This is a genomic window from Lentzea sp. NPDC092896 (genome assembly GCF_044754905.1).
Classification (GTDB): domain Bacteria; phylum Actinomycetota; class Actinomycetes; order Mycobacteriales; family Pseudonocardiaceae; genus Lentzea.
The window spans coordinates 1-115,343 of sequence record NZ_JBIVPX010000011.1; the positions used below are offsets into that span (position 1 = coordinate 1).

The 115,343-nt window shown below is 68.2% G+C and carries 112 protein-coding genes (1 of these 112 running past the window's edge); 93 read left to right on the top strand and 19 right to left on the bottom strand.

The features are described from left to right. The first annotated feature begins 352 nt into the window (after nt 1–352). The 13 genes from ACIQF0_RS39025 to ACIQF0_RS39085 all read left to right on the top strand — a co-directional run bounded on the left by ACIQF0_RS39025 (nt 353) and on the right by ACIQF0_RS39085 (nt 19,282). Nucleotides 353–1,420 (top strand): ATP-binding cassette domain-containing protein, encoded by a 1,068-nt coding sequence (locus tag ACIQF0_RS39025; RefSeq protein WP_360049215.1) that lies wholly within the window; start codon nt 353–355, stop codon nt 1,418–1,420. Next, nucleotides 1,417–2,202 carry an ABC transporter permease gene (locus tag ACIQF0_RS39030; RefSeq protein WP_360049213.1) on the top strand — a complete coding sequence of 262 codons (786 nt, stop codon included), beginning with the start codon at nt 1,417–1,419 and terminating at the stop codon, nt 2,200–2,202. Before ACIQF0_RS39025 ends, ACIQF0_RS39030 begins: the two co-directional genes overlap by 4 nt. After that, complete coding sequence (locus tag ACIQF0_RS39035; protein WP_093606336.1) at nt 2,202–3,011, top strand: ABC transporter permease; 810 nt, start codon at nt 2,202–2,204, stop codon at nt 3,009–3,011. Before ACIQF0_RS39030 ends, ACIQF0_RS39035 begins: the two co-directional genes overlap by 1 nt. Beyond that, nucleotides 3,008–4,324, top strand: a complete 1,317-nt coding sequence (locus ACIQF0_RS39040) for an MCE family protein (RefSeq protein WP_401038596.1) — start codon at nt 3,008–3,010, stop codon at nt 4,322–4,324. The genes ACIQF0_RS39035 and ACIQF0_RS39040 overlap by 4 nt, the downstream gene beginning before the upstream one ends. Further along, nucleotides 4,321–5,352: an MCE family protein gene (locus ACIQF0_RS39045; RefSeq protein WP_401038599.1), complete on the top strand. Its 1,032-nt coding sequence runs from the start codon at nt 4,321–4,323 to the stop codon at nt 5,350–5,352. Before ACIQF0_RS39040 ends, ACIQF0_RS39045 begins: the two co-directional genes overlap by 4 nt. Continuing rightward, nucleotides 5,349–6,350 carry an MCE family protein gene (locus ACIQF0_RS39050; RefSeq protein ID WP_401038601.1) on the top strand — a complete coding sequence of 334 codons (1,002 nt, stop codon included), beginning with the start codon at nt 5,349–5,351 and terminating at the stop codon, nt 6,348–6,350. The genes ACIQF0_RS39045 and ACIQF0_RS39050 overlap by 4 nt, the downstream gene beginning before the upstream one ends. Further along, nucleotides 6,347–7,513 (top strand): MCE family protein, encoded by a 1,167-nt coding sequence (locus ACIQF0_RS39055; protein ID WP_360049207.1) that lies wholly within the window; start codon nt 6,347–6,349, stop codon nt 7,511–7,513. The genes ACIQF0_RS39050 and ACIQF0_RS39055 overlap by 4 nt, the downstream gene beginning before the upstream one ends. Next, nucleotides 7,510–8,649: an MCE family protein gene (locus tag ACIQF0_RS39060; RefSeq protein WP_401038603.1), complete on the top strand. Its 1,140-nt coding sequence runs from the start codon at nt 7,510–7,512 to the stop codon at nt 8,647–8,649. Before ACIQF0_RS39055 ends, ACIQF0_RS39060 begins: the two co-directional genes overlap by 4 nt. Further along, nucleotides 8,646–9,875, top strand: coding sequence for an MCE family protein (locus tag ACIQF0_RS39065; protein ID WP_401038606.1), 1,230 nt, complete (start codon nt 8,646–8,648; stop codon nt 9,873–9,875). The genes ACIQF0_RS39060 and ACIQF0_RS39065 overlap by 4 nt, the downstream gene beginning before the upstream one ends. Further along, nucleotides 9,875–10,375: a hypothetical protein gene (locus ACIQF0_RS39070; protein ID WP_360049204.1), complete on the top strand. Its 501-nt coding sequence runs from the start codon at nt 9,875–9,877 to the stop codon at nt 10,373–10,375. Before ACIQF0_RS39065 ends, ACIQF0_RS39070 begins: the two co-directional genes overlap by 1 nt. A 30-nt stretch (nt 10,376–10,405) precedes the next feature. Then, nucleotides 10,406–11,296 (top strand): hypothetical protein, encoded by an 891-nt coding sequence (locus ACIQF0_RS39075; RefSeq protein ID WP_401038609.1) that lies wholly within the window; start codon nt 10,406–10,408, stop codon nt 11,294–11,296. Between the two features lie 503 nt (nt 11,297–11,799). After that, a complete protein-coding gene (locus tag ACIQF0_RS39080) occupies nt 11,800–15,285 on the top strand; it encodes a DNA-directed RNA polymerase subunit beta (protein WP_401038611.1) in 3,486 nt (1,161 codons plus the stop codon). A 100-nt stretch (nt 15,286–15,385) separates the two neighbouring features. Next, nucleotides 15,386–19,282: a DNA-directed RNA polymerase subunit beta' gene (locus ACIQF0_RS39085; protein ID WP_360049199.1), complete on the top strand. Its 3,897-nt coding sequence runs from the start codon at nt 15,386–15,388 to the stop codon at nt 19,280–19,282. Between the two features lie 668 nt (nt 19,283–19,950). Here the strand turns inward: ACIQF0_RS39085 and ACIQF0_RS39090 are convergent. The 7 genes from ACIQF0_RS39090 to ACIQF0_RS39120 all read right to left on the bottom strand — a co-directional run bounded on the left by ACIQF0_RS39090 (nt 19,951) and on the right by ACIQF0_RS39120 (nt 23,472). Further along, entirely contained in the window at nt 19,951–20,232 is a 282-nt protein-coding gene (locus ACIQF0_RS39090) for a DUF4287 domain-containing protein (RefSeq protein ID WP_401038615.1), read from the bottom strand. A 104-nt stretch (nt 20,233–20,336) separates the two neighbouring features. Further along, nucleotides 20,337–20,774, bottom strand: coding sequence for a hypothetical protein (locus ACIQF0_RS39095; RefSeq protein WP_401038618.1), 438 nt, complete (start codon nt 20,772–20,774; stop codon nt 20,337–20,339). Continuing rightward, nucleotides 20,771–21,217 (bottom strand): hypothetical protein, encoded by a 447-nt coding sequence (locus tag ACIQF0_RS39100; protein WP_360049040.1) that lies wholly within the window; start codon nt 21,215–21,217, stop codon nt 20,771–20,773. The genes ACIQF0_RS39095 and ACIQF0_RS39100 overlap by 4 nt, the downstream gene beginning before the upstream one ends. An 89-nt stretch (nt 21,218–21,306) precedes the next feature. After that, nucleotides 21,307–21,591 (bottom strand): zf-TFIIB domain-containing protein, encoded by a 285-nt coding sequence (locus ACIQF0_RS39105; RefSeq protein WP_396425382.1) that lies wholly within the window; start codon nt 21,589–21,591, stop codon nt 21,307–21,309. A 67-nt stretch (nt 21,592–21,658) separates the two neighbouring features. Further along, nucleotides 21,659–22,483, bottom strand: coding sequence for a phosphotransferase (locus tag ACIQF0_RS39110; protein WP_360049043.1), 825 nt, complete (start codon nt 22,481–22,483; stop codon nt 21,659–21,661). A gap of 69 nt (nt 22,484–22,552) precedes the next feature. Next, nucleotides 22,553–23,002 carry a hypothetical protein gene (locus ACIQF0_RS39115; protein WP_401038621.1) on the bottom strand — a complete coding sequence of 150 codons (450 nt, stop codon included), beginning with the start codon at nt 23,000–23,002 and terminating at the stop codon, nt 22,553–22,555. Next, complete coding sequence (locus ACIQF0_RS39120) at nt 22,999–23,472, bottom strand: hypothetical protein (protein ID WP_401038623.1); 474 nt, start codon at nt 23,470–23,472, stop codon at nt 22,999–23,001. Before ACIQF0_RS39120 ends, ACIQF0_RS39115 begins: the two co-directional genes overlap by 4 nt. Before the next feature lie 308 nt (nt 23,473–23,780). Between ACIQF0_RS39120 and rpsL the strand changes: the two genes are divergently transcribed. From rpsL to truA, 37 genes are all read left to right on the top strand, one after another. Then, nucleotides 23,781–24,155 (top strand): 30S ribosomal protein S12, encoded by a 375-nt coding sequence (gene rpsL / locus ACIQF0_RS39125; protein ID WP_030473471.1) that lies wholly within the window; start codon nt 23,781–23,783, stop codon nt 24,153–24,155. After that, nucleotides 24,155–24,625 carry a 30S ribosomal protein S7 gene (gene rpsG / locus ACIQF0_RS39130; RefSeq protein ID WP_030478293.1) on the top strand — a complete coding sequence of 157 codons (471 nt, stop codon included), beginning with the start codon at nt 24,155–24,157 and terminating at the stop codon, nt 24,623–24,625. The genes rpsL and rpsG overlap by 1 nt, the downstream gene beginning before the upstream one ends. Before the next feature lie 77 nt (nt 24,626–24,702). Continuing rightward, nucleotides 24,703–26,805, top strand: coding sequence for an elongation factor G (fusA, locus tag ACIQF0_RS39135; protein WP_360049047.1), 2,103 nt, complete (start codon nt 24,703–24,705; stop codon nt 26,803–26,805). 147 nt (nt 26,806–26,952) lie between these two features. Beyond that, nucleotides 26,953–28,146, top strand: a complete 1,194-nt coding sequence (gene tuf, locus ACIQF0_RS39140; protein WP_319976916.1) for an elongation factor Tu — start codon at nt 26,953–26,955, stop codon at nt 28,144–28,146. Between the two features lie 583 nt (nt 28,147–28,729). Further along, nucleotides 28,730–29,035, top strand: coding sequence for a 30S ribosomal protein S10 (gene rpsJ / locus ACIQF0_RS39145; RefSeq protein ID WP_003938093.1), 306 nt, complete (start codon nt 28,730–28,732; stop codon nt 29,033–29,035). A 27-nt stretch (nt 29,036–29,062) separates the two neighbouring features. After that, complete coding sequence (rplC, locus tag ACIQF0_RS39150) at nt 29,063–29,713, top strand: 50S ribosomal protein L3 (RefSeq protein WP_093591178.1); 651 nt, start codon at nt 29,063–29,065, stop codon at nt 29,711–29,713. Continuing rightward, the gene (gene rplD / locus ACIQF0_RS39155) at nt 29,713–30,399 is read left to right on the top strand and encodes a 50S ribosomal protein L4 (protein WP_360049049.1); all 687 of its coding nucleotides are present in this window, start codon (nt 29,713–29,715) and stop codon (nt 30,397–30,399) included. The genes rplC and rplD overlap by 1 nt, the downstream gene beginning before the upstream one ends. Then, on the top strand, nt 30,396–30,695 hold the full coding sequence (gene rplW, locus ACIQF0_RS39160) for a 50S ribosomal protein L23 (protein WP_045309807.1): 300 nt from the start codon (nt 30,396–30,398) through the stop codon (nt 30,693–30,695). Before rplD ends, rplW begins: the two co-directional genes overlap by 4 nt. A 19-nt stretch (nt 30,696–30,714) precedes the next feature. Next, complete coding sequence (rplB, locus tag ACIQF0_RS39165) at nt 30,715–31,548, top strand: 50S ribosomal protein L2 (RefSeq protein ID WP_089949047.1); 834 nt, start codon at nt 30,715–30,717, stop codon at nt 31,546–31,548. An 18-nt stretch (nt 31,549–31,566) separates the two neighbouring features. Then, the gene (rpsS, locus tag ACIQF0_RS39170) at nt 31,567–31,848 is read left to right on the top strand and encodes a 30S ribosomal protein S19 (protein WP_030478300.1); all 282 of its coding nucleotides are present in this window, start codon (nt 31,567–31,569) and stop codon (nt 31,846–31,848) included. Between the two features lie 34 nt (nt 31,849–31,882). Continuing rightward, on the top strand, nt 31,883–32,281 hold the full coding sequence (gene rplV, locus ACIQF0_RS39175) for a 50S ribosomal protein L22 (protein ID WP_360049052.1): 399 nt from the start codon (nt 31,883–31,885) through the stop codon (nt 32,279–32,281). Further along, nucleotides 32,281–33,111, top strand: a complete 831-nt coding sequence (gene rpsC / locus ACIQF0_RS39180) for a 30S ribosomal protein S3 (RefSeq protein WP_319976918.1) — start codon at nt 32,281–32,283, stop codon at nt 33,109–33,111. Before rplV ends, rpsC begins: the two co-directional genes overlap by 1 nt. Before the next feature lie 3 nt (nt 33,112–33,114). Next, nucleotides 33,115–33,534 carry a 50S ribosomal protein L16 gene (gene rplP / locus ACIQF0_RS39185; RefSeq protein ID WP_030473461.1) on the top strand — a complete coding sequence of 140 codons (420 nt, stop codon included), beginning with the start codon at nt 33,115–33,117 and terminating at the stop codon, nt 33,532–33,534. Next, nucleotides 33,534–33,776, top strand: coding sequence for a 50S ribosomal protein L29 (gene rpmC, locus ACIQF0_RS39190; RefSeq protein ID WP_089915286.1), 243 nt, complete (start codon nt 33,534–33,536; stop codon nt 33,774–33,776). The genes rplP and rpmC overlap by 1 nt, the downstream gene beginning before the upstream one ends. Further along, nucleotides 33,773–34,054, top strand: coding sequence for a 30S ribosomal protein S17 (rpsQ, locus tag ACIQF0_RS39195; RefSeq protein WP_065915974.1), 282 nt, complete (start codon nt 33,773–33,775; stop codon nt 34,052–34,054). The genes rpmC and rpsQ overlap by 4 nt, the downstream gene beginning before the upstream one ends. A gap of 71 nt (nt 34,055–34,125) precedes the next feature. Further along, nucleotides 34,126–34,494, top strand: a complete 369-nt coding sequence (rplN, locus tag ACIQF0_RS39200; protein WP_030478306.1) for a 50S ribosomal protein L14 — start codon at nt 34,126–34,128, stop codon at nt 34,492–34,494. A gap of 2 nt (nt 34,495–34,496) precedes the next feature. Next, the gene (rplX, locus tag ACIQF0_RS39205; protein WP_360049054.1) at nt 34,497–34,811 is read left to right on the top strand and encodes a 50S ribosomal protein L24; all 315 of its coding nucleotides are present in this window, start codon (nt 34,497–34,499) and stop codon (nt 34,809–34,811) included. A gap of 2 nt (nt 34,812–34,813) precedes the next feature. After that, nucleotides 34,814–35,377: a 50S ribosomal protein L5 gene (gene rplE, locus ACIQF0_RS39210; RefSeq protein ID WP_360049056.1), complete on the top strand. Its 564-nt coding sequence runs from the start codon at nt 34,814–34,816 to the stop codon at nt 35,375–35,377. Between the two features lie 4 nt (nt 35,378–35,381). Further along, nucleotides 35,382–35,567 (top strand): type Z 30S ribosomal protein S14, encoded by a 186-nt coding sequence (locus ACIQF0_RS39215; protein WP_030473455.1) that lies wholly within the window; start codon nt 35,382–35,384, stop codon nt 35,565–35,567. 121 nt (nt 35,568–35,688) lie between these two features. After that, nucleotides 35,689–36,087 carry a 30S ribosomal protein S8 gene (rpsH, locus tag ACIQF0_RS39220; RefSeq protein ID WP_030478309.1) on the top strand — a complete coding sequence of 133 codons (399 nt, stop codon included), beginning with the start codon at nt 35,689–35,691 and terminating at the stop codon, nt 36,085–36,087. Nucleotides 36,088–36,099: 12 nt separating this feature from the next. Then, nucleotides 36,100–36,639 carry a 50S ribosomal protein L6 gene (rplF, locus tag ACIQF0_RS39225; protein WP_045309814.1) on the top strand — a complete coding sequence of 180 codons (540 nt, stop codon included), beginning with the start codon at nt 36,100–36,102 and terminating at the stop codon, nt 36,637–36,639. A gap of 1 nt (nt 36,640) precedes the next feature. After that, a complete protein-coding gene (gene rplR, locus ACIQF0_RS39230; protein WP_090015388.1) occupies nt 36,641–37,042 on the top strand; it encodes a 50S ribosomal protein L18 in 402 nt (133 codons plus the stop codon). 34 nt (nt 37,043–37,076) lie between these two features. Next, nucleotides 37,077–37,685, top strand: a complete 609-nt coding sequence (rpsE, locus tag ACIQF0_RS39235) for a 30S ribosomal protein S5 (RefSeq protein ID WP_053733140.1) — start codon at nt 37,077–37,079, stop codon at nt 37,683–37,685. Between the two features lie 2 nt (nt 37,686–37,687). After that, entirely contained in the window at nt 37,688–37,873 is a 186-nt protein-coding gene (gene rpmD, locus ACIQF0_RS39240) for a 50S ribosomal protein L30 (protein WP_030478313.1), read from the top strand. Further along, nucleotides 37,870–38,313 (top strand): 50S ribosomal protein L15, encoded by a 444-nt coding sequence (rplO, locus tag ACIQF0_RS39245; RefSeq protein WP_030478314.1) that lies wholly within the window; start codon nt 37,870–37,872, stop codon nt 38,311–38,313. The genes rpmD and rplO overlap by 4 nt, the downstream gene beginning before the upstream one ends. Nucleotides 38,314–39,192: 879 nt before the next feature. Next, nucleotides 39,193–40,503 carry a preprotein translocase subunit SecY gene (secY, locus tag ACIQF0_RS39250; protein WP_360049060.1) on the top strand — a complete coding sequence of 437 codons (1,311 nt, stop codon included), beginning with the start codon at nt 39,193–39,195 and terminating at the stop codon, nt 40,501–40,503. Then, the gene (locus ACIQF0_RS39255; RefSeq protein WP_330272342.1) at nt 40,504–41,064 is read left to right on the top strand and encodes an adenylate kinase; all 561 of its coding nucleotides are present in this window, start codon (nt 40,504–40,506) and stop codon (nt 41,062–41,064) included. Nucleotides 41,065–41,123: 59 nt separating this feature from the next. Continuing rightward, on the top strand, nt 41,124–41,906 hold the full coding sequence (gene map / locus ACIQF0_RS39260) for a type I methionyl aminopeptidase (protein ID WP_360049064.1): 783 nt from the start codon (nt 41,124–41,126) through the stop codon (nt 41,904–41,906). A gap of 207 nt (nt 41,907–42,113) precedes the next feature. Beyond that, entirely contained in the window at nt 42,114–42,695 is a 582-nt protein-coding gene (locus tag ACIQF0_RS39265; RefSeq protein WP_401038642.1) for a hypothetical protein, read from the top strand. A gap of 122 nt (nt 42,696–42,817) precedes the next feature. Further along, nucleotides 42,818–43,039, top strand: a complete 222-nt coding sequence (infA, locus tag ACIQF0_RS39270; protein WP_005166804.1) for a translation initiation factor IF-1 — start codon at nt 42,818–42,820, stop codon at nt 43,037–43,039. Nucleotides 43,040–43,064: 25 nt separating this feature from the next. Further along, entirely contained in the window at nt 43,065–43,178 is a 114-nt protein-coding gene (rpmJ, locus tag ACIQF0_RS39275) for a 50S ribosomal protein L36 (RefSeq protein ID WP_010148647.1), read from the top strand. Nucleotides 43,179–43,395: 217 nt separating this feature from the next. Continuing rightward, nucleotides 43,396–43,776 (top strand): 30S ribosomal protein S13, encoded by a 381-nt coding sequence (gene rpsM / locus ACIQF0_RS39280; protein WP_089915254.1) that lies wholly within the window; start codon nt 43,396–43,398, stop codon nt 43,774–43,776. A 37-nt stretch (nt 43,777–43,813) separates the two neighbouring features. Next, nucleotides 43,814–44,221, top strand: a complete 408-nt coding sequence (gene rpsK, locus ACIQF0_RS39285; protein WP_030478320.1) for a 30S ribosomal protein S11 — start codon at nt 43,814–43,816, stop codon at nt 44,219–44,221. Between the two features lie 23 nt (nt 44,222–44,244). Next, nucleotides 44,245–44,850, top strand: a complete 606-nt coding sequence (rpsD, locus tag ACIQF0_RS39290) for a 30S ribosomal protein S4 (RefSeq protein ID WP_045309822.1) — start codon at nt 44,245–44,247, stop codon at nt 44,848–44,850. Between the two features lie 151 nt (nt 44,851–45,001). After that, nucleotides 45,002–46,060, top strand: coding sequence for a DNA-directed RNA polymerase subunit alpha (locus ACIQF0_RS39295; protein WP_030478322.1), 1,059 nt, complete (start codon nt 45,002–45,004; stop codon nt 46,058–46,060). Nucleotides 46,061–46,111: 51 nt separating this feature from the next. Beyond that, nucleotides 46,112–46,675 carry a 50S ribosomal protein L17 gene (gene rplQ / locus ACIQF0_RS39300; RefSeq protein ID WP_319976926.1) on the top strand — a complete coding sequence of 188 codons (564 nt, stop codon included), beginning with the start codon at nt 46,112–46,114 and terminating at the stop codon, nt 46,673–46,675. Nucleotides 46,676–46,734: 59 nt separating this feature from the next. Continuing rightward, nucleotides 46,735–47,541, top strand: coding sequence for a tRNA pseudouridine(38-40) synthase TruA (truA, locus tag ACIQF0_RS39305; RefSeq protein ID WP_401038647.1), 807 nt, complete (start codon nt 46,735–46,737; stop codon nt 47,539–47,541). Between the two features lie 599 nt (nt 47,542–48,140). On the opposite strand, the gene ACIQF0_RS39310 is transcribed toward truA, so the two are convergent. From ACIQF0_RS39310 to eccE, 3 genes are all read right to left on the bottom strand, one after another. Beyond that, nucleotides 48,141–49,703, bottom strand: a complete 1,563-nt coding sequence (locus ACIQF0_RS39310; RefSeq protein WP_401038649.1) for a S8 family peptidase — start codon at nt 49,701–49,703, stop codon at nt 48,141–48,143. A 221-nt stretch (nt 49,704–49,924) separates the two neighbouring features. Continuing rightward, nucleotides 49,925–50,653, bottom strand: a complete 729-nt coding sequence (locus tag ACIQF0_RS39315) for a hypothetical protein (protein WP_360048345.1) — start codon at nt 50,651–50,653, stop codon at nt 49,925–49,927. Next, nucleotides 50,650–51,858, bottom strand: coding sequence for a type VII secretion protein EccE (gene eccE, locus ACIQF0_RS39320; protein ID WP_401038650.1), 1,209 nt, complete (start codon nt 51,856–51,858; stop codon nt 50,650–50,652). The genes ACIQF0_RS39315 and eccE overlap by 4 nt, the downstream gene beginning before the upstream one ends. A 270-nt stretch (nt 51,859–52,128) precedes the next feature. Here eccE and eccB point away from each other — a divergent pair, with 270 nt between their 5' ends. The 3 genes from eccB to ACIQF0_RS39335 all read left to right on the top strand — a co-directional run bounded on the left by eccB (nt 52,129) and on the right by ACIQF0_RS39335 (nt 55,242). Beyond that, entirely contained in the window at nt 52,129–53,745 is a 1,617-nt protein-coding gene (gene eccB / locus ACIQF0_RS39325) for a type VII secretion protein EccB (RefSeq protein WP_401038651.1), read from the top strand. An 85-nt stretch (nt 53,746–53,830) separates the two neighbouring features. Then, on the top strand, nt 53,831–54,148 hold the full coding sequence (locus ACIQF0_RS39330; RefSeq protein ID WP_401038653.1) for a hypothetical protein: 318 nt from the start codon (nt 53,831–53,833) through the stop codon (nt 54,146–54,148). 8 nt (nt 54,149–54,156) lie between these two features. Further along, on the top strand, nt 54,157–55,242 hold the full coding sequence (locus ACIQF0_RS39335; RefSeq protein ID WP_401038655.1) for a WXG100 family type VII secretion target: 1,086 nt from the start codon (nt 54,157–54,159) through the stop codon (nt 55,240–55,242). Between the two features lie 72 nt (nt 55,243–55,314). On the opposite strand, the gene mycP is transcribed toward ACIQF0_RS39335, so the two are convergent. Further along, a complete protein-coding gene (gene mycP / locus ACIQF0_RS39340; RefSeq protein ID WP_401038657.1) occupies nt 55,315–56,727 on the bottom strand; it encodes a type VII secretion-associated serine protease mycosin in 1,413 nt (470 codons plus the stop codon). Next, entirely contained in the window at nt 56,724–58,127 is a 1,404-nt protein-coding gene (gene eccD, locus ACIQF0_RS39345) for a type VII secretion integral membrane protein EccD (protein WP_401038660.1), read from the bottom strand. Before eccD ends, mycP begins: the two co-directional genes overlap by 4 nt. A 229-nt stretch (nt 58,128–58,356) precedes the next feature. Here eccD and eccCa point away from each other — a divergent pair, with 229 nt between their 5' ends. From eccCa to ACIQF0_RS39425, 16 genes are all read left to right on the top strand, one after another. Further along, entirely contained in the window at nt 58,357–62,385 is a 4,029-nt protein-coding gene (gene eccCa, locus ACIQF0_RS39350; protein ID WP_401038662.1) for a type VII secretion protein EccCa, read from the top strand. A gap of 478 nt (nt 62,386–62,863) precedes the next feature. Next, nucleotides 62,864–65,569, top strand: a complete 2,706-nt coding sequence (locus ACIQF0_RS39355) for a BTAD domain-containing putative transcriptional regulator (protein WP_401038665.1) — start codon at nt 62,864–62,866, stop codon at nt 65,567–65,569. A 246-nt stretch (nt 65,570–65,815) separates the two neighbouring features. Then, nucleotides 65,816–68,470: a BTAD domain-containing putative transcriptional regulator gene (locus ACIQF0_RS39360; RefSeq protein WP_401038667.1), complete on the top strand. Its 2,655-nt coding sequence runs from the start codon at nt 65,816–65,818 to the stop codon at nt 68,468–68,470. Nucleotides 68,471–68,582: 112 nt separating this feature from the next. Further along, nucleotides 68,583–71,288 (top strand): BTAD domain-containing putative transcriptional regulator, encoded by a 2,706-nt coding sequence (locus tag ACIQF0_RS39365; RefSeq protein WP_401038670.1) that lies wholly within the window; start codon nt 68,583–68,585, stop codon nt 71,286–71,288. A gap of 41 nt (nt 71,289–71,329) precedes the next feature. Next, nucleotides 71,330–73,993 carry a BTAD domain-containing putative transcriptional regulator gene (locus ACIQF0_RS39370; protein ID WP_401038673.1) on the top strand — a complete coding sequence of 888 codons (2,664 nt, stop codon included), beginning with the start codon at nt 71,330–71,332 and terminating at the stop codon, nt 73,991–73,993. A 126-nt stretch (nt 73,994–74,119) separates the two neighbouring features. Further along, nucleotides 74,120–75,922, top strand: coding sequence for a type VII secretion-associated protein (locus tag ACIQF0_RS39375; protein ID WP_401038675.1), 1,803 nt, complete (start codon nt 74,120–74,122; stop codon nt 75,920–75,922). Between the two features lie 25 nt (nt 75,923–75,947). Next, complete coding sequence (locus ACIQF0_RS39380; RefSeq protein WP_401038677.1) at nt 75,948–76,349, top strand: hypothetical protein; 402 nt, start codon at nt 75,948–75,950, stop codon at nt 76,347–76,349. Between the two features lie 147 nt (nt 76,350–76,496). Beyond that, nucleotides 76,497–76,802: a WXG100 family type VII secretion target gene (locus tag ACIQF0_RS39385; RefSeq protein WP_401038679.1), complete on the top strand. Its 306-nt coding sequence runs from the start codon at nt 76,497–76,499 to the stop codon at nt 76,800–76,802. Between the two features lie 67 nt (nt 76,803–76,869). Further along, a complete protein-coding gene (locus ACIQF0_RS39390; RefSeq protein ID WP_401038681.1) occupies nt 76,870–77,157 on the top strand; it encodes a WXG100 family type VII secretion target in 288 nt (95 codons plus the stop codon). A 257-nt stretch (nt 77,158–77,414) separates the two neighbouring features. After that, nucleotides 77,415–77,858 (top strand): 50S ribosomal protein L13, encoded by a 444-nt coding sequence (rplM, locus tag ACIQF0_RS39395; RefSeq protein WP_030478339.1) that lies wholly within the window; start codon nt 77,415–77,417, stop codon nt 77,856–77,858. Nucleotides 77,859–77,884: 26 nt separating this feature from the next. Beyond that, the gene (rpsI, locus tag ACIQF0_RS39400; RefSeq protein WP_360048320.1) at nt 77,885–78,472 is read left to right on the top strand and encodes a 30S ribosomal protein S9; all 588 of its coding nucleotides are present in this window, start codon (nt 77,885–77,887) and stop codon (nt 78,470–78,472) included. Between the two features lie 211 nt (nt 78,473–78,683). After that, nucleotides 78,684–80,018 (top strand): phosphoglucosamine mutase, encoded by a 1,335-nt coding sequence (gene glmM, locus ACIQF0_RS39405; RefSeq protein WP_360048318.1) that lies wholly within the window; start codon nt 78,684–78,686, stop codon nt 80,016–80,018. A 26-nt stretch (nt 80,019–80,044) separates the two neighbouring features. After that, nucleotides 80,045–80,380, top strand: coding sequence for a hypothetical protein (locus ACIQF0_RS39410; protein ID WP_401038685.1), 336 nt, complete (start codon nt 80,045–80,047; stop codon nt 80,378–80,380). A 139-nt stretch (nt 80,381–80,519) separates the two neighbouring features. Continuing rightward, on the top strand, nt 80,520–80,783 hold the full coding sequence (locus tag ACIQF0_RS39415; protein WP_401038688.1) for a hypothetical protein: 264 nt from the start codon (nt 80,520–80,522) through the stop codon (nt 80,781–80,783). Nucleotides 80,784–80,789: 6 nt separating this feature from the next. Beyond that, a complete protein-coding gene (locus ACIQF0_RS39420; RefSeq protein ID WP_401038690.1) occupies nt 80,790–83,492 on the top strand; it encodes a hypothetical protein in 2,703 nt (900 codons plus the stop codon). Then, nucleotides 83,483–83,926 carry a hypothetical protein gene (locus tag ACIQF0_RS39425; RefSeq protein WP_401038692.1) on the top strand — a complete coding sequence of 148 codons (444 nt, stop codon included), beginning with the start codon at nt 83,483–83,485 and terminating at the stop codon, nt 83,924–83,926. The genes ACIQF0_RS39420 and ACIQF0_RS39425 overlap by 10 nt, the downstream gene beginning before the upstream one ends. 55 nt (nt 83,927–83,981) lie before the next feature. Here the strand turns inward: ACIQF0_RS39425 and ACIQF0_RS39430 are convergent, their stop codons facing one another. Continuing rightward, a complete protein-coding gene (locus tag ACIQF0_RS39430) occupies nt 83,982–84,809 on the bottom strand; it encodes a chlorophyllase/cutinase-like alpha/beta fold protein (RefSeq protein WP_360048310.1) in 828 nt (275 codons plus the stop codon). 134 nt (nt 84,810–84,943) lie between these two features. Here ACIQF0_RS39430 and glmS point away from each other — a divergent pair, with 134 nt between their 5' ends. From glmS to ACIQF0_RS39460, 6 genes are all read left to right on the top strand, one after another. Next, on the top strand, nt 84,944–86,803 hold the full coding sequence (glmS, locus tag ACIQF0_RS39435) for a glutamine--fructose-6-phosphate transaminase (isomerizing) (RefSeq protein WP_360048308.1): 1,860 nt from the start codon (nt 84,944–84,946) through the stop codon (nt 86,801–86,803). Continuing rightward, complete coding sequence (locus tag ACIQF0_RS39440) at nt 86,804–88,186, top strand: NAD(P)H-hydrate dehydratase (RefSeq protein ID WP_401038695.1); 1,383 nt, start codon at nt 86,804–86,806, stop codon at nt 88,184–88,186. It abuts the gene before it with no gap. A gap of 50 nt (nt 88,187–88,236) precedes the next feature. Further along, on the top strand, nt 88,237–89,322 hold the full coding sequence (gene alr, locus ACIQF0_RS39445; RefSeq protein ID WP_401038698.1) for an alanine racemase: 1,086 nt from the start codon (nt 88,237–88,239) through the stop codon (nt 89,320–89,322). Continuing rightward, entirely contained in the window at nt 89,319–90,416 is a 1,098-nt protein-coding gene (locus ACIQF0_RS39450) for an alpha/beta fold hydrolase (protein ID WP_401038700.1), read from the top strand. The genes alr and ACIQF0_RS39450 overlap by 4 nt, the downstream gene beginning before the upstream one ends. After that, nucleotides 90,413–90,874 (top strand): tRNA (adenosine(37)-N6)-threonylcarbamoyltransferase complex ATPase subunit type 1 TsaE, encoded by a 462-nt coding sequence (gene tsaE, locus ACIQF0_RS39455; RefSeq protein WP_245821844.1) that lies wholly within the window; start codon nt 90,413–90,415, stop codon nt 90,872–90,874. The genes ACIQF0_RS39450 and tsaE overlap by 4 nt, the downstream gene beginning before the upstream one ends. 63 nt (nt 90,875–90,937) lie before the next feature. Then, nucleotides 90,938–91,282, top strand: coding sequence for a hypothetical protein (locus ACIQF0_RS39460; RefSeq protein WP_360048301.1), 345 nt, complete (start codon nt 90,938–90,940; stop codon nt 91,280–91,282). A gap of 60 nt (nt 91,283–91,342) precedes the next feature. Here the strand turns inward: ACIQF0_RS39460 and ACIQF0_RS39465 are convergent, their stop codons facing one another. Further along, entirely contained in the window at nt 91,343–92,692 is a 1,350-nt protein-coding gene (locus ACIQF0_RS39465) for an acyl-CoA synthetase (protein WP_401038702.1), read from the bottom strand. Nucleotides 92,693–92,895: 203 nt separating this feature from the next. On the opposite strand from ACIQF0_RS39465, the gene tsaB reads away from it, so the two are divergent. From tsaB to tsaD, 3 genes are read left to right on the top strand one after another with little or no spacing between them, the layout of a single operon-like run. Next, entirely contained in the window at nt 92,896–93,576 is a 681-nt protein-coding gene (tsaB, locus tag ACIQF0_RS39470) for a tRNA (adenosine(37)-N6)-threonylcarbamoyltransferase complex dimerization subunit type 1 TsaB (protein ID WP_360048298.1), read from the top strand. After that, nucleotides 93,573–94,031 (top strand): ribosomal protein S18-alanine N-acetyltransferase, encoded by a 459-nt coding sequence (gene rimI / locus ACIQF0_RS39475; protein WP_360048296.1) that lies wholly within the window; start codon nt 93,573–93,575, stop codon nt 94,029–94,031. Before tsaB ends, rimI begins: the two co-directional genes overlap by 4 nt. After that, on the top strand, nt 94,024–95,079 hold the full coding sequence (tsaD, locus tag ACIQF0_RS39480) for a tRNA (adenosine(37)-N6)-threonylcarbamoyltransferase complex transferase subunit TsaD (protein WP_401038705.1): 1,056 nt from the start codon (nt 94,024–94,026) through the stop codon (nt 95,077–95,079). The genes rimI and tsaD overlap by 8 nt, the downstream gene beginning before the upstream one ends. On the opposite strand, the gene ACIQF0_RS39485 is transcribed toward tsaD, so the two are convergent. Beyond that, a complete protein-coding gene (locus tag ACIQF0_RS39485) occupies nt 95,076–96,599 on the bottom strand; it encodes an alkaline phosphatase D family protein (protein WP_401038708.1) in 1,524 nt (507 codons plus the stop codon). The genes tsaD and ACIQF0_RS39485 overlap by 4 nt on opposite strands. Nucleotides 96,600–96,645: 46 nt before the next feature. Further along, on the bottom strand, nt 96,646–98,151 hold the full coding sequence (locus tag ACIQF0_RS39490; RefSeq protein ID WP_401038710.1) for an alkaline phosphatase D family protein: 1,506 nt from the start codon (nt 98,149–98,151) through the stop codon (nt 96,646–96,648). Nucleotides 98,152–98,326: 175 nt separating this feature from the next. Between ACIQF0_RS39490 and groES the strand changes: the two genes are divergently transcribed. Continuing rightward, the gene (gene groES / locus ACIQF0_RS39495; RefSeq protein WP_030478362.1) at nt 98,327–98,620 is read left to right on the top strand and encodes a co-chaperone GroES; all 294 of its coding nucleotides are present in this window, start codon (nt 98,327–98,329) and stop codon (nt 98,618–98,620) included. An 86-nt stretch (nt 98,621–98,706) separates the two neighbouring features. After that, nucleotides 98,707–100,335 carry a chaperonin GroEL gene (gene groL / locus ACIQF0_RS39500; protein ID WP_401038714.1) on the top strand — a complete coding sequence of 543 codons (1,629 nt, stop codon included), beginning with the start codon at nt 98,707–98,709 and terminating at the stop codon, nt 100,333–100,335. A 215-nt stretch (nt 100,336–100,550) separates the two neighbouring features. Here the strand turns inward: groL and ACIQF0_RS39505 are convergent, their stop codons facing one another. After that, a complete protein-coding gene (locus tag ACIQF0_RS39505) occupies nt 100,551–100,847 on the bottom strand; it encodes a WhiB family transcriptional regulator (protein WP_086663892.1) in 297 nt (98 codons plus the stop codon). Between the two features lie 180 nt (nt 100,848–101,027). On the opposite strand from ACIQF0_RS39505, the gene ACIQF0_RS39510 reads away from it, so the two are divergent. The 5 genes from ACIQF0_RS39510 to ACIQF0_RS39530 all read left to right on the top strand — a co-directional run bounded on the left by ACIQF0_RS39510 (nt 101,028) and on the right by ACIQF0_RS39530 (nt 105,330). Next, nucleotides 101,028–101,966 (top strand): MerR family transcriptional regulator, encoded by a 939-nt coding sequence (locus tag ACIQF0_RS39510; RefSeq protein ID WP_401039139.1) that lies wholly within the window; start codon nt 101,028–101,030, stop codon nt 101,964–101,966. 14 nt (nt 101,967–101,980) lie between these two features. Continuing rightward, nucleotides 101,981–102,877: a hypothetical protein gene (locus ACIQF0_RS39515; protein ID WP_401038717.1), complete on the top strand. Its 897-nt coding sequence runs from the start codon at nt 101,981–101,983 to the stop codon at nt 102,875–102,877. Between the two features lie 81 nt (nt 102,878–102,958). Then, nucleotides 102,959–103,555, top strand: coding sequence for a response regulator transcription factor (locus ACIQF0_RS39520; RefSeq protein ID WP_030471988.1), 597 nt, complete (start codon nt 102,959–102,961; stop codon nt 103,553–103,555). 308 nt (nt 103,556–103,863) lie between these two features. Then, nucleotides 103,864–104,436 carry a sigma-70 family RNA polymerase sigma factor gene (locus tag ACIQF0_RS39525; RefSeq protein WP_030471987.1) on the top strand — a complete coding sequence of 191 codons (573 nt, stop codon included), beginning with the start codon at nt 103,864–103,866 and terminating at the stop codon, nt 104,434–104,436. Next, a complete protein-coding gene (locus ACIQF0_RS39530) occupies nt 104,437–105,330 on the top strand; it encodes an anti-sigma-D factor RsdA (RefSeq protein WP_360048286.1) in 894 nt (297 codons plus the stop codon). 94 nt (nt 105,331–105,424) lie between these two features. On the opposite strand, the gene ACIQF0_RS39535 is transcribed toward ACIQF0_RS39530, so the two are convergent. Further along, on the bottom strand, nt 105,425–105,808 hold the full coding sequence (locus tag ACIQF0_RS39535) for a DUF5319 domain-containing protein (RefSeq protein ID WP_245821845.1): 384 nt from the start codon (nt 105,806–105,808) through the stop codon (nt 105,425–105,427). Between the two features lie 142 nt (nt 105,809–105,950). Between ACIQF0_RS39535 and guaB the strand changes: the two genes are divergently transcribed. From guaB to ACIQF0_RS39575, 8 genes are all read left to right on the top strand, one after another. Then, on the top strand, nt 105,951–107,462 hold the full coding sequence (gene guaB, locus ACIQF0_RS39540) for an IMP dehydrogenase (RefSeq protein WP_360048283.1): 1,512 nt from the start codon (nt 105,951–105,953) through the stop codon (nt 107,460–107,462). A gap of 43 nt (nt 107,463–107,505) precedes the next feature. After that, on the top strand, nt 107,506–108,639 hold the full coding sequence (locus tag ACIQF0_RS39545; RefSeq protein WP_360048281.1) for a GuaB3 family IMP dehydrogenase-related protein: 1,134 nt from the start codon (nt 107,506–107,508) through the stop codon (nt 108,637–108,639). Nucleotides 108,640–108,700: 61 nt separating this feature from the next. Continuing rightward, on the top strand, nt 108,701–109,048 hold the full coding sequence (locus ACIQF0_RS39550; RefSeq protein WP_401038721.1) for a hypothetical protein: 348 nt from the start codon (nt 108,701–108,703) through the stop codon (nt 109,046–109,048). A gap of 39 nt (nt 109,049–109,087) precedes the next feature. Further along, on the top strand, nt 109,088–109,312 hold the full coding sequence (locus ACIQF0_RS39555; RefSeq protein ID WP_360048278.1) for a hypothetical protein: 225 nt from the start codon (nt 109,088–109,090) through the stop codon (nt 109,310–109,312). A 116-nt stretch (nt 109,313–109,428) separates the two neighbouring features. Next, entirely contained in the window at nt 109,429–111,105 is a 1,677-nt protein-coding gene (locus ACIQF0_RS39560) for a GMC family oxidoreductase (RefSeq protein WP_360048275.1), read from the top strand. A 12-nt stretch (nt 111,106–111,117) separates the two neighbouring features. Next, nucleotides 111,118–112,077 (top strand): MBL fold metallo-hydrolase, encoded by a 960-nt coding sequence (locus tag ACIQF0_RS39565; protein ID WP_360048273.1) that lies wholly within the window; start codon nt 111,118–111,120, stop codon nt 112,075–112,077. Beyond that, nucleotides 112,074–113,306 carry an FAD-dependent monooxygenase gene (locus ACIQF0_RS39570; protein WP_401038725.1) on the top strand — a complete coding sequence of 411 codons (1,233 nt, stop codon included), beginning with the start codon at nt 112,074–112,076 and terminating at the stop codon, nt 113,304–113,306. Before ACIQF0_RS39565 ends, ACIQF0_RS39570 begins: the two co-directional genes overlap by 4 nt. 43 nt (nt 113,307–113,349) lie before the next feature. After that, entirely contained in the window at nt 113,350–114,507 is a 1,158-nt protein-coding gene (locus ACIQF0_RS39575; protein WP_401038728.1) for an FAD-binding oxidoreductase, read from the top strand. Here ACIQF0_RS39575 and ACIQF0_RS39580 read toward each other — a convergent pair. Next, nucleotides 114,502–115,343, bottom strand: partial view of an aldehyde dehydrogenase family protein gene (locus tag ACIQF0_RS39580; RefSeq protein WP_401038731.1) — the 3' portion only. The gene runs 604 nt beyond the window's last position; 842 of the gene's 1,446 nt are visible here — the last part of the coding sequence; the start codon falls outside the window, past its right edge — the gene reads right to left on this strand; the stop codon is at nt 114,502–114,504. The genes ACIQF0_RS39575 and ACIQF0_RS39580 overlap by 6 nt on opposite strands.

The following is a 115,343-nucleotide window of genomic DNA, read 5'->3' on the forward strand; positions in this document are numbered from 1 at the left end:
AAGGGGTGTCAACTCGACGAAAAGCGTGTCGAGTTGACACCCCTTCAGGCATGCAGCAAGAGCTGTGGTGCGACTCGTGACGGGACCCCACCGCCGGGCCCGTTCGGTAGGACGGCTCGCCTTCGGCTTCGCGGGTGGTCTGTGGTGTGTTTGGGGTCACATCGGTCTCGTAATTCCCGGTTGTCGGGTGGTGGTCTACGGTCTCGTGCCCGTTTTGCGAGGTCACCCTGTGTGGTGTTATCTGAACGCAACCGCCATTAGGCCAACTGGTGAGTAACCTGCCGCGAACGAACTCGTTGCCCAGGTGTGACGCCGATCGCTGCGGCGTCCTCGGGCGTGTGCGGAGGTGCGGATGGGCGTCGAGGTGGTCGTCGAGGGTCTGACCAAGTCCTTCGGCAAGCAGACCATCTGGCAGGACGTCACGCTCACGTTGCCGCCGGGTGAGGTCAGCGTGATGCTCGGGCCTTCCGGTACCGGCAAGAGCGTGTTCCTGAAGTCGCTGGTGGGGCTGCTCAAGCCGGAGCAAGGCAAGATCATTATCAACGGGACGGATCTCGTGCGGTGCTCTGAGCATCGGTTGTACGAGATTCGGAAGATGTTCGGCGTGCTGTTCCAGGACGGCGCGTTGTTCGGGTCGATGAACCTGTACGACAACATCGCGTTTCCGCTGCGGGAGCACACTCGCAAGACGGAGGCCGAGGTTCGGCGGATCGTCCTCGAGAAGATGGAGATGGTCGGTCTCGTCGGGGCGGAGAAGAAGCTGCCCGGTGAGATCTCCGGCGGTATGCGCAAGCGGGCTGGTCTTGCCCGTGCGCTGGTGCTCGACCCCGAGATCATTTTGTGCGACGAACCCGACTCCGGGTTGGACCCGGTGCGCACCGCGTACCTGAGTCAGTTGCTGATCGATTTGAACGCCCAGATCGACGCGACCATTCTGATCGTCACGCACAACATCAACATTGCTCGTACCGTGCCGGACAACCTGGGGATGTTGTTCCGGCGCGAGCTTGTCATGTTCGGGCCGCGCGAGGTGTTGCTGACCAGCGATGAGCCTGTTGTTGAGCAGTTTTTGAACGGGCGGCGGCTCGGGCCCATCGGCATGTCCGAGGAGAAGGACACGGCCACGATGGCGGCTGAGCAGGCGCACGCGGACGCTGGGCACTCCGACGGGTCCACGTCTGAGGACGTTCGGGGGATCATCCCGCAGATCGAGCCGACGCCAGGGCTGCCGTTCCGGGACGCTGTGCGGCGGCGCAAGGACCGGGTCATGTCGATCATCCATCAGCTGCCCTACCAGGCTCAGCAGGGGATCATCGAGAGTCTCACCACTGAGGAGCAGGTGCGGTACGGCGTGCATGTTGGTGCGCCGGCTGCCGCGCCCTCGCCCAGCCCGTGGCCTCGGCAGGGTGGTGTTCTGTGACCACTCAGACCTCGTTCCCCGGTGCTGGTGCGCTGCGGGAGACCGGGAAGTTGTGTCAGCTCGGGATCGACGTCGTGCGGACCACGTTCCGGCGGCCGTTCCAGCTTCGCGAGTTCATTCAGCAGAGTTGGTTCATCGTCAGCGTGACGGTGTTGCCCACGGCGCTGGTGTCCATTCCGTTCGGTGCGGTTATCGCACTTCAGCTCGGGTCGCTGACTCGGCAGATCGGCGCGCAGTCGTTCACGGGTGCGGCCAGCGTGCTCGCGATCATTCAGCAGGCCAGTCCGATCGTGACGGCTTTGCTGATCGCGGGGGCCGGTGGCTCGGCCATCTGTGCGGACCTCGGGTCTCGGACGATTCGCGAAGAGATCGACGCGATGGAAGTGCTCGGTGTCTCGCCGATCCATCGGCTCGTCGTGCCTCGGGTTCTTGCCGCGATGTTGGTGTCCGTGCTGCTCAACGGCATGGTCAGCGTCGTCGGTGTGATGGGTGGCTACTTCTTCAACGTGGTCATGCAGGACGGCACGCCTGGTGCGTACCTCGCGAGCTTCTCCGCGTTGGCTCAGCTGCCGGACCTGTGGATCAGTGAGCTGAAGGCGCTGATCTTCGGGTTCATCGCCGGGATCGTGGCCGCGTACCGGGGGCTCAACCCCGCCGGCGGGCCCAAGGGCGTGGGGGACGCGGTGAACCAGGCCGTGGTCATCACGTTCCTGCTGCTGTTCTTCGTCAACTTCGTCCTCACCACGATCTACCTGCAGGTCGTGCCCGCGAAGGGGAGCTGATGGCGAACAAGGTGCTCTCCACCCTCGACGGGTTCGGCGACCAGCTGTCGTTCTACATCAAGGCGCTGGCCTGGACGCCCCGCGCGTTGAAGCGGTACTCCAAGGAGACGATGCGGCTGCTGGCCGAGGTCAGCTTCGGGTCGGGTGCGCTCGCGGTCATCGGCGGCACGATCGGCGTGATGGTCGGGCTGTCCGTGTTCACGGGCACCGTGGTCGGTTTGCAGGGCTTCACCGCGCTCAACCAGATCGGCACGTCTGCCTTCGCCGGGTTCGTGTCCGCCTACTTCAACACCCGTGAGATCGCGCCGTTGGTCGCTGGGCTGGCGCTTAGCGCGACCGTGGGGTCCGGCTTCACGGCTCAGCTCGGCGCCATGCGAATCTCCGAGGAGATCGACGCGCTGGAGGTCATGGGGATTCCCAGCCTGCCGTTCCTCGTGACGACGCGGATCATCGCCGGGTTCGTCGCGATCATCCCGCTGTACGTGATCGGGCTGCTGACCAGTTACCTGGCGGCCAGAACGATCACCGTGGAGTTCTACGGGCAGTCCGCGGGTACCTATGACCACTACTTCAACCTGTTCCTACCGCCGATCGACGTGCTCTGGTCGTTCGGCAAGGTGCTGGTCTTCGCGGTCGTGATCATCATGACCCACTGCTACTACGGCTACCGCGCGTCCGGCGGTCCGGCCGGTGTCGGCGTGGCGGTCGGGCGCGCGGTGCGGACCGCGATCGTCACGACGGCGCTGCTCGACTTCTTCCTGAGCCTCGCGATCTGGGGCGCGACGACGACGGTGAGGATCGCCGGATGAGGAAACGCGTGCTGGGCATCGCCTTCCTTCTCGCGATCGCCATGTTCCTGTCGCTCACGGTGGCGCTCTACAAGGACGCCTTCAGCGACTACGTGAAGGTCACGCTCAAGACCGACCACATCGGCAACCAGCTGCAGACCGCGAGCGACGTCAAGGTGCGCGGGCTGATCGTCGGTTCGGTGAAGGCCGTCCGGACCAGCGGCGACGGCGCCGAGCTGGAGCTGGCGCTGCTGCCGGACAAGGTCGAGCAGATCCCGTCCAACGTCAGCGCGCGGCTGCTGCCCAAGACGTTGTTCGGTGAGCGGTACGTGAACCTCGTGCTGCCTCAGCAGAAGAGCGCGGCCATCACGCAGGGCGCCGTCATCGAGCAGGACCGGACGAGCAGCGCGATCGAGCTCGAACGCGTGCTGGACAACCTGATGCCGGTGCTCCAGGCGATCCAGCCGGAGAAGCTCGCCACCACGCTGACCGCGTTGTCGCAGGCACTCGACGGACGCGGCAAGCCGCTCGGCGAGACGCTGGTGTCGCTCGACTCCTACCTCGGCGAGCTCAACCCGCAGCTGCCGGCGCTGAAGGAGAACATCTCCAGGCTCGCGGACGTCTCGAACGTTTACGCGGACGCCGCGCCGGACCTGTTGCAGGCGCTCAACGACATGACCACGACGACCAAGACCGTCGTCGACCAGCGGGAGAACCTGCTGGCGCTCTACGGGTCGCTGACCACGACGTCGCAGGACGTCACCAGCTTCGTCACGGTCAACAAGAACAACATCATCGCGCTCGCCGACACCGGCCGCCCGACGCTGGAGCTGCTCGCGAAGTACGCGCCCGAGTACCCGTGCCTGCTCAAGGGGCTCGCGGAGTTCGAGCCGGTGATCAGCAAGGCGTTCGGCGAGGGCACCAACGAGCCCGGTCTGCACATCACGCTGGAGATCACGCAGAACCGCGGCAAGTACAAGCCGAACCTCGACGAGCCCGAGTACAAGGACAAGCGCGGACCCCGTTGCTACGACCTGATCCCGCGCCCGAACCCGTTTCCGCAGTACCCGCCGGAGGGTCCGGTGCAGGACGGGTCGAGCTCGCCGCCGCCCGCCCGTGTCGCGAACGACGGGATCCTGCCGCCGGCCACCGCGGGCAACGTGACGGTGCCGCAGTCCGCTGACGTGCTGCGGCTCGCCAACTCGCCGGAGGAGGCCAGGTTGATCGCGGCGCTCTTCGGCCCGCGCATCGGCGTCGACCCGCAGGACATGCCCGGCTGGTCGAGCCTGCTGCTCGGGCCACTGGTTCGCGGAACGGAGGTGACCGTCAAGTGAAGGGCGTCCTCGCTCCACTCCTCAAGCTGATCGCCTTCGCCGTGGTCACGATCCTCGCCACGTCACTGCTCGCCGTCACCATCGCCAACGTGAACCTGGCCAGCGCCACCGAGTACAAGGCCCAGTTCACCGACGTCACCGCGCTCAACGAGGGCGACGACATCCGCATCGCCGGCGTCCGCGTCGGGCAGGTCGACGGGATCAAGGTCGTCGACCGCAAGACCGCCGAGGTCGAGTTCTCGATCGACGGCGACCGCAAACTCCCCGAGGCGGTGACGGCGACGATCAAGTACCGCAACCTGGTGGGGCAGCGGTACATCGCGCTGGAGTCCGGAACCGGTGACACCAAGGCGGTGCTGGCCGAGGGCGGCACGATCCCGTTGGAGCGGACGAAAGCCGCGTTGGACCTCACCGTGCTGTTCAACGGCTTCAAGCCGCTCTTCCAGGCGCTGTCGCCCGACGACGTGAACAAGCTGTCGTTCGAGATCATCCAGGTGCTGCAGGGAGAAGGCAGCACGATCGACAGCCTGCTCCAGCACACGGCCTCGCTGACCAGCACCTTGGCCGGCAAGGACAAGGTGATCGGCGATGTCGTCGACAACCTCAACACCGCGCTGGAGACCGTGAACTCGCGCGACGAGGACTTCAACAACCTCGTGATCACGTTGCAGACGCTGGTGTCCGGGCTCGCGCAGGACCGCCAGCCGATCGGGGACGCGATCACCGCGCTCGGTGACCTGACGCAGGCCACCTCCGGGCTGCTGGAGCAGGGCCGCGAGCCGCTGAAGAACGACATCGCGCAGCTCGGCATCGTCTCGAAGACGCTGGGAGACAACGAGGTGCTCGTCGACCGCATGTTGCAGCGCCTGCCCAACAAGCTGGAGACGATCACGCGGACCGCGACCTACGGCTCGTGGTTCAACTTCTACCTGTGCGAGGCCAGCGGCCAGGTCGCCGTGCCGCCGATCATCAACAACCCGATCCCGATCACGGCGTTGCCGGTGACACAGCAGAGGTGCCGCCGATGAAGACCTCCAACCCGATCCGGACCGGCGCGATCAGCCTGACCCTGATCGCCCTGCTGCTGCTGGCCGCGTTCTACTCCGACGACCTGCCGATCGTCGGCGGTGGCACGAGCTACGCCGCCGACTTCAGCGAGGCCGCGGGACTGGTGCCGGGCAACGAGGTCCGCGTCGCCGGCGTGAAGGTCGGCAAGGTCACCAAGGTCAAGCTCAACGGCGACAAGGTGCGGGTGACGTTCAAGGTCAAGGACGCCTGGGTGGGCGACCGGACGACCGCGATGATCCGCATCAAGACGCTGCTGGGCCAGAAGTTCGTGGCACTGGACCCGCAGGGCACCCAGCCGCTCTCGCCCGGCAGCCCGATCCCGAAGGAACGCACGCTCGCGCCGTACGACGTGAACGAGGCGTTCAACGGGCTCGCGACGACGGTCGGGCAGATCGACACCAAGCAGCTCGCGGACAGCTTCACGGTCCTGTCCGACACGTTCAAGAACTCGCCGGAGCACGTCAGGGGCGCGCTGGACGGTCTGTCCGCGTTGTCGAAGACGATCTCCTCGCGCGACGAGCAGCTGGCGAAGCTCCTGGACAACACCAGGCAGCTGACCAAGACGCTGGCCGACCGCAACGCGGAGTTCGAGAAGCTGCTGTCGGACGGCAACCTGCTGCTCGGCGAGCTGCGCAAGCGCCGTGAGTCGATCAGCGCGCTGCTGACCGGCACGCGCGACCTGGCCCGTGAGCTCAGCGGCCTGGTGAACGACAACCAGAACCAGCTCAAGCCGGCGCTGGAGCAGCTCGGCCGCGTCACCACGATCCTGGAGCGCAACCAGGAGAACCTCGACCGCAGCCTCGCGCTGATGGCGCCGTTCTACCGGGTGTTCGCGAACACCCTGGGCAACGGCCGTTGGTTCGACACCTACATCTGCGGTCTGCTGCCGCCCTCGGTGAACCTCGGCGTCGTCGGGTTCAACGAGGAAGGCTGCCTGCCTCCGGGGGTGCAGCGATGACGGAAGTCGCGAACAGCAAGGTCGGCCGGTTCATCGCGATCGCGTGCGTTCTCGCGCTGGTCGTGACGGCCGGGCTCTGGTGGGTCTTCAACGGGATGAACGGCCGCAAGGTCACCGCGCACTTCGCGGCGGCCGTCGGCGTCTATCCCGGTGGTGACGTGCGGGTCCTGGGCGTGAAGGTCGGCACCATCGACGAGGTCACGCCGGAGGGCAAGACCGTGAAGGTCGTGTTCACCGTCGACCGCGACGTGCGGGTGCCGGAGAACGCGCAGGCCGTCGTGGTCTCGCCGAGCGTGGTCAGCGACCGGTACGTGCAGCTCGCGCCCGCCTACACCGGTGGGCCGACGCTGGCCGACAACGCCGTGATCCCGCGCGAGCGCACCGCGACGCCGGTCGAGCTGGACGAGCTGTACTCGTCGCTCGACAAGCTCACGACCGCGCTGGGTCCCAACGGCGCGAACGCCGACGGGGCGTTGGCGGACCTGCTGAACTCGGCGGCCGCGAACCTCGAGGGCAACGGCCAGGCGCTCAACGACACGTTGAAGAACCTCGGCCAGGCCACCCGCACGCTGTCGGGGTCCAAAGAGGACCTGTTCGCGACCGTCGACAACCTGCAGAAGTTCACCGCGATGCTGGCGGCCAACGACAGCCAGGTGCGCGACTTCAACAAGCAGCTCGCGGACGTGTCGAAGATGCTCGCGGACGAACGCGGGGACCTCGGTGCGGCTTTGAGCGAGCTGGCGACCGCGCTGGGACTCGTGCAGGGCTTCATCAAGGACAACCGCGAGGCGCTCAAGTCCAATGTGGACAAACTCGCCTCGATCACGCAGGTGCTGGTGAACCAGCGGGGGGCCTTGGCCGAGACGCTCGACGTCGCCCCGCTGGCGCTGGGCAACCTGCAGAACTCCTACAACGCGGCGTCGGGCACGCTCGACACCCGCGCGAACATCAACGAGCTGAACCAGCCGCCGATCGTGCTGATCTGCAAGCTGATCCAGCAGGCGACGCCGAACAACGTGCCGCCGGTGCTGACGAACACCTGCAAGCAGCTGGAGCCTCTGCTGACCGGCGCGATTCCGTTGAAGTCGCCGGCCGAGGTCATCAGCGACCTGAACGTGGGCAAGCTGCCGTTGCCCCTGCCGCTCGCGGGGGTGCCCCAGTGAGGAAGCTGGTCGTAGGGCTGACGGCGTTGTTGCTCGTGTCGGGCTGTGGTTCCGGCGGGTTCGACGGCGTCTACAACATGCCGCTGCCCGGTGGCGCCGACGTCGGAGATCACCCGTACCGGGTCAAGGCGCAGTTCAAGGACGTGCTGGACCTGGTGCCGCAGGCGGGCGTGAAGGTCAACGACGTGCCGGTCGGGCGGGTCGAGCAGATCGACCTGGGTGCCGACGGCTGGACCGCCGAGGTGACCATGCTGGTCAACGGCGACGTGCAGCTTCCGGCGAACGCGTTCGCGAAGCTGCGCCAGTCCGCGTTGCTCGGCGAGAAGTTCGTGGAGCTCGGCAAGCCGAAGGACGCCAGCGGGAAGCTCGCCGACAACGCCACGATCCCGTTGGACAGGACCAACAGGAACCCCGAGGTCGAAGAGGTCTTCGGGGCGTTGTCGATGCTGCTCAACGGCGGTGGTGTCGCGCAGCTGCAGAACATCACCAAGGAGCTCAACGCGGCGATGCAGGGCAACGAGAAGGAGATCCGCTCGTTGCTCGGCAACCTCAACACGTTCGTCGGGGAGCTCGACAAGCACAAGGCGGAGATCGTCCGCGCGCTCGACTCGATGAACCGGCTGGCCGGGACGTTGGCGCAGCAGCGCGAGAAGATCGCGGTGGCGTTGACGGACCTGGAGCCCGGTCTGAAGGTGCTGGCCGAACAGCGCACGCAGCTCGTGACGCTGCTGCAGTCGTTGGACAAGCTCTCCGACGTCGCGACGGACACGGTGAACAGGAGCCGCGACGACGTCGTGGCGGACCTGAAGGCGTTGCAGCCGACGCTGACCAAGCTCGCCGAGTCGGGGCAGAACCTGCCGAAGTCGCTGGAGCTGCTGCTGACCTACCCGTTCCCGGACGAGGCGGTCGACGGCATCAAGGGCGACTACACCAACGCGTTCATCGACCTCGACCTGAACCTCGGCACCGTGCTCGACAACCTCAGCCGGTCGCGGCAGTCGCCGATCGACTCGCTGATCCCGTCGCAGGGCACGCCGTTGCCGATGCCGAACATCCCGCTGCCGAACCTCGGGCAGGGCACCGGGTCCGGGCTGGGCGACCTGCTCGGCGGTCTGCTGGGAGGTGGTCGCAAGTGATCACGCGGGGGACCAGGCTCAAGATCGGCGCGTTCGTGCTGGTCGCTTTGCTGGGCATCTCTTACGTCAGCGCGACCTACGTCGGCTTGTTCAAGTCGGCGTCCACGGTCGTGACGATGCAGCTCGCGGACTCGGGCGGCATCTTCACCAACGCCGAGGTGACCTATCGCGGCGTCACGATCGGCCGGGTCGGGCAGCTGCGGCTGACCTCGGACGGCATCGAGGTCGACCTGGAACTGGACGCGGACGCGCCGCGCGTGCCCGCCGAGACCGAGGCCGTCGTCGCGAACCGGTCGGCCGTCGGTGAGCAGTACGTGGACCTGCGGCCGAAGAGCGACGGCGCGCCGTACCTGGAGGCGGGGTCGGTCATTCCGCGCTCGGCCACCAAGACGCCGCCGCCGGTCGACGGACTTCTGTCCAATTTGGACGCTTTCGCGTCGTCGGTGCCGACGGACTCCCTCCGGACGGTCGTCGACGAGCTGCACACGGCGTTCAGCGGGACCGGTGGCGACCTGCAGGTGCTGATCGACAACACCGCGGCGTTCACGGCGGCGGCGAAGGAGCACCTGCCGCAGACGACGCAGCTGTTGCAGGACGGGCGGATCGTGCTGGCCACGCAGGCCGCGTCCGGTGGCGCCATCCGGTCGTTCAGCGGTGACCTGCGGTTGCTCGCCGAGCAGCTGAAGGCCTCCGACGGCGACCTGCGGCGGTTGATCGTGGCCGTGCCGCCGGCGTCCGAGCAGGTGTCGGCGTTGCTCAAGGAGAGCGGGCCGAACCTCGGGGTGGTCTTCGCGAACCTGCTGACCACGTCGAACATCCTCGTGACCAGGCGTGATGGTTTGGAACAGATCGCGGTGACGTACCCCATCGCCGTCGGCGGTGGCTTCTCCGTTGCTCCTGGCGACGGGTCGGCGCACTTCGGGCTCGCGTTGAACGTGTTCGACCCGATGCCGTGCACGGTCGGATACGAGGGCACGACCATCCGTCCCGGTGGTGACACCTCGGCCGCGCCGCTGAACACGCAGGCGTACTGCGCTCTCGCGCGCGGGTCGGCGACGTCGGTGCGAGGCTCGCAGAATGCGCCGTACGGTGGAACGCCGACCACGCCGGTCGGCAACGCGACGACGCAGCCGGGCCAGGAACCGACAACGGGCCAGGCCGCGCCGGAGCTGCCGTTGCTGACGTCGCTCGGCCAGCTGCTCGGTCTGCCAGAGGGGAAGAAGTAGTGCGGGTCTTCACGGTGGCCGCCGCGGTCTTCGCGGTGGTGGCGTTCGTGTTCGCGGTGTTCAGCGGCTTCGTCTGGTACTCGTCGGCCAGTTCGTCGGAGTCGTCGTACGCCGCCACGCGCGACGACGCCCTGCGGTCCGGCCAGGTCGGCATCACGAACTTCCTGACCCTCGACTACAAGAAGGTCGACGAGGACCTCCAGCGCTGGCTCAACTCGTCCACCGGCGACCTGCGCGCGGAGATCGACAAGGACAAGGACTCGCGCAAGAAGCAGTTGGTCGACGCCAAGTCGGTGACGACGTCGAAGGTCCTGGACGCCGCGATCACCGAGCTGGACGACCGCGCAGGCAGCGCGTCGATGATCGCCGTCGTGGAGAGCACTGTGACCCCCGACAACGGCCAGAAGGTCACCAAGATCAACCGGTACCTGACCAAGCTCACCCGCACCGACGACGGCTGGAAGCTCAGCCAGCTGGGTCCGCTGCGGGCAGGCGTCTGATTCCGCCAGAGCTGATTGGAACGAGTGCACGTGCCTCCATCCCGCCGCCGCCCGATCCCCACCCCGCCCGCAGGAGGCCGCCCGAAGGTGGCCGGCCTGAGCCGGCGCGCTGCCGCCGACCCCGTGGTCGAGCCGGCCGCGGAGCCGGTGGTCGAGGACGCGCCGCAGGAGGTCGTGCCCGCTGAGGTCGTGCCCGCTGAGGTCGTGCCCGCTGAGGTCGTGCCGGCGCCGGTGGCCGAAGAGGCAGAGCTCAAAGCCCCGGAAGCCCTCGACTGGACGCCGCCGGCCGCGCCGAAGAAGAAGGCCGCCGCCAAGAAGTCCGACGTGGTGGAGAAACCCGCCGCCGAGGAGACCGAACCGGCCGCTGAGCAGGCCGCCCAGAAGACCGGTGCGCCCGGCTGGGTGCTGCCGGTGGCGCTGGTGCTCGTGGGGCTCCTGATGGCGGGCCTGGGCACGTTCTTCCTGGTGAAGTCGCGGTCGGTGTCCTACGACGCCGCCCTGGTCGACTCGGCCGGCACCTCGGCGGTCAACGGCCAGGTCCGCGAGGCCGTGGAGAAGTCGTTCTCGTACAACTTCGCCGACGTGGAGTCCACCGAGAAGGCGGCCAAGGAACTGCTCACCGGCAAGGCCCTGTGCCAGTACAACGCCGTGTTCGGCCCGGTGAAGGAAGTGGCGCCGCAGCAGAAGCTCGTCGTCACGGTCCGTGTGGTGTCCTCGGCCGTGTCGTCTCTCAAGGACGGCCACGCCACCGTCCTGGTCTTCGCCGACCAGGTCACCACCCGCACCACCGACAACCAGTCGGGCGGCGGCACCGCCATGCTCCGCGTGAGCGCGATCGACGACGGCGGCCGCTGGAAGATCGACAACATGGAGATGTTCGGGGCGACGGCGGAGCAGAACCGCCAGATGCAGGGCTGCTGACGCCCAGTCGTTTGGGGCGGGCCGGTGGCGGGTACCTGATCTTCGTCCCCTAAGATCAACACTGCCGTGAGGTCGTCAGATCAGCCCCAGAAGCACCGCTGAGACCCCCTCCGCCAGCCCCGACACGCGTGATCTCGGTCACACCAAATCCTGTGGCGCTCTGTAAGTTCACTTGAAGCCGCCAACTTCCCACCAAATCGGCCGTACACGTGTTTGTGCAGGTCAAATGGGTGACTTCAAGTAAACAGCGCTCCATCCAGAGGGTGGATCGGCCCGCAACATCTTGACTGCGCGCTCATGCAGGGTCACTCTGTCGGTGAGCAAGAGGAGGGTCCTTCCAGGTGCCTCTCGACAGTCGCCGTGCGCGTGGCTAGACTGCCCCTTTGCGCTGCCCATTTTCCGCTTGCCCTTCGCCGAGAGCGTGGATTATGCGGGCATCGCCGCACCCTTGACAGCCGTGCTAGTTCGCTCTAGCCAGCTACCTGTCCCTGGAAGGACGCATCTTGGCGATCTCTCGCGCGACCAAGGCCACTGCTGCGACCAACTCCACGTCGGGGATCCCTGGAGCGCCGAAGCGGGTCTCGTTCGCGAAGATTCACGAGCCGCTTTCGACGCCCAACCTGCTTGACCTGCAGATCCAGTCCTTTGAATGGCTCACCGGCGATGAGGCGTGGTTCCAGCGCCGCGTCGACGCCGGCGACGAGACTCCGACGGGCGGCCTCGAAGAGGTCCTCAACGAGATCTCGCCGATCGAGGACTTCTCCGGCTCCATGTCACTGTCCTTCTCCGACCCGCGCTTCGACGAGGTCAAGGCCTCGACCGAAGAGTGCAAGGACAAGGACATGACGTACGCGGCACCGTTGTTCGTCACGGCGGAGTTCACCAACCACACCACTGGCGAGATCAAGAGCCAGACGGTGTTCATGGGTGACTTCCCGATGATGACGAACAAGGGCACGTTCATCATCAACGGCACTGAGCGCGTGGTGGTCTCTCAGCTCGTGCGTTCGCCCGGTGTGTACTACGACACCGCGGTCGACAAGACGACCGACAAGGACGTCTTCAGCGTCAAGATCATCCCGTCCCGGGGTGCTTGGCTGGAGTTCGACGTCGACAAGCGCGACACCGTCGGTGTCCGCATCGACCGGAAGCGTCGCCAGCCGGTGACGGTGCTGTTGAAGGCTCTGGGCTGGAGCACGGAGCAGATTCGCGAGCGGTTCGCGTTCAGCGAGACGTTGCTGACCACGCTCGAGAAGGACCACACCGCAGGCACCGACGAGGCGTTGCTCGACATCTACCGCAAGCTGCGCCCCGGCGAGCCCCCGACGAAGGAGTCGGCGCAGGCCCTGCTGGAGAACCTGTTCTTCAAGGACAAGCGCTACGACCTGGCGAAGGTTGGCCGGTACAAGGTCAACAAGAAGCTGGGCCTGGACACCGAGATCAACACCGGTGTCCTGACCGAGGACGACATCGTCACGACGATCGAGTACCTCGTTCGCCTGCACGCCGGCGAGACGATGATGGACGCCGCCGCCGGCGGTGACGTGCCCGTCGAGGTCGACGACATCGACCACTTCGGCAACCGTCGCCTCCGCACGGTCGGCGAGCTGATCCAGAACCAGATCCGCGTCGGTCTGTCCCGCATGGAGCGCGTCGTCCGCGAGCGCATGACCACGCAGGACGTCGAGGCCATCACGCCGCAGACCCTGATCAACATCCGTCCCGTCGTGGCGGCGATCAAGGAGTTCTTCGGCACCTCGCAGCTGTCGCAGTTCATGGACCAGACCAACCCGCTCGCGGGTCTGACCCACAAGCGCCGCCTGTCGGCGCTGGGTCCCGGTGGTCTGTCCCGTGAGCGCGCCGGCATGGAGGTCCGCGACGTCCACCCGTCGCACTACGGCCGCATGTGCCCGATCGAGACGCCGGAAGGCCCGAACATCGGCCTGATCGGTTCGCTCTCGAGCTACGCGCGGGTCAACCCGTTCGGCTTCATCGAGACGCCGTACCGCAAGGTCACCGACGGTCGCGTCACGGCGCAGATCGACTACCTGACCGCGGACGAGGAAGACCGCTTCGTCAAGGCGCAGGCGAACTCGCCGACCGACGAGGACGGCAACTTCACCGACGACCGCGTCCTGGTCCGCAAGAAGGGCGGCGAGGTCGAGTTCATCGACCCGACCGACGTCGACTACATGGACGTCTCGCCGCGCCAGATGGTGTCGGCCGCGACCGCCATGATCCCGTTCCTCGAGCACGACGACGCGAACCGCGCCCTGATGGGTGCGAACATGCAGCGTCAGGCAGTGCCGCTGCTCCGCTCCGAGTCGCCGCTCGTCGGCACCGGCATGGAGCTGCGCGCCGCCGTCGACGCCGGTGACGTCGTCGTCGCGAAGAAGACGGGTGTGGTCGAGGAGGTCTCCGCCGACTACATCACCGTCATGGCCGACGACGGTGCGCGCAACACCTACGCGCTGCACAAGTTCCGTCGCTCGAACCAGGGCACCTGCATCAACCAGAAGCCCATCGTCAACGAGGGCGACCGGATCGAGGCGGGTCAGGTTCTGGCCGACGGTCCTTGCACCGAGAACGCCGAGATGGCGCTCGGCAAGAACCTGCTCGTGGCGATCATGCCGTGGGAAGGCCACAACTACGAGGACGCGATCATCCTGTCGCAGCGCCTCGTGCAGGACGACGTTCTCACCTCGATCCACATCGAGGAGCACGAGATCGACGCCCGCGACACGAAGCTCGGCGCCGAGGAGATCACCCGGGACATCCCGAACGTCTCCGAAGAGGTCCTGGCCGACCTGGACGAGCGCGGCATCATCCGCATCGGTGCCGAGGTCCAGCCGGGCGACATCCTCGTCGGCAAGGTCACGCCCAAGGGCGAGACCGAGCTGACGCCGGAGGAGCGCCTGCTCCGCGCGATCTTCGGTGAGAAGGCGCGCGAGGTTCGCGACACGTCGCTCAAGGTGCCGCACGGTGAGTACGGCAAGGTCATCGGCATCCGCGTCTTCTCGCGTGAGGACGACGACGAGCTGCCTCCGGGCGTGAACGAGCTCGTCCGCGTCTACGTGGCCCAGAAGCGCAAGATCCAGGACGGTGACAAGCTCGCCGGCCGCCACGGCAACAAGGGCGTCATCGGCAAGATCCTCCCCGCGGAGGACATGCCGTTCCTCGAGGACGGCACGCCGGTCGACATCATCCTGAACACGCACGGTGTGCCGCGTCGTATGAACATCGGCCAGGTGCTGGAGACCCACCTCGGGTGGATCGCCAAGCAGGGCTGGAGCATCAACGGGGACCCGGACTGGGCGAAGAACCTGTCCGAGGACCTGATGGATGTCGAGCCCGGCACCAAGACCGCGACCCCCGTGTTCGACGGCGCGAAGGAAGAGGAGATCACGGGCCTTCTCGGCTCGACGATCCCGAACCGCGACGGCGAGCGCATGGTCAAGGAGAACGGGAAGGCACAGCTCTTCGACGGCCGCTCCGGCGAGCCGTACCCGTTCCCCGTGTCGGTCGGCTACATGTACATCCTGAAGCTGCTGCACCTGGTGGACGACAAGATCCACGCGCGTTCCACCGGCCCGTACTCGATGATCACGCAGCAGCCGCTGGGTGGTAAGGCGCAGTTCGGTGGTCAGCGCTTCGGTGAGATGGAGTGCTGGGCGATGCAGGCGTACGGCGCCGCATACACCCTGCAGGAACTTCTCACCATCAAGTCCGACGACGTGCTTGGCCGCGTGAAGGTCTACGAGGCCATCGTCAAGGGCGAGAACATCCCGGAACCCGGTATCCCGGAGTCCTTCAAGGTGCTGCTCAAGGAGCTGCAGTCGCTCTGCCTCAACGTCGAGGTCCTGTCTTCGGACGGTGCCGCGATCGAGATGCGCGACGGCGACGACGAGGACCTGGAGCGCGCGGCCGCGAACCTCGGCATCAACCTGTCGAGGTCCGAGTCGCCCTCCGTGGACGACGTCGTCAACTAGTCACCTCGCCGGCTGGTGAGAGGGATGCCTCCCGCGTCCCTCTCACCGGCCCTCCGACCAGCTCCTTTGCCACCGATCTAAAAAGGGGAAGAGAGTAGACGTGCTCGACGTCAACTTCTTCGATGAGCTCCGCATCGGTCTCGCGACCGCGGACGACATCCGCCAGTGGTCTTTTGGCGAGGTCAAGAAGCCCGAGACCATCAACTACCGCACGCTCAAGCCTGAGAAGGACGGCTTGTTCTGCGAGAAGATCTTCGGTCCCACCCGGGACTGGGAGTGCTACTGCGGCAAGTACAAGCGCGTTCGCTTCAAGGGCATCATCTGTGAGCGCTGCGGCGTCGAGGTGACCCGTGCGAAGGTGCGTCGTGAGCGCATGGGCCACATCGAGCTCGCCGCTCCCGTCACGCACATCTGGTACTTCAAGGGCGTCCCCAGCCGGTTGGGCTACCTGCTCGACCTGGCCCCCAAGGACCTCGAGAAGATCATCTACTTCGCCGCCTACGTCATCGTGGGCGTGAACGCGGAGCTGCGCCACAACGACCTGCCGACGCTCGAGAGCGAGATGCAGGTCGAGCGCAAGCGCGTCGAGAACCGTCGCGACGCCGACGTGGAGGCCCGCGCCCAGAAGCTCGAGGCCGACCTGGCCGAGCTCGAGGCCGAGGGTGCCAAGTCCGACGTGCGCCGCAAGGTCAAGGAGGGTGGCGAACGTGAGATGCGCCAGCTCCGCGACCGCGCCCAGCGCGAGCTGGACCGCCTCGACGAGATCTGGTCCACGTTCACCAAGCTCGAGCGCGCTCAGCTGATCGCGGACGAGCTGCTCTACCGCGAGCTGTACGACCGCTACGGCGACTACTTCACCGGTGCCATGGGCGCGGAGGCCATCCAGAAGCTTCTGGGTGACTACGACGTCGACGCCGAGTCCGAGATCCTGCGCGAGACCATCCGCAGCGGCAAGGGCCAGAAGAAGCTGCGTGCGCTCAAGCGCCTCAAGGTCGTTGCCGCCTTCCAGGCGACCCGCAACAACCCGCAGGGCATGGTGCTGGACTGCGTCCCGGTCATCCCGCCGGACCTGCGCCCGATGGTGCAGCTCGACGGTGGCCGTTTCGCGACGTCCGACCTGAACGACCTGTACCGCCGCGTCATCAACCGCAACAACCGGTTGAAGCGACTGATCGACCTCGGCGCGCCCGAGATCATCGTCAACAACGAGAAGCGGATGCTGCAGGAGGCCGTCGACGCGCTGTTCGACAACGGCCGCCGCGGCCGCCCGGTCACCGGTCCCGGTAACCGCCCGCTGAAGTCGCTGTCCGACCTGCTCAAGGGCAAGCAGGGCCGGTTCCGCCAGAACCTGCTCGGCAAGCGCGTCGACTACTCCGGTCGTTCGGTCATCGTGGTCGGCCCGCAGCTCAAGCTGCACCAGTGCGGTCTGCCCAAGCAGATGGCGCTCGAGCTCTTCAAGCCGTTCGTGATGAAGCGGCTCGTGGACCTCAACCACGCGCAGAACATCAAGTCCGCCAAGCGGATGGTCGAGCGTGCGCGCCCGGCCGTGTGGGACGTGCTGGAAGAGGTCATCACCGAGCACCCGGTGCTGCTCAACCGCGCACCCACGCTGCACCGCCTCGGCATCCAGGCCTTCGAGCCCCAGTTGGTCGAAGGCAAGGCCATCCAGCTGCACCCGCTGGTCTGTGAAGCGTTCAACGCCGACTTCGACGGTGACCAGATGGCAGTCCACCTGCCGCTGTCCGCCGAGGCGCAGGCTGAAGCCCGCGTCCTGATGCTGTCGTCGAACAACATCCTGTCCCCGGCGTCCGGCAAGCCGCTGGCCATGCCGCGTCTGGACATGGTGACGGGTCTGTACCACCTGACCCGGCACAAGGTCGGCGACCTGGGCGAGGGTCACTCGTACTCGTCGCCCGCCGAGGCCCTGATGGCGTTCGACCGCAAGGTTCTCGGCCTGCAGTCGATGGTGAAGATCCGCGTCTCCGACAAGAACCCGCCCAAGGGCCAGGAGCCCGAAGGCTGGGAGCCCGGTCAGCCGTGGCTCGCGGAGACCACGCTGGGTCGCGTGCTGTTCAACGAGATCCTGCCGCAGGACTACGCCTTCATCAACGAGGTCATGCCCAAGAAGCGGCAGGCCGTGATCATCAACGACCTGGCCGAGCGGTACCCGATGGTCACCGTCGCCCGGACGCTGGACAAGCTGAAGGACGCCGGTTTCCACTGGGCCACCCGCTCCGGTGTGACGGTCGCGATCTCGGACGTCCTCGTGCCGGCCGCGAAGCAGGACATCCTCGAGGAGCACGAGCGCCTCGCGGACGCGGTGGAGAAGCGCTACCAGCGCGGTCAGCTCTCGCACGACGAGCGCAACTCCGAGCTGGTCAAGGTGTGGACCAAGGCCACCGAGCAGGTCCACGAGATCATGGAAGACAACTTCCCCGAGGACAACTCGATCCGCGTCATCGTGCAGTCCGGCGCCGCCGGCAACATGACGCAGGTCCGTTCGCTCGCGGGTATGCGTGGTCTCGTCACCAACCCGAAGGGTGAGTACATCCCGCGCCCGATCAAGAACTCGTTCCGCGAGGGCTTGTCGGTGCTCGAGTACTTCATCGCGACGCACGGTGCCCGCAAGGGTCTGGCCGACACCGCGCTGCGTACCGCCGACTCGGGTTACCTGACCCGTCGTCTGGTGGACGTCTCGCAGGACGTCATCATCCGCGAGGTCGACTGCGGTACCACCCGCGGTGTGCAGATGACCGTCGGCGAGCAGCTCGGCGACAAGGTCGGCATGCACGAGTTCGCGCAGACCTCGGTCTACGCCCGCACGGTGGCGGACGACATCACCGACGCGCAGGGCAACCTGGTCCTGAACCGCGGCGACGACCTCGGCGACCCGGCACTCGTGTCGCTGGTCGAGGCCGGCATCGTCCGCGTGAAGGTGCGCTCGGTGCTGACCTGCGAGTCCCCGGTCGGTGTGTGCGCGTCCTGCTACGGCCGCTCGATGGCGACCGGCCAGCTGGTCGACGTCGGCGAGGCCGTCGGCATCGTCGCCGCCCAGTCGATCGGTGAGCCCGGCACGCAGCTGACGATGCGTACGTTCCACCAGGGTGGTGTGGCCGGTGACGACATCACGACCGGTCTGCCCCGTGTCCAGGAGCTCTTCGAGGCCCGCGTCCCGAAGGGCAAGGCGCCGATCGCCGACGTGGACGGTCGCGTCCGCATCGAGGACGGCGACCGCTTCTGGAAGATCACGCTGATCCCGGACGACGGCTCCGAGGAGATCGTGTTCGAGAAGCTGTCCAAGCGTCAGCGTCTCGCCAACACGGCCACCGGCCCGCTGCAGGACGGCGACCACGTGTCCGTCGGCCAGCAGCTGCTGGAAGGTACTCCTGACCCGCACGAGGTCCTGCGTGTCATGGGCCCGCGCGAGGCGCAGCTGCACCTCGTGGGCGAGGTCCAGAAGGTGTACCGCGCCCAGGGTGTGGCGATCCACGACAAGCACATCGAGGTCATCGTCCGGCAGATGCTCCGCCGGGTCACGATCATCGACTCCGGTGCGACCGAGTTCCTGCCCGGTTCGCTGGTCGAGCGTGCGGACTTCGAGTCCGGCAACCGCGCTGTCGTCGCCGAGGGTGGCGAGCCGGCTGCCGGTCGTCCGGTGCTGATGGGTATCACGAAGGCTTCTCTCGCGACCGACTCGTGGCTGTCCGCCGCGTCGTTCCAGGAGACGACTCGTGTGCTGACCGACGCTGCCATCAACGGGCGTTCGGACAAGCTCATCGGTCTGAAGGAGAACGTGATCATCGGTAAGTTGATCCCGGCTGGTACTGGGATCAACCGCTACCGCAACATCCAGGTTCAGCCGACTGAGGAGGCGCGGGCTGCGGCTTACGCGATTCCTTCTTACGACGACGGGTACTACACGCCTGACGTCTTCGGTACTGGGACTGGTGCCGCGGTGCCGTTGGATGACTACGACTTCGGTCGGGATTACCGCTAGGTTTTAGTGCTGAACGGCCCCTGGAGCTTTTGCTCTGGGGGCCGTTTTGTGTTTCCTGGGTTGCGTTTTGCGGGCGGGCTGGTGGGTGCCTTGTGGGGCGGACTTGCTGGTGGGTCGCCTTGTGGGGCGGCCTTGCTGGTGGTCGCCTTGTGGGTGGTCGCCGTGCGGGTGGCGACCTTGCGGGGTGGTCACCGTGCGGGCGGCCTGGTCGCCTTGCGTGCTTTCCCTGGGGGCTCTGCCCCCAGACCCCCGGCAATCTGATCGGGGGGTCCGCGCCACGGGCGGGTAGATGGCACGCCTGTTGCTTTGGGCGGCCGCGCGTTGCTTAGAGGGTGCGTTGGCGGTGGGTCCCGTCACGAGCCGCACCAAGAGCGGGCCACACCTGGGGATGGGTGTCAAACGGACGAAGAGCGTGTCCGTTTGACACCCATCCCCAGGTGCAGCAAGAGCTGTGGTGCGACTCGTGACGGGACCCACCGCCCAGCCCGTTTGGAAGGACGGCTCGCCTTCGGCTTCGCACCAAGTACGGCTCGCCCCCGCCCCGCCCCGCCCGGGCCTTCGCGCCGCCTCCGCCTTCGCTTCGCTCTCGCGGGAGTGTCAGACCTGCTCTGTACGTTGGGTCGCGGGGGACGCTGAATCCAAGGGGACCCCTGCCTTGGCCTGCCGTTTTAGCGGTTGGCGATGCCGTCCAGGCGGAGTGTTGTCGACTCGTCCCGGTGGGTGCCTGTGGTGCCCACGTGCTTCTCGCTGATCTGCGTGCCGTTCTTCAGCACGTGGTAGAGCGCCATGCCGTGGCCTCTGCCCAGGTCGTAGTCGGTCTTCAGCCACTCCAGGAACACGCCTGCCTTGGTGGTTCCGTCGTACCCGCGTCCCGCCGCCTCCGTCAGCAGGTCGGCCGGGGTCTTGCCGGTCTTCTTCTCCGCGCCGTCGAGGTAGGCCTGGAAGGACATCGTGGTCTCCGTTCGTCTGGTGAACAGAGCGTAGGACAACTCCGGCTGTCTTGACAAGAAAAATTGTCGGTGAGGCCTGATCTAGGGAGGCCTGTGAGTGTTGGTCAGCGGCGGCGGGCTCTGGCCAGGGCTCTGGCTCGGATCACCAGGTCGTCGACGAGGTGCTCGTCGACGAGAGGTGGGATGCCTGACTCGTCGGTGCAGCAGCGGGGTTTTGTGCGCTTCTCCGAGAGGCGTGGTCTTACGCCGGCCATCTCGTACAGGGCCTCGTAGAGGTCTAGGCCCGGGTCGTCGTCGTGTGGGCCCACCAGGAGCACCCACACGACTTCTGGGGAGGGGAAGGCGACTACTACACGGTCTGGGCCTCGTAGGTGCTTCACGCACAGGCGGGGGAGTGGTTCTGGGCCCGTTACCCGGTAGCCCAGGGCGGCGCAGCCTGAGTGCGCCAGTTCGTCCAGGAAGCGCTCGTAGGCCACGCGGGCTCTGCCGCGCAGGCCGTTGGCCTGGGCGTGCGCGGTGGGGGTTTCTACTACCTCGATCAAACCGGGCGGACCACGCGTCCTCTGCCGCTGCGCATCTCGTCCAGGGAGTTGGCGAGGTCCTGGCGGTCCAGCAGTGACTGGTCGCTGAGGCGGCGGTGGACTTCGTCGATCAGGCCGCGGGTCTTGCCTGCGCGGCGTAGGTCGGACACGAGGTGAAGGACTTCGTGCAGGCGCACGGTGTCGAGCAGCATGCGCGGTTCTTGGCTGTGGATGGCCAGTACGCCTTCTCTGGCCCAGGCCTTCACCGTCTTCTCGGTGAGGTCGAGGAGTTCGCCTGCCACCACGGGACGTACCGGTGGGGCCTGGCGGAGGGTTTTGGCCACTACGCCGTCGAGGCGGTGGCGGCGTTCGTCGTCTGCTGACAGGGATGACGCGACGGCTTCGAGTTCCTCGATCGTGTCGAAGAGGTCGCGGATGTGGGCGGCCTCGGTCGCGACAGACATGGCTACTCCTCCCGTTGACTACCGATTATCCACTACTTTTTCGGTAGTCGTCAACGGCCCCGGAGCAGTGATCCGGGGCCGTCGCACGATCAGGAGGAGAAGAACAGGCCGCCAAGGCCGCGGTGCTTGCGGTGGCCGTAGCCGTACGGGGCCGCGTGACCGCCGTGGTGGTGGTGGATCTGCTGCGGCTGGGCGCCCCAGGCGGGCTGTGCCGGCTGCGGGTACGCGGCGGGCGGCGGCGCGGCCACGGGCGGCGGGGCCTGCATCTGGGCCTCGAGGCGCGTGATCGACTCGAGCTCGCCGTAGTCGAGGAAGACCCCGCGGCAGCCGTCGCACTGCTCGATGTGAACGCCCATGCGGTCGAACGTGCGCATGTTCGCATGACACTTGGGACACTGCATCGTGGTGAGCCTCCTGCGGTGGGACCGGACAAATACGATATTAGCCGCGGTCACTGCTCTCGTGCGTCGTGGCGATCCGACGACAGGCTTCAACCAGCGGTTCCACTGCCTGCAACCCGGACACGAGTGCCCGCGCTGCCATCTGCACAACGTACGCCTGAGCCGGGATGTTGAGTGCTTCCCATTCCATTGTCGGCAGAGCCACACCGCCCGTTTCACGGTAGGCGTTCAGGAACCGCGCCCACAGGTCACCGGGCAGCACCCCCGCGGCGAACAAAGCCGCAGGTCGGGCCAGGTCCCACACCGGATCGCCGACCCCCAGATCGTCCACGTCGATGAGTCGCCAGGCACCCCGGTGCACGAGCTGTCCGAGATGCCAATCGCCGTGGATCAACGCACGGCCGTTCGTGTCCAACGGCGGCAAGACTTCGAACGCACGCAACACGACATCGGCGTGTGGCAACTCCGGCGGCAACGCCCGAATAGCCCGAACAATCCGTTCGGGTGTACCGGCCACGGGCCCTTGCACGGGCAATGCGTGCAGCTTCGCCAGCAGTGCCGCGCTCTCCTCCCATGGCGCCGCATCGGCATCGGCCTGACTCACCGGCGTCCCGTACGGCCACACCGTGATCGGCCGGTCGTCCACGAACTGCAACGGCTTCAACGGCGGCAACAACAACTCGGGATATGCCGCCGCGATCTCCACTCGCTGCCGCAACGCGTCCACGTCGGTGTCCGCGGGATGCGCCTTGGCCACCACGTCACCGACGCGCACCACCACGACGTCGCCGCGGTCACCGCCGAGCACCTCGGGGGTGGCCGAAGAGCCGGTCAGCGAGGCCATTGCCGCGATCAGGTCGTCCACGCGCACAAGTGAATCAGGCCCGCGGACGTACGAGTCCGACGAGGTGTGCCGCGGTCACCACGACGTTGCTCAGTTGGAGATGCAGATGGTCCTCACCGGCTGCGAGTACGTCTTCGCGTCGTCCCCGTTGCACAGCGCACGGTCGGACTGGCCGTCGACGACCTTCGTGACCTTCCGGGTCTCGGTGCCGCACGCCACGCGTTCGAAGTACTGGTTGACCGGCTTGAGGCAGTCGCCCTCCTGCACGTTGAGGACGTAGCAGAGCCGCGTCTTGCCGTTCGTCCTCGACCGTCCTGACGACTCCGTCAGATAGTCACCGGTCGGGCACATCGTGCGTCGCTCACGTGAAGACACGCGGTACACGGCCTCCTGCGACGAACAGTCCACTTCGGCCATTTCGACGTTCGTGTCGTTCAGATCGACCTGCTTCGCGCACTCGCCGACGCCGGCCTGCTCCTGCCAGCCGGAGCATCCAGCCAGGGCGAGGATCAGGGTCACGGTGAGGAGGACGACCTTCACGGCTTCTCCAGGCAGACGGTCATGGCGGGCTCGGGGTAGGTGCGGGCCTCGTGGTCACCGCACAGCGATCGGTCGGCGGAAGCGGTGATCTTCGACACCCGCTGGGAGCCGCTCGTGCCGCACGCGACGCGCTCGTGGAACGCGCTGCTCCGCCTGAGACAGTCGCCTTCCCTCGCGTTGAGCACGAAGCAGTAGTGCTTCAGACCGGCCGGCTTGCCGGCCCTGCTGGCCGTCTGGACGAGGTAGTCGCCCTGCGGACACGATTTCTTCATCTCGAGCTTCACGAGCCGATATGCCGCCTCTGGGGACGCGCAGCTGGTCTCGTCCATGTCGAAGCTGCCGTCCGACGTGCCGATCGGCTCGGCGCAGTCGCCCACCTCGGGCTCCGAGAACATGTCGCTGATGATGAAGTAACCGGGCACGACCAGTACCAGCGCGATGAGGCCGTAGACCAGCAGGTTGAGCTTCAAGGCGAGTTCTCCGTCACGCGAGTAGCCTGAGTGCCGAGGGCAATGTCTACTGCAGGCGCGGGTGCGGTACCCCCGTTTTGACCCAGGTAGACGTGGGCGGGTATCTTTGCTACTCGTGCCCGACCCATGTCGGGCCGCTCCGCGTGCCCGTGAGGCAGCGGTGTCCTCCACTCGCAGTGGCAGTTGAACTGTTGCTTGCGGACCTGGGGAGCGGGCGACACGCCCGACCTCGGGTGCAGAGAGGGATCAAGAAACAACGTGGGTGAACCGCAAGGGAAACCCACAAAGACGGAAGAAGTAGCCGGCGAATGCCAACGATCCAGCAGCTGGTCCGCAAGGGCCGCCAGGACAAGGTGGCCAAGCAGAAGACGGCGGCCCTCAAGGGCTCGCCGCAGCGGCGCGGTGTGTGCACCCGCGTTTACACCACCACCCCCAAGAAGCCGAACTCCGCACTGCGCAAGGTCGCTCGCGTGAAGCTGACCAGCGGCATCGAGGTCACGGCCTACATCCCCGGTGAGGGTCACAACCTCCAGGAGCACTCGATGGTGCTCGTCCGCGGTGGTCGTGTGAAGGACCTGCCGGGTGTTCGTTACAAGATCATCCGTGGCTCTCTCGACACGCAGGGTGTCAAGAACCGCAAGCAGGCTCGCAGCCGCTACGGCGCGAAGAAGGAGAAGAGCTAATGCCCCGCAAGGGACCGGCCCCGAAGCGGCCGCTTATCTCTGACCCGGTCTACAGCTCGCCCCTCGTGACCCAGCTCATCAACAAGGTGCTGGTCGACGGTAAGCGCTCGGTGGCCGAGAAGATCGTTTACGAAGCCCTCGAGGGCGCTCGCGAGAAGACCGGCACCGACCCGGTCGTCACGCTGAAGCGCGCGCTGGACAACGTGAAGCCGTCGCTGGAGGTCAAGAGCCGCCGCGTCGGTGGTGCGACCTACCAGGTGCCGATCGAGGTCAAGCCCGGCCGCTCCACCACGCTGGCGCTGCGCTGGCTGATCACCTTCTCCCGGCAGCGCCGTGAGAAGACCATGGTCGAGCGTCTGATGAACGAGCTGCTCGATGCGAGCAACGGCCTCGGTGCGAGCGTCAAGCGCCGTGAGGACACGCACAAGATGGCCGAGTCCAACAAGGCCTTCGCCCACTACCGCTGGTGATGTGCCGCCCGGCTTCACCAGGAGCCGGGCGCTCCCAGCCCTAGTGAGCTCACAAGCTCAAGACAGGGGAAAGACCCGTGGCACAGGACGTGCTCACTGATCTCTCCATGGTCCGCAACATCGGGATCATGGCGCACATCGACGCGGGCAAGACCACGACGACTGAGCGGATCCTCTTCTACACGGGGATCAGCTACAAGATCGGCGAGGTTCACGACGGCGCGGCCGTGATGGACTGGATGGAGCAGGAGCAGGAGCGCGGCATCACGATCACGTCGGCCGCGACGACCTGCTACTGGAAGAACCACCAGATCAACCTGATCGACACGCCCGGCCACGTCGACTTCACCGTCGAGGTCGAGCGCAACCTGCGCGTCCTCGACGGCGCCGTCGCCGTCTTCGACGGCAAGGAGGGCGTCGAGCCGCAGTCCGAGCAGGTCTGGCGGCAGGCGACCAAGTACGACGTCCCGCGCATCTGCTTCGTCAACAAGATGGACAAGCTCGGCGCGGACTTCTACTTCACGATCAAGACGATCCAGGACCGGCTGGCCGCCAAGCCGCTGCCGCTCCAGATCCCGATCGGTGCCGAGAGCGACTTCATCGGCGTCGTCGACCTGATCGAGATGCGTGCCCTCACGTGGCGCGGCGAAGTCCAGAAGGGCGAGGACTACGCGATCGAGGAGATCCCCGCGGATCTGCTCGAGAAGGCGCAGGAGTTCCGCGAGCAGCTGCTCGAGGCCGTCGCCGAGACCGACGACGACCTGACCGAGAAGTTCTTCGAGAACGGCGATCTGTCGGTCGAGGAGATCAAGGCCGGCCTCCGCAAGATCGTCGCCGCGGGTACCGCGTACCCGATCCTGTGCGGCTCCGCGTTCAAGAACAAGGGCGTTCAGCCCATGCTCGACGCGGTCATCGACTACCTGCCGTCGCCGCTCGACCTCCCGCCGGTCGAGGGCACGCTGCAGGACGGCGAGACCATCGTGAAGCGCAGCCCGTCCACGGACGAGCCGTTCTCCGCGCTGGCGTTCAAGATCGCTGTGCACCCGTTCTTCGGCAAGCTGACCTACATCCGGGTCTACTCGGGCAAGGTCGCCGCGGGCACCCAGGTCGTCAACGCGACCAAGGACCGCAAGGAGCGCATCGGGAAGATCTTCCAGATGCACGCCAACAAGGAGAACCCGGTCACCGAGGCCATCGCGGGCCACATCTACGCCGTGATCGGTCTCAAGGACACCACGACCGGTGAGACCTTGTGCGACCCGCAGCACCCCATCGTGCTCGAGTCGATGACCTTCCCCGAGCCCGTCATCCAGGTGGCCATCGAGCCCAAGACGAAGGCGGACCAGGAGAAGCTCGGCACCGCGATCCAGAAGCTGGCCGAGGAGGACCCGACGTTCCGGGTCAACCTCGACCAGGAGACCGGCCAGACCATCATCGCCGGCATGGGCGAGCTCCACCTGGACATCCTGGTGGACCGCATGCGCCGCGAGTTCAAGGTCGAGGCCAACATCGGCAAGCCTCAGGTGGCGTACCGGGAGACCATCCGCAAGGCGGTGGAGAAGTACTCCTACACCCACAAGAAGCAGACCGGTGGCTCCGGCCAGTTCGCGAAGGTGCTCGTCACCGTCGAGCCGCTGGAGAAGAAGGAAGACGGCGCGCTCTACGAGTTCGTCAACGCCGTCACCGGTGGTCGCATCCCTCGCGAGTACATCCCGTCGGTCGACGCGGGTGCGCAGGACGCGCTGCAGTACGGCGTGCTGGCGGGTTACCCGCTGGTCGGCGTGAAGGTGACGCTGCTCGACGGCGCCTACCACGAGGTCGACTCCTCGGAAATGGCGTTCAAGATCGCTGGTTCGATGGCCCTCAAGGAAGCCGCCCGTCAGGCGTCTCCCGCGATCCTCGAGCCTCTGATGGCCGTCGAGGTCACGACGCCCGAGGAGTACATGGGCGACGTGATCGGCGACCTGAACTCCCGCCGTGGCCAGATCCAGGCCATGGAGGAGCGCAGCGGCATCCGTGTCGTCAAGGCACTGGTTCCGCTGTCGGAAATGTTCGGGTACGTGGGTGACCTGCGGTCCAAGACCCAGGGTCGTGCCAACTACTCGATGGTGTTCGACTCCTACGCAGAGGTTCCCGCGAACGTCTCGAAGGAGATCATCGCGAAGGCGACCGGGGAGTAATTCCCCACCGGAGCACCGCAGTTCCACCGCGGGCTCTCCGGGGGTCTCTCCCTGGGGTCCGCTACTTTCAGACCCTGACGTGTAAGTCCGGCGGGTGGCCACAGATGCCCGCCGGACCAGCAAAAAGAAGTCCAGGAGGACAATCCAGTGGCCAAGGCGAAGTTCGAGCGGACGAAGCCGCACGTCAACATCGGCACCATCGGTCACATCGACCATGGCAAGACCACGCTGACCGCGGCGATCTCCAAGGTTCTGCACGACGCGTACCCCGATGTGAACGCCTCTTTCGCGTTCGACCAGATCGACAAGGCGCCGGAAGAGAAGCAGCGCGGCATCACGATCTCGATCGCGCACATCGAGTACCAGACGGAGAACCGTCACTACGCGCACGTTGACTGCCCCGGTCACGCCGACTACATCAAGAACATGATCACCGGTGCGGCGCAGATGGACGGCGCCATCCTGGTGGTCGCGGCGACCGACGGTCCGATGCCGCAGACGAAGGAGCACGTCCTCCTGGCCCGCCAGGTCGGCGTTCCCTACATCGTTGTCGCCCTGAACAAGGCCGACATGGTGGACGACGAGGAGATCCTGGAGCTCGTCGAGCTCGAGGTCCGCGAGCTGCTCTCCGAGTACGAGTTCCCGGGCGACGACCTCCCGGTCGTGCGCGTTTCGGCGCTGAAGGCGCTGGAGGGCGACGAGACCTGGGGCAAGTCCGTTCTCGAGCTCATGGCCGCCGTTGACACGGCGATCCCGGAGCCGGAGCGCGACACCGAGAAGCCGTTCCTCATGCCCGTCGAGGACGTCTTCACGATCACCGGCCGCGGCACCGTGGTGACCGGTCGTATCGAGCGCGGCATCATCAACGTGAACTCGGAAATCGAGATCGTTGGTATCAAGGAGACGTCGAAGAAGACGACCGTCACCTCGATCGAGATGTTCAAGAAGTTCCTCGACGAGGGCCGCGCCGGCGACAACGCCGCGCTGCTGCTCCGTGGCATCAAGCGCGAGGAGGTGGAGCGCGGCATGGTCATCGTCAAGCCGGGCACCACGACCCCGCACACCGAGTTCACCGCGCAGGTCTACATCCTGTCGAAGGACGAGGGTGGCCGCCACACGCCGTTCTTCAACAACTACCGTCCCCAGTTCTACTTCCGGACGACGGACGTGACCGGCGTTGTGACGCTGCCCGAGGGCACCGAGATGGTCATGCCGGGTGACACCACCGGTATGGACGTCAAGCTCATCCAGCCGATCGCCATGGACGAGGGCCTCCGCTTCGCGATCCGCGAGGGTGGCCGCACCGTCGGCGCCGGCTCGGTCACCAAGATCATCAAGTGACCTAGCAGCACCAGTTCGGCGTGAAGCCGGGCCAACGATCTTCGTTGGCCCGGCTTTCGTCGTTCAGAGGAAATTGTGCGACAGCTCACGTGGAACTGTCGCCGACGCGCGGGTGAAGAGCCGTCGCCGAGATTCTGTTGCCGGACAATGGAACCGGCGCGCCCGTCGCTCCACATGCGACGGAGGACAGCGGCTCACCGGCCAAGATCCGCACGTGATCTGGGTCCAAGTCACCCACCCCGATTTGGATCGCCTCGCTTCCGTGTGGCATCCTTTACGGGTTGCTCGATGAAGGCCGGACTCGCGTCATGCGTGCCCGCGTTTTCGATTGAGCGTCCGCGCCCTGTTAGTGAACGCCTCCTTGCGGAGATGGGCATCAGGGTGCATGGGCTGTGGTAGGCCCAATCCCACCGGGGAGACCTTGAGTGGGACCGGTATGCGCACCGGGCGCGACACGCCCGACCGCGTGGACCGGGCACCATGACACTTCAACAGGGGCGGAGCGCGCCAAGAGGCTGTAAAAGGCCTCATCCGAGGCACCGCACCGCAGCGGTTACGAGAAGCAGAGGAACGGCAAGCCATTATGGCGGGACAAAAGATCCGCATCCGGCTCAAGGCCTACGACCACGAGGCGATCGACGCGTCTGCGCGCAAGATCGTTGAGACCGTGACGCGCACCGGCGCTCGGGTTGTCGGGCCCGTGCCGCTGCCCACTGAGAAGAACGTGTACTGCGTCATCCGCTCGCCGCACAAGTACAAGGACTCGCGCGAGCACTTCGAGATGCGCACGCACAAGCGGCTGATCGACATCCTCGACCCGACGCCGAAGACGGTTGACGCGCTCATGCGCATCGACCTGCCGGCCAGCGTCGACGTCAACATCCAGTAAGCGTTGGGCGCGGAGAGTAACGGACCAATGTCTGACAGGCAGATGAAGGGCATCCTGGGCACCAAGCTCGGCATGACTCAGGTCTTCGACGAGAACAACCGGGTTGTCCCGGTGACGGTCGTCAAGGCTGAGCCCAATGTCGTGACCCAGGTACGCACCGAAGAGAAGGACGGCTACACCGCCGTCCAGCTGGCGGCCGGCGCGATTGACCCGCGCAAGGTCAACAAACCCGTTGCTGGGCACTTCGCCAAGGCCGGGGTCACGCCCCGTCGCCACCTGGTGGAGCTGCGCACGGCGGACGCCAGCGAGTACACGGTCGGCCAGGAGATCACCGCTGAGGTGTTCGAGGCCGGCGCTGTTGTCGACATCACCGGCACCAGCAAGGGCAAGGGCACCGCGGGTGTCATGAAGCGCCACAACTTCAAGGGCCTCGGCTCCAGCCACGGCACCCAGCGCAAGCACCGCTCGCCGGGTTCCATCGGTGGCTGTGCCACGCCTGGTCGCGTCTTCAAGGGTCTGCGCATGGCTGGCCGCATGGGCCACGAGCGTGTGACGACCCAGAACCTGAAGGTGCACAAGATCGACGTTGAGAACGGCCTGCTGCTCATCAAGGGCGCGGTTCCCGGTCCCAAGGGCGGTCTGGTGTTCGTCAAGACTGCTGCGAAGGGCGGTGCCTGATGTCGACGGTTGAGATCCGCACCCCGGATGGCAAGTCGGCCGGTTCGGTCGAGCTGCCTGCCTCCGTTTTCGACGCGCAGGCGAACGTCGCTCTGCTGCACCAGGTCGTCGTGGCCCAGCAGGCCGCGGCTCGCCAGGGCACGCACTCGACGAAGACCCGCGGCGAGGTTCGTGGTGGCGGCAAGAAGCCGTACCGCCAGAAGGGCACCGGTCGTGCCCGCCAGGGTTCGACGCGTGCGCCGCAGTTCGCCGGCGGTGGCGTCGTCCACGGCCCGCAGCCGCGCGACTACTCGCAGCGGACGCCCAAGAAGATGAAGGCCGCCGCTCTGCGTGGCGCCCTCTCCGACCGGGCTCGCGCCAACCAGGTCCACGTCGTGTCCGGCCTGGTGGACGGGGACACCCCGTCGACCAAGACCGCGCGCAAGGTCCTGGAGTCGGTCACCCAGGCTCGTCGCGTTCTCGTGGTGCTCAACCGCACCGACGAGGTCGCGTGGGTCAGCGTGCGGAACCTTCAGCACGTGCACGTGATCGCGCCCGACCAGCTCAACACCTACGACGTGCTCGTCAACGACGACGTGGTGTTCACCAAGGACTCGCTCGACGTGTTCCTCGCCAGCAAGGCCCAGCAGGGTTCTGGCTCGGCTGAGGCCACGGCGACCGTCGTGGACGAGGAGGGTTCCAAGTGATCCCCGACCACAGGGACATCTTGCTCGCGCCGGTGATCTCGGAGAAGTCCTACGGGCTGCTCGAAGAGAACAAGTACACCTTCTTGGTGGCGCCGGGTTCGAACAAGACCCAGATCAAGATTGCCGTGGAGAAGGTCTTCGGCGTCAAGGTCGTCAGCGTCAACACCATCAACCGCCAGGGCAAGCGCAAGCGGACCAAGAGCGGTTTCGGCAAGCGCAAGGACACGAAGCGCGCGATCGTCACGTTGTCGGCTGACAGCAAGGCGATCGAGATCTTCGGCGGCCCTGCCGCCTGATGACGAGGACTGCGTAGAGATGGGCATTCGCAAGTACAAGCCGACGACGCCTGGTCGTCGCGGTGCGAGCGTCTCCGACTTCGCCGAGATCACTCGGTCGACTCCGGAGAAGTCGCTGATCCGCCCGCTGCACAAGCTGGGTGGGCGCAACGCGTCGGGCAAGATCACCACGCGTCACAAGGGCGGCGGTCACAAGCGGGCATACCGCCTGATCGACTTCCGTCGCAACGACAAGGACGGCGTGCCGGCCAAGGTCGCTCACATCGAGTACGACCCCAACCGCACCGCGCGCATCGCGCTCCTGCACTACGCGGACGGCGAGAAGCGCTACATCATCGCCCCGGAGAAGCTCAAGCAGGGTGACACGGTTGAGAACGGCCCCAAGGCCGACATCAAGCCGGGTAACAACCTGCCGCTGCGCAACATCCCGGTCGGTTCCGTGATCCACGCGATCGAGCTCCGCCCCGGTGGCGGCGCGAAGATCGCCCGCTCCGCCGGCGCCTCGGTTCAGCTCGTGGCGAAGGACGGACCGTACGCCCAGCTGCGGATGCCCTCGGGCGAAATCCGCAACGTGGACGTGCGCTGCCGCGCCACGCTCGGCGAGGTCGGCAACAAGGAGCACCAGAACATCAACTGGGGCAAGGCAGGCCGCATGCGGTGGAAGGGCAAGAAGCCCACCGTCCGTGGTGTCGCCATGAACCCCGTTGACCACCCGCATGGTGGTGGTGAGGGTAAGACCTCCGGTGGTCGCCACCCGGTGAACCCGGCTGGTAAGCCCGAGGGTCGCACCCGCCGCCGTAAGCCAAGCGACAAGCTCATCGTCCGGCGTCGTCGCACCGGTAAGAAGCGCTGAGCAGGGAGGGAGTGAAGGATGCCTCGCAGCCTTAAGAAGGGTCCCTTCGTCGACGACCACCTGCTCAAGAAGGTGGACGTTCAGAACGAAGCGGGCAAGAAGACCGTCATCAAGACGTGGTCCCGCCGGTCCACGATCATCCCGGACATGCTCGGCCACACCATCGCGGTGCACGACGGTCGCAAGCACGTCCCGGTGTTCGTGACCGAGGCCATGGTCGGGCACAAGCTGGGCGAGTTCGCCCCGACCCGCACCTTCAAGGGCCACATCAAGGACGACCGGAAGTCTCGTCGCCGCTAGGCGCCGAACTGAGAAGAGCAAGGGAAAAGCAGCGATGAACGCCCGTAAGGACGCTGAGGCAGCGGAGTTTCCGCGCGCCGTGGCTCGGGCTCGTTACGTTCGCGACACCCCCATGAAGGTGCGTCGCGTCATCGAGCTCATCAAGGGTCGTAACGCAAGCGAGGCCCTGGCCGTGCTCCAGTTCGCGCCCCAGGCCGCCTCTGAGCCGGTCGCGAAGGTGCTCGCCAGCGCCATGGCCAACGCCGAGAACAACCTGTCCCTGGACCCCTCCACCCTCTGGGTGTCGGTGGCCTACGTGGACGAGGGTCCGACCCTCAAGCGTTTCCGCCCGCGTGCCCAGGGCCGCGCGTACCGGATCCGCAAGCGGACGAGCCACATCACCATCGAGGTGGAGTCTCGTCCCAAGAAGACCAGCGTGAAGGGAACGCGGTAGTGGGCCAGAAGATCAACCCGCACGGCTTCCGGCTGGGGATCACCACCGACTGGAAGTCCCGCTGGTACGCAGACAAGCAGTACGCCGAGTACGTGGCGGAGGACGTCAAGATCCGCCGCCTGCTCAGCAAGGGCATGGAGCGTGCCGGCATCTCCAAGGTGGAGATCGAGCGGACCCGTGACCGGGTGCGCGTCGACATCCACACCGCTCGGCCGGGCATCGTCATCGGTCGTCGTGGTGCCGAGGCGGACCGCATCCGCGGTGAGCTGGAGAAGCTCACCAAGAAGCAGGTCCAGCTGAACATCCTCGAGGTCAAGAGCCCCGAGTCGGACGCGCAGCTCGTGGCACAGGGTGTCGCCGAGCAGCTGTCCAACCGCGTCGCCTTCCGGCGCGCGATGCGCAAGGCCATTCAGTCGGCCATGCGTTCGCCGCAGGTCAAGGGCATCCGCGTGCAGTGCGGCGGTCGCCTCGGCGGCGCCGAGATGTCCCGCTCGGAGCACTACCGCGACGGCCGCGTGCCGCTGCACACCCTCCGCGCGAACATCGACTACGGCTTCTTCGAGGCCCGCACCACGTTCGGCCGTATCGGCGTGAAGGTGTGGATCTACAAGGGCGACATCGTCGGTGGCATCTCGGCCAAGCGCGCGCTCGACGCGGCCCCGGCTCAGGCCGACCGCGCCCCGCGCCGCGACCGTGGCGAGCGTCCGAACCGGGCCCGTCGCTCCGGTGCCAGCGGCACCACCGCGACGAGCACCGAGGCCGGCCGTGCCGCAGCTGACGCTTCGGCGTCGGCCGAGGCCCCGGCTGCTGCAGAGAAGACGGAGAGCTGAGTAATGCTCATCCCTCGTAGGGTCAAGCACCGCAAGCAGCACCACCCCAAGCGGTCGGGCGCTGCCAAGGGCGGCACGAAGGTCACCTTCGGTGAGTACGGCATCCAGGCTCTCGAGCCGGCGTACGTCACCAACAGGCAGATCGAGTCCGCTCGTATCGCCATCACGCGCCACATCCGTCGTGGCGGCAAGGTCTGGATCAACATCTTCCCGGACCGTCCGCTGACGAAGAAGCCGGCCGAGACCCGCATGGGTTCCGGTAAGGGTTCGCCGGAGTGGTGGGTGGCCAACGTCAAGCCGGGTCGCGTCCTCTTCGAGATGGCCTTCCCGAACGAGCAGGTCGCTCGCGAGGCTCTCCGCCGCGCGATCCACAAGCTCCCGATGAAGTGCCGCATCGTTACGCGTGAGGGTGGTGAGTTCTGATGGCAGCGGGTACCACCGCTTCCGAGCTGCGTGAGCTCACCGAGGAAGAGCTCGTGCTGCGTCTGAAGGAATCGAAGGAAGAGCTGTTCAACCTTCGCTTCCAGATGGCCACGGGCCAGCTCGACAACAACCGGCGGCTGCGCACGGTCCGGCATGACATCGCCCGGATCTACACCGTGATGCGGGAGCGGGAGCTCGGGCTCTCCGTTTCGCCGGATTCCACTGGTGAGGGTGCGGCATGACCGAAAGCAACGAAGTCCAGACCGAGAAGCGCAACGACCGCAAGGTCCGCGAGGGCCTCGTCGTGTCCGACAAGATGGACAAGACGATCGTCGTGGCGCTCGAGGACCGCAAGAAGCACCCGCGTTACTCCAAGATCATGCGCTCCACCACCAAGGTGAAGGTGCACGACGAGGAGAACGCGGCGGGCATCGGCGACCGCGTGCTGCTCATGGAGACCCGGCCTCTGTCGGCGACCAAGCGCTGGCGGCTCGTCGAGATCCTCGAGAAGGCCAAGTAGTCCTTTCTAGACAGACCGAGCCCGTCGGGTCGGAAATCCGGCGGGCCAGGAATGGTCAAGGAGCAAGTTAAGTGATTCAGCAGGAGTCGCGGCTTCGTGTCGCCGACAACACTGGTGCGAAGGAAATCCTTTGCATCCGTGTTCTCGGTGGATCCGGCCGCCGCTACGCGGGCATCGGCGACATCATCGTCGCGACCGTCAAGGACGCGATCCCCGGTGCCGGTGTGAAGAAGGGTGACGTCGTCAAGGCCGTCATCGTCCGCACCGTCAAGGAGCGTCGCCGTCCGGATGGCTCGTACATCCGCTTCGACGAGAACGCCGCCGTGCTCATCAAGAACGACAACGAGCCCCGCGGCACCCGCATCTTCGGCCCGGTCGGCCGTGAGCTGCGCGACAAGAAGTTCATGAAGATCATCTCGCTGGCTCCGGAGGTGCTCTGACCATGAAGGTGAAGAAGGGCGACACGGTCGTCGTTATCGCCGGCAAGGACAAGGGCGCGAAGGGCAAGGTCATCCAGGCCTACCCGGAGAACGGCAAGGTCCTGGTCGAGGGCGTCAACCGGATCAAGAAGCACACCAAGATCACGCAGACCCAGCGGGGCGCGCAGTCTGGTGGCATCGTGACCCAGGAAGCTCCGATCAACGTCTCCAACGTGATGGTGGTCGACGCGGACGGCAAGCCGACCCGTGTTGGTTACCGGACGAACGACGAGGGCAAGCGGGTCCGCATTTCCCGTCGTAACGGGAAGGACATCTGATCATGACCACCGCAGAGAAGATCATCCCGCGGCTCAAGACGCGTTACCGCGCCGAGATCGCCGGCGAGCTGCACAAGCAGTTCAACTTCGACAACGTGATGCAGATCCCGCGCGTTGTGAAGGTTGTCGTCAACATGGGCGTCGGCGACGCCGCCCGTGACGGCAAGCTGATCGAGGGTGCCGTCAAGGACCTCTCGATCATCACCGGCCAGCGTCCCGAGGTTCGTCGGGCCCGCAAGTCCATCGCGCAGTTCAAGCTGCGTGAGGGCATGCCGATCGGTGCGCGCGTCACGCTGCGCGGCGACCGCATGTGGGAGTTCCTCGACCGTCTGCTGACGATCGCGCTGCCCCGTATCCGCGACTTCCGCGGCCTCTCGGGCAAGCAGTTCGACGGCAACGGCAACTACACGTTCGGTCTGAACGAGCAGTCGATGTTCCACGAGATCGACCCGGACGCTATCGACCGGCCTCGCGGCATGGACATCACCGTCGTCACCACCGCCACGAACGACGAGGAGGGCCGGGCGCTGCTGAAGCACCTGGGCTTCCCGTTCAAGGAGAACTGAGTCGATGGCCAAGAAGGCGTTGATCAACAAGGCCGCGAAGAAGCCGAAGTTCAAGGTCCGGGGTTACACCCGGTGCCAGCGTTGCGGCCGCCCTCACGCGGTGTTCCGCAAGTTCGGCCTTTGCCGGATCTGCCTGCGCGAGATGGCTCACCGCGGTGAGCTGCCTGGCGTGAGCAAGTCCAGCTGGTAATTCAAAGCTCCATTACTTCGCTGTAGGCCCGCACACGACCGTCCTGTCCCTCCCTTCACGGGGAGGGCGGGTCTGGACCCTGAGCCGGTGAACCGCAGCGAGAAAGGTTGACCAGGTCACCATGACGATGACCGATCCCATCGCAGACATGCTCACTCGTCTGCGGAACGCGAACTCGGCTTACCACGACAAGGTCGTGATGCCGCACTCCAAGATCAAGGCGAACATCGCCGAGATCCTCAAGCGCGAGGGCTACATCGCCTCGTACCGCGACGAGGACGGCGAGGTGGCCAAGAACTTGGTCGTCGAGCTGAAGTACGGCCCGAACCGTGAGCGCAGCATCGCCGGCCTCCGCCGCGTGTCCAAGCCCGGTCTGCGCGTGTACGCGAAGTCCACCGGCCTGCCCCGAGTTCTCGGTGGCCTCGGCGTGGCGATCATTTCGACCTCTGGCGGTCTCATGACCGACCGTCAGGCCAACAAGGCAGGCGTGGGCGGAGAAGTCCTCGCCTACGTTTGGTAAGGGGGAGTAGACATGTCGCGCATCGGTAAGCAGCCGATCATTGTCCCCTCCGGGGTCGACGTGAACATCGCCGGCCAGGACGTCAGCATCAAGGGCCCCAAGGGTCTCCTGACGCTCACGCTCGCTGAGCCGATCATCGTCGAGAAGGCCGAAGACGGCACTCTCGAGGTCAAGCGCCCGAACGACGAGCGCCGCAACCGCGCGCTCCACGGCCTGTCGCGCACGCTCGTGCACAACATGGTCGTCGGCGTGACCCAGGGCTACGAAAAGAAGATGGAAATCCACGGCGTCGGTTACCGCGTCGCGCTCAAGGGCTCTGAGCTCGAGTTCGCGCTCGGTTACTCGCACCCCGTCAAGGTGGAGGCCCCCGCGGGCATCACCTTCGCGGTCGAGACCCCGACCCGGTTCTCCGTCTCGGGTATCGACAAGCAGCTGGTCGGTGAGGTCGCCGCCAACATCCGCAAGCTGCGCAAGCCCGACCCGTACAAGGGTAAGGGCGTCCGTTACTCGGGCGAGAAGATCCGTCGCAAGGTCGGAAAGACGGGTAAGTGACATGAGCGAGTCGACTGTTACGAAGCGCAAGCCGGTGGGCAAGGACATCTCCACCAGGCGTCGTGTTGCGAAGGCCCGTCGCCACTTCCGCCTCCGCAAGAAGGTCAACGGAACTGCCGAGCGTCCGCGCCTGGCCGTGCACCGTTCGTCGAAGCACATCACCGTGCAGATCATCGACGACCTCAAGGGCCACACGATCGCGTCCGCTTCCTCCATGGAGGCCGACGTCCGTGCCCTGGACGGCGACAAGAAGGCCCGTGCGGCCAAGGTCGGCCAGCTGGCCGCGGCCCGCGCCAAGGACGCCGGCGTCACGGCGGTCGTTTTCGACCGCGGTGGCAACGCGTACCACGGCCGCATCGCGGCTCTGGCTGACGCCGCTCGCGAGGCGGGGCTGGAGTTCTGACAATGATCATCACCGGAATTGAGAGGGACGCCTGATGCCAGGACGTACGCGTCGCGAAGGCGGCGGGGGCGAGCGCGGAGAGCGCCGCGACCGTCGTGACGGCGGCCGCGGCGGCGCGGCCCAGGAGAAGACCCCCCACCTCGAGCGCGTGGTTGCGATCAACCGCGTCTCCAAGGTGGTCAAGGGTGGTCGTCGTTTCAGCTTCACCGCGCTCGTCGTGGTGGGTGACGGCGACGGCATGGTCGGCGTCGGTTACGGCAAGGCCAAGGAAGTTCCCGCGGCCATCGCCAAGGGTGTCGAGGAAGCGAAGAAGAACTTCTTCCGCGTGCCTCGCATCGCCGGCACCATCCCCCACCCGATCCAGGGTGAGAAGGCCGCTGGTGTGGTCCTGCTGCGTCCGGCCTCGGCCGGTACCGGTGTCATCGCGGGTGGCGCTGTCCGCGCCGTCCTCGAGTGCGCCGGCGTGCACGACGTGCTGTCGAAGTCCCTGGGCTCCGACAACGCGATCAACATCGTGCACGCGACCGTGGCGGCCCTCAAGGGCCTGCAGCGTCCCGAAGAGGTCGCGGCCCGTCGTGGCCTGCCCCTCGAGGACGTCGCTCCCGCCGGCATGATCCGCGCTCGCGCGGGTCAGGGGGTGTGATCATGGCTCAGCTCAAGATCACCCAGGTGAAGAGCACCATCGGTACCAAGCACAACCACCGCGAGTCGATGCGCACCCTCGGGCTGCGCAAGATCCGTCAGTCGGTCGTGCGTGAGGACACCCCCCAGGTTCTCGGCCTGATCAACGCCGTGCGCCACCTGGTGGTTGTTGAGGAGGTCCAGTCGTGACCATCAAGATCCACGATCTGCGTCCCGCCCCCGGTGCCAAGACCGCCAAGACCCGCGTTGGTCGTGGTGAAGGCTCCAAGGGCAAGACCGCCGGCCGCGGTACGAAGGGCACGGGCGCTCGCAAGAACGTCTCGCCGCGCTTCGAAGGTGGCCAGATGCCGCTGCACATGCGGCTTCCGAAGCTCAAGGGCTTCAAGAACCCGTTCCGCACCGAGTACCAGGTCGTGAACGTTTCCTCGATCGCTGCCTCCTTCCCGGAGGGTGGCTCGGTGGACGTTCCCGCGCTGGTGCTGGCCGGGCTGGTCCGCAAGGGCTCGCTCGTCAAGGTGCTGGGTGACGGTGACGTCAGCGTCAAGCTGGACGTCACGGCTGACAAGTTCTCCAAGACCGCTGTGGAGAAGCTGGCCGCCGCTGGTGGGTCTTCCACCGTGGCGTCCTGACGTTCTTGTTTTAGAACGTGTCTGAAGGGCCCTGAGGCTTTGCCTCGGGGCCCTTTGGCGTGTCCGGTGGGGCTGCGTGTGCGGGTCTTGTTGCGTGCGGGCCGTTGCCGTTCCAGCGGGGTTGGTCGCGTTCCTGACGTTCCGTCGCCTTGCGAGGGTGGTCCATCAGGCAGTGACGAAGTGCGGGGTTGCGATTGGGGCTTGACCTTGAGCCTCTAGCTGGGCGCGTAGTCGGCCTCAAAGCCGGGGATTAAAGCGCCCCGGCCGAGCCCAGACAGGGTGGCACCCAGCCCCTCAAGGTCAAGCCCCAATCGCCATGAGCGGGGCTTACCGCTACCCAGGCGGTAGAGGTTCACACGGCTCGCCTTCGGCATCGCGCCGCCAGGCTTCGTCCGTGGTTGCTTTCGTTGTTGGGCGTCTGGTGGCACCGCGCGGTGCCGGTTGCGATGGCACCAAGGGGGCCGCGCGGGGTCGGCTTGCGTTGGCGGGCGGCGGATGGCACCGCGCGGGTCGTTTCGTTGCCTGGCCCTGTGCAAGCGCGGGCGGTTGGTGACGTCCTCGGGCTTGGTGCGGGGTTCGCTTTGCGGATATTTCTCGGGGGAACTTCGAGGGGCCGGCGGACGTTCGCGGACGGCGTAAAAGCCGGTCGTAGCACGGATTTGCAGCGGGAACTGACCCGGATGGCCTAGTGGTGTGGTCAGAGATCAACGAGTTGAAACCTGTGATTGGCCACTGGGTACGACCAGCTCGTTGGGGGCTGTTAGTGTTGCCTGCTGAACCCGGATGTCCTCCGGGTTGCTTGGTCGTGGCTACCTGACTCGGCCTGCCAACTACCGCATGTGCCGGTCCCTGGGGGTCGGCAACGCTCAGGAGGTTCGCGTGCTCGGCGCATTCCGCTCGGCTCTCGCGACGCCGGATCTACGCAAGAAGATCCTGTTCACGCTCGGGATCATCATTGTGTACCGGCTTGGTGCGACCATGCCCGCGCCGGGCGTGTCCTTCAAGAACGTGCGGGCGTGTGCTGAAGCGCTCGAAGGTCAGAACATCTACTCGCTGATCAACCTGTTCAGCGGTGGCGCGCTGCTGAACCTGTCCGTGTTCGCGCTGGGCATCATGCCCTACATCACCGCGAGCATCATCATCCAGCTGCTCACCGTGGTCATCCCGCGGTTCGAGCAGTTGAAGAAGGAAGGACAGGCTGGTCAGGGCAAGCTGACCCAGTACACGCGGTACCTGACGATCGGGCTGGCGATCCTGCAGTCGACCGGTCTCGTGGCGCTGGCGGTGCGCGGGCAGCTGTTCGGTGAGTGCGACCAGGACGTCATTCCCGGCAAGGACAGCATCTTCACCCTCATCGTGCTGGTCATCACCATGACCGCCGGTACCTCGGTCATCATGTGGCTGGGTGAGCTGATCACCGAGAAGGGCATCGGCAACGGCATGTCGCTGCTGATCTTCACCGGTATCGCCGCCCGCATCCCGGCCGAGGGCAAGAACATCCTCGACAAGGACAAGCTCACGTTCGCCCTCGTGATCGTGGCTGCGCTGATCATCATCGCGAGCGTCATCTACGTCGAGCAGGCCCAGCGTCGCATCCCGGTGCAGTACGCCAAGCGCATGATCGGTCGCCGCATGTACGGCGGCACGTCGACCTACCTCCCCCTCAAGGTGAACCAGGCCGGCGTCATCCCGGTCATCTTCGCCTCGTCGCTGCTCTACCTGCCGGACCTGATCGTGCGTCTCACCCAGGGCTCCTCGACCGAGACGAACTGGTTCTCCACGTTCGTCCAGACCTATCTGGTCAAGCAGTCGAGCTGGGTGCACATCGCCGCGTACTTCCTGCTGATCGTCTTCTTCACGTACTTCTACGTCGGCATCACGTTCAACCCGGACGAGCGCGCTGACGAGATGAAGAAGTTCGGTGGCTTCATCCCCGGCATCCGTCCTGGACGCCCGACCGCCGAGTACCTCAAGTTCGTGCTGGGCCGCATCACGCTTCCCGGTTCGCTCTACCTCGGCATCGTGGCGATCCTGCCGAACCTGTTCCTGGACCTGACCGGTGACGGCCAGAACCAGAACTTCCCGTTCGGCGGCACCGCGGTTCTGATCATGGTCGGTGTCGGTCTCGACACCGTGAAGCAGATCGAGAGCCAGCTCATGCAGCGCAATTACGAAGGGTTCCTCCGCTAGATGCGACTCGTTCTCGTTGGCCCGCCCGGTGCGGGCAAGGGCACCCAGGCCGAAGTTCTGAGCCGCAAGCTCGGCGTGCCGCACATCTCGACGGGCGACCTCTTCCGGTCACACATCAGCAACCAGACCGAGCTCGGGCTGGAGGTGCAGAGCATCCTCGACGAGGGCGCTCTCGTGCCGGACTCCATCACGAACGAGATGGTGCGCAAGCGCTTGGCCGAGTCCGACGCCGCGGACGGGTTCCTGCTCGACGGGTTCCCCCGCAACGTCGCCCAGGCCGACACGCTGGGCGAGTTCCTCGCTGTCGACGACCACTCGCTCGACGCGGTGCTGGAGTTCCGGGTCGACGAGGACGTCGTGGTGGAGCGGCTGCTCGCACGCGGGCGCACGGACGACAAGGAAGAAGTCATCCGGCACCGCCAGCAGGTGTACCGCAACGAGACCGCGCCGCTGCTGAGCTACTACGCGGAGAAGGTCATCTCCATCGACGCGGTCGGCGAGATCGACGAGATCAGCGAGCGGGCGCTTGCCGCGCTCGGCTCGTTGCGCGACGAGAAGTGACAGGTGGACTGCTTGACCGGCTCCGCTCCGTCATTTCAGGTGCAACAGGTAGTGAAGGCATGAGCAAGATCGAGATCAAGACCCCCGGCCAGCTGGAGGCCATGCGCGCCTCCGGCCTGGTCGTGGCACGGGCGTTGCGCAACGTCGTCGACGCGGTGAAGCCCGGGGTCTCCACGTGGGAGCTCGACGAGATCGCCGAGCAGACCATCCGCGACGCCGGCGCCATCCCGTCGTTCAAGGGCTACCACGGCTTCCCGGCGAGCATCTGCGCGTCGGTGAACGAGCAGATCGTCCACGGGATTCCGAGCAGGACGCAGGTGCTGGCCGAAGGGGATCTGATCTCCATCGACTGCGGTGCGATCCTCGACGACTGGCACGGCGACTCGGCCGTGACGGTCGGCGTCGGCACGCTGTCTCCCGCGGACCACAAGCTGTCCGAGGCGACCAGGCTGTCGATGCTCGCGGGCATCGAGGCCGCGGTGCCCGGTGGCCGGCTCACCGACATCTCGTTCGCCATCGAGTCCTCGGCCATCGAGTCGGGGGAGCGCGACGGCATCGAGTACGGCGTCGTGGCGGACTACGGCGGCCACGGCATCGGTTCCAAGATGCACATGGAGCCGTTCCTGCCGAACTTCGGCAAGCCGGGCAAGGGCCCGCGGCTCAAGGTCGGCATGGCCATCGCGATCGAGCCGATGCTGACGCTCGGCACCGACGACTCCCAGGAGCTCGAGGACGGCTGGACCGTCATCACGCTCGACGGCACGCGTGCCGCGCACTGGGAGCACAGCGTCGCGATCACCGAGGACGGTCCCTGGGTGCTCACCGCGCCCGAGGAAGGCTAAGCGCCCCAACGGTTTTGGACATGACCCCGCTCACCTGCCCGGTGAGCGGGGTTATTTCGTTTGTCAGCCTCGATACGGTCGTGGTGACGAACGAGTCCAATGCTTGGGGGCATTGTGGGGGTAACCCGTTTCGTCCTGTCCGCGCTTCTGATTCCACTTGCAGGCTGTGCTGCCTCTAAGCCGGCCACCGACTTCACCTACCAGGACGTGCCGGCGGAGCGGATCGCCGACCGGATCTTCCTGGCCGATGCCATCGCGGCGACCGAGGGCTGCTCACCGCCGTTCTCCGACGTCGTCGTTTGGCGCCCGAACTTCATCAGCCCGCCGCCGCCGGTCGACGGCGGCTGCGGGGGCAGCGTCCGTGCCTCCGCGTCGTGGGAGTACGTCGACGCCGTGAGTCGCATCACGGTGCTGCACGACGTCGTCGTGCGGGAGTGGGACGCCCTGCTCCAGTCAGGTCCGGAGGCCGCGGAGACACGGGCGACCGCGGCGACGTTGCTGCACTGCCTCGACCGTGCGGGGTTCATCCAACGCGAACCAGGCGAGCCGAGTCCGGTGAGCTACGGCATCGGATCCGGCGACGCCGCGCTCAACAACGCAGCTCAGAGGTGTTCCGACGACACCGCGTACGGGGCCAGGACCGCGGCCCAGCGCCTGCGGACGTTGAAGTCCGTGCTCGGCAGGCACGAGTCCGAGATCAACGACATCGCGCGGCTGCGGCCCGTGCTCGAACGGGGTGCGCAGCCCGGCAGCGGCCCTGAGCGGACCCGATTTGGGTTGCCGCTGTGAACTGCGTACACTGGTCAGGTGGCGCACCAGTCGCGCCGGTTCAGTCATGCCCTTGCAGGTGAGATCGAACCGGGCTGACGCGCGTCCAAAGGTTATTACAACTGTCACGAAACGCGGAGGACATGGGCAAGAAGGACGGGGCCATTGAGGTCGAGGGCCGCGTAGTCGAGCCGCTCCCCAACGCGATGTTCAGGGTCGAGTTGGAGAACGGTCACAAGGTACTCGCGCACATCAGCGGCAAGATGCGACAGCACTACATCCGCATCCTCCCTGAGGACCGGGTTGTCGTGGAGCTCTCGCCCTACGACCTGTCCCGCGGGCGCATCGTCTACCGCTACAAGTGACCTCCAGTAGCAGGAGATCTCAGGCGTGAAGGTCCAGCCGAGCGTCAAGAAGATCTGCGACAAGTGCAAGGTGATCCGCCGTCACGGGCGGGTCATGGTGATCTGCGAGAACCTGCGCCACAAGCAGCGCCAGGGCTGAGCAGCTCCACCGCGCGCTCGTCGAGATCCTCGATGACGCAGTAACGAGAATCTCCTCGCACCTACCGCACGCAGGGCTTCCAGCGTGCGGACACCCCCGGATTCCAGGCCGGGGCCGGGACACCGGCTGTGAGAGCAGCCGGAACGACATAGCGAGTCAGTCACCGGAATTGGGCGAGGAGCAGACCTGGAAGTAATCGACAGGAGTTAATCGCCACATGGCACGACTCGCTGGCGTCGACCTCCCCCGCGAAAAGCGGATGGAGATCGCGCTCACCTACATCTTCGGCATCGGTCGTACGCGCTCCAAGGAGCTGCTCGCCGCCACGGAGATCTCCCCGGACCTCCGGGTGAAGGATCTGACGGACGACGACCTCGCCAAGCTGCGGGACCACATCGAGACGAACTACAAGGTCGAGGGTGACCTTCGCCGTGAGGTTCAGGCCGACATCCGTCGCAAGATGGAGATCGGCTGCTACGAGGGTCTTCGGCACCGTCGCGGCCTGCCCGTTCGCGGTCAGCGCACCAAGACGAACGCCCGTACCCGCAAGGGTCCGAAGAAGACTGTCGCCGGCAAGAAGAAGGCCGGCAAGAAGTAAGACCTCGCGTCTACTGCCCTCAACTTAGGAGCTCGTTTTGCCACCGAAGTCCCGCACGGGCGCCGGGGTCAAGAAGATCCGGCGCAAGGAAAAGAAGAACGTCTCGCACGGCCAGGCGCACATCAAGAGCACGTTCAACAACACCATCGTGTCCATCACGGACCCGCTGGGCAACGTGATCAGCTGGGCGTCCGCCGGCCACGTGGGCTTCAAGGGCTCGCGCAAGTCCACGCCGTTCGCGGCGCAGATGGCTGCCGAGAACGCCGCCCGCAAGGCCGCCGAGCACGGCATGCGCAAGGTGGACGTGTTCGTGAAGGGTCCCGGCTCCGGCCGCGAGACCGCGATCCGTTCGCTGCAGGCCGCCGGTCTCGAGGTCGGCACCATTCAGGACGTGACCCCGCAGCCCCACAACGGCTGCCGCCCGCCCAAGCGGCGCCGGGTCTGAGGCACGGGGAGGAGTAAGAACTAATGGCTCGTTACACGGGACCTGCGACGCGTATCTCGCGTCGCCTCAAGGTTGACCTCGTTGGTGGGGACCAGGCGTTCGAGCGCCGTCCGTACCCGCCCGGCCAGCACGGCCGCGGTCGGGTCAAGGAGTCCGAGTACCTGCTGCAGCTCCAGGAGAAGCAGAAGGCTCGTTACACCTACGGCGTCCTTGAGAAGCAGTTCGTCCGCTACTACAAGGAAGCGGTTCGTCGCCCCGGCAAGACCGGCGAGAACCTGCTCCAGATCCTCGAGGCCCGCCTCGACAACGTGGTGTACCGCGCGGGCCTCGCCCGCACGCGTCGCCAGGCTCGCCAGCTGGTCAGCCACGGGCACTTTCTGGTCAACGGCCACAAGGTGAACATCCCGAGCTACCAGGTGTCGAAGTTCGACATCATCGACGTGAAGCCGAAGTCCATGCCGACGCTGCCCTTCGAGGCTGCTCGCGCGTCCTTCGGTGACCGCCCGATTCCCGCTTGGCTGCAGGTCGTCGCCTCGAACCTGCGCATCCTCGTGCACCAGCTGCCCGAGCGCGCGCAGATCGACACGCCTGTCACCGAGCAGCTCATCGTCGAGCTCTACTCGAAGTGATCCTCTCCGAGCCACCGTCTGCTTTGGACGGTGGCTCGGGTCGGGTCCCGCATCGGCGCGAAGGGTGTGCCGAGTGCGTTTGCCGGTCTTCGTGGCTGGCTGTTGTTGACGGCGTCAAATAGCGGGCGTCGTTGTCGAAAGGTTGAATCCAGTGCTGATTTCCCAGCGCCCCTCGCTCGCCGAGGAAGCGGTCTCCGAGACCCGTTCCCGGTTCGTCATCGAACCGCTGGAGCCGGGCTTCGGCTACACGCTCGGCAACTCGATCCGCCGCACGCTGCTCTCGTCGATTCCCGGTGCTGCTGTCACGAGCATCCGCATCGACGGCGTGCTGCACGAGTTCACCACGGTTCCCGGGGTGAAGGAGGACGTCACCGACGTCATCCTGAACCTCAAGGAGCTCGTCGTCTCGTCCGAAGAGGACGAGCCGGTGACCATGTACCTGCGCAAGCAGGGCCCTGGTGTGGTGACCGCGGGCGACATCGTGCCTCCGGCCGGTGTCACCGTGCACAACCCCGACCTGCACATCGCGACCCTGAACGGCAAGGGGAAGCTGGAGATCGAGCTCGTCGTCGAGCGCGGTCGCGGCTACGTCCCGGCTGTCCAGAACAAGCAGGCGGGCGCCGAGATCGGCCGCATCCCCGTCGACTCGATCTACTCGCCGGTTCTCAAGGTGACGTACAAGGTCGAGGCCACGCGTGTCGAGCAGCGGACGGACTTCGACAAGCTGATTCTCGACGTGGAGAGCAAGCCCTCGATCACTCCGAGGGACGCAGTTGCCTCCGCGGGTAAGACCCTGGTCGAGCTGTTCGGTCTCGCTCGCGAGCTGAACATCGACGCCGAGGGCATCGAGATCGGCCCGTCGCCGGCCGAGGCCGACACCATCGCCGCGTTCGCGATGCCTATTGAGGATCTGGACCTCACGGTCCGTTCCTACAACTGCTTGAAGCGGGAAGGCATCCACACCGTCGGCGAGCTCGTGTCGCGCAGCGAAGCGGACCTGCTGGACATCCGCAACTTCGGTGCGAAGTCGATCGACGAGGTCAAGATGAAGCTCGTCGGCCTCGGTCTCGCCCTGAAGGACTCGCCTCCTGGATTCGACCCGTCCGCGGCTGCTGCCGACTACCACCCCGGTGACACGGGCTGGGGCGCCGGTACCGGCCTGGACCCGCACGACGACGGTCAGGACTACGCGGAGACCGAGCAGCTCTGACGCTCTGATTCAGAGCTAGAGGATCTCTTTTAGTTACTACAGGAGCAAGCGATGCCCACCCCTACCAAGGGCCCCCGGCTCGGTGGGTCTCCGGCGCACGAGCGGCTGCTGCTCGCCAACCTGGCGACGGCGCTGTTCCAGCACGGCCGGATCAAGACCACTGAGGCCAAGGCGAAGCGGCTGCGTCCGTACGCCGAGAAGATCATCTCCAAGGCCAAGGCCGGCGACCTGCACAACCGTCGCGAGATCATGAAGGTGATCCGCGACAAGGACGTCGTGCACAAGCTGATCGCCGAGATCGGTCCGTTCTTCAGCGACCGCTCCGGTGGCTACACCCGCATCACCAAGACGCTGGCGCGCAAGGGCGACAACGCCCCCATGGCCATCATCGAGCTGGTGCAGCAGAAGCTCGTCTCCACCGAGGCCGAGGCTGCGCGCAAGACCAAGTTCGCCAAGGACGAGAAGCCGGCCGAGGCCGCTGTCGTCGAGGCTGACGCCGACGAGACCAAGGCCGAGGACGCCGTCGAGGTTGACGGCGAGCCGACCGCTGAGGCCGTTGAGGCTGAAGAGGCGAAGGACGACGAGGCCAAGGACGAGTCGAAGGACAAGTCCTGACCGGTTCGACCGCTGACGAGCCCGCCGCTCCCCTTGCTGGGGGCGGCGGGCTTGTTCGTGTGCGGTTCGACCTGGGCTACGACGGCACCGAGTTCTCCGGCTGGGCTCGGCAGCCTTCGCGGCGGACCGTTTGCGGCGTTCTCGAGGACACGCTCTCGATGGTGCTGCGGGAGGACGTCTCGCTGACCGTGGCCGGGCGCACCGATGCCGGGGTGCATGCGTCTGGGCAGGTTGCACACGCTGATCTGCCTTCGTCGGTTGATGTTGATGCGTTGCCCAAGCGGTTGGCTCGGGCGTTGCCCTCCGATGTGCGGGTGTTCGGTGCTCGGGTGGTGCCTGTCGCCTTTGACGCTCGGTTTTCTGCCTTGCGGAGGCACTACGAGTACCGGGTTTCGGATGCTGACTTCGGCGCGCATCCGTTGCGGCGGTTGGACACCCTGGCCTGGCCTCGTCCGCTGGACGTTGGCGCCATGAACGTTGCCGCTGGGCTTTTGCTGGGGGAGCACGACTTTTGCGCGTTCTGCAAGCGGCGTGAGGGGGCCACGACCATCCGGGAGCTGCAGCGGCTTGAGCTGGTGCGATCCGAGGTTGATGGCGTGATCACGGCGTTCGTGTCCGCTGACGCGTTCTGCCACTCGATGGTTCGGTCGCTCATCGGGGCGTTGCTGGCTGTTGGGGAGGGGAGGAAGGCGGTTGAGTGGCCTTCCTCGTTGTTGTCGCTCAGTGGGCGCGCCAGCGGGGTCACCGTGGCTCCTGCTCATGGGTTGTCGCTGGTGCGGGTGGATTTTCCTGGGGATTCGGAGTTGGCGGCTCGGGCTGAGGCGACTCGGCGGGTTCGGACGTTGTCGGATCCTCTGAGCACGTGACGTTGGGATTTGCCGTCCGTGGTCGCCTTGCGGGCGGCGACCTTGCGGTTGCGTGCTTCCCCTGGGGCTCTGCCCCAGACCCCGGCAATCTGATCAGGGGGTCCACGCCACGCGCGGGTAGATGGCACGCCTGTTGATTTGGGCGGCTGCGTGTTGCTTTGGTGTGTGGGGTGCGGTGGGGTCCCATCACGAGCCGCACCAAGAGCGGGCCACATGCGAGAAGGGGTGTCAACTCGACGAAAAGCGTGTCGAGTTGACACCCCTTCTCGCATGCAGCAAGTGCTGTGATGCGACTCGTGATGGGACCCCACCGCCTGCCCGCTTGGTAAGAACTGCTCGCCTTCGGCATCGCGATCGATCAGGTGCTTGCGTGGCGCGCGCTCTGACTGTTCGCCTTCGGCGTCGCGGATGGTCTGGCGCTCACCCTCGCTTTGCTTGCGGGAGTGTCAGACCTGCTCGTTAGGTTGGGTCGCGGGGGATCCTGAATCCAAGGGGACCCCTGTGTGAGCCTGCCTGCGTTGTGGTGGCCCTCTCCTGCTTCGGAAAGGGAGGAGCCCCCGGCGGGGGGACCGGGGGCTCCGAGGGGTGGTGCGGCTGGCTTAGATGTCGAGCGTCCACGAGTCGATGTAGCCCGTGTCCTGGCGGTAGAGGTCGCGGACTCGCAGTTGCCAGGTGCCGTTGGCGTCCTCGGCTGCCACGTTGACCGCGTAGGTGGCGTTGACGTCGTCAGCTGCGTCCGAGCCACTGGAGACCTTCAGGACCTTCACGGTGCCTGAGGGGGCGATGAGGGACAGTTCCAGGTCGCCCCGGTAGGTGTGCTTGATGGCCACCTTCACGGAGCCGGTGGTGCTGGCCTTGCCGTTGCAGTCGGCGATGGTGATTGCCGACTTGACCTCGCTGGCGTCCGGGATGGCCGTGTCGGTGTCGTTCGTGACTGCCGGGCACTGGCCCGGGGGGTTGCCGGGGGCCGTGCCGGTGATCTGGAGGAGCTTGTTCGGCGAGCCGGTGCCGGGGGAGGTGACAACGTCGGAGCTGGCGTTGTCGACGAGGGCGTCCCGGACCTGCTGCGGGGTGGCGGTGGGGGCCGAGCCCAGGTAGACGGCCGCCGCGCCGACTACGTGGGGAGTGGCCATCGAGGTGCCGCTGATGGTGTTGGTGGCCTCGTCGTTCGTGAGCCAGGCACTCGTGATGTCGCGGCCTGGGGCGAAGATGTCGAGGCAGGTGCCGAGGTTCGAGAACGAGCTGCGGGCGTCGGTGCGGTCCGTTGAGCCCACGGTGATGGCTTCCGGGGTGCGGGCCGGGGAGGTGTTGCAGGCGTTGCCGCCGTTGTCGTTGCCTGCTGCCAGGCCGTAGGTGACGCCTGCGGCGATGGAGCGGGCCACGGCGTCGTCGACGGTCTGGTTGGCGCCGCCGCCGAGGGACATGTTGGCCACCGCGGGCTTGCGGGCCGGGTTGGCCTGGACGTCCGCGGTGACCCAGTCGATGCCGGCGATGACGCCCGCGAAGGTGCCGGAGCCCGAGCAGTTCAGGACTCGGACGGCTACCAGCTTCACGTCCTTCGCGACGCCGAACTTCGTGCCGCCGACGGTGCCCGCGACGTGGGTTCCGTGGCCGTTGCAGTCCGTGGCGTCGGCATCGTTGTCAACGGTGTCGGTTCCCGACACGGCGCGGCCGCCGAAGTCCGTGTGGGTGAGGCGGATGCCGGTGTCGATGATGTAGGCGGTGACGCCCGCGCCGCGGTTCGGGTAGGTGTAGCTGTTGTCCAGCGGGAGTGTGCGCTGGTCGATGCGGTCGAGGCCCCAGGACGGGGTCGGGGTCTGCGTCTCCGAGATGCGGACCTGGCCGTCCTGCTCGACGTAGGCGACGGCCGGGTCTGCGGCCAGGCGCTTGGCCTGGGTCTCGGACATCTGCGCCGAGAAACCGCGCAAAGCGGACTTGTAAGTGTGCTTCACCTGCGCGCCGTACTTAGCGCTGAGGTTCTCCGCGCTTGACGTGCTGATGTCCTTCAGGACGACGATGTAGTTGTCCTTCACCGCGTTGGACGCACCGAGGTTGCGAATCTCCCCCTCGGGCGCAGCGGTGGCGGAGACGGACGACAGGACGAGCGCAGTGCCCGCCACCAGTCCGATTCCGGCCGCTCGTCTGGCCCACGATTCTCCCATAGCAGCAAGCTCCCTCGTCGCAGGGTTGTGCAGGTGAGAGTTTTCTTAGTGGCGCGGACTGATTTCGCACAAGAAGGTCCACGAAATTGCCTTCGAATGGCGAATCAACAGATTTGCTCAGTGATGTGAATTAGTTGGTGCAGCTGATCTCTTTACAAAACAATTGCGCCCCGAACGGTTGTCCGTTCGGGGCGCAAGTTTCGCCTATATTGCCGAGCGTCTCAATCGCCTCGGCGCACTGCTCCGAGGATCTGCTGTTCGGCCGGGGTCGTGTAGAGGCGCAGGTGCGCCCACATGTCCTGGCCCATCGCGATGACCTGGTCGTCCTTGAGCTGCGTCAGCTGCTGGAACATCTGCGGGCGCAGGCGCCACATCTGGCCGGCGAGCTGGGCCTGGCCCATCGGGAGGCGCTGCAGCAGCACGAGGTCCGCGTTGTTCGCCGTGGACGACGCCTGCGGGTGCAGGTACGGCAGCACGTACATCGTGGTCTGCCACGCCGCGCGCGGCGGGAACAGCTCCTGCGGGACGTGGCCGCCGTCGTGGATCACGAGCAGCGGCATGTCCTCGGTCGGGCGCGGGAGGTCCGCCGGGGACAGTCGGCGCAACTGCACCAACTGAGACGGACGGCCGTCCGGGCCCTGGCCCGCGGCGCGCACGACCGGCTGCCACGCCTGCGGGCGGCCCGTCGCGATGATGATCCACGCTCCGGTCGCCATGGCGCGCAACGCGATCTGGCGGGCCAGGTACAGGCCGCCGACGACCACCATGCGGGTCGGCGTCGGGCGCAGGACGGACACGCTGAGCGGCTCGCCCTGCGTGCCCTGGCCGAGCATCATGCCGCCGCGGTCGCCGCTGGGGCTGACCAGGTCGAGCATGTTCGGCGACACCAGGAACTCCGGAGCCACCGCGCCTCGGCCGCGCGTGTCGAGCAGACGGGACGACGAGCTCATGCCACACCTCCCAGCGGCAGCGTCGCGGCGAGACCCGCGAGCTGCATGCCCCGCAACGGGGTCAGCGTGATGTCGAGCTTGTCACCCAGCTTCGAGAGCTGGTCCTCGGCCCTGTCCAACTCGCTCGGCGTGCGGGCGGACACCCGCACCAGGCCGCGCAGCGACACCTGACCGTCCTCACGGGACGGTGAGATGGACATCGCGAGCGTCGACGAGAGAGCGCGCACACCGGTCAGCGAGTTCAGGTTGCCCTTGAGGCCCTTCGACGGCCAGCCGGTGATCGCGTAGCTCGCGTGACCGACGCCACCCGCGGTGACGCCCTTCCACTTCTCCCGCAGCGACACCGGGTTCGTGTTGCCGACGGCCGCGGTCAGCTCGGCCGACGAGATCGCCGCGCGCAGCAGCTCGTCCGAGTCGAGCGGGCGGATCGTCACACCGGCGGACTCCAGGGCGTTGCGGACGCGGGACAACGCGCCGATCAACGCGCGGTGTGCGCCGACGACGCCGCCGCCGCGCTCCCGGATCGCCTCGCCACAGCGGCGCGGGTCCAGCCGGACCGTGATCCACGTGGTGCGCCGGGCCGCCGCGGGCAGCGGGCCGAGCACCTCCATGTACGAGCTGATGGCCGGCGAGTTCGGCGGAAGTGCCGCGCTGCCGGGGTAGCAGTGCCAGATCACGGTGATCGCGTCGAGCACGACACCGCGGTCCTCGAGGCACGGTGTGAGCGCTCCCAGGGGCAGTGACGGCGCCGAGCCGACCGCGGAGATCAGCGGTGGCGTCGGGTCGACCAGCAGCACCGCGGTCCACACGCCGTCGTGCCACGACAGCGCGAGCGGACGGCGTTCGTGGTCGACGCCCTTGGCGATCACCAGGTCCGGGATCGCGAGGCGCAGCAACGCGACGCGCGGGTCCTCCGGGCCGAGCACCTGCAACTCGTCGTCACCGGGCTTGGACTCCGTCTGCTCCTGGCGCTTCGCGGTGCGGGTGTGCGACCGGAAGTTGTAGCGCAGCCGGACGCCGATCCACTGGGTCAGCCAGCGACCACGCGATCGGGTGAACGCCAGGATCAGTGCGATGAGGAGCACACCGCCGGCGATCGAGACGGAGACGACGTTCAGCGCGCCGTTGGCCTCCTTGACGCCCATGATCGCGAGCACGAGGAGGGCGATGGCGAGACCGACCTCGATCGTGACTACGTTCGACACGGGCAACGAGCCGAGGCTCACGCCCGCGGCTCTGCGACGGACACGCCCGACCGGACGCGGAGGCGCGGGTGCCTGCTGGCCAGGACCCGCGGGTCCCTGCGGCCGTGCCATCCCTGGGTTGGGCCGGGGCGGATGTGGAGTGGTCACGGACATCCGTTGTGGTCTCTTTCCCCTCGATGGTCGGTGGGCTTGGCGAACCGGCCCACGGAGCAACCTGCGTCCGGCTATCCTGCCGAACCGTACCGCGACTGGGAGAGCAGCGAGCCGAGAATGGCATCAACACCCACCACCAAGTCACAGGTCCAGGCCTACCAATTCGTCCTGCGGCGGATGCAGTCAGCACTTGTCCGCAGAGACGCTGTGATGCTGCACGACCCCATGCGCAACCACTCGCGCGCGACAGCGGTGGGTGTGGTGCTGGGCGTAGTCGGTCTGATCGGCTTCCTCGTGGTCGGTCTTTTCAGCCCGGCACCGCGGCTGGACGACCAGACCCAGATCGCCATCAGCAAGGAGACCGGCCAGGTCTACGTCGTCGACAGCGCGCCGCGGCGCCTGGTCCCGATGACGAACCTGGCGTCGGCCCGGCTGCTCTGGTACTCGCGCAACAACCCGGACGCGCAGCAGGGTCAGGGCGGCGGCGACGCACCGGCCGGCACCGCGGGCGCTCCCCAGGAGGCGGCCGGCGGCATCCCGAAGCTGGTGAGCGAGTCGGCCCTGGCGAACCTTCCGCGCGGCAGGCTCACCGGTCTGCCGGACGCGCCGGACGTGCTGCCGAAGCAGAACCTGCGGATCGACGCGCAGTGGTCCGTCTGCGACACCCTGAACCTGGACGAGTTCCGCGAGAACCAGGCGGCGGAGAACGAGATCAAGACCTCGGTGATCGCGGGTGTCAGCGAGGGCAACTCCCAGCTGGGAGAGGAAGCCGTGCTGGTGGAACAGCAGAACGGCGCCAAGAAGACGTACCTGATCTACAAGAAGCCGGACAGCCGCACCGACATCTCGTCGTCGACGGTCCGCGCCGAGGTGGACCTCAAGAACGACAAGGTCGTCAACGCCCTGAAGCTGGGCGGCAAGCAGGCGCGGTCGATCAGCACGGCGCTGCTCACGACGATCCCCGAGGTCTCCCCGCTGGCCGCGCCGATCATCCCGAACCAGGGCAAGCAGGCGACCTACGTCACCGAGACCACCGTCAAGATCGGTGAGGTCGTCCAGGTCGAGCGGCAGAACGGCTTCGAGTCCATGGTGGCGCTCGAGGACGGCTTCCAGACCGTCGACGAGACCGTCGGCGACCTGCTGCGCTGGGCGTACTCGAACAACAACAAGTCGGTCAGGCTCTCGCCGAGCGCGATCGCGAACCACAAGGACCCGAAGAACCCGCTGAAGCTCGACTCCTTCCCGAAGCAGATCCCCAGCACGCTCGAGGCGAACGCCGGCAACACCGTGCTGTGCCTGGGCTGGAAGGCCGACAACTACACCGAGCAGACCAAGGCCGAGCACACGACGGTCACGATCGGCTCGAAGCTGCCCGGCCCCAAGGACATGGCTCCGGTCGAGCTGAACGCGGTGGGTGCGGCCGGCGAGATCATCGACCAGTTCCTGATGCTGCCGGGCAAGGCCGCGGTCGTGCGGGCGAGCCAGGGCAAGGGTGACTTCGGCACCGGACCGGTGCAGGTCGTGACGGGTCGCGGCGTGCGCTACGGCGTACCGGACGGCGGCACCGCGGCGGCGCTGGGTCTCGACGGGACGTTCCCGCCGGCTCCGAACCAGATCCTGAGCCTGTTGCCGATGGGACCGCAGCTCAACAAGAACGAGGCCAACCGCAGCTACGACTCGATCCCGGCGCCCAAGGGCACCATCAAGGATCCGCAGGCGGCCGTTCAGAAGTAGCTCAGAAGTAGCGGAACCGCTCCGGGTGCATCACCGTCGAATGCGACGAAACGCACCCGGAGTTTTTCGTAGGGGGGACAGAGTCGTGGCCGGTCGGATCAGCGTCGATGCCGAGTGGTTGGAGAAGTACGCCGACCGCATCGACGGGACGACGGACGATCTGAGGCGGGTGCGGGACGCCATGAAGGTGTCCCCTCTGCGCCCGCAGTCGTTCGGCGAGATCGGCAGAACCGTCGGTACCGCCCAGGCTTACGCGCGTGCCGCCGAGCTGCTCAACTCGCAGCTCGGCCGGGCCTGTGAGGCGCTCGACGCGGCTTCCAAGGGCCTGCACGCCGTCGCCGCGCAGCACGGGCAGGGCGACGAGGAGAGCTTGCAGGCCATCAAGAAGGCCGACCGGCGGTAGGGGGAGCTGTGGTCAAGGACGGCAAGCAGATCGCGGCCGAGGTCGGTCCCGAGCTCGACTACCTCTCACGGGTGAGCCGCAAGCTCGGTGTCGTGGACCTCGTGCACGACTTCTTCGACCCGCTGGTGGGCGACTGGAACGACCTGCGCGAGGAAGCCGAACGCTGGCGCAAGGCCGCGAAGGTGACCGAGGCGGTCAACAAGCACGTCTCCGAGCCGCTGGGCGGGGTCGACGCGCGGTGGGAGGGCAAGGACGCCGACGCGTTCCTCGACCACATGCGCAAGGTGGGCCTCGCGGGTGGCGACCTGTCCGACGCGATGAACGCGATGGCGGACGCGCTGGAGGAGACCGCGGACGGCGTGCGGGTCATCGTGCAGGACATGGCGCACGTGCTCGCCGACGCCGCCGACTCGGTGTCCGGCACGGCCTCGTTGCCGATGGAGGGCGACCAGCGCGCGATCAGGCACATCGAGGAGCTCAAGCACCCGGTCCGCGAACTGCACGAGTCCGCGCGGCAGGTGCTGGAGGCGTTCCTCAAGCTGTGCGACGGGGTCTCCGGTGAGGCCGGCGGCTTCGAGGCCGTCCGGATGGAGCACAAGTACCCCGAGCAGAACTGGACCTACACGGCGCCGGCCAAGCCCGAGACGAAGATGCCCGAACCGGCGAAGGCCTCGGCCACGGCCGCCGCGGGCAGTGCCGCGTCAGGCGGTGGCGCGTCCGGTGGCGTCCCGGTCGGCGGCGGTGGTGGCGGTGTGGGTGCCGGTGGAGTCGGTTCGGTCGGCGCGCCTGCCGCCGCGGCCCAGCAGCCGATGCAGTTCGGAGGCGCCACAGGCGTCGCTGAGCAGGTTCCGCTGGCGGACAAGGGTGCTGGGGCCGGACAGGCCGCCGCGGCCGCTGGTGGCCGTCCTGGGGCCGCTTCCGGCGGCGGCATGATGGGCGGCGGCATGGCGCCGATGATGGGTGGCATGGGTGGTGGCGGGCAGCAGGGCGGCGACAAGGAGCACAAGCCGAAGCAGCGGCTGACCGGCTCGATCGACGATCTGCTCGGCAAACCCAAGAAGGCCGCGCCGAAGACGATCGGTGACGACGACTGAAACTCCTCCAGATCAACGAGAAGGGCCCCGCCGGTGAGTTCCGGCGGGGCCCTTCTCGTCGTGTCCCGAACGCTACGCGGTGCTTCTGCGCTTGCGGTTGAGCGAGTTGCGGACGAACAACGTCAGCGCCAGCAGGATGCCACCGGCACCGATGCCGCTCAGCGCCACGATGATCGGCGGCCAGTCGAGCCCCTGCGGCGGAGTGACGCTGGTGGTCAGCTCCTTCGGCTCCTGCGCCTTGAAACCGGCGGCCTCGGCGGGCAGCACCGCGGTCAGCGCGGCTACCGGGTTGATCATGCCGAAGCCGACCTTGTTGTCCTTGCCGGTCAGTCCGCCGGGGTGCAGCGCCGTGGCCTTGAGGCGCTCCATCACCTGGCGCGCCTTGAGCTTCGGGAACCGCTCGCGCACCAGCGCCGTGATCCCCGCGACGTACGGGGACGCGAAGCTCGTGCCCTTGATGTCCTGCACGCCCTGCGCGGTGACGTTCGCGTTCGTCAGGCCGGTGCCCTTGGGGTCGACGGAGATGATCTCCTCACCCGGCGCGGCGATGCTGACCCACGGACCCCAGACGCTGAACGACGAGACGTCGCCGGAACGCGCGATGGATCCCACCGACAGCACGTCGTTCGCGAACCACGCCGGCGACGACACCGAGTTGACGTTGTTCTGGTCCATGTTGTTGTTCTGGGCGGCGCAGCCGGTGCCCTGGTCGCTCAGGTTGCCGGCCGCCGTGACGATGACCACGTCCTTGACGTCCACGGCGTACCGGATCGCGGCCTGCAGCTTCTTGTCGTCATCGCTGAAGAGCTTGGGAGAGCTGCAGTTCGTCAGCGAGATGTTGATGACGTTGGCGCCCTGGTTCGCCGCGCGCACGATGGCCATCGCGAGCGTGCCGACCTTGCCGGCCGACGCGCGCTTCTCGTTGTTCGCGTCGCCCTTGAACTCGAACCGGTCGCTGGTCTGGCGGATCGCCAGGATCGTCGCTTCCGGTGCGGCGCCGACGAAGTCGCCCTCGGTCTTGGCCGCGGCGGCGACGCCGGCGACCTCGGTGCCGTGGCCGTCGCAGTCGTCCGTGCCGTTCGCGTTGCCGAAGACGTACTCACCGGCACCCTGGACCCTGCCGCCGAAGCGGGGGTTGCGCGGGTCGACACCGGTGTCGATGATCGCGATCTTGATGCCCTTGCCCTTGGCGAACCGGTGCGCCTGGTCGAGGTTCAGGTAGACCTGGCCCCAGGGCATGTACTCGATCAGTTCGCTCTTGGTGTCGGACTCCACGCACCCCTTCGAGGTGCGCTCGTACTTGACGTCCGGCTTGCCGTCGTCGTTGGGCGGCGGGGTGCCGGCCGGCAGGTCCGGCGGCACCGAGTTCGCCCGCGTGGTCGCCGACGTGGACGACGGCTGAGCGGAGGCCTGTGGCAGCGTCCCCGTCAGCAGAAGCAGTCCGGCGGTCGCTGCCGCCGTGGTGCGCCTGATGCCGGCCCTCATAGCGTGATCAGACCTCGGAACACCTGGTACATGTCCATGACCGCCAGTGCCAGCGGCAGCACGGAGGCGATCAGGATCGCCTCGATGATGTCGACGGTGCGGCGCAACGGCGGCGAGAACTTCTGGCCGGGGAAGATCACACCGAGCACCAGCGCGAGCGCGCCCAGCACCAGCAGCGCGCCGAAGACGAACGCGATGCGGTTGAACGAGGTCGACGAGATCAGCCAGCCGATCAGGATGCCGGCGCTGGCGAACATGCCGGTCGACAGCAGTGCGACGGCCTGCGCGCCGTTGGCGTACGCCCGGCCGCGCATCATCAGCACGATCGCGACGACCACGCCGTAGATCGGGCCCCAGACCGTGTCGGCGGACGCGGCGACGATGGCGGCCAGTGCCGCGACCACGCCGGTGCCGATGATCATGCCCGTCAGGTACTCGTGCGCGACGGCCGTGCGACGCTCGATGACCGCGTACTCCGGGAAGCCGCTGTCCTCCTTGAGGTCCTCGGCGTTCGTCGGCACGACGGGCGGCGGGATCTTGGCCAGCCGCAGCGTGAGACTCGGCAGCATCGACAGCGCGGCGAGCGCCACGGCACCGGTCGCGGCGGCCACACCGGACAGCGGGTGCTCGACGAACGTCGAGACGAGGAACGCCAGCGCCACGAGCGTGCCGCCGGTCGCCGCGGCGATGAACACCGTGATGCCCTGCCCGATGAGCAGGATCCCGCCCCACGCGAAGATCATCATCAGCGCGGAGGCGAGCAGCATCTTCGGGCTGAAGCCCACACCGGGCACGGCGTGGAAGCCCGCGACGAACGCCAGCGGCAGCGAACCGCACGCGGCGATCAGCACACCGGTCGACGCCGAGCTGTAGGCCCGCGCGATGGTCGCGCCCGCCGCCAGCATGGCGATCGCGCCGACACCACCGGCGATGGCGGCCGCGATACCGCTGCCGGAACCGGCCTGCGTGACCGGCCCGGACAGGAACAACGCCACCGCGGACGCGATCAGCGCGAGCGCGCCGGCCAGGTGACCGAACCGCTGCGCGGTCTCCTTGGTCCAGGGCCGGAACGAGTCCGGATCGGACTCCGCGATCGCGTCGACGACGTCGTCGTACAACGGCGGCGGCGGATTCTCGTTGCGACGCCGCAACTGCAGCAGCTCACCGTCGACGACGCCGAGCGACGCGAGCGTGCGCGCCGGGTCGAGCGGGTTGTCGCCGAGCTTGGCGAGGCACCAGCCACCGTGCCGGACGCCACCGTCCGGAGTGGCCTCTCTCGCCATGTCCAGCAGCATCGGCAGGAGATCGGCCACCGCCACGTCGGCAGGTAGCGCGACGTCGATACGCGTCCGAGGTGCCACCACCGTGACACGGCTGAACACCGTCGTACCGGTCGCCACCAGGGCCCCCTAAGTCAGATCAGCCTTGCAAACAATGTGCCCGACCTTATTGGTCCACTCGGACGGTTGCCGGGCGGCCCTAGTATGGCCGCACCGACGTCTCTTGCACGTGTCGTTTGCAGAACACGTTCGACTGGGTTTTTTCCCGACCCACCTTCGTGACGCGCGCGGATGCGCAATAGTGTCGGTTGCTACTGGTGGCGTAACGAGTCGAAGAGGTGCCTGTCAGTTGAGCACGCTGCAGTTCAAGCGAACGGCACGCCTTGCTGCTCCCCGGCCTCCTGGCGGTGAGGTACACCTCGAACCGCCACCCGAGGTCCCCCGGATCATCCCCGGCAACATCATGATGAAGGCGATGCCCGTCGTCATGATCGTCGCGTCCATGGGCATGATGGGCATGATGCTCGTGTTCATGCCGCGGCAGCCCGCGGCGATGATCATGCCCGGCATGATGATGATCTCGACCATCGGCATGATGGCGAGCGGCATGGGCTCGGGCAAGGGCCAGAAGAAAGCCGAGATGAACGAGGACCGCAAGGACTACCTGCGGTACCTCGGCCAGATGCGCGACCGCGCCCGCGAGGCCGCCGACGAGCAGCGCGCCGAACGCGAGTGGGTGCACCCGGACCCGCAGATGCTGTGGTCGCTCGCCACCACCCGCCGCATGTGGGAACGCCGCCAGAACGACCCGGACTTCTGCCACCTGCGCGCGGGACGGGGCTCGCAGCGCCTCGCCACCCGCCTGGTGCCGCCGCAGACCGGTCCCGTCGAGGAGCTCGAACCGATCGCGACGCTGGCGCTGCGCCGTTTCGTGCGCGCCCACTCGCTCGTGCCCGACCTCCCGATCTCCATCGCACTGCGCGGGTTCGCCGCGGTCGGCCTGCTCGGCGAGATCGAGGACCGCCGCGACCTCGCGCGCGCCCTCCTCGCCCAGCTCGTCACCTTCCACGCCCCGGACGACCTGCTGATCGCGGTCGTCAGCGCGGGCCGCACCAAGCAGCTGTGGGAGTGGGTGAAGTGGCTGCCGCACGCGCAGCACCCCACCGACATCGACGGCATCGGCCAGCGCCGCATGATGGCGAACTCGCTCGCCGAGATCGAGGCGATGCTGGACGAGAACCTGCGCGACCGCCAGCGGTTCACCCGCAACGCCCCGCCGCCGCCCGACCAGCCGCACATCGTGATCGTCATCGACGACGGCGACATCAGCCGCGAAGAGATGATCATCCTCGAGGAGGGTCTGGTCGGCGTCACGCTGCTGGACCTCAACGAGTGCCTCGGCAACCTGACGGCGCGGCGCGGCCTGCGCCTGGTCGTCGAGAACAACCAGCTGGGTGCCCGTTCCGCGAGCGGTGTCGAGTGGTTCGGCGCGCCGGACCGGCTCTCCATCGTGGAGTCCGAGGCGCTCGCCCGCCGGCTCTCGCCGTACCGCATGGGTGCCGCCGGTGAGGCCGGTGGCGACTCGGGCGAGGACCCGTTGGCGATGACCAACAACCCGCCGCTGCTCGAGTTCATGGGCATCCCCGGCGACCCGATCACGTTCGACGTGCAGCAGGCGTGGCGGCCGCGGCCCAAGCGCGACCGCTACCGCATCCCGTTCGGCATCGGCGAGCACGGCCAGGCGGTCGAGCTCGACATCAAGGAAGCGGCCGAGGACGGCATGGGCCCGCACGGCCTGTGCATCGGCGCGACCGGTTCCGGCAAGTCGGAGTTCCTCCGCACCCTGGTGCTCGGCCTGCTGGCCTCGCACTCGTCGACGGCGCTCAACATGATCCTCGTCGACTTCAAGGGTGGTGCGACGTTCCTCGGTCTGGACAAGGCACCGCACGTCGCCGCGACGATCACCAACCTCGCCGGCGACCTGAGCCTGGTCGACCGCATGAAGGACGCCATCGAGGGCGAGGTGTCGCGTCGCCAGGAGGTGCTGGCGAAGGGCAACTACAAGAACGTCTGGGACTACGAGAAGGCCCGTGAGAACGGCGCCCAGCTCGATCCGCTGCCCGCGCTGTTCATCTGCATCGACGAGTTCTCCGAGATGCTGACGGCGAAGCCGGACTTCATCGACATCTTCCTGCAGATCGGTCGTGTCGGCCGGTCGCTGCAGATGCACATGCTCCTCGCGTCGCAGCGACTCGAGGAAGGCAAGCTGCGCGGTCTGGACACGTTCCTCTCGTACCGGATCGGTCTGAAGACGTTCAACGCGGCGGAGTCCCGTGCGGCGATCGGTGTGCCGGACGCCTACGAGCTCCCGCCGATCCCGGGTTCGGGTTACCTGAGCGTGCAGGGCATGCCGCTGACCAGGTTCAAGGCGCTCTACGTCTCGGGCACCTACCGTCCCGCCGGCATGCAGTCCGCCGGTGAGTCGGTGGCCGTGCGCAGTGACAAGCGCCCGCGCTTCTTCGTGCCGGACTTCATCGAGATCCCGAAGGAGCCCGAGCGCCCGATCGAGCCGGTCAAGGTCGAGGCCGCGCCGGTCAAGGAGGACGCGAACGAGCCGACCCAGCTCGAGCTCATCGTCGACCGCCTCGTCGGCCAGGGCCCGCCCGCGCACGAGGTGTGGCTGCCGCCGCTCAACGAGCCGCCGACGATGGACACGATGCTGCCGCCGCTCGACGTGACCCCCGACCGCGGTCTCACGTCGCCGGGCTACCCGGCCAACAGCACGCTGCAGGTCCCGCTGGGCGTGGTCGACAAGCCGTTCGAGCAGCGCCGCGACCTGCTGTGGGCGGACTTCTCCGGTGCGGCCGGTCACGGCGCGGTCGTCGGTGGCCCGCAGTCCGGCAAGTCGATGATGCTCAGGACGCTCGTCGCGTCGATGGCGCTCACCCACACGCCGGAGGAGGTGCAGTTCTACCTCATCGACCTCGGTGGTGGTTCGCTCGCCGCGATGGAGGACCTGCCCCACGTCGGTGGCTTCGCCGGTCGTCTCGACGTCGACAAGGTCCGCCGCATGGTGGCCGAGCTGCAGACCCTGATCGCGGAACGCGAGCTCCGCTGGCGCGACCAGCGCATCGAGCTGGGCGAGTTCCGCAACCGCAAGCGTCGCGGTGAGATCAAGGACGACTCCTTCGGTGACGCGTTCCTGATCGTCGACGGCTGGATGAACTTCCGCCAGGAGTTCGAGATGGTCGAGCCGCAGATCCAGGCGCTCGCCGCGCAGGGTCTGTCCTACGGCGTGCACGTGATCGTCGGCGCGAGCCGGTGGGCGGAGATCCGGCCTGCCATGAAGGACCTCCTCGGCACGCGCTTCGAGCTGCGGCTCGGTGACCCGAGCGAGTCCGAGGTCGACCGCAAGGTGGCGGTCAACGTGCCGCCCGGCCGGCCCGGCCGCGGCATCACCGTCGACGGTGCCACGGGACGCAAGCTGCACTACCTCGTCGGCCTGCCCCGCATCGACACCTCGCAGGACGCGAGCACGGTGGTCTCCGGTGTCCAGGACCTCAGCCACAAGCTGAACCAGGCCTGGCAGGGCCCGCGCGCCCCGCAGGTCCGGATGCTGCCCGACCTGCTCGACCACGCGCAGTTCATGGCGCACGTCCAGCAGATCCTCCCCAACCGCGGCCACCTGGTCCCGGTCGGCGTCAACGAGGACGAGCTCGCGCCGGTCTACCTGGACTTCGACGCGGACCCGCACTTCCTCGCGCTGGCCGACGGCGAGTCCGGCAAGACGAACATCCTGCGCACGATCGTCCGCGGCATCATGCAGAGCTACACCTCGTCCGAGGCGTTGATCCTGCTCGCGGACTACCGCCGCACGATGCTCGGTTTCATCGACACCGACCACCTGCTCAGCTACGCGGTGTCGGGCACGCAGTTCACCCAGAACGTCCAGGAGGTCCGCGGCTCGCTCGCGAACCGCATGCCCGGCCCGGACGTGACGCAGGAGCAGCTCAAGAACCGCTCCTGGTGGAAGGGCCCGGAGGTCTTCGTCGTCGTCGACGACTACGACCTGGTCGCTCCGCAGGGTGCCGCGAACCCGATGCAGCCGCTGGCCGAGTTCATCCCGCAGGCGAAGGACGTCGGTCTGCACGTCGTCGTCGTCCGCCGCATGGGTGGAGCGTCCCGCGCGATGTACGACCCGATCATCGGCAAGCTGAAGGAGATCTCGGCGCCGATCTTCGTCGGTTCCGGTTCGAAGGAGGAGGGCAACATCATCGGCAACCTGAAGCCGTCGCCGCAGCCTCCCGGCCGGGGCACGATGGTGACCCGCAAGCACGGTCAGCAGCGCATCCAGTTCGCCTGGCTCCCGTCGGACTAGGCGCAGTTGCACGGAAAGGGCCCGCGGCATCAGCCGCGGGCCCTTTCCAGTTCGCCGGCTCGGAACCTGGTGCGCCCAAGAGGGAGGGAGGCAGCACCGGGTCCGTCGAGTCACCCCCAGTTCTGACTCTTCCGAACCGGCTGGGCAGGACTCTGCAGGACACCGCTCACGCGCCGCTGGCATCTCGATGACACCGGTTTCCGGTGCAATAAATAAGGCCCGCAGCCGAAGCCGCGGGCCTTCACCGAACAGCAGGGGACTGTCCGGTTCCCCCCATGACCGGATTTCCTCCCGGACCGCACCACTGGGGAGGGGCGGCCCGGAGGGAGCACGGCGATCGTGACAGCCCCCCAAGACTTCGCTGTCACGCTCATCGCTCCGGCTGATGACCACAGTGCCCGGCGGCGCTCACACTTCGGTCACACCGAGTCCTCGCCCCTACACTCGGCGCTCGGTCACCGAGCGGGAGAGGGGCTACGTGCGAGTCGAGTACCACGTCCTGGGGCCGCTCGAGGTCCTGCTCGACGGTGTCCCGGTCACCGTCCCGGCCGGCCGGTGCCGGGTTCTGCTCGGCACGCTTCTCCTGCGCGCCAACGAGTTCGTCTCCGTGGAAGAGATCGTCGAACGGCTGTGGGACGGGGCGCCGCCCAGCGCGGACCGCGCGGGCAAGACGGTGCACATGGTCGTGACCCGGTTGCGGCAGGCGCTCGGCGCGGCGAACTGCGTGCGGACGGGTGCGGGCGGTTACGCGGCCGTGGTCGGGCAGGAGCAGCTCGACCTGCTCATGTTCCGCGCCCACCTGAGGGCGGGTGAGCACGCCGAGGCGACGGCGTTGTGGCGCGGGCCGGTGCTGGCGAACGTCCCGGCGGAGTCGCTGCACCGCGATCTCGTGCCGGCGCTGGTCGAGGAACGGCTGGCAGCGCTGGAGAAGCGGATCGACGACGACCTGGAGCGGGGTGTCGCGGCCGAACTGGTGCCGGAGCTCAGGACGCTCACCCGCCAGCACCCGGTGCGGGAGGTGTTCTGGGCGCAGCTGATGCTCGCCCTGCACCGCGGCGGGCAGCAGGCGGACGCGCTCGCGACCTACCAGGAGGTCGCGGTCGTGCTGGGCGAGCAACTAGGCGTCACGCCGGGACCTCGGCTGCGGGAGGCGCAGCAGCAGGTGCTGGCGGGAGAAGTCCCCACGACGGTGGTGCTCGTTCCGTCGCACCACCACGTTCCCCGGCAGCTGCCGACCGCGTTGCCGCACTTCGTGGGCAGGGAACGGGAACTCGACCGGCTCGACGCCGTGCGCGCGTCCGGGCAGCTGGTGATCAACGGCAGCGGTGGCATCGGCAAGACGTCACTCGCGGTGCAGTGGGCGCACCGGATCGCCGGCCGGTTCCCGGACGGGCAGCTCTACAGCGACCTGCGCGGGTTCGATCCGACCGGATCCCCGGTGAACCCGATCAGCACCGCCCGCGACTTCCTGCTGGCACTCGGCGTGCCCGCGGACGAGGTCCCGGCCGGTACCGAGGCGATGCTGGAGAGCTACCGGACGCTGCTGTCGCGGCGGCGGGTGCTGGTGCTGCTCGACAACGTCCGGGACGTGGCGCAGGTGCGGCCGCTGCTGCCAGGCGGGTCACAGAGTCTGGCCGTGATCACGTCCCGCAACCGCTTGCGCGGCCTGGTCACGCAGGACCGGACGTTCCAGCTCGACGTGCTGGGACCGGAGGAGTCGATGACGCTCTTCGGCGGCAGGGTCGGCGCGCACCGGGTCGCCGAGGAACCCGCGGCGGCCGCCAGGCTCGTCGAGCTGTGTGCGGGACTGCCGCTGGCACTCGCCGTGGTGGCGGCACGGGCGATGCTCGACCAGCACCCGCTCGGCGTGCTCGTGGAGGAACTCGAACACGCCGCGCTGGACGCGTTGGACACCGACGATCCGCTGACCAGCGTGCGGGCGGTGTTCTCGTGGACGTTCGGATGGCTGAGCCCGGTGGCGGCGCGTCTGTTCGTGCTGCTGGGCCTGCACCCCGGCCCGGACGTGACCGAGCCCGCCGCGACCAGCCTCATGGCGCGGCCGTCGGCCGACGCGCTGGACGAGCTGGTCCGCTACAGCCTGATCAACAGCCAGAACGGCCGCTACCGGCTGCACGACCTGATGCGTTCGTACGCGGCGGAGGAGGCGGCTCTGTGTCTGTCGCCTGCTGAGCGCGAGGCGGCCCAACAGCGGTTCTTCGACCACCTCATGCACTCCGCGCTGGCCGCCGCGGAGAGGTCGGACCCGTTGCGCCAGCCCATCACCACACCTGACCCTGCTCCCGGCGCCGTCGTGCTGGCGTTCGAGATGAGCACCGACGCCGACCGCTGGTACGCAGAGGAACGCGCGGTCTTCGGTCCCGCGGTCGTCGCGGCGGGCGAGGCGGGCTTCGACGGTCACGTGTGGCGCACGGTGTGGGCGATCCGGCACTTCCTGCTGGCCACCGGCCGGTGGCGCGAGGGCGAACGCCTGCAACGACTCGCCGTCGCCGCCGCGCGCCGGGCGGGTGATCTCGAGGGGGAGTGCCGGGCCCGCCGCGGCCTGGTGTCCTGTCTGGTGCCGGGGCGGGAGTTCGACGAGGCCGAGCGCCAGCTCCGCGCGGCCGTCGCCCTGGACGAACGGCTGGGCGACCTCATCGGGTTGTCGAACGACCTGCGCGGCCTCGCCTACCTGCTGGCCAGGCAGGACAGGCACCGGCGTGCGCTCGACCCGTTGCTGCAGGCCCTGGACGTGGCGATGCGCAGCGGTGACCGCATCGAACTGGCGAGCGTCTCCGCGTCGCTGGCCTTCGTGCACCACGAGCTCGGCGACCACCACGAGGCGGCCGCGCACGCCGAACAGGCCCGGGACATGTACCTGGACCTGGTGCCGGACGAGCGGGACACCGTGGTGGCCTCGAACCGCGACACCCTCGGCAGCATCTACCGCGCGCTGGGCCGCTACGAGGAGGCGGAGGCGAACTACCTCAGGTCCGTCGAGCTGCAGGCGACGTTGTCGTACCGCCACTACCAGGCGGACACGCTCGTGCGGCTGGCCGACATGAAACGGGAGCTGGGCGAACTGGACGCGGCCCGCGGCTACTACCTCGCGGCGCTCGACGTCTACGACGACCTGGGCAACGCGCAGGCCGACGACGTGCGCGAGCTGCTGGCCTCGTTGAACTGAGGCCGGCCCCTCCACGGTGAAGAGGGAGGTAACCGAGGAGAGGCCGGCCGCTCACAGAGTCGCTGATCGCGCTCACACTTCGGTCACGGCCGCGACGCCGCGTCCCGGGAACTGATGAGCGGTGCTGGTGGCCCCCCAGGTAACTCAGCCACCAGCACCGCTGAGAAGTACTCTGCCCGGCCCCGCTCACACTTTGCTCACACCGCGATCACACGCCGCTAAACTGGCTGCGACCTGGGGGGACTTGTGCGAGCCGAGTACCGCGTGCTGGGGCCGTTGGAGGTGCTGCTCGACGACGGACCGGTGGCCGTCCCCGGCGGCCGGTGCCACGTGCTGCTGGCGACGCTGTTGTTGCGGCCCAACCGGTTCGTGTCCGTCGACGAGCTCGTCGACCACGTGTGGGACGGCGAACCGCCGACGGTCGACCGTGCACACAAGACGTTGCAGATGGTGGTGCGGCGGCTGCGGGTCGCGCTGGGCGAGGCGGACTGCGTGCGCACCCTGCCCGGCGGCTACCAGGCCGTGATCGACCCGGACCAGCTCGACCTGCTGCGGTTCCGCGCGCTGGCCGGCTCCGGTGACTTCGGCGCGGCCTCGGCGTTGTGGCGCGGTCCGGTGCTCGGCAACGTGCAGTCCGAGCGGCTGCACCGGGACGACGTGCCACAGCTGGTGAACGAGCGGCTCACGGTGCTGGAGCGGCGCATCGACGCCGACCTCGGCCACGGCCTGTCCGGCGAGCTGGTGGCGGAGCTGCGGTCGCTGATCGCCGAGCACCCGTTGCGGGAGTCGTTCTGGCGGCACCTGATGCTCGCGCTGTACCGGTCCGGCCAGCAGGCCGAGGCGTTGCGGGTCTACCAGGACGTGCGCGAGAAGCTGGCCGACGAGCTCGGCATCGATCCCGGTCCGGCGCTGTGGGAACTGCACCAGCAGATCCTGCGGGCCGAGGTGGCTCCCGGCGAACGGCGTCAGGTGCCGCGTCAGCTGCCGGCCGCGGTGCGGACGTTCGTCGGCCGGGAGGAGGAACTCGGCCTGCTGGCCAAGCCGGGCGTCACGGTCGTGCACGGCGTCGGTGGCGTCGGGAAGACGACGCTGGTGCTGCGCTGGGCCCGCGAGGCACGCGAGGACTTCCCGGACGGCGACCTCTACGTGAATCTGCGCGGGTTCGACCCCGAGGCACGACCGGTCGACCCGGCGGCCGCCGCCGAGATGCTGCTCGTCGGACTGGGCGTGGACGAGGTTCCGGCTCAGGCGGAGGCGCGGTTCGCGTTGCTGCGCACCACTCTCGTCGACCGGCGGTTGCTGCTGGTCCTCGACAACGCGGCGTCGCCACGCCAAGTGCTGCCGCTGCTGCCCGGCGCGGCCGGGGTGCGGGTCGTGATCACCAGCCGCAACCAGATGCGTGCTCTCGTCTCGCAGCACGACGCGACGGCGATCTGCTTGCGGCAGCTGGAGTTCGAGGACGCGCGGTCGTTGCTCGCCGCCGTGCTCGGTGAGGACAGGCTCGACGCGGAACCGGAGCCCGCGCGCGAGATCGTCGAGCGGTGCGCGGGGCTGCCGCTGGCACTGCGGGTCTTCGCCGAACGGGTGTCGCGGTTCCCGGAGACCTCGCTCGAGGAGTTCGTCGCGGAGCTGGAGAGCGCGCGGCTCGACGCGTTGAGCGACTTCGCGGACGTCGACGTGCGCGCTGTGTTCAGCTGGTCGTACCGGGCGCTGGACGAGGAGTCGGCGCGGATGTTCCGGTTGCTGTCCGTGCATCCGGGACAGGACTTCGACATCAGCGCCGCCGCCGCGTTGGCGGGCGTGCCGGTGGCGCACGCGCGGCGGTTGATGGAACGGCTGGTCGCCGACCACCTCGTGCAGACGCGGTCACTTGGCCGGTACTGCCTGCACGACCTGCTGCGGGCTTATGCGGCCGAGTTGTGCGGGGACGACGAGGAAGCCGCGCTGCGGATGACCGAGTGGTACGTCCACACGCTGAAGAACGCCGCGAGCCTCAACAGCGTCGTCGCGCAGGTGGACGCGGGCGAGGTGGTCTCCGGCGTTGTGCCACAGGAGTTCTCCTCGTGGTCCGACACACTTGCCTGGCGCCGCCAGGAGTGGGCCAACCTGAAGGCCGTCATGTTCGCGGCCGTCACCCGAGGCTGGCAGCGGCACGCTCAGCTGGTTCCGATGTACCTGTTCTACTTCGTCAGCATCCAACCCGTGCGCGCGCCTGACGCCATTGAGATGTTCGAGGTCGCCGCGACGCTCGGCGCACCACGCGAGCAGGCAAAACTGAAGCTCAGCCTGGCGTCGCTCTACCAGAACGTCAGGCGTTATGACGACTCGTTGCAGACTTATGAGGAAGCGTTGCTGCTCGTGCGCGAGGCGGGTGAGCGGTATCCCGAGGCGGTTGGCCTGATCAACATGTCCAGCGTTCAGGGACAGCTCGGGATGCTGGACGAGGCGGAGTCCAGCAAGCAGCGGGCGCTCGCCATCGCTGTCGAGATCGAAGCCTGGTACCTGGCGTGCGCCGTTCACGCCAATCATGCCGTGTGGTTCAACGTGAACGGCCAGTACGCCGAAGCGCTTCACGCCGTCGAGCGCGCGGAGGAACTGGCGCCGAAGGTCCAGGACGACTACGTGAAGCTTCGGGTGCGTTGTGCCCGAGCCTCGACGCTCGCAGGCCTCGGCCGGCACGAAGACGCGTTGCCCCGGCTTCAGGCCGTCGTGGAGGAGACGCGGCAGATCGGCGACACCCTCACCGAGGCGGAACTGCTCATGCGCACGGGTGAAGCCTTGCTGGGCCTGGATCGGCGTGCCGAGATCCCCGCGGTGTGGCAGCGTGCGATCGGACTCTGGCGTGATCTCGGCGACGAGCGGGCGGAGGAGCTCGCCGGGAGGCTCGCGGCACTGGAGTAGCCGGAGACGACCGCGACCCCCCAGGCAAAGCCACTTGTCGCTGTCGTCCCCGGCTGATGATGAGCTTGCCGACCGGCGCTCACACTTCGGTCACACCCCTCAAGAATCCACTGTGGACGAGCAGGTGAAGGAGCCCATGAACGTCGAGTACCGCGTCCTCGGGCCGTTGGAGGTGCTGTGCGACGGCGTGCGCGTGCAGGTTCCCGCCGGGCGCGGGCGCGTGCTGCTCGCCACGTTGCTGTTGCGGCCCAACCGGTTCGTGTCCGTCGACGAGCTGGTGGACCGGCTGTGGGACGGTGAGCCGCCCACGATCGATCGCGCGCACAAGACGTTGCAGATGGTCGTGCGGCGGCTGCGGATGGCGTTGGGGGACGCCAACTGCGTGCGCACGGCCACCGGTGGCTACCTGGCCGAGGTGGATCCGGACCGGCTCGACCTGACCCGGTTCCGCCGGCTCGCCGCCGAGGGTGAGTTCGCCGCCGCGCTCGCGCACTGGCGTGGTGAGGTGGCGGCCAACGTCGCGTCGACGCACCTGCACCGCGAGGACGTGCCGCCGCTCGTCGAGGAACGGCTCGTGGTGCACGGCCGGCGCGTCGAGGCCGATCTGGCGCGCGGGCGCGGAGCCGCACTGGTGGACGAGCTGCGCGAACTGACCGGCGAGCATCCGTTGCGCGAAGGGTTCTGGGCGCAGCTGGTGCACGCGCTGCACCAGGCGGGACGGCACCGGGAGGCGCTCGCCGCGTACGAGCAGATCCGCGACCACCTCGACGACGAACTGGGCGTCGAGCCCGGTCAGCCGTTGCGCGACCTGCACGCCCGGCTGCTCGACCCGGCCTCGCGGGCCGGTGTGCCGCGGCAGCTGCCCGTCGGGGCCGTGCACTTCGCCGGCCGCGACGCCGAACTGGCCAGGCTGACCGAGGTCACCACGGGCGGGGCGGCGGTGGTGATCACCGCGATCGACGGCACCGCGGGGATCGGCAAGACGGCACTGGCCGTGCGGTGGGCGCACTCGGTCGCGGACCGCTTCCCGGACGGGCAGCTCTACGTCGATCTGCGCGGCTTCGAGCCGTCCGCCGATCCCGCAGACCCGGCCGAGGTGCTGGCGGCGTTCCTCGGCGCTTTCGGGGTGTCCGGCAGCCGGGTTCCGGTGGACCTGCCCGAACGAGCGGCGCTCTACCGCAGCGTCGTCGCCGACCGCCGCGTGCTGGTGCTGCTCGACAACGCCCGCGACGTCGAACAGGTCCGTCCGCTGCTGCCCGCCGGCCGCGGCTGCCTGGTCGTGATCACCAGCCGCAACCGGTTCACCGGACTCGTCGTCCGCGAGGGCGCGGTCCCGGTGACGCTCGGCCTGCTCGGTGAGGACGACGCCGTCGCACTGCTCACCGCCCGCCTCGGTGCCGGGCGCGTGGCCGCCGAACCGGACGCCGTCGCCGACCTGGTCGCGTTCTGCGGCGGCCTGCCGCTCGCCCTCGCCGTCTCCGCCTCCAGGGCGGCCGACGATCCCGGTCTCGGCCTGCGCGAACTCGTCGCCGAGCTCAGGGCCGCGGACGGCCTGATGACCCACGTCGAGGCGGTCTTCGCCACGTCCTGCGGCCGCCTGGACGACGACACGGCGAGGCTCTTCCGGTTGTTCGGCCTGACCACGGGCCCGGACATCTCGCTGGACGCGGCCACCGCACTCGACGGCCGCCGCCGCGCCGAGGTGCGCAGGTCGTTGCAGACGCTGGCGCGCATGCACCTCGTCATCGAACTCTCGCCGGGCCGGTACACGTCCCACGACCTGCTGCGCGCGTACGCGGGCTCGCTGCGGGAGACGGATCCGGCCGCCGAGCGGCTCACGGCCGTCCGCCGGCTGCTGGAGTTCTACCTGCACTCGGTGGACAGCGCCGACCGGCTGTTGCGCCACAGCCGGGTCGCCATCACGTTGTGCCCGCTCTCCGACGGCGTTCAGCCGGTGCTGTTCGAGGACTCGGCGGTCGCCGCCGCCTGGTGCGAGACCGAGCACGAGAACCTCCTCGCCGCCGTCGGGCTAGCCGGTGAGTGCGGCCTGCACCAGCACGCCTGGCAGCTCGCGACCGTCATGTTCGGCTACCTCTACTTGCGCGGGCGGCCGTCGGAACGGATCGCGCTGTACCGCGTCGCACTCGCGGCCGCCCGCGCGAGTGCCGACAGGTACGCCGAGGGCATCACCCTGCACTCGCTCGGCAACGCCTTCTCCGCCCTGGGAGCGTTCGCCGACGGCGCCGTCCACTACGCCGAGGCGCTGCGGGTGCGCGAGGAGATCGGCCACCTGCACGGCATCGCGGTCACCCTCGACCAGTGGGCCATCAACCACGCGATGAGCGGCGACCTGGAGTCGGCGAAGGCCCTGCACGAACGAGCGATCGAGAAGCGCCGGGAACAGGGCTCGCCGTCCGGGCTGGCCATGGCGCTGAACAACTACTCGATGACGTTGGTGGGCCTCAAGGAGTTCGACGCCGCACTCACCGCGAACGACGAGGCGTACGCCGTCGTCACCCAGGAGGGCATGGCCGAGCTCGCGGCCTCCACTTTGGACACTCGCGGTCTGCTGCACCTGGAACGCGGCCACCTCGCCGAGGCCGTCGCGACGTTCCAGCGGGTGCTCGCGCTGCCCGGCGACCAGCTGCCGGACGCCATCAAGAGCGTGACGCTCGAGAACCTCGCCGACGCACATGCCCGCGCCGGACGAGCGGAGGACGCCGTGGCCGCGTTGAAGGAGGCGTTGCTGCTGCGCGAGGACATGGGCAACGAGCAGGCGGCGGAGAAGCTGCGGGCTCGCATCGCTGAACTCTCCTGATGCCTGATGAACTGCCACACTCGTCGTGAAATGAGGTGAACGTGAGCGTCGAGTTCCGGGTGCTGGGTCCGCTGGAAGTGCTGCTCGACGGCGAGCCGGTCGCGGTGCCGGCCGGGCAGGTGCAGACGTTGCTGGCCGTGTTGTTGTTGCGCCCCAACCAGTTGGTGCTGGTGGATGAACTGGTCGACCGGCTGTGGGACGGTGCCCCGCCCAACGCCGACCGCGCGCACAAGACGCTGCACATGGTCGTGCGGCGGCTGCGGGTCGCGCTGGGTGAGGCGGACTGCGTGCAGACCCGGACCGGTGGTTATGTCGCCGTGGTCGAACCGGACCAGCTGGACCTGCTGCGGTTCCGCGCCTTCGCGGGTTCGGGTGACTTCGGTGCGGCCGCGGCGTTGTGGCGCGGGGCGGTGCTCGGCAACGTCGCGTCGGACGTCCTGCACCGCGAGGACGTGCCGCGGCTGGTCGACGAGCGGCTCACGGTGCTGGAGCGGCGCATCGACGCCGATCTGGACAGCGGGCTCTCCGGCGAGCTGGTGGCGGAGCTGAGGTCGCTGGTCGCTGATCATCCGTTGCAGGAGCCGTTCTGGTCGCACCTGATGCTCGCGCTGTACCGGTCGGGCAACCGTGCCGAGGCGTTGAACGCGTACCAGGACCTGCGGACCAGGCTCGCCGAGGAGCTGGGCGTCGATCCCTGTCCCGCGCTGCAGGAGCTGCACCAGCAGATCCTGCGAGCCGAGGTGGCACCTGGGAGGCGCGTGCAGGTGCCACGTCAGCTCCCGCACGGTGTGCGGAACTTCGTGGGCCGTGAGGACGAACTCGGGGAACTCGGCACGGCGACGGGCGTCACGGTCGTGCACGGCGTCGGTGGCGTCGGCAAGACCGCGCTGGCGCTGCACTGGGCTCGCGCTGTTCGTGAGGACTACCCGGACGGCGACCTCTACGTGAACCTGCGCGGGTTCGATCCCGAGGTGCAGCCGGTCGATCCCGCTGTCGTGGCGGAGACGCTGCTGGCCGGGCTCGGCGTGGACGAGGTCCCGGCCGGCGCGGACGCCCGGTTCGCGCTGCTGCGCACCACCTTGGTCGACCTGAGGCTGCTGCTCCTGCTCGACAACGCCGCGTCGGCGCGCCAGGTCCTTCCCCTCCTGCCCGCCGCGGCCGGGGTGCGGGTGCTGATCACCAGTCGCAACCAGCTCCGCGCGCTCGTCTCCCAGCACGACGCGACCGCGATCGGGCTGCAGGAGCTGGAGTTCGACGCGGCACGGTCGTTGCTCGCGGTCGTGCTCGGTGAACAGCGGCTCGACGCCGAACCGGAGGCCGCGCGCGAGATCGTCGAACGCTGTGCCGGCCTGCCGCTGGCGCTGCGCGTGTTCGCCGAACGGGTGGCGCGCTTCCCCGACGTGCCGCTGCGGGAGTTCGTGGCCGAGCTGCGCGAGGAGCGGCTCGACGCGTTCAGCGACTTCTACGACGTGGACGTCCGTGCGGTGTTCTCGTGGTCGTACCGGGCGTTGGACGAGGAGTCGGCGCGGATGTTCCGGCTGTTGTCGGTGCACCCCGGTCAGAACTTCGACGTGAGCGCCGCCGCCGCGTTGGCCGGGGTGTCGGTGACGCAGGCCAGGCGGCTGCTGGAGCGGCTGGTCGCCGATGCTCTCGTGCAGACGCCTTCCCCTGGGCGCTACAGCCTGCACGACCTGCTGCGCGCCTATGCGGTCGAGCTGTGCGGTGATGACGAGGCGGCCTCGCTGAGGATCACCGAGTGGTACGTCCACACCCTCGAGAACGCCGCTCTGGTGGAGAAACCGATCGCGCTGGTGCGGGCCGGTGAGATCACGTCGGGCGTGGTGCCGCGGGAGTTCGCCTCGCGGTTCGACGCGCTGGCGTGGGTGCGGCAGGACTGGGACAACCTCCACGCGATCCTGCGCGAGGCCGCGGCACGCGGGTGGGGCCGGCTCGCGCTGCTGATCCCGACGCACGTGCAGAGGTTCCTGGTCTACAACCAGCCGCGCTGGTCGGAGGCGATCGAGATGTTCGAGGCGGTCCAGACCTTCGGGACTGCTCGTGAGCAGGGGTTCCTGCTGCTGAAGCTGGCTGGTCTCTACTCGGACGTCGGACGCCAGGACGACGCGCTGGCCTGTTTCGAGGAGGGACTGCGGTTCGTCCGCGAGTCGGGGGAACGGACTGCGGAGGCGGCCGGTTTGATCAACTTGGCCGCGCACCAGGAGAGGCTCGGTCAGGTGGAGGCGGCCCTCGGCACCTCGCGCCTGGCGGCCGAGGTGAGCGCCGAGATCGAGAACAGGTACATGGAGGGCGCCGCGCGTTCCAACATCGGCTTCATGCTGACCGAGCTCGGCCGCCACGACGAGGCTCTCGTCGCGATCGACCGTGCCGTCGTCATCGCGACCGAGTTCGACGACAGGGACGAGCACGTTCTCGCGCGGATTCACGCCGTGCGGGGCAGAGCCCTTACCCGACTCGGACGGCATGCCGAAGCCGTGGCCGTGCTCGGACCCGCTGCCAAGGCCCTGGCCGGGCTCGGCGACTCCGAGTACGAAGCTCTGGCCCTGCAGGACCTGGGCAGCGCCTTGGTCGAGCTGGATGAGCGTGAGGAAGCCACCGCGGCCTGGCGACGTGCGATGGACCTTCTGCGTCAACTGGACGAGGGCCAGGCTGAGGCGCTCGCCGCCAGGCTGGCCGCGCTGGAGTAGGCGGAACGACCCCCGGGACGGACGTGGGTGGCGCGATGCGCTGAACTCGTCACGGCGACCTTCGTCATCCGTGTCGTCCTGCCCAGTCGCATCGGGTAAGCATGTGCGCGGAAGAGGGGAAGGTGCATGAGCCTGCACGTCGCGGTCGACTTCGGCACGTCGAGCACCTGCGTGGCGATCTCCGCGCACGGCCGGGAGCCGCAGGTCGTCGTGTTCGACGGCCAGCCGCTGGTGCCGTCCGCCGTGTTCGCCGCCGCCGACGGGACGTTGTTCGTCGGTCAGGAGGCCGAGCGCCAGGCCGCGGTCGACCCCGCCCGCTACGAGCCGCACCCGAAGCGCCGCGTCGACGAGGGGGAGTTGCTGCTCGGCAGCACCGTGCTGCCCGTTGTGGACGTTGTGCGCGCAGTGCTGTCGCGAGCCGTAGGGGAAGCACGGCGCGTTGGTGGCGGAGCGCCGGTAGACCTTCTCGTCCTCACTCACCCCGCGGACTGGGGCACGGTCCGCACCCGCGTCCTGCTGCAGGCGGCACGGGGGCTCGGCCGTGAGCTGGTGCTGGTGCCCGAGCCCGTCGCCGCCGCCGTCTTCCACTCCGCGAGCCACTCCATTCCGGACGGTGCGGCGCTCGCCGTGCTCGACCTCGGCGGCGGCACGGTCGACGCCAGCGTGGTGGCGCGCGCGGGCAAGAGCTTCCGGGTGCTGTCCGCCAAGGGCGACCCGAGCTTCGGTGGTGCCGACATCGACCAGGCGTTGCTCGAACACGTCGGCGGGCTGGTCGCGGCCAAGGACCCCGAGGCGTGGCGGCAGCTCGTCGAGGGCCGCGAGATGGCCGACCGGCGCAAGCGGCGGGTGCTGCGGCAGGACGTGCGGGGTGCCAAGGAGACGCTGTCCCGGCACGCCTACACCGACGTGCCGATGCCGCAGCCGTTCCCCGACGCGCACGTGACGCGGTCGGACCTGGAGCAGCTGATCACCGCGCCGCTGAACCGGGCGGCCGCGCTGGCCGCCGCCACCGTCCGCGACGCCGGTCTGCGGCCCCAGCAGCTCGCCGGGGTGTTCCTGGTCGGCGGGTCGAGCCGGATCCCTCTCGTCGCGCGCCTGGTGCACGACCAGATCCGCGTGGTGCCGACGAGCATCGACCAGCCGGAGACGGTGGTGGCCCGCGGCGCGCTGCGGGCGGTGAGTCTCGATCCGGAACGGACCGGCGGTGTCGCCCAGCAGCCGAAGGGCCCGTCGGGTGAGGTGACTCACAACCTGAGGGTCGGCGACGACACCACCCGCAAGATCACCCGCCGGATCACGCCGCCGCCTCCCGGGCAGTTCCCCGTGTCGTTCGCCACGGCCTCGCCGTCGCCGCCGCGGAAGAAGAGCAGGGCTCCGCTGTTCATCACGATCGGTGTCGTGGTCGTCCTCGCGGCGGCCGGTGCCGGTGGCTACCTCTGGTTGAACCGCAAGCCGCCGCAGCAGCCGGCTCCGCCCGGCGATCAGATCGCCGTCTACGACTACAGCTTCGCCCGGCCGGACGGGTGGGAGCAGACCGGCGGCGCGGCCGGTGATCGGCAGGTGCTTTTGCAACCGATTGAGCGCAAGAATTCCGATAGCAAACAACCGGAAGCGCGTATTGCTGTGCAGGAGCAAAGACTCACGTACAACAGCGACCAGGACCGAGTTCGCGCGTTGAGTGAGTTGAAGGGCCTGTATCAGCAACGGAAGGAGAATGGCGACGAGGTCGCCGACTTCGTCGACAACACGACATTCGCGGGCAAGTCTGTTGTTCACTATCGCGAAGTGGTCGCGGTGACCGGGGTCGAGTGGTACATCCAGTTCGCCGGCGAAGTCCAGGTGAGCGTGGGCTGCCAAGCGACGGAGGCCGCCAGGGCCCAGGTCCGCGCCGCCTGCGAGCGGATCGTCAGCACGCTCGTCATCAAGTGACAGTCGCAACCTCAGGGAGTCGCCGATGTCCGCCACCGAGGTCCTCGCCCGGTTCCGCGCCGAGGTAGGAGCCGCGGTCACCCGTGCCCGTCGCGCGTCGGGTGAGATCGGTGAACGCAACGCCAAGCTGCGGGAACGCACGCGTGACCTCGCCGCGCAGGCGCGTGAGCGCAAGGTCGAGCCCGGCGCTCAGGCCACCTCCGGCGAGGTCCAGCAGACCGCCGCGGGCTTCCGCGCGGACCGGGGCCTGGCCGTCGAGCAGGTGCCGAGCGCCGCCGACCTCACCGCGCCCGCTCCAGTTGAGCCCGTTCCAGTTGAGACGGAACGGGTGACTCTCGGTTCTTCCGCCGTCGCCGGTCCGAGTGGCCAGCTTCCCCGTGTGAGTGACGATGACGAGGACTTTTCGCAGTCGCGAATCCTCTACTGACGCCTGGTTTCACCCGGAGCCGTTTACTAGCGCAACTACTTCGAAAGAAATCGCGACAGGACGGAACCGACGTGGCAGGGTCCTCGTCGGAAGAGGCGTACGAACCAAGAAGTACGACTTGAAGTTCTCTGAAGGGGGCATCTCCCAATGGCATTGACCGTTACTTCTGAAGAGCTCGACGCGCTGGCGAAGCACATCGCCGACGTCAACGACCAGACGCAGGGCACGCTCCGTCAGGTGGGCAGCACCGTCGACACGCTGGCCGGCACCTGGAAGGGCGGCGCGGCCACCGCGTTCGCCAACCTGATGTCGCGTTTCCACGACGACGCGGCGAAGGTGCAGGAAGCGCTGATGGCCATCGCCGAGCAGATCTCCAGCTCCGCGGACGTCTACGCCCGCAACGAGGAAGAGCAGTCGCAGAGCATGACCGGCATCTCCAGCCGTCTCGCCTGATCTCGCCTTCGTTCGTCAGTCGTTTCTCGCGTTTCCAGACTTCAAAGACATCCCAGGGGAGATAGCAATGACCGGTCCTATTGAGGTTACCTTCGCCGAGGTGGCGAACGCGGCTTCGCAGATCAGCAGCGCCGCCAAGAGCGTCGACCAGCAGCTCGACGACCTGCGCTCGAAGGTGACGAGCACGCTCTCCGGCTACACCGGTGACGCCGCCACCCAGTACCAGGCAGCGCAGGACAAGTGGGACAAGGCCGCCGCAGACCTGCAGGCCGTGCTCGCCGCCATCGGTACCGCCGTGCAGCAGGCCGGCGAGGCCTACGAGTCGTCCGAGCGCATGAACGCCGCGCGCTGGTAAGTCGCCGCAGTCGGCAAGAAACTCTCGCGAGCCCCGGAACCACGTGGTCCGGGGCTCGCGTATGTCCATGGTGAGGTAGCTTCGGAGGGGCCGTTTTGGTCCCGGAGCCACCCATCCGGTATCTTCTGACGTTGTTGTGCGGTAGCTGGCACCCCTATGTGTCGCGCCTGTCTCGGAACCACCGCTTGGTTCGTCCAAGATCGGTCTGGGGCAACCGCCGCAGTGACCCCAGACGCAAGTGACGACGAGGTAGATCCGTGCGCACGTACAGCCCGAAGCCCGGTGAGGTGACCCGCACCTGGCATGTGATCGACGCCCAGGACGTGGTGCTCGGCCGGCTCGCCACCCAGGCCGCGACGCTGCTGCGCGGCAAGCACAAGCCGACTTACGCACCTCACGTTGACACCGGTGACTTCGTTGTCATCATCAACGCTGACAAGGTCGCTCTGACCGGCGCGAAGCGCGACCAGGCGTTCCAGTACCGCCACTCCGGTTTCCCCGGTGGTCTGCGCAAGCAGTCCTTCGGCGAGGTCCTGGACACCCGTCCGGACCGTCTGGTGGAGAAGGCGATCAAGGGCATGCTGCCCAAGAACCGCCTCGGCCGCCAGATCGCGAACAAGCTCAAGGTCTACGCAGGCGCGAGCCACCCGCACGAGGCGCAGCAGCCGCAGGCCTTCGAGATCAAGAAGATCGCCCAGTGAGCGACGAGTACACCGAGGAAGTTCCTGTGACCACCCCTGAGAACGAGACCCCTGAGGTCGAGACCCCCGAGGTCGAGGCCGAGGTTGTCGAGGCCGAGGTCGTCGACGCTCCTGAGGCCGAAGAGGCTCCCGAAGCCGTTGAGGCCGAGGCCGTCGAGGCTGACGCCGACGACGCCGAGGTCGAGGAGACCTCCGCTCCGGTGGTCGCGCCCTCGCTGAACGGCGCCGCGCACCTCGCGCAGACCGTCGGCCGCCGCAAGGAGGCCGTCGTCCGCGTCCGCCTCGTGCCCGGCACCGGCAAGTTCACGCTGAACGGCAAGTCTCTCGAGACCTACTTCCCGAACAAGGTGCACCAGCAGCTCATCAGGGAGCCGCTCGTCACCACGGAGAAGCCCGAGACCTTCGACGTGATCGGCAACCTGCACGGCGGCGGCATCACCGGCCAGGCCGGTGCGCTGCGTCTCGCCATCGCGCGTGCGCTGATCGCCATCGACGCCGAGGACCGCCCGGTCCTGAAGAAGGCCGGCTTCCTCACCCGTGACCCGCGGGTCAAGGAGCGCAAGAAGTACGGTCTGAAGAAGGCCCGCAAGGCGCCTCAGTACTCCAAGCGCTGACGGGTCAGTCGCTGGGCGAGCTCTGTCTGCTTCGTCAGACCACTGCTCGAACCCGGTGACTGCGGGGCCACCCCGCACCCCGAGTGCGTCACAGCTGTACCTGCGGGAGCAGCAGTTCACTTCGAACTGCTGCTCCCGCAGTGTTTTTCAAGGGTTTCCGGGTTTCCCGGGTCAGTCCCCGCCGCCTTGCAGTGTCCACTTCGGAGGTTCCATGGCCCGCCTGTTCGGCACCGACGGTGTACGCGGTCTCGCCAACGCCGATCTCACCCCTGAACTCGCGATGTCCGTCGCTTCCGCGGCGGCGCGGGTGCTCGCCGAGCACGACCGCTCCCACCGCCCCGTCGCCGTCGTCGGCCGCGACCCCAGGGCGAGCAGCGAGATGCTCGACGCCGCCGTCACCGCCGGCCTCACCTCGGCCGGTGCGGACGTGCTGCGCGTCGGCGCCCTGCCCACGCCCGCAGTCGCGTACCTGGTCGCAGCCCTCGGCGCCGACATCGGCGTGATGATCTCCGCGTCGCACAACGCCATGCCGGACAACGGGATCAAGATCTTCGCCGCTGGTGGCCACAAGCTGCCCGACTCGGTCGAGGACGAGATCGAGCAGCACATGGGCGCCGGTTTCGACCGGCCGACCGGTGCCGCGATCGGCCGGGTGCGTGATGTTCCCGACGCCGAGACCCAGTACGTCGAGCACCTGCTCAAGGTCACACCGCACCGCCTGGACGGCCTCAAGGTCGTGGTGGACTGCGCGAACGGTGCCGCGTCGGTGGCCGCACCGGACGCCTACCGCCGCGCGGGGGCCGAGGTGATCGCGATCAACGCGAACCCGGACGGCCTCAACATCAACGCCGGCTGTGGTTCCACTCACATCGACGTCGTGGCCGCCGCGGTCCGCGAGCACGGTGCCGACCTCGGCATCGCGCACGACGGTGACGCCGACCGCTGCCTCGCCGTGGACGCCCAGGGCGAGCCGATCGACGGCGACCAGATCCTCGCGGTCCTCGCGCTCGCCATGCGCGACGCGGGCGAGCTGTTCGAGGACACGCTCGTCGCCACCGTGATGAGCAACCTCGGCCTGCACATCGCCATGCGCGAGTCGAAGATCCGGCTGCGCACCACCGCCGTCGGCGACCGCTACGTGCTGCAGGACCTCAAGGCCGGTGGCTTCTCGCTCGGGGGCGAGCAGTCCGGCCACGTCGTGCTGCCCGCGCACGCCACGACCGGCGACGGCCTGCTCACCGCGCTGCGCCTGATGGCCCGCATGGCCGAGACCGGCAAGTCGCTCGCCGACCTCGCCTCGGTGATGCGCCGCCTGCCGCAGGTCCTGATCAACGTGAAGGTCACCGACAAGGCGGCCGTCGCCAAGGCGGCCACGGTCAGCGAGGCCGTCGCCGCCGTCGAGGCAGAGCTCGGCGACACCGGTCGCGTGCTGCTGCGCCCGTCCGGCACCGAGCAGCTCGTGCGGGTGATGGTCGAGGCGACGAGCCACGAACAGGCCGAGTCGGCCGCGCAGCGCCTCGCGGGTGTGGTTTCCTCGGTGCACTGAGGACGGACGGGGGCTGGGGAATGACCATGCTGATGTTGCTCGTACTCCTGGTGTTCCTGGGAGGTGTGACAGCGGTCGTCATCGCCGTCGTCACGACGTCGAAGCGCAAACCCGTCGCCCAGCCCCCGTTTCCGCCCGGTCACGGCCATCCCGGGCAGCCCTACCCTCCGCAGGGGTTTCCCCAGCAACAACAGCCGTACCCGCCGCAGGACTTCAGCCGCAACAGCCGTACCCGTCTCAGGGGTACCCGCAGCAGCAGCCTCCGCCCGGCCAGCAGCCGCCCGCGCCCGGCGGCTGGTGACCTGCCACCACCCGATCAAGTGGTGATCGTCGGCGGCTTGCGCCGAATGGCTGTTTACTAAGGCAACCGACATCGTGGAGCTCAGGTCACCGTGTGATCCGAGCTGGCACTGTATGGCGGAACCCGATGAGGCCGAATTGCGTCAGATCGGGGACAAGGGGAGGCGTGCAATGGCGGGGTTCGGCGTACAGTCCGGCGATTTGACCAAAGCGGCGGGGACGTACGAGGCCGAGGGATCACAACTGGTCCAGATGAAGGCCTCGGTCGTACCAGGCGTCGGAGCCGGGCAGGTCGGCCGCAAGTTCCAGGCCGAAGCCGCCAAGTACAAGACCTTCTTCGACCAGTTCGGCGCGAGCCTGGAGAAGTTCGGCAAAGAGGCGAGCGGTATCTCCACGCGTCTGAAGGACGTCGCCAAGACGTACGAGTCGAACGAGGCGCAGACCTCGAGCCAGTTCAAGGGGTAACGAGTCGTGGCGGATCAGACCGAGATCAAGAAGCTCCTCGACGACCCGAACGTCACTCCGGAGACCAAGAAGCAGCTCGTTCCCGCACTCGCCGGTGCGGGCGCCTCCGATGAGGAGGTCGAGCGCTACGCGCAGGCCAACGGTGTCGAGGTCCCGAGCGATCCCGGCGTCGGCAGCTACCTGCTCGGCGCCGCGCTCGCCGTTCCCACGGCCGGGATCAGCGTGGGCGTGGTCGCGGGCAAGGAGATCGACCGCGCCCAGTGGGAGAAGAAGGGTGGCGACGCCGACAAGCTCGTCAACCAGGCCAAGGTGGAGCGCGAGCTCGGCTCCACCCAGAAGGTCCTGAACGAGCAGGGCGACGTTCCGAACAGCAACACGCTGCTCGACGCCGGCGCCCCCGGCCTCAGGTTCTACGAGAAGTTCATCCCGATCTACACCAAGGCCGCGCAGGCCTGCGGTCACCAGGGTGCCGCGCCGAACCTCCAGAACGACATCTACCGGCGCTACGACGAGGTCCGCGACATCGACTTCGCGAAGTTCCGCGAGGACGCGCACAAGCTCACCGAGAACGTCAAGAAGGCGGAGGCGCACGACGGCGCGCTGGGCACCGCCTGGAACGGGCTCGGTTCCTGGGAGGGCCCCGCGGCCGAGGCCGCGCGCGGCTACCACGACAAGTTCGCGACGACCTCGAAGACGTTCGTCCAGCAGGCGGGCACCGCCCCCGGTGCGATCACCGGCGGCGTGACCAACATGCAGAAGCACGTCAAGGACTTCGCGCAGCAGATCCACGACCAGTACTCGGACAAGTGCGGCGGCCTGACGGTCGAGGAGGCCGAGACCGCGATCCGTCACGCGAACGGCGACCTCTTCGAGAACGACGGCGGTGTCCTCGACTGGCTCGTCGGAGTGCCGAACTCGCTCTTCGGCGGCGTGGTCGGGGCGATCTGCGGTGGTCCGCTCGGCCTGCTCGCCGGCCTGGGCTGGGGCGGCTGGATCTCCAGCACGCGCGACAACATCATCAACGACGCCAAGGCGAAGCTGAAGGCGCTCTGCGAGGAGTTCGACAACAAGAAGAAGGCGTTCGACGGCTACTGCCAGGCCGTGCAGACCGGCGTCCAGGGCGACTACGACGCGATGGGCACGGGTCTCACCTCCGCGTTCGGCAACGACCCGTTCGGCAAGGTGGGCGACCCGCCCGCGTTCGCCGACGCGGGCAAGGAGCGCAAGCCCGTCGACAACGGCGGCGGTGGCGGCGGCAGCCCGAACGGTGGCGGCGGTGGCGGCAGCCCGAGCGGCGGTGGCGGCGGTGGCTCGCCGGAGATGCCGAAGCCGCCGGAGAACCCGCTCGACAAGGACGGCGACGGCAAGCCAGACGTTCCCGGTGACACCGACGGTGACGGCAAGCCCGACGACCTCGACGGCGACGGCAAGCCGGACCAGCCGAAGCCGGAGGAAGAGCTCGAGACCGTCACGGTCACGGCGGGCGACAACACGATCAAGGTCACGGAGCCCGACTCGAACGGGCACGTGAAGATGACGATCGACACGCCGAAGGGCGAGCCGAAGACCTACGACCTGGACTTCAGCAAGAACCCCGAGGCCGCCAAGGCCCTGATGGGGCAGAACGGCACGCAGGCCATCACCAACATGGCCAACCAGCTCACCGGCTCGAACCCGACCGCGGGCGCCCAGACTCCCGGCGGGCAGACGCCTGCCGCCGGTGGCACGCCGGCGCCCGGTGGCGGCGCGGCCCCGACGACGGGCCCGCTGGGGTCGGAGTCGAACCCGATCCCGGTCGAGGTCGGCGCGGACGGCAAGATCCACATCGAGCAGGACGGCGTCAACTTCACGGCCGAGGTCGACACCCAGACCGGCGAGATCAACCTGACCGCGGACAACGGCGACGGCACGCCCGACAAGATCGGTGTGGGCTTCGGCGAGGACGAGAACCCGGCCGCGCAGACGCCGGGCTCCGAGTCCGGTCCCGGCGGGGGCGGTGCCGACGGCGGCAGGCTCGAGGACGGCCTGCGCACGCCGGAGTCGGACTTCCCACAGGCCGTCGAGGACGTCGTCACGACGCTGCCCGCCGAGGCCGACTTCCAGACGATGCCCGCGCCCGCGGGCGACCAGGTCTGGAGCCCGCCGGGGGAGACGACGCCGAACGTGGCGGAGCGCTTCCAGGAGTCGATGGGCCGCAGCTACATCGAGGACAACGGCATCATGCCGAACGTCGGCGAGCCCAGGATCTCCGCGGAGAGCACCCCGCAGTTCGCCCAGGCCTCCGACAGCACGTCGACGTCCGGTGTCTCGTTCACCGGCGGCGCGGGCAGCGGCGAGTCCGTGCTCGGCGGCTCGAACGCGGACAGCGCGTGGAGCAGCCCGAACTCGAGCGACAGCAGCGGCGGCTCGTTCAACACGAACCCCTCCGAGGCCGGTCAGGCGGGTTCCGCGAACCTGCCCTCCATGCAGGACGCCCAGGGCCAGGCGCCGAGCGGTGCGGCTTCCGGCGGCATGATGGGTGGCGGCGGCATGATGGGCGGCGGTGCCGGAGCCGGCGCCGGCGGTCAGCAGGGCGGCGACACCGAGCGCGGAGCCAGCCAGTGGCGCACCACGGGCACGTTGTTCGACGACGACAACAGCAACCCGTTGAGCGCCATGCAGACCACGCTGGGCGATGACCGAGGAGAGGCCGCCAACCCATGGCGATGATCGGGGAAACGGACCCGCGCGTGCAGGCGCTGTTCGACGACAACCTCGCGAGGACCCGCCGCGCCACGGCCGACGTCTCGGCCGAGCTCAAGGCGGGCCAGGACAAGGTGGCCGCCGACATCGCGGCCCGCGAGGACAAGCACCAGCGCGACCTCGGCGCGGCCCGCGAGAGTGCCGAGAACATCGTCAAGCAGGGCGAGAAGCAGCAGCCGCGCAAGCCGCAGTGGGAACGCCCGGAGCGTGGTGCGGGCGAGATGGCGTTCGGGCCGGAGGACGACGACGGTGGCTACACGCCGCAGGCGTCCACTCCGCCGACAACGCCGATGCCCGTCGTACCGCCTCCGGTCGCGCCGCCGCCTCCGCCGGCCCGGCCGCGCAGGCCTGCCCCGGTGGACGACGATGACGACCTGAGCGGCCAGACCTGGCTCAGCTGACCGGATTTCTCCGGCCGAGAGGCCCGCACCGAACGCCGGTGCGGGCCTCTCGCCGTCAGCGCTGGCGCAAGGCTTCGCGCTGGAAGACGAGGTTCGCGTTCTTCAGATCGGTGTCCAGCAGTTCGTCGTAGGTCTTGTCGCCGGTCAGCACGCGGAGCAGGAACGCCGTCACGAACGCGCGCCCGAGCTTCTGCGATCCCCGTTCGGCACTGCCGTCGAGCATGAGCTCGCTCCAGTGCCGGCCCTCGGTGAACCCGAGGTGCGAGGCCTTGGGCAGCAGCCGCAGCTGCACTGGGCCGCCCCAGGCCTGGGCGATCGCCTCGGCGTGGCCGACGGGCGGTGCGATGCGGTCCTCGCCCGCCGCGAGGTGCAGTCCGGGCGCGCGCACCTCCCGCGCCGCGTCCAGCGCGGAGGGTCGCGTCTCCGTTGCGGCCAAAGTCACAACGGCCCTGATGCGGTCCGACCCCGACGCCGCCAGCACCGCCGCGCCGCCACCCATCGAGTGCCCGGCCAGCGCCAGTCGCGACGGGTCGACGCTGATCTCCCCGGTGCCGAGCCGCACGCCGGTGGAGATGTCCAAAGTGGTCAGCAGGTTCGCCGCCAGCACCCGCGACGACAGCAGCGGGCCGCGCTCCACGGCCGGTGCCGCGGCGACCACGCCCCACGACGCCAGGTGCCGCAAAAGGCCGTGGTAGCGGCGTACGGGCTGCATCCAGCCGTGTCCGAACGCGACGGCGGGCAGACCGAGGCCGGACTGGGGCGTGAAGATCACGCCCGGCAGGCCGACGAGCGCGAGGTCGCCGCGCAGCACGGGGTGCGGGCCAGGCCTGCTGAGCTGCTCAAGGGCCTGTTTCGCGGTCAGCGTGATCACGCGGCGAGCCATGCCGTGAACCGTAGTCGATCCTGTCGCGCGCACCACACCTGAGATTGGTCTACACCACATGGGCGTGTGACCTGCGCAAACAGAGTCCCCTCACTCATTAGGGTTAGCGGCGTGGTCTAGCTAGTCTGTTTTCCGTGTGCGGAATCGTGGGATACGTGGGTCACCAGTCGGCGCTCGACGTCGTGCTGGACGGGCTGAGGCGCCTCGAGTACCGGGGTTACGACTCGGCGGGCGTCGCGGTCGTGACAGGCGACGACCTCGCCGTCGAACGCAAGGCCGGACGGCTGCAGAACCTGGAGACGAGGCTCGACGAGGTGGGCCGCGACAACTTCGTGGGCACCGTCGGAATGGGCCACACCCGGTGGGCGACGCACGGCGCGCCGATCGACAAGAACTCGCACCCGCACCGCGACGCCACCGGCCGCGTCGCCGTGGTGCACAACGGCATCATCGAGAACTTCCTCGCGCTGCGCGCCGAGATCGAAGGTCTCGGCGTCGAGATGGCGTCCGACACCGACAGCGAGACGGTCGCGCACCTCGTGGCGTTCGCCTACGCCGAGGGCGACACGAAGGGTGACCTGCCTGCCAGCGTGCGCAAGATCGCGCGCAGGCTCGAGGGCGCGTTCACGCTCGTGATCACGCACGCCGACGAGCCCGACCAGGTCGTCGCCGCTCGCCGCAACTCGCCGCTGGTCGTCGGCGTCGGTGACAACGAGTACTTCGTCGCGAGCGACGTCGCCGCGTTCATCGCGCACACCAAGGAAGCCGTCGAGCTGGGCCAGGACCAGATGGTCGTGCTCACCCGCTCCGGCTACGAGGTCACCGACTTCGACGGCGAGCCCGCCGCGGCCAAGCCGTTCACGGTCAACTGGGACCTCAGCGCCGCCGAGAAGGGCGGCCACGAGTACTTCATGCTCAAGGAGATCGAGGAGCAGCCGGAGGCGCTGGCCAACACGCTGCGCGGCCACTTCGCGAACGGCCGGATCGTCCTCGACGAGCAGCGCCTCTCTGACCAGGACCTGCGCGACGTCGACAAGGTCTTCGTCATCGCCTGCGGTTCGGCCTACCACTCCGGACTCGTCGCGAAGTACGCGATCGAGCACTGGACCCGCCTGCCCGTCGAGGTCGAACTGGCCTCCGAGTTCCGCTACCGCGACCCGGTGCTCGACCGCGACACGCTCGTCGTCGCCGTGTCGCAGTCCGGCGAGACCGCGGACACGCTCGAGGCCGTGCGCCACGCCCGTGAGCAGAAGGCCCGCGTTCTGGCCGTCTGCAACACGAACGGCGCGCAGATCCCGCGTGAGTCCGACGCCGTCCTCTACACGCACGCCGGTCCGGAGATCGGTGTCGCGTCGACGAAGGCGTTCCTCGCGCAGATCGCCGCGAACTACCTCGTCGGCCTGGCCCTGGCGCAGGCCCGCGGCACCAAGTACCCGGACGAGGTCGCCCGCGAGTTCCACGAGCTCGAGGCCATGCCCGAGGCCGTGCGCCGCGTGCTCGCCACGGCCGACCAGGTCCGGGCCCTGGGCCGGGAGCTCGCGGACTCGAAGGCGGTGCTGTTCCTCGGCCGTCACGTCGGCTACCCGGTGGCACTCGAAGGCGCGCTCAAGCTCAAGGAGCTCGCCTACATGCACGCCGAGGGCTTCGCGGCCGGTGAGCTCAAGCACGGCCCGATCGCGCTGATCGAGGAAGGCCTCCCGGTCGTCGTGGTCATGCCGTCGCCGAAGGGCCGCGCCGTCCTGCACTCGAAGCTGGTGTCGAACATCAGCGAGATCCAGGCCCGCGGCGCCCGCACGATCGTGATCGCCGAGGAGGGCGACGAGACCGTGCGCCCGTTCGCGGACCACCTGATCGAGATCCCGGCCGTCCCGACGCTGCTGCAGCCGCTCATCTCGACGGTGCCGCTGCAGATCCTCGCGGCCGAGATCGCGTCCGCCCGCGGCTACGACGTGGACAAGCCTCGCAACCTGGCGAAGTCCGTTACCGTCGAGTGAGTGAGAGGCGTCTGGCACACCGAACGCGTCAAGTCCGCTGAAGAGGAGCTCATGGCGGTCGTCCCGCCGGGTTCCTTGATGCGCAAGGCCGCGTTCGGTGTGGCCACCCACGCCCTCAGGCTTCTTTCCGGACGTCGCCGCGTCACGTTGCTCGTGGGTGCGGGCAACAACGGCGGCGACGCCCTGTGGGCCGGTTACTTCCTGCGCCGCAGGGGAATCGCCGTGTCCGCGGTGCTGCTCAACCCGGCCAAGGCGCACGTCGAGGGGCTTCAGGCCTTCCGGCGGGCAGGCGGTCGGATCGTCTCCGAGGTCGGTGCTCCGGACCTGGTCATCGACGGCATCGTCGGGCTGTCCGCGCGGGGCCCGTTGCGGCCGGACGCGGCGGCACTGGTCGAGACGGTCACAGCGCCGATCCTGGCCGTGGACCTGCCTTCCGGCATCGACCCGGACACCGGCGAGATCTCCGGGCCGCACGTCCGCGCGCACACCACCGTCACGTTCGGCTGCCTGAAGCCGGTGCACGCGCTGGCCGACTGCGGCGACGTGCACCTGGTCGACATCGGCCTCAGGCCAACGGATCCGGACTTCGTGCTGCTGGACCGCGAGGACATCGCCTGGCCGGTGCCGGGCCCGTCCGACGACAAGTACACCCAGGGCGTCACGGGAGTGGCGGCCGGCAGCGCGACCTATCCCGGCGCCGCGGTGCTGTCCACCGGTGCCGCCGTGCTCGCGACGTCCGGCATGGTCCGCTACGCAGGTCCGGCCGCCGACGCGATCCGCTCCCGTTGGCCCGAGACGATCTGCACCGGCTCGACCACCGACGCCGGTCGCGTCCAGGCCTGGGTCGTCGGCCCCGGCATGGGCACGGGCAGTTCGTCCGCCGAGGTCGTGAGGTTCGTGCTGGACGCCGGGGTGCCGGTGATCGCTGACGCGGACGCCATCACGCTGCTCGCCTCGACCCCGTCGCTCTGGGACGCCCGCGATCCCGACGCCGCCCTGGTGCTGACACCGCACGACCGCGAGTTCGCGCGCCTGGCCGGTCCGGTGGGCCCGGACCGCGTCGCGGCGGCCCGCAAGGCCGCTCAGCGGTTCAACGCCGTGGTGCTGCTCAAAGGGCATCGCACCGTCGTGGCGGCGCCGGACGGACGGGCGCTGGTCAACTCGGCGACCTCGTCCTGGCCCGCGACGGCCGGCTCGGGCGACGTGTTGTCGGGCATCATCGGCGCGCTGCTCGCGGGCGGCGTGGATCCGTTCCTGGCCGCGGGCTACGGTGCCCACCTGCACGTCCTGGCCGCCGAACTGGGCGCGGACGGCGCTCCGGTGCCCGCGTCCGGCCTGATGGCGGCCATTCCTGACGCCATCAGGGCACTTCGCCGGTCCTGAGCGCTCGCTCACACTTGTGAGCTGCGAAGTCATGGCACGATGAACAGGTTATGGCCCGTTCAGAAGTGGTAGTCGACCTCGGTGCGCTGCGGCACAACGTCGCGTTGCTCGCCGGCCTCGCCCCCGGTGCGGAGACGATGGCCGTCGTCAAGGCGGACGGCTACGGCCACGGCGCGGTGGAGGTCGCCCGCGCCGCCCTGGAAGCCGGCGCGACCTGGCTCGGTTCCTGTTCGACGCAGGAGGCCCTCGCCCTGCGCTCGGCGGGCATCCAGGCCCGGATCCTGGCCTGGCTCGACGCGCCGGACGAGGATCTCGCCGCCGGTCTCGCGGCCGACGTCGACATGTCCGTGTCCTCGCTCTCGGACCTGCGCCGGGTCGAGGCCGCCGCCGAGGAGGCCGACGCCCGGCCGCGGATCCACCTCAAGATCGACACCGGGCTGAGCCGCAACGGCTGCCAGCCGCACGACTGGCCCGAACTGGTCGAGGCCGCGAGCAGGCACGAGGTGGTGGCCGTCTGGTCGCACCTCGCGTCCGCGGACGAGATCGGCGACCCGTCCATCGACCTGCAGGCCAAGAGGTTCGACGACGCCTACGAGGTCGCCAGGAGCTTCGGCCTGACCCCGAAGCGGCACATCGCGAACTCGGCGGCGCTGCTGACCAGGCCCGATCTGCACTTCGACATCGTGCGGCCCGGCATCGCGATGTACGGGCTGAACCCGGTGCCGACCGAGCACGACCTGAGGCCGGTCATGAGCTACCGGTCGCACGTGGCGCTCACGAAACGTATCCCCGCAGGTGAGTCGGTCTCCTACGGGATGACATGGACAGCGCGGACCGACACGACGCTGGCACTGGTGCCGGCGGGGTATGCGGACGGTGTCCCGAGGGCGCTCTCCGGCCGGATGGAGGTGCTCCTGGACGGGAGACGCCGCCCGGTGGTCGGCCGTGTCTGCATGGACCAGATCGTCGTGGACTGCGGGAACGACGAGATCGCGGAGGGTGCCGAGGTCGTCCTGTTCGGCGACGGGCGCCGCGGGGAGCCGACGGCGACGGAGTGGGCGGAGCTGACCGGGACGATCGACTACGAGATCGTCTGCGGGATGTACCGCCCTCGGGTGCGGAGGATCTACACGTGAAGCCGGTGTGGAAGGTCGTCGGGTGGGTCGGTGGCGCGGTCGGTGCCGTCGTCGCCGGCGCGGCCGTGGCGCAGACCGCGAAGGTCTCGCACGAACGCAAGAACGCGACCGACAGCCTGTCCGACGAGCCGCTCGGTGAGCTGAGGCCCGATCGCGAGTCGACGGTGGCCGCCGACGACGGCGTGCCGATCTCCGTCGAGGAGGTCGACCCGGCGGACGGCGGCGAGCCGGACATCACGGTCGTGCTGGTGCACGGGTTCGCGCTGGACCGCCGCTGCTTCCACTTCCAGCGCCGGGATCTGGCCGAACTGCTCGACCCGCGCGTCCACCAGGTCCTCTACGACCAGCGCGGCCACGGCCGTTCCGGGAAGTCCTCCCCCGAGAACAGCACGATCGACCAGCTCGCGCTCGACCTCGACTCGGTGATCCGCTCGGTCGTGCCGGACGGCCCGCTGGTGCTCGTCGGCCACTCCATGGGCGGCATGACGATCATGGCGCTGGCCGAGAAGGAGCCAGGGCTCTTCGAGGAACGGGTGCGCGGCGTCGCGTTGATCGGCACGGCCGCCGGGGCCGTGGGCGGTGCGGGGCTGCCGAAGTCCGTGCTGTCGCGGTACAACCCGGTGACGCTGGGCGTCGGCCGGCTCGCGGGCCTGCAGCCCGGATTCGTCGAGTGGGTCCGCAAGGGCACGAAAACCCTGACGTGGAGCGGCATCCGCGCGCTGGCGTTCGGTGACCGCAAGGTCGCGCCGTCCCTGGTGGACCTGATGGAGAAGATGATCAACGGGACCACGGTGAAGGTGCTCACCGACTTCCTGGAGACCCTCGGCACGCACGACCGCTACAAGGCGCTCGCCGGGTTGCGGCACTGCGAGGTGCTGATCCTGAGCGGTGACGCGGACAAGCTCACGCCGTTCTCGCACGCCGAGCGGATGGCGGAGGAGATGCCGCACGCCACTCTCGTCCGGGCCCCCGGTGCCGGGCACATGGTGATGATGGAGCAGGCTGATCTCGTCAACGACCACTTGGTCGCGCTCGTCGAACGCTGCGCGACCGATCGCGGAGAGAGTCGGAAGAAGTGGTGGCGCCGAGCGTGAAGACCGTCGAACTGCCCCTGGTGGAGGACACCGAGGAGTTCGGCCGCAAGCTGGGTGAAGTGGTGCGGGCGGGCGACCTGCTGCTGCTCGCCGGGCCGTTGGGAGCGGGCAAGACGGCGCTGGTGCGCGGGCTCGCGCGCGGCCTCGGCGTGCAGGGCCGGGTGTCCTCGCCGACGTTCGTCGTCGCCCGTGTCCACGAGCCTGCCGAGGACGGGCGCGGCGTGCGGCTGGTGCACGTCGACGCGTACCGGCTCGGGGGTCACCTGGACGAGTTGGACGACCTCGACCTGGACACGGACCTGGTCGACGCCGTGGTCGCCGTCGAGTGGGGCGAGGGTGTCGCGGAACGCCTGAACGAAGATCATCTGCTGATCCGGCTCGAGCGCGGAATCGACGACGTTCGCACAGCTCAGCTGATCCCGCACGGCGAGTGGAGCTCACGTCCCCTGCCTGTGTGACGTTTTCTGACGCATGGGGTGACGTCCATTAAGGACAGAGCGTGACGGGCCGATGAGATCCGCATGATCAAGAAGACGCTCTTCGCAACCGCAGTCATCGGTGGCGCGCTCCTCGCGGCCGCTGCTCCCGCTTCCGCCGGCGAGCACGACCGCCACGGTGGCATCAGCGTTGCCGACAACCTCTGCGCCGCGCCGTGGCAGTGGAACGGCCCGATCTCGCTGCTGCACGAGGGCCACGCCCCCGGCTACGCCGCGTGCAACGACAACCACGCCGCCGGTGGCTCCGACATCAGCGTGCTGAACAACGCCTGTGTCGCGCCGTGGCAGTGGAACGGCCCGCTCGAGGTCTTCACGGTCGACCACTCGCCGTCCTACGTCGCCTGCAACGGCAACACGTCCGGCCGCTAGTCCGGAGCGTCACGGGGGATGGCCGGACGAGCCCGTCGGCCATCCCCTGCGACCGTCCTTTCAGGACAACTCCCGCTTGAGGACCTTGCCCATCTCGTTGCGCGGCAGGGCCTGCAGATAGCGCACCACTCGCGGCCTCTTGTGCGGCGACAACAACTTCGCGACATGATCGCTGAGGGCTGATGGTTCCGGCGCTTCGCCCGCTGGAACCACCCACGCCACGATCCGCTCGCCCAGGTCGTCGTCCGGCTCGCCCGTCACCGCCACCTCGGCCACCGACGGATGCTCCAGCAGGACGTTCTCGATCTCGCCCGCGCCGATCTTGTAGCCACCGCTCTTGATGAGGTCCGTGGCCCGCCGCCCGACGATGCGGACGTACCCGTCGGGATCGCGCACCGCCATGTCGCCGGTCCTGAACCACCCGTCCCGGAACGCTTCCTCGGTCGCGTCCGGACGGTTGAGGTACTCCAGGAACAGGTTCGGCCCGCGCACCTCGATCTCTCCGATCGCGTCGCCGCTCACCTCGTGGCCCTGCTCGTCCACCACCCGCACGTCGACGCCGTCCACCGGCAGCCCGACCGCGCCCGGCCGCCGATCACCGTCGAACCGCACGCTGACGTTCATCAGCGTCTCGCTCATCCCGTACCGCTCGACGATGCCCTGCCCGGTGGCCTTCGCGATCCGCTCGTGGTCGCTCGCGGGCAGCGCGGCACTTCCGGAGACCAGCAGCCGGGCCGTGCGGAACCGGTCGGCGAGCTCCTGGTCGTTCTCCACGGCCTCCGCGATCCGGTGGTACATCGTCGGGACGCCGAACATCATCGTGGCGCCGGTCGCGAACTCCTGGCCGATGGCCTCCGGCGAGAACTTCACGTGCCGCACCGCCCCGCCGAGCCGCAGCGGGCCGAGGACGCCGACACCCAGGCCGTGCACGTGGAACAGCGGCAGCCCGTGCACCAGCACGTCGTCCGCGGTCCACTGCCAGGCCTTGGCGAGCGCGTCGATGTTCGAGGTCAGCGACCGGCGGGGCAGCACCACGCCCTTGGGCGGCCCGGTCGTGCCCGAGGTGTAGATGACCAGCGCCGGAGTCTCCGGACCCGGCTCGTCGAACGTGCCGGGCCCGCCGAACGCGATCGGTTCGTCGCGCAGCACCAGGTCGGGCTGGCTGTCGCCGAGGATGTGCTCCAGTTCGCGCTCGCCGAGCTTGGGGTTGAGCGGCACGATCGCCACGCCCGCTTTGAGTCCCGCCACGACAGAAACGCACGTTTCCAGCGTCGAGGTCGCCCAGACGGCTACGCGGGTGTTGCCCTTCAAGCGTTCCGCCAGAGTGCCCGCGGCCTGGTGCAACTCGGCGTAGGTCAGGGACTTCTCACCGAAGCGCAGGGCCTCGCGGTCACTCGGTTCAGCGAACATGTCCCCAGGGTCGTACCCATCCCTCGAGGACGCATCGGAAGTGTGGTCTGCCACACGTGTTCGATCGCCCCTGCTCCGCAGATGGCGACGAGGTCGTCGGGAAGTCGGTCGTCCGGCCACCGCTTGTCGCCGAATCGCCTCCGGCGGTTGACAACAAGAGGTGACCGGATGACCGACACGACCTCGTACTACTCTGGACAATCGTGCTAGTGCTCGCCGTCGACACGGCCACCCCCGCAGTCACCGCCGGTGTGGTCGAACTCGCGCCAGACTCCCCGCCGCGCCTGCTCGCGAAGCGGGTGACGCTCAACGCCAAGGCGCACGGCGAGCTGCTCACCCCGCACATCAGCGCCGCGCTCGCGGAGGCCGGGAAGACGTTCGCCGATCTCGACGCGATCGTCGTCGGCGCCGGTCCGGGGCCGTTCACCGGTCTGCGGGTCGGCCTCGCCACCGCCGCCGCGCTCGGCCAGGCGCTCAACCGCCCGGTCTACCCGGTCGCGACCCCCGACGCCATCGCCAAGGACGCCGCCAGCGGTCACCCGCTGCTCGTCGCGACGGACGCGCGCCGCAAGGAGGTCTACTGGGCCGCCTACGACGCCGCCGGTCGCCGCACGGACGGCCCGCACGTCGAGCGCCCGCAGGACCTCGCCGAGAAGCTGCCCGCCCTGGGCGTGCGCCAGGCGACCGGTGAGGGTGCGGAGATCTACGCCGAGATCCTCGGCTTGGAGCTGCTCCAAGCCAAGCACCCGAGCCCGGAGGGCCTGGTCGCCGCCGCGGCCGCCGAGGTGCTCGCGAAGGCCCGCCCGGCCGCGCTCACCCCGCTCTACCTGCGCCGTCCCGACGCCGTCGAGCCGACCGGGCGCAAGCGGGTGACCAGGGCATGACCACCGGCACCGTCACGCTCGCGCCCTTGCAGCACGCCGACGTGCCCAGGTGCCACGAGATCGAGCTGGCGTTGTTCCCCGGCGACGACCCGTGGAGCGAGAACGCGTTCCACAGCGAGCTCGACAACGGCAACTACTACATGGGCGCGTACGCCGACGCCGAGCTGATCGGGTACGCCGGGCTCGCCGTCAGCCAGTACGAGGCCAGCGTGCACACGATCGCCGTCATCGGGCACTGGCAGGGCAGGGGCGTCGGCAAGACGCTGCTGAGGGATCTGCTGGCCCGCGTCGACGAGATCAACGTGCCGGTCTACCTGGAAGTCCGCACGGACAACGAGCCGGCGATCGCCATGTACAAGACGCACGGCTTCGAACAACTCGGCCTGCGCCGCCGCTACTACCAGCCGTCGGGTGCCGACGCGTACACGATGGGAAGGCCCGCACAAAGTGTCTGATCGCTTGATTCTGGGCATCGAGAGCTCCTGCGACGAGACGGGCTTCGGCATCGTCCGCCTCGGTCCGGACGGCTCGCTCGAACTGCTCGCCGACGAGGTCGCCTCCAGCGTCGAGGAGCACGCCCGCTTCGGCGGCGTCGTGCCGGAGGTCGCCTCGCGCGCCCACCTCGAGGCCCTGGTCCCGACCATGCGCCGGGCGCTCGACACCGCGAAGGTCGAGCTCTCCCAGATCCACTCCATCGCCGTCACCGCCGGGCCGGGTCTCGCCGGCGCGCTGCTGGTCGGCGTGTCCGCCGCGAAGGCGTACGCGGCCGCGCTCGGCAAGCCGCTCTACGGCGTGAACCACCTCGCGGGCCACGTCGCCGCGGACACGTTGCAGCACGGCCCGTTGCCGGACCGCTGCCTCGCGCTGCTGGTCTCCGGCGGCCACTCGCAGCTGCTGCTGATCGAGGGCGGCCTGGCGAACTCGATCACCGAGATCGGCTCCACGGTGGACGACGCGGCCGGTGAGGCGTACGACAAGGTCGCGCGGCTGCTCGACCTGCCGTACCCCGGCGGCCCGCCCATCGACAAGCTCGCCAAGCAGGGCAACGGCTGCGCGATCGCGTTCCCGCGCGGCCTCACCGGCCCGCGCGACGCGAAGTACGACTTCTCGTTCTCCGGCCTGAAGACCTCGGTCGCCCGCTGGGTCGAACGCGCCGAGCGGGCCGGCGAGGAGATCCCGCTGGCCGACGTCGCCGCGTCGTTCCAGGAGGCCGTCGCGGACGTGCTGACCGCCAAGGCGATCCGCGCCGCGAAGGACCTGGACGTCGGCACGCTGGTGATCTCCGGCGGCGTCGCGGCGAACTCGCGGCTCAGCGGGCTCGCCGCCGAACGCTGCGCCGAGGCGGGCATCGAACTGCGCGTGCCGAGGCCCCGGCTGTGCACCGACAACGGCGCGATGATCGCGGCGCTCGGCGCCCACCTCGTCGCGGCGGGCGCCAAGCCGTCCCCGATGGACATCTCGACCACGCCGGGCCTTCCGGTCAGCACGGTCCAGATCTTCTAGACGCTGTTCAGCCCGGGGTTCCGGTCTTCGACGACGAAGGACGCCTTCGTCGTCACCGGAGCTCCGGGCCTCGACACGTAGTCGAGGCCGCGGAAGTCCGCCCGCACCTCACGTGCGGTGAAGCGGGTCCGCACGTACCCGCGCCGGTTGTTGTAGTACTTCACGTGCGGGTTCTCGGCCAGCATCGCCGGAGTCTCCGCACGGGTCTCCGAGCCGTCACCGCCGGACGTGATCGACGTCGACACCAGCTCCGTCGCGACCGTGCGCGAGGTCGGGTCGTTCCAGCGTTCCTTGACGTCGGCCGCCCACGCCGCGTGCACGTCACCGGTGAGCACGACGGTGTTGCGCGTGCGGGAGAACCCTGCGGCCACACGGTCGCGGTTCGCGGCGTAGCCGTCCCACGCGTCCATGTTGTTGGTCTCGCCGGCACCAGGCGTGAAGTCGAGCTGCGAGAAGAACACCTGCTGTCCCAACACGTCCCAACGCGCGTGCGAGCGCTTCAGCCCGTCCAGCAGCCACTTCTCCTGCGCGGCACCGGTGATCGTGCGCGTCGGCTCCAACCGCTCAGGACACGCCTTCACTCCGTCACCGCACGCCTGGTCGTCGCGGTACTGCCGGGTGTCGAGCAGGTGGAAGTTCGCCAGCCCGCCCCACTGCAGCCGCCGGTAGAGCTGCAGGTCGATCCCGGAAGGCTTGTTCCTGATCGGCATGTTCTCGTAGTAGGCCTGGAACGCCGCCGCCCGCCGCGCCAGGAAGTTCGGTTGCGGGATCTGGGGCTTTTCGTAGACCTCGTCCGCCCAGTTGTTGTCGATCTCGTGGTCGTCCCAGACCACCGCCCACGGCGCCACGGCGTGCGCTTCCTGCAGATCCAGATCCGTCTTGTACTGCGCGTGCCGCTGCCGGTAGTTGGCCAGCGTCTCGGTCTCCGGTCCCTCGTGGTCGCGCGGATTGCCGCCCGGCGCCACGTACGCGCCCTTCGTGTACTCGTACTGGTAGTCGCCGAGGTGCAGCACCAGGTCCGGCTGGTCCTCGGCCAGTCGCCGGTACGCGGTGAAGTAGCCGTGCTCGAACTGCGAGCAGGAGGCGAACGCCATCGTGAGCCCGCTGCCCAACGCCCACGGTGCCGGCGCCGTGCGCGTACGGCCGGTCCTCGACACGTGCCCTTCGGCGGAGAAGCGGTAGAAGTACTCGCGGCCAGGCAGAAGCCCACGCACGTCCACGTGCACGCTGTGGCCTTCCTCTGGCCGTGCGCAGGCCTTGCCGCGACGGACGACGAGCCGGAACCGCTCGTCCAATGCGATCTCCCACTTCACCTCGACGACGCGGGACGGCATGCCGCCCGCTCCGTCCTCCGCGAGAGGGGTGGGTGCCAGGCGGGTCCACAGGACCACGCTGTCGAAGGTCGGGTCGCCGGAAGCGACGCCGAGGGTGAACGGGTCGACGAGCTTTGCCGACCCCGCGCCGACGGTGGTGAGCGCAAGTCCTCCGACGAGGAGCGTGCGTCGCGTCACTCGAGTCATGGTCCGACCCTCACGCACCAGGGTGGCGGTGAGGTGAACGCACTCCCTAGAGCCTGTGAAGCCCTGGGACGCGATCCTCCACGACGAACGACGCCTTGGTGCGGACAGGCGAACCCGGCCGCGTCACGTAGTCCAGCCCGCGGAAGTCCGTGCGCAGCTCATCGGGCGTGAAGCGGCTCACGGTGTACCCGCGCCGGTTGTTGAAGTACTTCACGTGCGGGTTCTCGCGCAGCCACAGCGGTGTCTCGGCGTACTCCTCCGACCCGTCGCCACCGGCCGTGATCGACGTGGTCACGAGCTCGGTCGCCAAGGTCTTCGACGACGGGTCGTCCCACCGCTCCTTGACCTCCGCACCCCACGCCGCGTGCACGTCCCCGGTCAGCACGATCGGGTTCCGCACGTCCGCGAGCGCCGTCACGACCCGGTCCCGGTCGGCGACGTAGCCGTCCCACGCGTCGAGCAGGAACTTGTCGACCTCGCCGGGGATGTAGTCGTACTGCGAGAAGAACACCTGCTGCCCGAGCACGTCCCAGCGCGCCCGCGAGCCGCGGAAGCCGTCGAACAGCCACTCCTCCTGCGCGGCGCCGAGCATCGTGCGTTCCGGCTCCAGCCGTTCCGGGCAGAGCTGCAACCCGTCGCCGCAGGCCTGGTCGGTCCGGTACTGGCGGGTGTCGAGCATGTGGAACGTCGCGAGCGAGCCCCAGCCGATCCGCCGGTACAGCCTTGGTGACCTGCGCAAAGGCATGTTCTCGTAGTAGGCCTGAATGGCCGCGGCCCGCCGCGCGGGGAAGTCCGGCTGCGGCTGGTCCGGCAGCAGCCCCGCCCAGTTGTTGTCGATCTCGTGGTCGTCCCAGATCACCGACCACGGCGCCACGGCGTGCGCTTCCTGCAGGTCGGGGTCGGTCTTGTACTGGGCCTGCCGCCGCCGGTAGCCGGCGAGCGTCGTGGTGGTCGGGCCCTCGACGTGCCGGACGTTGCCGCTCGGGGCGACGTGGATGCCGCTCTCGTACTCGTATGTGTAGTCGCCGAGGTGCAGCACCAGGTCGGGCTCGTCCTCCGCGAGTCTTCGGTAGGCCGTGAAGTAGCCGTGCTCGTACTGCGCGCACGACGCGAAGGCCATCGTCAGCGGTACCTGCAACGAGCCAGGAGGAGGTGTCGTGCGCGTACGGCCCGTCCGCGAGAGGTGGTTGAGTGCCTTGAAGCGGTAGAAGTACTCGCGGCCGGGCTCCAGCCCGACGAGTTCCACGTGGACGCTGTGCGCCTCCTCAGGTCGAGCCGTGGTGGAGCCGCGCTGAACAATTCGGGTGAATCGTTCGTCCTGCGCGACCTGCCACTGGACCTCGATCGGACGGGCCGGCATGCCTCCCAGGCCGTCGTCGGCGAGCGGATCGACGGCCAGCCGCGTCCACAGGACCACTCCGTCGGGTGCCGGGTCGCCCGAGGCCACACCGAGTGTGAAAGGGTCGCCCGGCCGGGCCGAGGCGGCGACCGAGAACGCTGTGACTCCCGCCACCCCGGCGAGCAGCAGCGTTCGGCGCGTCAACGTGGACATGCCCTGAATACGGTTCCCGGATGGTGATCGGTTCGGGGGTCTCGTTGAAGGCTTGGCACTCTCGTGGGTAGAGTGCCAATTGCACGGCACCAGTACCGCCCCGACCCCCGCGACGGCGGGGTGGCAGGAGCCGTTAAACAAACGAACCTGCCAACGACCCGTGGAGGTCATCCCGGTGAGCGTGAACATCAAGCCGCTTGAGGACAAGATCGTTGTCCAGGCCTCCGAGGCCGAGACGACGACCGCCTCCGGCCTCGTGATCCCGGACACCGCGAAGGAGAAGCCCCAGGAGGGCAAGGTCCTCGCGGTGGGCCCCGGCCGCATCGACGACAAGGGCAACCGCGTCCCGCTGGACGTCGCTGTCGGCGACGTCGTCATCTACTCGAAGTACGGCGGCACCGAGGTCAAGTACAACGGCGAGGAGTACTTGATCCTCTCCGCTCGCGACGTGCTGGCCGTCGTCAACTAGTCGACGCTCGGCTGTCATGCCTGACGCCCCGGCGCCCCATCCGGGGTGTCCGGGGCGTTTCGCTACCCAGAGAGGCTTTGAGTTCAATGCCCAAGCAGATCAGCTTCGACGAGGACGCTCGTCGGGCCCTCGAGCGCGGCGTCAACAAGCTCGCCGACACGGTCAAGGTCACCCTTGGCCCGCGTGGGCGGCACGTCGTGCTCGACAAGAAGTTCGGTGGCCCCACGGTCACCAACGACGGTGTGACCATCGCTCGTGAGATCGAGCTGGACGACCCGTTCGAGAACCTCGGCGCGCAGCTCGCCAAGTCGGTCGCCACCAAGACCAACGACGTCGCGGGTGACGGCACCACCACCGCCACCGTGCTGGCGCAGGCGCTGGTCAAGGAAGGCCTGCGCAACATCGCCGCAGGTGCGAACCCGACCGCGCTCGGCCGTGGCATCCAGGCCGCCGCCGACGCCGTCGTGGACGCGCTCAAGGCCAAGGCCACCCCGGTCAAGGGCCGCGAGAACATCGCGCAGGTCGGCACCGTCTCCTCGCGTGACGAGTCCATCGGCGCCCTGCTCGGCGAGGCCATCGAGCGCGTCGGCGAGGACGGTGTCATCACCGTCGAGGAGTCGTCCACGCTCGCGACCGAGCTGGTCATCACCGAGGGCGTGCAGTTCGACAAGGGCTACGTGTCGACGCACTTCTCGACCGACCTCGAGGCGCAGGAGGCCGTCTACGAAGACGTCCGCATCCTGCTGCACCGCGAGAAGATCTCGGCGCTGGCCGACGTCCTCCCGATCCTCGAGAAGGTCGCGGAGTCCGGCAAGCCGCTCCTGATCATCGCCGAGGACGTCGAGGGCGAGGCCCTGTCCACGCTGGTGGTCAACGCCGTCCGCAAGACCCTGAAGGTCGTCGCCGTGAAGGCGCCGTTCTTCGGTGACCGCCGCAAGGCGTTCCTGGACGACCTCGCGGTCGTCACCGGCGGCGAGGTGGTCTCCTCGGAGATCGGCCTCAAGCTGTCCGAGACCACGCTGGAGCAGCTGGGCACCGCCCGCCGCGTCGTCGTGACCAAGGACGACACCACGATCGTCGACGGTGGCGGCACCAAGGCCGACATCGCCGGTCGTTCGGAGCAGCTGCGTCGCGAGATCGAGAACACGGACTCCGACTGGGACCGCGAGAAGCTCCAGGAGCGCCTCGCGAAGCTCTCCGGCGGCATCGCCGTGATCAAGGTCGGCGCCGCCACCGAGACCGAGCTCAAGGAGCGCAAGCACCGCATCGAGGACGCGGTCGCCGCTACCAAGGCCGCGGTCGAGGAGGGCATCGTCCCCGGCGGTGGCTCCGCTCTCGTGCACGGCGCCAAGGTGCTCGACGGTGGCCTCGGCCTGTCGGGTGACGAGGCCACGGGTGTCGCGCTCGTCGCGAAGGCCCTGTCCGCGCCGCTGTTCTGGATCGCCGCGAACGCCGGCCTCGAAGGCGCCGTCGTGGTGAACAAGGTCCGCGAGGGCGAGTGGGGCTTCGGCATCAACGCAGCCTCGCTGGAGTTCGGTGACCTGCTCGAGCAGGGCATCATCGACCCGGTCAAGGTCACGCGTTCCGCCGTGGCGAACGCCGCCTCCATCGCGCGCATGGTGCTCACGACCGAGAGCGCCATCGTCGAGAAGAAGGCGGACGAGCCCGCTTCCTCCGCGGCCGGACACGGCCACGGCCACGGGCACGGCCACTGAGTCTCTCGCCGCTGCCGCGCAGACGGCGGCGAGTTCGCCGGGAAGCCGGCCGTCCGGCCGACTCGCTCGCACCGAAATGGGCTCCGCCGATTTCGGCCCGAGAGGGTGACCGGACGACCGGCGCGAACTCGCGGTTGAGGTTCGAGGGCTGAAGTTCGAGCTCAAATAAAACCGGGGCGGCACCATTTCGTTTGGTGCCGCCCCGGTTTTATCGTCTACACAATTGCCAATTGTCGCTTTCGTGCCTTGATGATGTGGTCGCGCTCCGATTCCGAGAGCCCGCCCCAGATTCCATACGGTTCCTGCACCGCGAGCGCGTGCCTGCGACACATCTCCAACACCGGGCAGGCGAGGCAGACGGCCTTGGCGCGAGCTTCCCGCCGAGATCTCGCCGGGCCCCGTTCACCGTCGGGGTGGAAGAAGAACGCGCTGTCCATGCCCCGGCACGAACCGCGCATCTGCCAGTCCCACAGGTCTGCGTTGGGACCGGGGAGCCTTCGGGTGTCCGCCATCGAGACCGCCTCCGTGACGACTGCTCCATTCGGCTTAACGATGATCCACCGTAGAACCGCGTCAAAACTTGTTCAAGAGGCTGAAGACCCTTATCAACTGATGGGTGACGGCACGCGTGTTCGATCACTCACCGCCCGGAGTTGCCGCCCGGATGAGGTGAACGGAACATGGCTCTCGTGATGACACCGCCGGAGCACACCTCTGCCGGGAGTCACACGAGTGAGCCCCTTCTCTCAGTGGCCGCGGTGGCCAGGCGACTCGGCGTGGCACCCGCCACCCTTCGCACCTGGGACCGCCGCTACGGGCTGGGGCCGACCGGCCACACCGTGGGGCGGCACCGGAAATACGGGCCCCCGGACGTGGCCCGGCTCGAATTGATGCAACGCGCTCTTCTTCGTGGCGCGTCGTCTGCGGAAGCGGCCCGTTTCGCGCTCGACTCGAAATCGTCGATGACACACGGAGTGGTTCCCGTCGCACCATCGGGTGGACGTGGACTGAAATTGCCGGGAGCGTCTCGATTGGCGCGCGGATTGGGTCGCGCGGCGGTCGCGATGGACTCCATCGCCGTCCAGGGGATGCTCGCCGACTCGCTGGCGTCCGACGGCGTGATCACCACCTGGAACGAGGTCGTGCGGCCGGTGCTGACGGCCGTCGCCGCGCGGTGGCAGCTCTCCGGTGCCGGCGTCGAGGTCGAGCACCTGTTGAACGAGTGCGTGCTCGCGGCGTTCGTGCGCGCGACACCGCTCGTCACGTCCGGACGCAACCATCGGCCCGTGCTGCTGGCGTGCATGCCGGAGGAGCGACACAACCTTCCCCTCTACCCGTTGGCAGCGGAGCTGGCGCACCGAGGCGTCGTCGTCCGGCAGCTCGGGGCGGCGTTGCCCGTGGACGCGTTGGCGGCCGCTGTACGCCGTACCGCGCCCGCCGCGGTGGTGCTGTGGGCGCAGTTGCCGCGCTACGCCGATCCGGGGGTGATCACCGCTTTGCCGCGCACCCGGCAACAGGTGAGGTTGTTCGTCGGCGGGCCCGGCTGGCGGCGGGGCGTGGTGACGTCTCCGGCGGAACGGGTCGAGGATCTCGCCGCCGCCGTCGAGGCCGTTGAGGCCGCGGTCACCTGACAGACTCCGTCACCGTGATCGAAGAGGAGCTGCGCCGGGCCGCGTTCGGTGATTCACCCGATCTCGACGTCTGGTCCGCACTCTCGGCGCCCGATTCACGGTCCCGGTGGCTCGCCGCGGTCGTTCTCGGTGGTCAGGGGCACTACGCGGCGGCAGCCACCACGTTGGACGCGCTCCGTCACGACCCCGACCCGGTGATCGCGTCCCTCTCCCTCTCGACTCGCGCGTCGCACCACCGTCAGCTAGGGGCCCATCACCTCGCTCGTCGGCTCGACGGCGCGGCGCTCTCCCGCGTCCAGTCAGCGGACCGCGACGACCAGGACGGGATCGACGCCGCAGGTGCCAGGACGGACGCCCTGCTCGGTCTCGCGGCCGATTCGCTGGGTGCTCAACGCCTGGGAGAGGCCCGCGGGTTGCTCGCACGAGTTGAGACGCACTCGTGGAGGAGTGAGGTCCGCAGGGGCTGGGTGACCGCCGAGATCGAGCTGGCCTCCGGCCACGCGGAGGCCGCGGTGGCACCAGCCGAGGCGGCGTACGGCGTGGCGACGAGCAGAAAGGCGCTCCGGCACGAGCTCAAGTCGGCACTCGTTCTGGGCACCTCGTTGGTCGTGTGGGGGACACCCGACGGCCTGAACCGCGGGGTTGAACTGGTCGAGTGTGAGCTAAATCACAGCGCCGCGAAGGGGCTTCATCCGTTGATCTGGCCGAGCGCTCTTGTCCTGGTGGGCCATGCCCCCACGGTGGGCGCAGTCGCCATCGACCGGGCGACGGAGGCCCTGAGCTGCGTGTTACGCAGAGCTGATGCCGTCAGCCGACAGGTCGCCCTTGAGTCCCCGTGGGTGCCCACCGGGCTGCTCCGTTCCGGGGAACCCCCGAACGCAGACCCTCAGATGAACTTCTTGACGGATTAAGCACCGGATCGTGTCAAGGTTGGGCCGCCAGCGTCCGATAGGGGAGATGGAACGTCACTCGGCTGCAGGAAAGGAGTCCCCGTGACCACGGTCCTTATTTGCGACGACCGGCGCAGTGTGCGGGAGGGTCTCACCCGCGTGATGTCGGCTGTCCCCGGGGTTAGCCGCATCGACTGCGTAGCGCACGGTGACGAGTTGTTGGCTCGCTTTTCAAGGCAGCCGGTCGACGTCGTGCTGGTGGGAACTCAGCGCGCTGTCCCGACCGGGGTTGAAGCTACCCGTCGGCTCGTCTCCGCGAATCCGCAGGCAAACGTCATCGTCTTCGGAGCCCCCGACGACGCCGGAAGCATCGCCGCGGCGATCGCCGGCGGTGCTCGTGGCTATCTGAGGTGGGACGCGTCGCGTCCCGAGCTTGTGGCGGCCCTCGCGCACACGCTCGCCAGCACCTCGGTGCCGGCGCCTCGTCAGCCCTCCGACCCCGGCGTGCAGCTCACGGAGCGTGAGCTCCAGGTGCTGCGTGGCATGAGCCAGGGCAAGAGCAACGGCCAGATCGGCCGCGAGCTCTACCTGTCGGAGGACACGGTGAAGACGCACGCCCGTCGTCTCTTCCGCAAGCTCGGTGTTCGTGACCGCGCTCAGGCGGTCGCGCACGGCTTCCGGCGAGGCCTCGTTCAGTAGTCGCTCTCGCCGCACCGGCCCCGCGTCCTCATATGCCGCATGTGGGGAAGCGGGGCCGGTGGCGTGAGAGGGCTCACTCGTGCGGCCGGTGATCTTTCAGGTCGCGCAATTAGCCCAGCCCGGTGACAATGTCGCCGGGCTGTCAGCCGTTCGGGCGTGTCTGCTGTTCACGCGGGGTGTCCATACCCCACCTATGAACAGAAGGCCTGAAGACCGGTACGGTGAAGGCGCTGTAACGAGTCGCTGTGAGTGACTCGTGTTGTTCTGTGTCGGTACGCCAACAAGTAACACCAGGGCTGTTGTCTGCGATGACCAACTTGGGGGACGGACTGGACGCCGAAGTGGGCGCGGCCGTCGACGGCGACCGCCAGGCGATCGAACGCCTGCTGGCCTCCATTCGTCCTCTTGTGGTGCGGTACTGCCGCGCCAGAGTTGGAAGGCAGGAGCGAAGCTTCGCTTCGGCGGACGATGTGGCCCAGGAGGTGTGTCTCGCGGTGCTCACGGCATTGCCCAGCTACCGCGATCAGGGTCGGCCCTTCCTCGCGTTCGTGTACGGGATCGCGGCGCACAAGGTCGCCGATGCACATCGGTCTGCCGCCAGGAACCGCTCCGAGCCCGTTCCCGAAGTTCCCGACGCGCCGGAGACCGAAGCTGGTCCGGAGCAGCGGGCGATGCAGGGCGAACTCTCCGACCGGATGGCCGTCCTACTGCGCGTCCTGCCGGAGAAGCAGCGGGAGATCCTGCTGTTGAGGGTGGTGGTCGGGCTGTCCGCCGAGGAAACTGCCGAGGCGGTTGGTTCGACTCCGGGTGCTGTTCGGGTGGCGCAACACCGTGCGCTGGCCCGACTGCGCAAGTCGCTGGCAGCGGAGGAGGTGGTCTGAGTGGCCGACGAACACGGGAAGGACGACGAGGAAGTGCGCGGACAGGACGATAGAGCCCCGCACGAACCCGTCGCAGATGATCTTTCGGCTGTACAGGCCGATGACAGGCTGCTCGACGCGCTGGGGTCGGCGACACCGGGCGCGGCCGGCAACCTGGTCGACGACGAGCTGAACGCGTTGCTGCTCGCATGGCGCAACGAGGTGGAGACCGAGCCGTTCGGCGAGCTCGTCGACACCGACACCGCCATCGCCACGATCCAGGCTGCCCGTCCGCAGCCGGTGAGCAGGCACCGCTTCCTGATCCCGCTGGCGAGCGCCGCGGCGGTCCTGGCCATCGCCTTCACCGGCGTGAGCCTCGTCGCCCGTGACGCCCAGCCCGGCGACGCGCTCTGGGGTCTCACGCGAGTGCTGTACTCCGAGCACGCGAAGTCGATCGAGGCAGCGGCCATCATCAACACCGACCTCGACGCCGCACGCCTGGCGTTGCGCGAGGGCAAGGTCGACGAGGCCCGCGAGAAGCTGAACAAGGTCGGCGCCAGCCTCGAGTCGGTGTCCACGGCCGACGGCAAGCAGAAGCTCGAGGAGAAGCACAAGGAGCTCGAGAAGGAGCTCGACACCAACACCTCGACGCCGCCGTCCACGACGAACCCGAAGCCGACGAAGCCGACCAGGTCGTCGGAGCCCACGACGCCGTCCTCGACGCAGCCGTCGAGCGAGCCGTCGACCACCCAGCCGTCCACGCCGCCCTCGTCGGAGACTCCGGCGCCGCCGACGTCGAACGGCGAGGAGAACCCGCCGCCTCCTCCGCCGCCGGACCCCGGCACCGGGGAGACGGGTTCCACTGGCACCGGAACCAACGGTGAGACCGTCGGGCAGACGACCGGCTCCAACTGAGACGCACTGTGAACGGCCCCTGATCTTTCGAGGTCAGGGGCCGTTCACATGCTCAGGCGTTCACACGTCAGGTGGAATGTGACCGGTCCAGCGGTCAGCGGGCCGACTCGGTGGCCGTCACGCCGTCGGCGTATCCCCGGCAGTACTCCCAGCTGACGTAGGCGCCGGGGTTCGGGTCGAAGGCCGGCTCGTGCGGGCGCATGCGGCCGTCGGCGAGGAGTTGTTCGAGTGAGGCTCGCAACAGTGCCCAGTCGTGATAGTGCGGTTCCTCGCACTCGCCGCAGTCCACGACGATGCCGCGCACGCCTCTGTGTTCCAGCAGCGCTTGGTAGACGGCGAGGTCGCTCAGGTCGCTGACCAGCTCTGTTCGCTCGTCGTCATCCATCGGGGGATGGTCGTGGTGCGGTTCGCCCAGGGAGAGTGCGGGGTCTTCTGGGTCACCCGCGAAGGGGTCTGGTGGCAACGCGTCGTGCGGCACGACCCCGCACGGTACCCGCCGTACCCCCTCGGTCGTCCAGATACCATGGGTCGCACCGCCTCCGCCTGCGGAAACTGGACACGCAGGACCCCAAAAGGGCAGGCAGAGCGCAGACCGCACGACGGAAGGCATGTCACCCGCTATGACCAGCGAGCTCAACGCTGATGGAGTCCCGCAGAAGTTCGCCATGCTGGGACTGACCTTCGACGACGTGCTCCTGCTGCCTGCCGAGTCCGACGTCGTTCCGAGTGGCGTCGACACGAGCACCAGGATCTCGCGCAACATCTCCCTCAAGATTCCGCTGGCCAGCGCCGCGATGGACACGGTCACCGAGGGCCGGATGGCGATCTCGATGGCACGTCAGGGCGGCATCGGCGTGCTGCACCGCAACCTGAGCATCGAGGACCAGGCCCGCCAGGCCGAGACCGTCAAGCGGTCAGAGGCCGGCATGGTCACCGACCCGGTCACGTGCTCGCCCGAGGCCACGCTGGCCGAGGTGGACGCGCTGTGCGCCCGCTACCGCATCTCCGGCGTGCCGGTGACCGACGAGAACAACAAGCTCGTGGGCATCATCACGAACCGCGACATGCGGTTCGAGCTCGACCACTCCAAGCGTGTGATCGAGGTCATGACCAAGGGCCCGCTCGTCACGGCCCAGGTGGGCGTGTCCGCGGAGGCCGCGCTCGGCCTGCTGCGTCGCCACAAGGTCGAGAAGCTGCCGATCGTCGACGGCGACGGCAAGCTCAAGGGCCTCATCACGGTCAAGGACTTCGTCAAGACCGAGCAGTACCCGATGGCCACCAAGGACCCGGACGGCCGCCTGCTGTGCGCCGCCGCGGTCGGTGTGGGCGAGGACTCGTTCGTCCGCGCGATGACGCTCGCCGAGGCCGGCGTCGACGTGCTGATGGTCGACACGGCGCACGGCCACTCGCGCGGCGTGCTGGAGATGGTCGCCCGCATCAAGAAGGAGCTCGGCGACTCGACGGACGTCGTCGGCGGCAACGTCGCGACGCGGGCCGGTGCCCAGGCACTGGTGGACGCGGGCGCGGACGGCGTGAAGGTCGGTGTCGGTCCCGGCTCGATCTGCACCACGCGCGTCGTCGCCGGTGTCGGCGTGCCGCAGATCTCCGCGATCTACGAGGCGGCGCTGGCCTGCACCCCGGCCGGCGTGCCGGTGATCGGTGACGGCGGCATCCAGTACTCCGGCGACATCGCCAAGGCCATCGCGGCCGGCGCGTCCGCCGTGATGCTCGGTTCGCTGCTCGCGGGCACCCAGGAGGCGCCCGGCGACCTGATCCTGGTCAACGGCAAGCAGTTCAAGACCTACCGCGGCATGGGCTCGCTGGCCGCGATGCAGTCCCGTGGCGAGAACAAGTCGTTCTCGAAGGACCGCTACTTCCAGGACGACGTGCTCAACGAGGACAAGCTCGTCCCCGAGGGCATCGAGGGCCGCACGCCGTTCCGCGGCCCGTTGTCGCAGGTCGTGCACCAGCTCAACGGCGGCCTGCGCGCGGCGATGGGCTACACGGGCTCCCACACGATCGCCGAGCTGCAGAACCAGCAGCTCGTGCGCATCACCGCGGCGGGCCTGAAGGAAAGCCACCCGCACGACATCACGATGACCGTCGAGGCCCCGAACTACACCACCCGTTAGGGTCTCCCGGGCAGTTCAACGAGCTTTGGAAGGGAACAATCAGGTGCGCGATCTGGTCGAGATCGGGATGGGCCGGACCGCGAGGCGGGCCTACGAGCTGGACGACATCGAGATCATCCCGTCGCGTCGGACGAGGTCGTCGAAGGACGTCTCCACGACGTGGCAGATCGATGCCTACCGCTTCGACATCCCGCTGATCACCCACCCGACCGACGCCATCGTGTCGCCGGGCACGGCGGTCGCGGTCGGCGAGCTCGGCGGCCTCGGTGTGCTCAACGCCGAGGGCCTCTGGGCCCGCCACGGCGACGTGGACGAGGCGCTGTTCCGCTTGGTCCAGGCGACCGAGGACAGCGACGACCCGGCGGCGGCCGTGAAGGTCCTGCAGGAGCTGCACTCCGCCCCGCTGCGGATGGACCTGATCGCCGAGGCGGTCAAGCAGATCCGCGAGTCGGGCGTCACGGTCGCGGTCCGCGTCAGCCCGCAGCGCGCTGCCGAGCTGACCCCGGACCTGCTGGCCGCCGGCGTCGAGATCCTGGTCGTGCAGGGCACGATCATCTCGGCCGAGCACGTGTCGCGTGACGGCGAGCCGCTGAACCTGAAGTCGTTCATCGCGGATCTCGACATCCCGGTGATCGCCGGCGGTGTCGGCGACTACCGCACCGCCATGCACCTCATGCGCACCGGTGCGGCGGGCGTGATCGTCGGCTACGGCTACACGCCCGGCGTCACCACCACCGACTCGGTCCTGGGCATCGGCGTGCCGATGGCCACCGCGATCGCCGACGCCGCGGCCGCGCGCCGCGACTACCTCGACGAGACCGGCGGCCGCTACGTGCACGTCATCGCGGACGGCGGCGTCACGACGTCGGGCGACGTGGCGAAGTCCATCGCCTGCGGTGCCGACGCCGTGATGCTCGGCGAGCCGCTGGCCGCCGCGACCGAGGCACCGGGCCAGGGCCTGTACTGGACGGCGTCGTCCGCGCACCCGTCCGTGCCGCGCAGCCTCGTCGCCGAGGCGGTGGACCAGGAGCTCGACCTGCGCAAGCTGCTGTTCGGCCCGTCCGCCGACCCGCGCGGCGTGACGAACCTGTTCGGTGCCCTCAAGCGGGCCATGGCCAAGACCGGCTACTCGGACCTCAAGGAGTTCCAGAAGGTCGGCCTGACCATCCGCGGCTAGAGATCAACTGGTCGAGGGGCGCGTTCCAGCCGGGACGCGCCCCTCTGCTTTGCTGGACGCCGTGCCGCTCGTCGAGATCACCTACGCACCCCACGTCCCCCACGCAGTGCTGAAGGAACTGGCGGCAATGCTCCCGCACGCCGTCTCGGTGGCGGTCGAGTGCCCGGAAGAGCCCTACGACGGCGACCTCCAGCCCGGCGACGTGGAACTGCGCTTCCGCCCGCGCGGCTCGTTCGACGTCAGCGGCATGGACATCGTTGTCGAGGTCCGCTCGAAGTGGTTCGAGAGCCGTGCCGCCAACCGCCAAGATCGCGTCGACGACCTCTGCAAGGCCGTCGTCGACGCTTGTGGCCTCGCTGAAGTGGGCGTTTACCTCAGCCTCCCGATCGCAGCCTGGGCACAGAGCTGATCTTGCAACCGAACGACTACTCCGCGCGTCCTCTTGTGCGTGGAATTGGATGCCTTGTTCGGCGACGGCAAGAACAGTGATGTGGACACGATCGACCCGGACGCCGAAGTCCAAGAGTTCGAGTTGGAGGAAGTGCCCGAGGAGGACGAGCGAGTAGGCGGCATCGGCTGGAAGATGCTGACCCTGTTCGTCTGCGGCGGGCTGGTGATCACGGCGCTGGCCGTGGCGTTCATGGTGTGGGTGATCGAGGGTCTGGTGCTCTGAGCCGATGGGTGCGCCTGCCCGCGCACCCGGCACGGCCGTCCGGTTGCCTCGTTTCTCGCCCGTCTGAACCGATCGGGGACTAGGCGTTACCGGAAGTAACGCCTACTCTCCGGTTCATGGGTGAACTCGCCGGTAACTTCGATGTCGTCATCGTCGGCTCCGGGTTCGGCGGAAGCGTGGCCGCGCTCCGCCTGACCGAGAAGGGCTACCGCGTCGCCGTCCTGGAGGCGGGGCGCCGGTTCGCCGACGACGAGTTCGCCAAGACCAGCTGGAACCTCCGCAGGTACCTGTGGGCGCCGCAGCTCAAGTGCTTCGGCATTCAGCGCATCCACCTGCTGCGCAACGTCATGGTGCTCGCCGGTGCGGGCGTCGGTGGCGGCAGCCTCGTGTACGCGAACACGCTGTACCGGCCGCTCAAGCCGTTCTACGAGGACCGGCAGTGGGCGCACATCACCGACTGGCAGGACGAGCTGGAGCCGTTCTACGACCAGGCGAGCCGGATGCTGGGCGTCGTCACGAACCCCACGACGACCCCGAGCGACGTCGTCATGCAGAAGGTCGCGAAGGACATGGGGGTCGAGGACAGCTACCACGCGACGCCCGTCGGCGTGTTCTTCGGCGAGCCGGGGAAGAAGGCCGCAGACCCCTACTTCGGGGGCGCCGGGCCGGAACGCACCGGGTGCACCGAGTGCGGCAGCTGCATGTCGGGCTGCCGGGTCGGCGCGAAGAACACCCTGGTCAAGAACTACCTCTACCTCGCGGAGAAGCTCGGCGCGAAGGTCTTCCCGCTGACCACGGTCACGCAGCTCAACGAGAACGACGGCACCTGGACCATCGACACCAGGATGACCGGCGGCAAGGCCAAGGCCACCTTCACCGCCGACCAGGTCGTGATCGCCGCCGGCACCTGGGGCACCCAGCAGCTCCTGCACAAGGCGAAGGCCACGACGTTGCCGAGGATCTCGGCCAAGCTCGGCGAGCTCACCCGCACCAACTCCGAGTCGATCATCGGGGCCGCGCGCTACACGGTCGACCCGGACACCGACTTCACGCAGGGCGTCGCGATCACGAGCTCCATCCACCCCGACGAGATCACGCACATCGAACCCGTCCGGTACGGCAAGGGCAGCAACGCCATGGGCATGCTGCAGACCCTCGCCACGGACGGCGCGCTGAGCACCCCGCGGTGGTTGCAGTTCATCAAGCAGGCCGTCAGGCACCCGCTCCGGCTCCTGCGGCTGCTCAGCGTGCACCGGTGGAGCGAGCGGACCGTGATCCTGCTGGTCATGCAGAGCCTCGACAACTCCATCACCACGTTCCTCAAACGCGGCAAGCTCACCAGCAAGCAGGGGCACGGCGACCCGAACCCGGCGTTCATCCCGGCCGGTCACGAGGCGAACCTGCTGGCGGCCAAGCACATCGACGGCATGGCCGGCGGTACGTGGGGCGAGCTGTTCAACATCCCGCTGACCGCGCACTTCATCGGCGGCTGCGCGATCGCGAGCGACGAGGAGCAGGGCGTGATCGACCCGTACCACCGGGTCTTCAACTACCCCGGACTGTCCGTTGTGGACGGTGCGGCGATCAGCGCCAACCTCGGGGTGAACCCGAGCCTCACGATCACCGCGCAGGCCGAGCGGGCGTTCTCGCTGTGGCCGAACAAGGGCGAGCAGGACCAGCGGCCGGAGCAGAGCCTGCCCTACCGCAGGATCAATCCGACGAAGCCGAAGAACCCGGCGGTTCCCGATCAAGCTCCAGCCGCTTTGCGGTTGCCGATCGTGAAGGCGTCCTGACACGGTGGAGGCATGGCCAAAAAGCCTTTTGCCTCCAGCGCCGACCTCGCCCCCAAGGACGAGGTCTTCGTCGAACTCGCCGACGGCGTCTACACCCTGACCGCCGAAGGCGACCCCAACGTCGCGGCCATCGAGGCCGAGGACTTCCTGATCTGCTTCGAGGCGCGGGCCACACCCGCGGCCGCGCGACGGTGGCTGACACAGCTGCGCAAGCACACCAAGAAGCCGGTCCGGTACCTCGTGCTCAGCCACTACCACGCCGTGCGCACGCTCGGGGCCAGCGCGTTCGACGCCCAGGAGATCGTCGCGCACGAGATGACCCGGGTGCTGATCGCCGAACGCGGGCAGCAGGACTGGGAGAGCGAGTTCGGCCGCATGCCGCGGCTCTTCGAGTCGCCGGAGGAGATCCCCGGGCTGACGTGGCCGACACTCACGTTCTCCGACCGCATGACGATCCCGCTCGGCGACGAGCGCGGCGACCTGGTGCTGCAGTTCCTCGGGCGCGGGCACACCGCGGGCGACATCGTGGCTTGGCTGCCGCAGCAGCGCATCCTGTTCGCCGGGGACCTGGTCGAGTCGCAGGCCGCGCTCTACACCGGTGACGCGTTCCACGACGAGTGGGCGACGTCCACTTTGGACGAGATCGAGGAGCTGGGCGCCGAGGTGCTGGTCGGCGGGCGCGGCAAGGTCGCCCGTGACCGGTACGAGGTCGAGGCCGCCATCAACCAGAGCAGGCACTTCCTCAACGAACTGCGCCGCACGGTCGGCGGGGTCCACGCCGAGGGTGGCACGCTCAAGCAGGCCTTCGAACTGGCGCACAAGACCCTCGTGGACCGCTACGGGCGCTGGCCGATCTTCGAGCACTGCCTGCCGTTCGACGTGAAGCGCTACTGGGACGAGTGCGACGGCAGGGACTGGCCGGAGATCTGGACCGCCGAACGCGACCGCGCCGTCTGGGACGCCCTGCAGTGACGGTCCTGGTGGTGGGTGCCGGACCGGTCGGCCTCGCCGCCGCGCTGTTCCTCGCGCGAGCCGGTGTGCCGAGCGTCGTCCTGGAGAAGGAACCGAGGCGCGCGCAGACGGGCAGTCGTTCGATCTGCGTCCAGCGCGACGTGCTGGAGATCCTCGAACGGATCGGCGTCGGGCAGGCCGTCGCCGACGCGGGCGTCACCTGGTACACCGGCCGCACCTACCACCGCGACCGCGAGGTCCTGACCCTGACCTTTCCACAGGCCAAGGGTTTCCCGCCGTTCGTGAACACCCCGCAGACCGTCGTCGAGCAGTTGCTGGAGGAACGGGTCCGCGCCGAACCGCTCATCGAACTCCGTTACGGGCACGCGCTGGAAAGCCTCGTGCAGGACGACGACGGAGTGTCCACAAAGGACGGAATCAGGGCGAGTCACTGCATCGCGGCGGACGGCGTGCACTCGACGGTCCGGCAGCTCCTGGACATCCCGTTCGAGGGCTTCTCGTTCGACGACAGGTTCATCATCGCCGACGTCCGCGTCGACCTGGACTTCGAGACGCCCGAACGCCGTTTCTACTTCGACCCGCCCTGGAATCCGGGCAGGCAGGTCCTCCTGCACCCGCAACCGAAGGGCGTCTGGCGGATCGACTGGCAGGTCGCCGAGGACGTCCAGCTCACCGACGACCACGTCCGCGCGATCGTCGGTGACCGGCCGTACGAGATCGTCTGGCAGTCCACCTACCGCTTCCACCAGCGCAAAGCCGCGACTCTGCGATCAGGGGGAGTCCTGCTCGCCGGCGACGCCGCACACGTGATGAGCCCGTTCGGCGCCCGCGGCCTGAACTCGGGCATCTGCGACGCCGACAACGCGGCCTGGAAGATCGCCGCCGACCGGTCCGGCGAGGCAGGTCCGAACCTGCTCGCCTCCTACGACGCCGAACGCGGTGCCGCCGCCGACGAGAACCTCCGCATCACCGGTGACACCATGCGTTTCCTCGTCCCGGGCACCCCGGAAGAACGAGCCCGCCGGCGGCGAGCGCTGGAGTCCGGCGAGGGCATCGACTCGGGCAAGCTCTTCACGCCGTTCGCCTACGAGAACGGCGGCGTGCTGGTCGAAGGATCGCGCACGGCGGGCCCTGGCTTCACGGTCCGGGACGGCCTGCTGATCCGACCGGACGGCCACGTCGCCGGACCGGACGACGAGGAGACGAGACGTCGTGCACTCGGCTGGTGATCCGCAGAACACCCTTTACGCGCACCGAAAACCGCTTGAGGTGGTGAGGTGCGCACGGGTCGAGGACGTCCAGGCGGGCCTGGAACGCGCAGCACGCCAACGCATTCCGGTCGCCGCACGCAGCGGTGGTCACAGCTACGCGGGCTACTCGTGGCCCGACGGAGGCCTCGTCCTCGACCTCGCGGGGTTGTCGGACGTGCGGATCGACGGCCGGACAGCGGTCATCGGCGGCGGGGCGCGGATGTACGACGTCTACGAGGCGCTCGGTGCCGCGGGTCAGGCGTTGCCCGCCGGCACGTGCCGCTCGGTCGGCATCGGCGGACTCGCGCTCGGCGGCGGCATCGGCGTGACCGCGCGCAAGTACGGCCTGACCTGCGACCACCTCGTCGAGGCGCGGATCGTCACCCCGGACGGCGTTCTGCGCACGGCCTCGGAGGAGCCGGACCTGCTCTGGGCGTTGAAAGGCGGCGGTGGCGGCAACTTCGGCGTCGTCACGGAGTTCACGTTCCGCACGGATCCCGCGCCGGGCCTGACCGTGTTCGGCCTCGACTACCCCGAGGGCACGGCGGACGTGGCCGACGCTTGGCAGGAGTGGATCGCGGACGCGCCGGACGAGTTGTGGACGAGCCTGCGCGTCGACTCCGGCCCGAAGTCGGTGCCGAGCGTCAGGGGCGCGTACGTGGGACCGGCGAAGGACCTGCACCGGCTGCTGGACCGGATGCCGCCCGCTGAGCGCGAAGTCGAGGAGATGACCTACCTGCAGGCGATGCGCCACTACGCGGGACCTGCGGAAACCGGTGAACCGTACGTGGCGTCTTCGCGGATGCTGTACGCGCCCGTGCCGGGGTCGAAGGTCGCCGCGCTCCTGGACGGGCAGCCGCCGTTCATGATCCAGTTCGACTCGTTCGGCGGTGTGATCGGACGGATCGCGGCCGACGCCACCGCGTTCCCGCACCGCGACGCCACCGCGAGCGTCCAGATCTTCGTCCACCTCGGCGACCTGACCGAGGCACGTGCACGGGCGCTGCTCGCCGGTGTCCGCGACGGGCTCGGCGCGGGCACCACCGGGTACGTGAACTACATCGACCCGGAGATGCCCGACTGGCCGACCGCCTACTACGGCCGCAACCTCGCGCGACTCAGGGAAGTCGCGGACAGGTACGACCCCGATCGCGTGCTGGCGTTCCCGCAGGGCCTATAGCTGGATGCCCGTCAGCACGGTCACGCGTTCCTCGGTGAAGTCCTCCATCGCCGACCGGACGCCCTCGCGCCCGGTGCCCGACCCCTTCACACCGCCGTAGGGCATCTGGTCCGCGCGGTAGGACGGGACATCGCCGATGATCACGCCGCCGACCTCGAGTTCGGCCGCGGCCTCGAACGCCACCTGCACGTCGCGGGTGAACACCCCGGCCTGCAGCCCGTACTTGGAGTCGTTGGCCTGCGCGAACGCGTCCTCCACGCCGTCCGCCACGGACACCACGAGCACCGGTCCGAAGATCTCCTCGGTCCAGACCTTGGCGGACTTCGGCACGTCCGTCAGCACGGTCGGCTCGACCGTCGCCCCGGTCCGCTTGCCGCCGAGCAGCACCTTCGCGCCGACGTCGGTGGCCATGTTGACCCACTCCTCGACGCGCCGGGCGTTGTCCTCGTCGATCAACGGCCCGACCTCGACCTCGGGGTCGTGCGGGTCGCCGGTCTTGAGCGCTCCCACCGCTTCCACGAGTTTCGGCACGAACTCGTCGGCCTTCGAGCGGTCCACGATCACCCGTTGCACGGCGATGCACGACTGCCCGGCCTGGTAGTTGCCGAACGTCGCGATGCGCCGCGCCGCATGGTCCAGGTCCGTCCAATCAGGACAGATGATCGCCGCCGCGTTGGAACCCAGCTCCATCACGACGTGCTTGCGCGGCGCGGCCTCCATCAGCGACCAGCCGACCTTCGTGGACCCGGTGAACGAGATCACCGGCAGCCGTTCGTCGCGCACGAGAACGTCCATGTCCTTGCCGCGCACGGGAAGGATCGAGAACGCGCCCTCCG

Coding starts and splice junctions, on each gene's coding strand:
- ACIQF0_RS39375 (WP_401038675.1), top strand. CDS start 74,120: ATGAGCCTGCACGTCGCGGTCGACTTCGGCACGTCGAGCACCTGCGTG.
- alr (WP_401038698.1), top strand. CDS start 88,237: ATGGCCCGTTCAGAAGTGGTAGTCGACCTCGGTGCGCTGCGGCACAAC.
- rpsL (WP_030473471.1), top strand. CDS start 23,781: ATGCCAACGATCCAGCAGCTGGTCCGCAAGGGCCGCCAGGACAAGGTG.
- rplF (WP_045309814.1), top strand. CDS start 36,100: ATGTCGCGCATCGGTAAGCAGCCGATCATTGTCCCCTCCGGGGTCGAC.
- ACIQF0_RS39055 (WP_360049207.1), top strand. CDS start 6,347: ATGACGGAAGTCGCGAACAGCAAGGTCGGCCGGTTCATCGCGATCGCG.
- ACIQF0_RS39310 (WP_401038649.1), bottom strand. CDS start 49,703: ATGGGAGAATCGTGGGCCAGACGAGCGGCCGGAATCGGACTGGTGGCG.
- rplE (WP_360049056.1), top strand. CDS start 34,814: ATGACCACCGCAGAGAAGATCATCCCGCGGCTCAAGACGCGTTACCGC.
- ACIQF0_RS39510 (WP_401039139.1), top strand. CDS start 101,028: ATGACACCGCCGGAGCACACCTCTGCCGGGAGTCACACGAGTGAGCCC.
- ACIQF0_RS39100 (WP_360049040.1), bottom strand. CDS start 21,217: ATGTCTGTCGCGACCGAGGCCGCCCACATCCGCGACCTCTTCGACACG.
- rpsM (WP_089915254.1), top strand. CDS start 43,396: ATGGCACGACTCGCTGGCGTCGACCTCCCCCGCGAAAAGCGGATGGAG.
- ACIQF0_RS39505 (WP_086663892.1), bottom strand. CDS start 100,847: ATGGCGGACACCCGAAGGCTCCCCGGTCCCAACGCAGACCTGTGGGAC.
- ACIQF0_RS39035 (WP_093606336.1), top strand. CDS start 2,202: ATGGCGAACAAGGTGCTCTCCACCCTCGACGGGTTCGGCGACCAGCTG.
- eccB (WP_401038651.1), top strand. CDS start 52,129: ATGGCATCAACACCCACCACCAAGTCACAGGTCCAGGCCTACCAATTC.
- rpsQ (WP_065915974.1), top strand. CDS start 33,773: ATGACCGAAAGCAACGAAGTCCAGACCGAGAAGCGCAACGACCGCAAG.
- ACIQF0_RS39485 (WP_401038708.1), bottom strand. CDS start 96,599: ATGACTCGAGTGACGCGACGCACGCTCCTCGTCGGAGGACTTGCGCTC.
- rpsG (WP_030478293.1), top strand. CDS start 24,155: ATGCCCCGCAAGGGACCGGCCCCGAAGCGGCCGCTTATCTCTGACCCG.
- rplR (WP_090015388.1), top strand. CDS start 36,641: ATGAGCGAGTCGACTGTTACGAAGCGCAAGCCGGTGGGCAAGGACATC.
- ACIQF0_RS39460 (WP_360048301.1), top strand. CDS start 90,938: ATGATCAAGAAGACGCTCTTCGCAACCGCAGTCATCGGTGGCGCGCTC.
- rplV (WP_360049052.1), top strand. CDS start 31,883: ATGAACGCCCGTAAGGACGCTGAGGCAGCGGAGTTTCCGCGCGCCGTG.
- rplB (WP_089949047.1), top strand. CDS start 30,715: ATGGGCATTCGCAAGTACAAGCCGACGACGCCTGGTCGTCGCGGTGCG.
- rplX (WP_360049054.1), top strand. CDS start 34,497: ATGAAGGTGAAGAAGGGCGACACGGTCGTCGTTATCGCCGGCAAGGAC.
- rplD (WP_360049049.1), top strand. CDS start 29,713: ATGTCGACGGTTGAGATCCGCACCCCGGATGGCAAGTCGGCCGGTTCG.
- ACIQF0_RS39525 (WP_030471987.1), top strand. CDS start 103,864: ATGACCAACTTGGGGGACGGACTGGACGCCGAAGTGGGCGCGGCCGTC.
- ACIQF0_RS39560 (WP_360048275.1), top strand. CDS start 109,429: ATGGGTGAACTCGCCGGTAACTTCGATGTCGTCATCGTCGGCTCCGGG.
- rimI (WP_360048296.1), top strand. CDS start 93,573: ATGACCACCGGCACCGTCACGCTCGCGCCCTTGCAGCACGCCGACGTG.
- ACIQF0_RS39315 (WP_360048345.1), bottom strand. CDS start 50,653: ATGAGCTCGTCGTCCCGTCTGCTCGACACGCGCGGCCGAGGCGCGGTG.
- groL (WP_401038714.1), top strand. CDS start 98,707: ATGCCCAAGCAGATCAGCTTCGACGAGGACGCTCGTCGGGCCCTCGAG.
- map (WP_360049064.1), top strand. CDS start 41,124: ATGAGCAAGATCGAGATCAAGACCCCCGGCCAGCTGGAGGCCATGCGC.
- ACIQF0_RS39425 (WP_401038692.1), top strand. CDS start 83,483: ATGGCGATGATCGGGGAAACGGACCCGCGCGTGCAGGCGCTGTTCGAC.
- guaB (WP_360048283.1), top strand. CDS start 105,951: ATGACCAGCGAGCTCAACGCTGATGGAGTCCCGCAGAAGTTCGCCATG.
- ACIQF0_RS39490 (WP_401038710.1), bottom strand. CDS start 98,151: ATGTCCACGTTGACGCGCCGAACGCTGCTGCTCGCCGGGGTGGCGGGA.
- ACIQF0_RS39430 (WP_360048310.1), bottom strand. CDS start 84,809: ATGGCTCGCCGCGTGATCACGCTGACCGCGAAACAGGCCCTTGAGCAG.
- ACIQF0_RS39215 (WP_030473455.1), top strand. CDS start 35,382: ATGGCCAAGAAGGCGTTGATCAACAAGGCCGCGAAGAAGCCGAAGTTC.
- ACIQF0_RS39565 (WP_360048273.1), top strand. CDS start 111,118: ATGGCCAAAAAGCCTTTTGCCTCCAGCGCCGACCTCGCCCCCAAGGAC.
- ACIQF0_RS39255 (WP_330272342.1), top strand. CDS start 40,504: ATGCGACTCGTTCTCGTTGGCCCGCCCGGTGCGGGCAAGGGCACCCAG.
- ACIQF0_RS39380 (WP_401038677.1), top strand. CDS start 75,948: ATGTCCGCCACCGAGGTCCTCGCCCGGTTCCGCGCCGAGGTAGGAGCC.
- ACIQF0_RS39025 (WP_360049215.1), top strand. CDS start 353: ATGGGCGTCGAGGTGGTCGTCGAGGGTCTGACCAAGTCCTTCGGCAAG.
- mycP (WP_401038657.1), bottom strand. CDS start 56,727: ATGAGGGCCGGCATCAGGCGCACCACGGCGGCAGCGACCGCCGGACTG.
- ACIQF0_RS39465 (WP_401038702.1), bottom strand. CDS start 92,692: ATGTTCGCTGAACCGAGTGACCGCGAGGCCCTGCGCTTCGGTGAGAAG.
- rpmD (WP_030478313.1), top strand. CDS start 37,688: ATGGCTCAGCTCAAGATCACCCAGGTGAAGAGCACCATCGGTACCAAG.
- ACIQF0_RS39040 (WP_401038596.1), top strand. CDS start 3,008: ATGAGGAAACGCGTGCTGGGCATCGCCTTCCTTCTCGCGATCGCCATG.
- ACIQF0_RS39410 (WP_401038685.1), top strand. CDS start 80,045: ATGCTGATGTTGCTCGTACTCCTGGTGTTCCTGGGAGGTGTGACAGCG.
- rpsD (WP_045309822.1), top strand. CDS start 44,245: ATGGCTCGTTACACGGGACCTGCGACGCGTATCTCGCGTCGCCTCAAG.
- ACIQF0_RS39385 (WP_401038679.1), top strand. CDS start 76,497: ATGGCATTGACCGTTACTTCTGAAGAGCTCGACGCGCTGGCGAAGCAC.
- ACIQF0_RS39090 (WP_401038615.1), bottom strand. CDS start 20,232: ATGTCCTTCCAGGCCTACCTCGACGGCGCGGAGAAGAAGACCGGCAAG.
- ACIQF0_RS39105 (WP_396425382.1), bottom strand. CDS start 21,591: ATGCGCACGTTCGACCGCATGGGCGTTCACATCGAGCAGTGCGACGGC.
- rpsH (WP_030478309.1), top strand. CDS start 35,689: ATGACGATGACCGATCCCATCGCAGACATGCTCACTCGTCTGCGGAAC.
- rpsS (WP_030478300.1), top strand. CDS start 31,567: ATGCCTCGCAGCCTTAAGAAGGGTCCCTTCGTCGACGACCACCTGCTC.
- rpsE (WP_053733140.1), top strand. CDS start 37,077: ATGCCAGGACGTACGCGTCGCGAAGGCGGCGGGGGCGAGCGCGGAGAG.
- rpmC (WP_089915286.1), top strand. CDS start 33,534: ATGGCAGCGGGTACCACCGCTTCCGAGCTGCGTGAGCTCACCGAGGAA.
- rplC (WP_093591178.1), top strand. CDS start 29,063: ATGTCTGACAGGCAGATGAAGGGCATCCTGGGCACCAAGCTCGGCATG.
- glmM (WP_360048318.1), top strand. CDS start 78,684: ATGGCCCGCCTGTTCGGCACCGACGGTGTACGCGGTCTCGCCAACGCC.
- rpsJ (WP_003938093.1), top strand. CDS start 28,730: ATGGCGGGACAAAAGATCCGCATCCGGCTCAAGGCCTACGACCACGAG.
- rplQ (WP_319976926.1), top strand. CDS start 46,112: ATGCCCACCCCTACCAAGGGCCCCCGGCTCGGTGGGTCTCCGGCGCAC.
- ACIQF0_RS39390 (WP_401038681.1), top strand. CDS start 76,870: ATGACCGGTCCTATTGAGGTTACCTTCGCCGAGGTGGCGAACGCGGCT.
- infA (WP_005166804.1), top strand. CDS start 42,818: ATGGGCAAGAAGGACGGGGCCATTGAGGTCGAGGGCCGCGTAGTCGAG.
- rplP (WP_030473461.1), top strand. CDS start 33,115: ATGCTCATCCCTCGTAGGGTCAAGCACCGCAAGCAGCACCACCCCAAG.
- ACIQF0_RS39050 (WP_401038601.1), top strand. CDS start 5,349: ATGAAGACCTCCAACCCGATCCGGACCGGCGCGATCAGCCTGACCCTG.